104 protein-coding genes, 1 tRNA gene and 2 riboswitches (1 of these 107 only partly in view) are annotated in these 114,090 nt (G+C 61.1%); of the genes, 42 read left to right on the forward strand and 63 right to left on the reverse strand.

Annotated elements, in window-relative coordinates; all coding sequences use genetic code 11:
• Positions 1 to 174 precede the first annotated feature (174 nt).
• Together AC6CHO_RS03265 and AC6CHO_RS03270 are read right to left on the reverse strand one after the other, a co-directional pair.
• A complete protein-coding gene (locus tag AC6CHO_RS03265) occupies positions 175 to 1,722 on the reverse strand; it encodes a DEAD/DEAH box helicase (protein WP_498213675.1) in 1,548 nt (515 codons plus the stop codon).
• 288 nt (positions 1,723 to 2,010) lie between these two features.
• A complete protein-coding gene (locus AC6CHO_RS03270) occupies positions 2,011 to 4,062 on the reverse strand; it encodes an MMPL family transporter (protein WP_498213676.1) in 2,052 nt (683 codons plus the stop codon).
• 217 nt (positions 4,063 to 4,279) lie between these two features.
• Between AC6CHO_RS03270 and AC6CHO_RS03275 the strand changes: the two genes are divergently transcribed.
• The 4 genes from AC6CHO_RS03275 to AC6CHO_RS03290 all read left to right on the forward strand — a co-directional run bounded on the left by AC6CHO_RS03275 (position 4,280) and on the right by AC6CHO_RS03290 (position 8,014).
• Positions 4,280 to 4,792, forward strand: coding sequence for a MarR family winged helix-turn-helix transcriptional regulator (locus tag AC6CHO_RS03275; RefSeq protein WP_498213677.1), 513 nt, complete (start codon positions 4,280 to 4,282; stop codon positions 4,790 to 4,792).
• Positions 4,789 to 5,412 carry a LysE family transporter gene (locus AC6CHO_RS03280; RefSeq protein ID WP_498213678.1) on the forward strand — a complete coding sequence of 208 codons (624 nt, stop codon included), beginning with the start codon at positions 4,789 to 4,791 and terminating at the stop codon, positions 5,410 to 5,412. The genes AC6CHO_RS03275 and AC6CHO_RS03280 overlap by 4 nt, the downstream gene beginning before the upstream one ends.
• A gap of 90 nt (positions 5,413 to 5,502) precedes the next feature.
• The gene (locus tag AC6CHO_RS03285; RefSeq protein WP_498213679.1) at positions 5,503 to 6,012 is read left to right on the forward strand and encodes a low molecular weight protein-tyrosine-phosphatase; all 510 of its coding nucleotides are present in this window, start codon (positions 5,503 to 5,505) and stop codon (positions 6,010 to 6,012) included.
• Positions 5,999 to 8,014: a chorismate-binding protein gene (locus tag AC6CHO_RS03290; RefSeq protein ID WP_498213680.1), complete on the forward strand. Its 2,016-nt coding sequence runs from the start codon at positions 5,999 to 6,001 to the stop codon at positions 8,012 to 8,014. Before AC6CHO_RS03285 ends, AC6CHO_RS03290 begins: the two co-directional genes overlap by 14 nt.
• Here the strand turns inward: AC6CHO_RS03290 and cls are convergent.
• Positions 8,001 to 9,494, reverse strand: coding sequence for a cardiolipin synthase (gene cls / locus AC6CHO_RS03295; RefSeq protein WP_498213792.1), 1,494 nt, complete (start codon positions 9,492 to 9,494; stop codon positions 8,001 to 8,003). The genes AC6CHO_RS03290 and cls overlap by 14 nt on opposite strands.
• 169 nt (positions 9,495 to 9,663) lie before the next feature.
• Between cls and AC6CHO_RS03300 the strand changes: the two genes are divergently transcribed.
• Positions 9,664 to 10,539: an aminodeoxychorismate lyase gene (locus AC6CHO_RS03300; RefSeq protein WP_498213681.1), complete on the forward strand. Its 876-nt coding sequence runs from the start codon at positions 9,664 to 9,666 to the stop codon at positions 10,537 to 10,539.
• Here AC6CHO_RS03300 and AC6CHO_RS03305 read toward each other — a convergent pair.
• Positions 10,536 to 12,863: an ATP-binding cassette domain-containing protein gene (locus AC6CHO_RS03305; protein ID WP_498213682.1), complete on the reverse strand. Its 2,328-nt coding sequence runs from the start codon at positions 12,861 to 12,863 to the stop codon at positions 10,536 to 10,538. The two genes, AC6CHO_RS03300 and AC6CHO_RS03305, sit on opposite strands and share 4 nt — an antisense overlap.
• Positions 12,860 to 13,480: an ECF transporter S component gene (locus AC6CHO_RS03310; protein WP_498213683.1), complete on the reverse strand. Its 621-nt coding sequence runs from the start codon at positions 13,478 to 13,480 to the stop codon at positions 12,860 to 12,862. The genes AC6CHO_RS03305 and AC6CHO_RS03310 overlap by 4 nt, the downstream gene beginning before the upstream one ends.
• 63 nt (positions 13,481 to 13,543) lie before the next feature.
• Positions 13,544 to 13,667: riboswitch (TPP riboswitch) on the reverse strand.
• Between the two features lie 73 nt (positions 13,668 to 13,740).
• Here AC6CHO_RS03310 and AC6CHO_RS03315 point away from each other — a divergent pair.
• On the forward strand, positions 13,741 to 13,992 hold the full coding sequence (locus AC6CHO_RS03315) for a DUF4235 domain-containing protein (protein WP_060702398.1): 252 nt from the start codon (positions 13,741 to 13,743) through the stop codon (positions 13,990 to 13,992).
• Positions 13,993 to 14,044: 52 nt separating this feature from the next.
• Here the strand turns inward: AC6CHO_RS03315 and mnhG are convergent, their stop codons facing one another.
• From mnhG to AC6CHO_RS03345, 6 genes are read right to left on the reverse strand one after another with little or no spacing between them, the layout of a single operon-like run.
• Positions 14,045 to 14,449 (reverse strand): monovalent cation/H(+) antiporter subunit G, encoded by a 405-nt coding sequence (mnhG, locus tag AC6CHO_RS03320; RefSeq protein ID WP_146275944.1) that lies wholly within the window; start codon positions 14,447 to 14,449, stop codon positions 14,045 to 14,047.
• Positions 14,449 to 14,715 (reverse strand): MrpF/PhaF family protein, encoded by a 267-nt coding sequence (locus AC6CHO_RS03325; protein WP_444662425.1) that lies wholly within the window; start codon positions 14,713 to 14,715, stop codon positions 14,449 to 14,451. The genes mnhG and AC6CHO_RS03325 overlap by 1 nt, the downstream gene beginning before the upstream one ends.
• Positions 14,712 to 15,344: a Na+/H+ antiporter subunit E gene (locus tag AC6CHO_RS03330; protein ID WP_498213685.1), complete on the reverse strand. Its 633-nt coding sequence runs from the start codon at positions 15,342 to 15,344 to the stop codon at positions 14,712 to 14,714. Before AC6CHO_RS03330 ends, AC6CHO_RS03325 begins: the two co-directional genes overlap by 4 nt.
• 11 nt (positions 15,345 to 15,355) lie before the next feature.
• Positions 15,356 to 16,957: a Na+/H+ antiporter subunit D gene (locus AC6CHO_RS03335; protein WP_498213686.1), complete on the reverse strand. Its 1,602-nt coding sequence runs from the start codon at positions 16,955 to 16,957 to the stop codon at positions 15,356 to 15,358.
• The gene (locus tag AC6CHO_RS03340; RefSeq protein ID WP_022874324.1) at positions 16,954 to 17,403 is read right to left on the reverse strand and encodes a Na(+)/H(+) antiporter subunit C; all 450 of its coding nucleotides are present in this window, start codon (positions 17,401 to 17,403) and stop codon (positions 16,954 to 16,956) included. The genes AC6CHO_RS03335 and AC6CHO_RS03340 overlap by 4 nt, the downstream gene beginning before the upstream one ends.
• On the reverse strand, positions 17,400 to 20,369 hold the full coding sequence (locus AC6CHO_RS03345) for a Na+/H+ antiporter subunit A (protein WP_498213687.1): 2,970 nt from the start codon (positions 20,367 to 20,369) through the stop codon (positions 17,400 to 17,402). Before AC6CHO_RS03345 ends, AC6CHO_RS03340 begins: the two co-directional genes overlap by 4 nt.
• 225 nt (positions 20,370 to 20,594) lie before the next feature.
• Here AC6CHO_RS03345 and AC6CHO_RS03350 point away from each other — a divergent pair, with 225 nt between their 5' ends.
• Positions 20,595 to 21,917 (forward strand): MFS transporter, encoded by a 1,323-nt coding sequence (locus tag AC6CHO_RS03350; protein WP_498213688.1) that lies wholly within the window; start codon positions 20,595 to 20,597, stop codon positions 21,915 to 21,917.
• A 67-nt stretch (positions 21,918 to 21,984) separates the two neighbouring features.
• Here AC6CHO_RS03350 and dcd read toward each other — a convergent pair whose 3' ends face one another.
• Positions 21,985 to 22,566, reverse strand: coding sequence for a dCTP deaminase (dcd, locus tag AC6CHO_RS03355; protein ID WP_060702404.1), 582 nt, complete (start codon positions 22,564 to 22,566; stop codon positions 21,985 to 21,987).
• A 216-nt stretch (positions 22,567 to 22,782) separates the two neighbouring features.
• Here dcd and AC6CHO_RS03360 point away from each other — a divergent pair, with 216 nt between their 5' ends.
• Positions 22,783 to 23,625, forward strand: a complete 843-nt coding sequence (locus AC6CHO_RS03360) for a M15 family metallopeptidase (RefSeq protein ID WP_498213689.1) — start codon at positions 22,783 to 22,785, stop codon at positions 23,623 to 23,625.
• Positions 23,626 to 23,631: 6 nt separating this feature from the next.
• Here the strand turns inward: AC6CHO_RS03360 and AC6CHO_RS03365 are convergent, their stop codons facing one another.
• On the reverse strand, positions 23,632 to 23,973 hold the full coding sequence (locus AC6CHO_RS03365; protein ID WP_194943669.1) for a hypothetical protein: 342 nt from the start codon (positions 23,971 to 23,973) through the stop codon (positions 23,632 to 23,634).
• 181 nt (positions 23,974 to 24,154) lie between these two features.
• Positions 24,155 to 25,861: a fumarate hydratase gene (locus AC6CHO_RS03370; RefSeq protein WP_498213690.1), complete on the reverse strand. Its 1,707-nt coding sequence runs from the start codon at positions 25,859 to 25,861 to the stop codon at positions 24,155 to 24,157.
• Positions 25,862 to 25,972: 111 nt separating this feature from the next.
• Here AC6CHO_RS03370 and AC6CHO_RS03375 point away from each other — a divergent pair, with 111 nt between their 5' ends.
• The 8 genes from AC6CHO_RS03375 (at position 25,973) to AC6CHO_RS03410 (ending at position 32,682) form a co-directional block, all read left to right on the forward strand.
• Positions 25,973 to 26,464 (forward strand): SseB family protein, encoded by a 492-nt coding sequence (locus AC6CHO_RS03375; RefSeq protein WP_498213691.1) that lies wholly within the window; start codon positions 25,973 to 25,975, stop codon positions 26,462 to 26,464.
• 96 nt (positions 26,465 to 26,560) lie between these two features.
• Positions 26,561 to 26,631 (forward strand) — tRNA-Gly (locus tag AC6CHO_RS03380).
• A gap of 71 nt (positions 26,632 to 26,702) precedes the next feature.
• Positions 26,703 to 27,632: an AEC family transporter gene (locus AC6CHO_RS03385; protein WP_498213793.1), complete on the forward strand. Its 930-nt coding sequence runs from the start codon at positions 26,703 to 26,705 to the stop codon at positions 27,630 to 27,632.
• A gap of 88 nt (positions 27,633 to 27,720) precedes the next feature.
• Positions 27,721 to 28,530, forward strand: a complete 810-nt coding sequence (locus AC6CHO_RS03390) for an amino acid ABC transporter substrate-binding protein (protein WP_498213692.1) — start codon at positions 27,721 to 27,723, stop codon at positions 28,528 to 28,530.
• 83 nt (positions 28,531 to 28,613) lie between these two features.
• On the forward strand, positions 28,614 to 29,279 hold the full coding sequence (locus AC6CHO_RS03395; RefSeq protein WP_146275961.1) for an amino acid ABC transporter permease: 666 nt from the start codon (positions 28,614 to 28,616) through the stop codon (positions 29,277 to 29,279).
• Complete coding sequence (locus AC6CHO_RS03400; protein WP_498213693.1) at positions 29,266 to 30,033, forward strand: amino acid ABC transporter ATP-binding protein; 768 nt, start codon at positions 29,266 to 29,268, stop codon at positions 30,031 to 30,033. Before AC6CHO_RS03395 ends, AC6CHO_RS03400 begins: the two co-directional genes overlap by 14 nt.
• Before the next feature lie 18 nt (positions 30,034 to 30,051).
• A complete protein-coding gene (locus AC6CHO_RS03405; protein ID WP_498213694.1) occupies positions 30,052 to 31,593 on the forward strand; it encodes a helicase HerA-like domain-containing protein in 1,542 nt (513 codons plus the stop codon).
• Positions 31,594 to 31,659: 66 nt separating this feature from the next.
• Positions 31,660 to 32,682 carry a hypothetical protein gene (locus AC6CHO_RS03410; RefSeq protein ID WP_498213695.1) on the forward strand — a complete coding sequence of 341 codons (1,023 nt, stop codon included), beginning with the start codon at positions 31,660 to 31,662 and terminating at the stop codon, positions 32,680 to 32,682.
• A gap of 17 nt (positions 32,683 to 32,699) precedes the next feature.
• On the opposite strand, the gene AC6CHO_RS03415 is transcribed toward AC6CHO_RS03410, so the two are convergent.
• From AC6CHO_RS03415 to AC6CHO_RS03465, 11 genes are all read right to left on the reverse strand, one after another.
• Positions 32,700 to 33,950: an MFS transporter gene (locus AC6CHO_RS03415; protein WP_498213696.1), complete on the reverse strand. Its 1,251-nt coding sequence runs from the start codon at positions 33,948 to 33,950 to the stop codon at positions 32,700 to 32,702.
• Positions 33,951 to 34,070: 120 nt separating this feature from the next.
• Positions 34,071 to 35,975 carry an NHL domain-containing thioredoxin family protein gene (locus AC6CHO_RS03420; protein ID WP_498213697.1) on the reverse strand — a complete coding sequence of 635 codons (1,905 nt, stop codon included), beginning with the start codon at positions 35,973 to 35,975 and terminating at the stop codon, positions 34,071 to 34,073.
• Positions 35,976 to 36,100: 125 nt separating this feature from the next.
• Entirely contained in the window at positions 36,101 to 36,844 is a 744-nt protein-coding gene (locus AC6CHO_RS03425) for a hypothetical protein (protein ID WP_498213698.1), read from the reverse strand.
• The gene (locus tag AC6CHO_RS03430; protein WP_498213699.1) at positions 36,837 to 38,891 is read right to left on the reverse strand and encodes a bifunctional copper resistance protein CopD/cytochrome c oxidase assembly protein; all 2,055 of its coding nucleotides are present in this window, start codon (positions 38,889 to 38,891) and stop codon (positions 36,837 to 36,839) included. Before AC6CHO_RS03430 ends, AC6CHO_RS03425 begins: the two co-directional genes overlap by 8 nt.
• A gap of 102 nt (positions 38,892 to 38,993) precedes the next feature.
• Complete coding sequence (locus AC6CHO_RS03435; RefSeq protein WP_498213700.1) at positions 38,994 to 40,169, reverse strand: Dyp-type peroxidase; 1,176 nt, start codon at positions 40,167 to 40,169, stop codon at positions 38,994 to 38,996.
• Positions 40,150 to 40,665, reverse strand: a complete 516-nt coding sequence (locus tag AC6CHO_RS03440; protein ID WP_498213702.1) for a copper chaperone PCu(A)C — start codon at positions 40,663 to 40,665, stop codon at positions 40,150 to 40,152. The genes AC6CHO_RS03435 and AC6CHO_RS03440 overlap by 20 nt, the downstream gene beginning before the upstream one ends.
• 103 nt (positions 40,666 to 40,768) lie before the next feature.
• Complete coding sequence (locus AC6CHO_RS03445) at positions 40,769 to 41,350, reverse strand: copper resistance CopC family protein (RefSeq protein WP_498213703.1); 582 nt, start codon at positions 41,348 to 41,350, stop codon at positions 40,769 to 40,771.
• 55 nt (positions 41,351 to 41,405) lie between these two features.
• Entirely contained in the window at positions 41,406 to 42,014 is a 609-nt protein-coding gene (locus AC6CHO_RS03450) for a hypothetical protein (RefSeq protein WP_498213704.1), read from the reverse strand.
• 152 nt (positions 42,015 to 42,166) lie between these two features.
• Positions 42,167 to 42,451 (reverse strand): HU family DNA-binding protein, encoded by a 285-nt coding sequence (locus AC6CHO_RS03455; RefSeq protein ID WP_498213705.1) that lies wholly within the window; start codon positions 42,449 to 42,451, stop codon positions 42,167 to 42,169.
• A 272-nt stretch (positions 42,452 to 42,723) separates the two neighbouring features.
• Positions 42,724 to 43,008: an HU family DNA-binding protein gene (locus AC6CHO_RS03460; protein WP_096255551.1), complete on the reverse strand. Its 285-nt coding sequence runs from the start codon at positions 43,006 to 43,008 to the stop codon at positions 42,724 to 42,726.
• 174 nt (positions 43,009 to 43,182) lie between these two features.
• Positions 43,183 to 44,151, reverse strand: coding sequence for an SDR family NAD(P)-dependent oxidoreductase (locus tag AC6CHO_RS03465; protein WP_498213706.1), 969 nt, complete (start codon positions 44,149 to 44,151; stop codon positions 43,183 to 43,185).
• Positions 44,152 to 44,300: 149 nt separating this feature from the next.
• Between AC6CHO_RS03465 and AC6CHO_RS03470 the strand changes: the two genes are divergently transcribed.
• Positions 44,301 to 44,894 carry a DnaJ family domain-containing protein gene (locus AC6CHO_RS03470; RefSeq protein ID WP_498213707.1) on the forward strand — a complete coding sequence of 198 codons (594 nt, stop codon included), beginning with the start codon at positions 44,301 to 44,303 and terminating at the stop codon, positions 44,892 to 44,894.
• 69 nt (positions 44,895 to 44,963) lie between these two features.
• Here AC6CHO_RS03470 and rpsN read toward each other — a convergent pair whose 3' ends face one another.
• The 8 genes from rpsN to AC6CHO_RS03510 all read right to left on the reverse strand — a co-directional run bounded on the left by rpsN (position 44,964) and on the right by AC6CHO_RS03510 (position 50,760).
• A complete protein-coding gene (gene rpsN / locus AC6CHO_RS03475) occupies positions 44,964 to 45,269 on the reverse strand; it encodes a 30S ribosomal protein S14 (RefSeq protein ID WP_060702423.1) in 306 nt (101 codons plus the stop codon).
• 3 nt (positions 45,270 to 45,272) lie between these two features.
• A complete protein-coding gene (gene rpmG / locus AC6CHO_RS03480; RefSeq protein ID WP_022874359.1) occupies positions 45,273 to 45,443 on the reverse strand; it encodes a 50S ribosomal protein L33 in 171 nt (56 codons plus the stop codon).
• A 1-nt stretch (position 45,444) separates the two neighbouring features.
• Positions 45,445 to 45,681 (reverse strand): 50S ribosomal protein L28, encoded by a 237-nt coding sequence (rpmB, locus tag AC6CHO_RS03485; protein ID WP_060702424.1) that lies wholly within the window; start codon positions 45,679 to 45,681, stop codon positions 45,445 to 45,447.
• A 328-nt stretch (positions 45,682 to 46,009) separates the two neighbouring features.
• Complete coding sequence (locus AC6CHO_RS03490) at positions 46,010 to 46,510, reverse strand: MarR family winged helix-turn-helix transcriptional regulator (protein ID WP_498213708.1); 501 nt, start codon at positions 46,508 to 46,510, stop codon at positions 46,010 to 46,012.
• Between the two features lie 148 nt (positions 46,511 to 46,658).
• Positions 46,659 to 47,456: an ABC transporter permease gene (locus tag AC6CHO_RS03495; RefSeq protein WP_498213709.1), complete on the reverse strand. Its 798-nt coding sequence runs from the start codon at positions 47,454 to 47,456 to the stop codon at positions 46,659 to 46,661.
• Position 47,457: 1 nt separating this feature from the next.
• Positions 47,458 to 48,360: an ABC transporter permease gene (locus AC6CHO_RS03500; protein ID WP_498213710.1), complete on the reverse strand. Its 903-nt coding sequence runs from the start codon at positions 48,358 to 48,360 to the stop codon at positions 47,458 to 47,460.
• Positions 48,357 to 49,490, reverse strand: coding sequence for an ABC transporter ATP-binding protein (locus tag AC6CHO_RS03505; RefSeq protein ID WP_498213711.1), 1,134 nt, complete (start codon positions 49,488 to 49,490; stop codon positions 48,357 to 48,359). The genes AC6CHO_RS03500 and AC6CHO_RS03505 overlap by 4 nt, the downstream gene beginning before the upstream one ends.
• Before the next feature lie 43 nt (positions 49,491 to 49,533).
• Positions 49,534 to 50,760 (reverse strand): ABC transporter substrate-binding protein, encoded by a 1,227-nt coding sequence (locus tag AC6CHO_RS03510; protein WP_498213712.1) that lies wholly within the window; start codon positions 50,758 to 50,760, stop codon positions 49,534 to 49,536.
• Between the two features lie 215 nt (positions 50,761 to 50,975).
• On the opposite strand from AC6CHO_RS03510, the gene AC6CHO_RS03515 reads away from it, so the two are divergent.
• The 3 genes from AC6CHO_RS03515 to AC6CHO_RS03525 all read left to right on the forward strand — a co-directional run bounded on the left by AC6CHO_RS03515 (position 50,976) and on the right by AC6CHO_RS03525 (position 54,045).
• Positions 50,976 to 51,443 (forward strand): Lrp/AsnC family transcriptional regulator, encoded by a 468-nt coding sequence (locus AC6CHO_RS03515; protein ID WP_498213713.1) that lies wholly within the window; start codon positions 50,976 to 50,978, stop codon positions 51,441 to 51,443.
• Positions 51,440 to 52,819, forward strand: coding sequence for an aspartate aminotransferase family protein (locus tag AC6CHO_RS03520; RefSeq protein ID WP_498213714.1), 1,380 nt, complete (start codon positions 51,440 to 51,442; stop codon positions 52,817 to 52,819). Before AC6CHO_RS03515 ends, AC6CHO_RS03520 begins: the two co-directional genes overlap by 4 nt.
• 167 nt (positions 52,820 to 52,986) lie before the next feature.
• Complete coding sequence (locus AC6CHO_RS03525) at positions 52,987 to 54,045, forward strand: ImmA/IrrE family metallo-endopeptidase (RefSeq protein WP_498213715.1); 1,059 nt, start codon at positions 52,987 to 52,989, stop codon at positions 54,043 to 54,045.
• A 9-nt stretch (positions 54,046 to 54,054) separates the two neighbouring features.
• Here the strand turns inward: AC6CHO_RS03525 and AC6CHO_RS03530 are convergent, their stop codons facing one another.
• Positions 54,055 to 55,734: an HNH endonuclease signature motif containing protein gene (locus tag AC6CHO_RS03530; RefSeq protein WP_498213717.1), complete on the reverse strand. Its 1,680-nt coding sequence runs from the start codon at positions 55,732 to 55,734 to the stop codon at positions 54,055 to 54,057.
• Between the two features lie 92 nt (positions 55,735 to 55,826).
• Complete coding sequence (locus tag AC6CHO_RS03535) at positions 55,827 to 57,353, reverse strand: PucR family transcriptional regulator (RefSeq protein WP_498213718.1); 1,527 nt, start codon at positions 57,351 to 57,353, stop codon at positions 55,827 to 55,829.
• A gap of 118 nt (positions 57,354 to 57,471) precedes the next feature.
• On the opposite strand from AC6CHO_RS03535, the gene AC6CHO_RS03540 reads away from it, so the two are divergent.
• The 6 genes from AC6CHO_RS03540 to AC6CHO_RS03565 all read left to right on the forward strand — a co-directional run bounded on the left by AC6CHO_RS03540 (position 57,472) and on the right by AC6CHO_RS03565 (position 63,038).
• Positions 57,472 to 58,974 carry a CoA-acylating methylmalonate-semialdehyde dehydrogenase gene (locus AC6CHO_RS03540; protein WP_498213719.1) on the forward strand — a complete coding sequence of 501 codons (1,503 nt, stop codon included), beginning with the start codon at positions 57,472 to 57,474 and terminating at the stop codon, positions 58,972 to 58,974.
• A gap of 7 nt (positions 58,975 to 58,981) precedes the next feature.
• The gene (locus AC6CHO_RS03545; protein WP_498213721.1) at positions 58,982 to 60,355 is read left to right on the forward strand and encodes an aspartate aminotransferase family protein; all 1,374 of its coding nucleotides are present in this window, start codon (positions 58,982 to 58,984) and stop codon (positions 60,353 to 60,355) included.
• Positions 60,356 to 60,417: 62 nt separating this feature from the next.
• On the forward strand, positions 60,418 to 61,773 hold the full coding sequence (locus AC6CHO_RS03550; RefSeq protein WP_498213722.1) for an FAD-binding oxidoreductase: 1,356 nt from the start codon (positions 60,418 to 60,420) through the stop codon (positions 61,771 to 61,773).
• A 38-nt stretch (positions 61,774 to 61,811) separates the two neighbouring features.
• On the forward strand, positions 61,812 to 62,249 hold the full coding sequence (locus AC6CHO_RS03555) for a hypothetical protein (RefSeq protein ID WP_498213723.1): 438 nt from the start codon (positions 61,812 to 61,814) through the stop codon (positions 62,247 to 62,249).
• A gap of 91 nt (positions 62,250 to 62,340) precedes the next feature.
• Positions 62,341 to 62,817, forward strand: coding sequence for an HtaA domain-containing protein (locus AC6CHO_RS03560; protein WP_498213724.1), 477 nt, complete (start codon positions 62,341 to 62,343; stop codon positions 62,815 to 62,817).
• A 56-nt stretch (positions 62,818 to 62,873) separates the two neighbouring features.
• A complete protein-coding gene (locus AC6CHO_RS03565; RefSeq protein WP_498213725.1) occupies positions 62,874 to 63,038 on the forward strand; it encodes a hypothetical protein in 165 nt (54 codons plus the stop codon).
• Positions 63,039 to 63,137: 99 nt separating this feature from the next.
• On the opposite strand, the gene AC6CHO_RS03570 is transcribed toward AC6CHO_RS03565, so the two are convergent.
• Positions 63,138 to 63,950: a shikimate 5-dehydrogenase gene (locus AC6CHO_RS03570; protein WP_498213726.1), complete on the reverse strand. Its 813-nt coding sequence runs from the start codon at positions 63,948 to 63,950 to the stop codon at positions 63,138 to 63,140.
• Between the two features lie 139 nt (positions 63,951 to 64,089).
• Between AC6CHO_RS03570 and arr the strand changes: the two genes are divergently transcribed.
• Positions 64,090 to 64,500 carry an NAD(+)--rifampin ADP-ribosyltransferase gene (gene arr / locus AC6CHO_RS03575; RefSeq protein ID WP_498213727.1) on the forward strand — a complete coding sequence of 137 codons (411 nt, stop codon included), beginning with the start codon at positions 64,090 to 64,092 and terminating at the stop codon, positions 64,498 to 64,500.
• 82 nt (positions 64,501 to 64,582) lie between these two features.
• Here arr and AC6CHO_RS03580 read toward each other — a convergent pair whose 3' ends face one another.
• The 4 genes from AC6CHO_RS03580 to AC6CHO_RS03595 form a co-directional block, all read right to left on the reverse strand.
• A complete protein-coding gene (locus AC6CHO_RS03580) occupies positions 64,583 to 65,995 on the reverse strand; it encodes an aldehyde dehydrogenase family protein (protein ID WP_498213729.1) in 1,413 nt (470 codons plus the stop codon).
• Positions 65,996 to 66,018: 23 nt separating this feature from the next.
• Positions 66,019 to 67,449 carry an APC family permease gene (locus AC6CHO_RS03585; RefSeq protein WP_498213730.1) on the reverse strand — a complete coding sequence of 477 codons (1,431 nt, stop codon included), beginning with the start codon at positions 67,447 to 67,449 and terminating at the stop codon, positions 66,019 to 66,021.
• Between the two features lie 114 nt (positions 67,450 to 67,563).
• Positions 67,564 to 68,487, reverse strand: coding sequence for an AraC-like ligand-binding domain-containing protein (locus AC6CHO_RS03590; protein WP_498213731.1), 924 nt, complete (start codon positions 68,485 to 68,487; stop codon positions 67,564 to 67,566).
• A 112-nt stretch (positions 68,488 to 68,599) separates the two neighbouring features.
• Entirely contained in the window at positions 68,600 to 69,187 is a 588-nt protein-coding gene (locus tag AC6CHO_RS03595; RefSeq protein ID WP_498213733.1) for a TetR/AcrR family transcriptional regulator, read from the reverse strand.
• A gap of 124 nt (positions 69,188 to 69,311) precedes the next feature.
• Here AC6CHO_RS03595 and AC6CHO_RS03600 point away from each other — a divergent pair, with 124 nt between their 5' ends.
• From AC6CHO_RS03600 to AC6CHO_RS03620, 5 genes are all read left to right on the forward strand, one after another.
• Complete coding sequence (locus AC6CHO_RS03600; RefSeq protein WP_498213734.1) at positions 69,312 to 71,234, forward strand: primary-amine oxidase; 1,923 nt, start codon at positions 69,312 to 69,314, stop codon at positions 71,232 to 71,234.
• 109 nt (positions 71,235 to 71,343) lie between these two features.
• Entirely contained in the window at positions 71,344 to 71,661 is a 318-nt protein-coding gene (locus AC6CHO_RS03605; protein ID WP_498213735.1) for a hypothetical protein, read from the forward strand.
• A gap of 184 nt (positions 71,662 to 71,845) precedes the next feature.
• A complete protein-coding gene (locus tag AC6CHO_RS03610) occupies positions 71,846 to 73,291 on the forward strand; it encodes an NAD(P)/FAD-dependent oxidoreductase (RefSeq protein ID WP_498213736.1) in 1,446 nt (481 codons plus the stop codon).
• A gap of 85 nt (positions 73,292 to 73,376) precedes the next feature.
• A complete protein-coding gene (locus AC6CHO_RS03615) occupies positions 73,377 to 73,661 on the forward strand; it encodes a cupin domain-containing protein (protein ID WP_498213794.1) in 285 nt (94 codons plus the stop codon).
• Between the two features lie 20 nt (positions 73,662 to 73,681).
• Positions 73,682 to 75,172 (forward strand): gamma-aminobutyraldehyde dehydrogenase, encoded by a 1,491-nt coding sequence (locus AC6CHO_RS03620; protein WP_498213737.1) that lies wholly within the window; start codon positions 73,682 to 73,684, stop codon positions 75,170 to 75,172.
• Between the two features lie 8 nt (positions 75,173 to 75,180).
• Here AC6CHO_RS03620 and AC6CHO_RS03625 read toward each other — a convergent pair whose 3' ends face one another.
• The 3 genes from AC6CHO_RS03625 to AC6CHO_RS03635 form a co-directional block, all read right to left on the reverse strand.
• The gene (locus AC6CHO_RS03625) at positions 75,181 to 76,299 is read right to left on the reverse strand and encodes a CDP-glycerol glycerophosphotransferase family protein (protein WP_498213738.1); all 1,119 of its coding nucleotides are present in this window, start codon (positions 76,297 to 76,299) and stop codon (positions 75,181 to 75,183) included.
• A 20-nt stretch (positions 76,300 to 76,319) separates the two neighbouring features.
• Positions 76,320 to 77,333: a metal ABC transporter solute-binding protein, Zn/Mn family gene (locus AC6CHO_RS03630; protein WP_498213739.1), complete on the reverse strand. Its 1,014-nt coding sequence runs from the start codon at positions 77,331 to 77,333 to the stop codon at positions 76,320 to 76,322.
• A 69-nt stretch (positions 77,334 to 77,402) separates the two neighbouring features.
• Complete coding sequence (locus tag AC6CHO_RS03635) at positions 77,403 to 78,656, reverse strand: YibE/F family protein (protein WP_498213740.1); 1,254 nt, start codon at positions 78,654 to 78,656, stop codon at positions 77,403 to 77,405.
• A 135-nt stretch (positions 78,657 to 78,791) separates the two neighbouring features.
• On the opposite strand from AC6CHO_RS03635, the gene AC6CHO_RS03640 reads away from it, so the two are divergent.
• Entirely contained in the window at positions 78,792 to 79,964 is a 1,173-nt protein-coding gene (locus AC6CHO_RS03640; protein ID WP_498213741.1) for a CPBP family intramembrane glutamic endopeptidase, read from the forward strand.
• A 104-nt stretch (positions 79,965 to 80,068) separates the two neighbouring features.
• Here the strand turns inward: AC6CHO_RS03640 and AC6CHO_RS03645 are convergent, their stop codons facing one another.
• The 10 genes from AC6CHO_RS03645 to AC6CHO_RS03690 all read right to left on the reverse strand — a co-directional run bounded on the left by AC6CHO_RS03645 (position 80,069) and on the right by AC6CHO_RS03690 (position 93,985).
• On the reverse strand, positions 80,069 to 81,124 hold the full coding sequence (locus tag AC6CHO_RS03645; RefSeq protein ID WP_498213742.1) for a baeRF2 domain-containing protein: 1,056 nt from the start codon (positions 81,122 to 81,124) through the stop codon (positions 80,069 to 80,071).
• 215 nt (positions 81,125 to 81,339) lie between these two features.
• Complete coding sequence (locus tag AC6CHO_RS03650; RefSeq protein ID WP_498213743.1) at positions 81,340 to 82,449, reverse strand: NADH:flavin oxidoreductase/NADH oxidase; 1,110 nt, start codon at positions 82,447 to 82,449, stop codon at positions 81,340 to 81,342.
• Positions 82,450 to 82,508: 59 nt separating this feature from the next.
• Positions 82,509 to 83,867 (reverse strand): magnesium transporter, encoded by a 1,359-nt coding sequence (gene mgtE, locus AC6CHO_RS03655; RefSeq protein ID WP_498213744.1) that lies wholly within the window; start codon positions 83,865 to 83,867, stop codon positions 82,509 to 82,511.
• Positions 83,868 to 84,278: 411 nt separating this feature from the next.
• On the reverse strand, positions 84,279 to 85,688 hold the full coding sequence (locus AC6CHO_RS03660) for an L-serine ammonia-lyase (RefSeq protein ID WP_146276049.1): 1,410 nt from the start codon (positions 85,686 to 85,688) through the stop codon (positions 84,279 to 84,281).
• 186 nt (positions 85,689 to 85,874) lie between these two features.
• Positions 85,875 to 87,197, reverse strand: a complete 1,323-nt coding sequence (gene glyA / locus AC6CHO_RS03665; RefSeq protein WP_498213745.1) for a serine hydroxymethyltransferase — start codon at positions 87,195 to 87,197, stop codon at positions 85,875 to 85,877.
• Positions 87,197 to 87,577: a glycine cleavage system protein GcvH gene (gene gcvH, locus AC6CHO_RS03670; protein WP_060702456.1), complete on the reverse strand. Its 381-nt coding sequence runs from the start codon at positions 87,575 to 87,577 to the stop codon at positions 87,197 to 87,199. Before gcvH ends, glyA begins: the two co-directional genes overlap by 1 nt.
• A gap of 60 nt (positions 87,578 to 87,637) precedes the next feature.
• On the reverse strand, positions 87,638 to 88,765 hold the full coding sequence (gene gcvT, locus AC6CHO_RS03675; RefSeq protein WP_444662316.1) for a glycine cleavage system aminomethyltransferase GcvT: 1,128 nt from the start codon (positions 88,763 to 88,765) through the stop codon (positions 87,638 to 87,640).
• Between the two features lie 12 nt (positions 88,766 to 88,777).
• The gene (gcvP, locus tag AC6CHO_RS03680; protein ID WP_498213746.1) at positions 88,778 to 91,624 is read right to left on the reverse strand and encodes an aminomethyl-transferring glycine dehydrogenase; all 2,847 of its coding nucleotides are present in this window, start codon (positions 91,622 to 91,624) and stop codon (positions 88,778 to 88,780) included.
• A gap of 165 nt (positions 91,625 to 91,789) precedes the next feature.
• Positions 91,790 to 91,887: riboswitch (glycine riboswitch) on the reverse strand.
• Positions 91,888 to 91,988: 101 nt separating this feature from the next.
• Complete coding sequence (locus AC6CHO_RS03685; protein WP_498213747.1) at positions 91,989 to 92,777, reverse strand: SGNH/GDSL hydrolase family protein; 789 nt, start codon at positions 92,775 to 92,777, stop codon at positions 91,989 to 91,991.
• A 56-nt stretch (positions 92,778 to 92,833) separates the two neighbouring features.
• On the reverse strand, positions 92,834 to 93,985 hold the full coding sequence (locus AC6CHO_RS03690; protein WP_498213748.1) for a serine hydrolase domain-containing protein: 1,152 nt from the start codon (positions 93,983 to 93,985) through the stop codon (positions 92,834 to 92,836).
• Positions 93,986 to 94,247: 262 nt separating this feature from the next.
• On the opposite strand from AC6CHO_RS03690, the gene AC6CHO_RS03695 reads away from it, so the two are divergent.
• The gene (locus AC6CHO_RS03695; protein WP_498213749.1) at positions 94,248 to 95,699 is read left to right on the forward strand and encodes an APC family permease; all 1,452 of its coding nucleotides are present in this window, start codon (positions 94,248 to 94,250) and stop codon (positions 95,697 to 95,699) included.
• 77 nt (positions 95,700 to 95,776) lie between these two features.
• On the opposite strand, the gene AC6CHO_RS03700 is transcribed toward AC6CHO_RS03695, so the two are convergent.
• A complete protein-coding gene (locus tag AC6CHO_RS03700; RefSeq protein WP_498213750.1) occupies positions 95,777 to 96,700 on the reverse strand; it encodes an RNase H family protein in 924 nt (307 codons plus the stop codon).
• A 117-nt stretch (positions 96,701 to 96,817) separates the two neighbouring features.
• Between AC6CHO_RS03700 and AC6CHO_RS03705 the strand changes: the two genes are divergently transcribed.
• Positions 96,818 to 97,123 (forward strand): hypothetical protein, encoded by a 306-nt coding sequence (locus AC6CHO_RS03705; RefSeq protein WP_498213751.1) that lies wholly within the window; start codon positions 96,818 to 96,820, stop codon positions 97,121 to 97,123.
• On the opposite strand, the gene AC6CHO_RS03710 is transcribed toward AC6CHO_RS03705, so the two are convergent.
• Positions 97,120 to 98,241, reverse strand: a complete 1,122-nt coding sequence (locus AC6CHO_RS03710) for a glutathione S-transferase C-terminal domain-containing protein (RefSeq protein WP_498213752.1) — start codon at positions 98,239 to 98,241, stop codon at positions 97,120 to 97,122. The two genes, AC6CHO_RS03705 and AC6CHO_RS03710, sit on opposite strands and share 4 nt — an antisense overlap.
• Positions 98,242 to 98,445: 204 nt before the next feature.
• Between AC6CHO_RS03710 and AC6CHO_RS03715 the strand changes: the two genes are divergently transcribed.
• Entirely contained in the window at positions 98,446 to 98,931 is a 486-nt protein-coding gene (locus AC6CHO_RS03715; RefSeq protein WP_498213754.1) for a MarR family winged helix-turn-helix transcriptional regulator, read from the forward strand.
• On the opposite strand, the gene AC6CHO_RS03720 is transcribed toward AC6CHO_RS03715, so the two are convergent.
• Positions 98,928 to 100,772: an ABC transporter ATP-binding protein gene (locus tag AC6CHO_RS03720; protein WP_498213755.1), complete on the reverse strand. Its 1,845-nt coding sequence runs from the start codon at positions 100,770 to 100,772 to the stop codon at positions 98,928 to 98,930. The two genes, AC6CHO_RS03715 and AC6CHO_RS03720, sit on opposite strands and share 4 nt — an antisense overlap.
• 102 nt (positions 100,773 to 100,874) lie before the next feature.
• Between AC6CHO_RS03720 and AC6CHO_RS03725 the strand changes: the two genes are divergently transcribed.
• Positions 100,875 to 101,351, forward strand: a complete 477-nt coding sequence (locus AC6CHO_RS03725; protein ID WP_498213757.1) for a MarR family winged helix-turn-helix transcriptional regulator — start codon at positions 100,875 to 100,877, stop codon at positions 101,349 to 101,351.
• A gap of 88 nt (positions 101,352 to 101,439) precedes the next feature.
• Here AC6CHO_RS03725 and AC6CHO_RS03730 read toward each other — a convergent pair whose 3' ends face one another.
• The 3 genes from AC6CHO_RS03730 to AC6CHO_RS03740 are packed head-to-tail and all read right to left on the reverse strand — an operon-like array spanning position 101,440 to position 105,473.
• On the reverse strand, positions 101,440 to 103,335 hold the full coding sequence (locus AC6CHO_RS03730; RefSeq protein WP_498213758.1) for an SIP domain-containing protein: 1,896 nt from the start codon (positions 103,333 to 103,335) through the stop codon (positions 101,440 to 101,442).
• A gap of 3 nt (positions 103,336 to 103,338) precedes the next feature.
• Positions 103,339 to 104,397, reverse strand: a complete 1,059-nt coding sequence (locus tag AC6CHO_RS03735; RefSeq protein WP_498213759.1) for a FecCD family ABC transporter permease — start codon at positions 104,395 to 104,397, stop codon at positions 103,339 to 103,341.
• Positions 104,398 to 104,423: 26 nt separating this feature from the next.
• The gene (locus AC6CHO_RS03740) at positions 104,424 to 105,473 is read right to left on the reverse strand and encodes a FecCD family ABC transporter permease (protein WP_498213760.1); all 1,050 of its coding nucleotides are present in this window, start codon (positions 105,471 to 105,473) and stop codon (positions 104,424 to 104,426) included.
• 20 nt (positions 105,474 to 105,493) lie between these two features.
• On the opposite strand from AC6CHO_RS03740, the gene AC6CHO_RS03745 reads away from it, so the two are divergent.
• Positions 105,494 to 106,288 carry an MBL fold metallo-hydrolase gene (locus AC6CHO_RS03745; RefSeq protein WP_498213761.1) on the forward strand — a complete coding sequence of 265 codons (795 nt, stop codon included), beginning with the start codon at positions 105,494 to 105,496 and terminating at the stop codon, positions 106,286 to 106,288.
• A gap of 3 nt (positions 106,289 to 106,291) precedes the next feature.
• Here AC6CHO_RS03745 and AC6CHO_RS03750 read toward each other — a convergent pair whose 3' ends face one another.
• The 3 genes from AC6CHO_RS03750 to AC6CHO_RS03760 form a co-directional block, all read right to left on the reverse strand.
• Positions 106,292 to 107,350, reverse strand: a complete 1,059-nt coding sequence (locus AC6CHO_RS03750) for an ABC transporter substrate-binding protein (protein ID WP_498213762.1) — start codon at positions 107,348 to 107,350, stop codon at positions 106,292 to 106,294.
• Between the two features lie 192 nt (positions 107,351 to 107,542).
• Entirely contained in the window at positions 107,543 to 108,868 is a 1,326-nt protein-coding gene (locus tag AC6CHO_RS03755) for an FtsX-like permease family protein (RefSeq protein WP_498213764.1), read from the reverse strand.
• Positions 108,865 to 109,605, reverse strand: a complete 741-nt coding sequence (locus tag AC6CHO_RS03760) for an ABC transporter ATP-binding protein (protein WP_498213765.1) — start codon at positions 109,603 to 109,605, stop codon at positions 108,865 to 108,867. The genes AC6CHO_RS03755 and AC6CHO_RS03760 overlap by 4 nt, the downstream gene beginning before the upstream one ends.
• Before the next feature lie 129 nt (positions 109,606 to 109,734).
• Between AC6CHO_RS03760 and AC6CHO_RS03765 the strand changes: the two genes are divergently transcribed.
• The gene (locus tag AC6CHO_RS03765) at positions 109,735 to 109,995 is read left to right on the forward strand and encodes a thioredoxin family protein (RefSeq protein WP_498213766.1); all 261 of its coding nucleotides are present in this window, start codon (positions 109,735 to 109,737) and stop codon (positions 109,993 to 109,995) included.
• A 64-nt stretch (positions 109,996 to 110,059) separates the two neighbouring features.
• The gene (locus AC6CHO_RS03770; protein WP_236995193.1) at positions 110,060 to 110,704 is read left to right on the forward strand and encodes a YqaJ viral recombinase family protein; all 645 of its coding nucleotides are present in this window, start codon (positions 110,060 to 110,062) and stop codon (positions 110,702 to 110,704) included.
• An 85-nt stretch (positions 110,705 to 110,789) separates the two neighbouring features.
• Here AC6CHO_RS03770 and AC6CHO_RS03775 read toward each other — a convergent pair whose 3' ends face one another.
• Entirely contained in the window at positions 110,790 to 111,884 is a 1,095-nt protein-coding gene (locus AC6CHO_RS03775) for a mechanosensitive ion channel domain-containing protein (RefSeq protein WP_498213767.1), read from the reverse strand.
• A 228-nt stretch (positions 111,885 to 112,112) separates the two neighbouring features.
• Between AC6CHO_RS03775 and AC6CHO_RS03780 the strand changes: the two genes are divergently transcribed.
• On the forward strand, positions 112,113 to 113,111 hold the full coding sequence (locus tag AC6CHO_RS03780) for a PhzF family phenazine biosynthesis protein (protein WP_498213768.1): 999 nt from the start codon (positions 112,113 to 112,115) through the stop codon (positions 113,109 to 113,111).
• A 61-nt stretch (positions 113,112 to 113,172) separates the two neighbouring features.
• Positions 113,173 to 114,090 carry the 5' portion of a DHA2 family efflux MFS transporter permease subunit gene (locus AC6CHO_RS03785; RefSeq protein WP_498213769.1) on the forward strand. It continues 528 nt past the right edge of the window, so the window shows 918 of its 1,446 coding nt (coding positions 1-918); its start codon is at positions 113,173 to 113,175; its stop codon lies beyond the right edge, outside the window.

Below are 114,090 nucleotides of genomic sequence, written 5' to 3' on the forward strand. Positions count from 1 at the left end.
CGTGAGCTGTTCCCCCACAAGTAAATGCCCATGCCGGGCATACCGCAAAACGCTCGGCTGGAAGGCTCCAGCCGAGCGTTTGCATGTTTCATTATCGGTAGTCTTGGCAGTCGATGTTGCAACGACAACTCGAACCCGCCCAGGCTATCCGGGGCTACTGATCAATATTTGGTTTTAGCGACCGCTAGTGGCTGGGCTTGATGCACGACGTGGTCCCCGTGAGCGACCGCCTGCAGCAGATCGCGCGTTACGTCCACCGGAGCGTGCAGGACGCGAGGAATTCGATGGGCGCTCGGTATTCGCTCCACGAGTTGAGCGGTTTGGACGCTCCGCGTTTGAATTGCGTGATTCGCGGGCTGGACGCTCGCCCTGGCCCATGACGCCGTCGCGCTCCGGACGGCGGCGCTCGCCACCGCGGCCCTGGCTTTCACCAGCAGGCTTGCCACCGCGTGCGTTGCGTCCGCCACCACGGCCACCACGAGCGTTGGAAGATTCGCCAGCAGGCTTGCTCTTCGCCGGGTTGCGCTTCTGCTGCACTGGAGCAACGTAAGGAACGTGCTCGGCAACTTCGCCAACAACCTTGGCCACTACTGGCGATTCCAGATTGACCTTTTCGAAAGGCACCTTCAGTCCAGCCTGCCTCAGCAAGGAAGAAACGTCACCCTGCTGATCAGGGGTGCAAATGGTGACCACGGTTCCATCCGAACCTGCACGCGCGGTACGGCCCGAGCGGTGGGTGTATGCCTTGTGCTCTGCTGGTGGATCGATGTGAACGACCAGCTCCACGCCATCAACGTGCACGCCACGGGCGGCAACGTCGGTGGCGACAAGAACCTTTGCTTCGCCGGATGCAAAAGCAGCCAGGTTGCGGTCACGGGCATTCTGCGAGAGATTGCCGTGCAGGTCTACTGCTGGAACGCCAGCCTTGGACAGGGTGACGGCCATCTTCTTGGCGTGGTGCTTGGTGCGCATGAACATGATGCGGCGGGCCGTGCCCTGGGCCAGAATCCGAATGAGTTCCTTCTTGTCATCGCTGGGAACCACGAATACGTGGTGCTCCATGGTGTTCACAGCGGCTTCCGGCGCATCCACCGAGTGAATGGTCGGGTTGCTCAGGTAGCGCTTGACCACCTTGTCCACTCCGTTATCCAAAGTGGCGGAGAACAGCATGTGCTGGATGCCGGTTGGCATGCGGTCCATGATGCGGCGAACTACAGGCAGGAAGCCCATATCAGCCATGTGGTCTGCCTCGTCCAGCACCGAGATCTCCAGCTGGGACAGGTCAACGATCTTCTGCTTGATCAGATCATCAAGTCGGCCAGGGCAGGCAATGACAATGTCAACACCGTCATTCATGGCCTTTTCCTGGCGGCTCTGGGCCACGCCGCCGTAGATGACGGTGGTGCGCAGGCCGCTTGCCTTCGCCAGTGGATCGACAGTCTTGGCGATCTGGGTTGCCAATTCACGGGTTGGCGCCATGATCAATGCGCGGGGGAAGCGGGCCTTGCGGCGCTGGGGACGCTGTGCCAAGCGAGCGACCAGTGGCAATGAGAAAGCCAAGGTCTTGCCGGAACCGGTCTGTCCGCGGCCAAGAACATCTCCGCCAGCCAAAGTGGATGGCAAAGTGGCTTCCTGAATCGGGAAGGGGGTTTCGATTCCGCTCTCGGAAAGGACTTTGGCAAGGTTTCCAGGCACGCCCAGGGCGCTAAAAGTTACGGACATATTCAAGCTTTCTCTCTGATTCGCACGCCACGAGCCGTGGCGCTGGGTCTCGCCGAGCCAGGAGGAAGTCCGCACCGCGCAGGGCCATCGTTCTGGCCTGCAACCACCGGTGAATCCGCACGGAATCATTCCGGGGAATCAACTGGAGGGGAAATCTAAACTGTCGACGCATGCATCCGGTCAAATCCGGAGGTGCACAAGTACCCACTCTACAGTGCTTGAACCCGATTGGCCTGTGACCATCCCCGCTTTGCCCTTGATATGCCGGAGACTTTCACCACGTTCCCGCTACTTGCTGGCGCCAATTTTGCGTGCCAATTTGGAGGGCCACCAGACCTTTGGCCCTATCTCCTCCACCAGTGCTGGCACGAGCAGGCTGCGGACAATAAAAGTGTCCAGAAGCACGCCGAAGGCAACAATGAACCCCAGCTGTCCCAGGAACATGATGGGTACAACCCCTAGTGCGGCGAAGGTTACTGCAAGGACAACACCTGCAGAAGTGATCACGCCGCCGGTGACCTGCAGCCCGCGGCGCATGCCTTCATAGGTGCCAATCTTCAAGGACTCCTCGCGCACTCTTGTCATGAGGAAAATGTTGTAATCCACGCCCAGAGCTACCAGGAATACAAAGCCGAACAACGGCACCGAAGGATCCGCGCCAACAAAGTTGAAGACATTATTGAAGACCAATGCGCTAACGCCCATGGCCGTTCCATAGGAGAGCACCGTGGTGATCATCAAGAGCAATGGAGCCAGCACCGAGCGCAAGAGCAGCATCAGAATCACAAAGATCGCGCCCAGAGTTGTGGGGATGATCTTGTAGAGGTCCGCCTGCGCCGTTGCATTGGTATCGAGCTGCGTAGCGGTGGTGCCGCCAACCAGCGCTTGCGAATTGACCTGGTGCGCAGCATCGCGCAGCGCAACGATGGTTTGCTTGGCCTCATCGGAGTCGGCGGCATCGGCCAGGGTCACAGAAATGAGGTTCCGCCCCTGGACCTCGTACGGCTCAATTCTGCGCTCGGCAACTGCAGGCCCGCCATTTTCGGCCTGCAGGTACGCTGAATCAACGCCCGTCACATCGAGAACTGCGTCCAGGGTTGCCCGGGCATCTGCTTGGTCAACAATCACCGTTGCCGGGGAGCCGGTTCCTCCCGGGAAATGCTCGCCCAGAGCTACCTGGCCATCCCGGGCTTCAGAACCGCCAACCACCAGTTCGCTTTGAGGCACTCCATGGGCCTTGAGCCCGGTGACACCCAGAACTCCCGCGGCCAGGACGACAACTGTGATCATCCAGATCGGCCGTGGATGCCGGGCGACAAATCCAGCTATCCTGCCCCACAGGCCCGCCGGGATCCCCTGGTCTTGGGGAGCGCTTTGAGGCTTGGGAGCAAATGGCCAGTAGGCGGCCCTGCCCAAGAGCCCCAGTACTGCTGGCAAGAAGCTCAGCGCAGCAATAATCGAGAAGATGATGCCCGAAGCGCCGATGGGCCCCAGAGCCTTGTTGGAGTTCAAATCCGAGAAGAGCAGGCAAAGCAGGCCCACGGTAACGGTGCCACCCGAAGCGATAATCGGCTCCAGCGAGCTCTTGAACGCCGTGGATACTGCTTGCCACTTATCAGCGCCGGCGACCAATGCTTCCTTGTGCCGTGCGACAAAGAGCAACGAGTAATCCGTGGCCGCGCCAATCACCAAAATGGAAAGGATGCCTTGGGCCTGTCCATCCAACCGGATCCAGCCTTCCGAGGCCATGAAATAGACGCTCAGAATCGCGGCGCAGAGGGCTACCATCGAGGTCATCAGCACCGTGATGGGCAGCAGCAGCGAGCGATAGACCAGCAGCAGGATGACCAGCACCGCTGCCAGTGCCACGCCCAGCAGCACCCCGTCGATGCCGCCGAAGGCTTCAGCCAAGTCCGCGCTGAACCCTGCCGGTCCCGTCACGTAGGCGGTGGTGCCTTCGGGCTTTTCCGCGGCGATCAGGGAACGCAGTTCCTCCACGCCTTCTTTGGCTTCGGTCTCGCCGGAGATTGGTACGAGCAGTTCAGCGGCTTGCCCGTCCTTAGAAATAAATGGGCCCGCCACGTCCCCATCGAGGTACCTGAAGCCGGCAAGTTTTTCGGCGAGCGCATCGGTGGCAGAAGCCTCCAGTTGCCCCGCGCCGGTTAGGACCACGACGGCGGGGATTGCTTCAGAGGTTTGGAATTTGTTCTGCCACTCAAGGGCTCGGGTGGCTTCTGCGCTGGTGGGAAGGAAGGAAGTCTGGTCATTGGTCTGGACTTCGGAAAGTTTCCCGAAAGTGGGTCCGCCTAGTCCAGCGACACCTAGCCACAGCAGAATCAAGACAGCGTAGATTCCAACTCTTATGCCTATGCTTTTTCTTTTTCTGGTAGTGGCCGAGCCGTTTGCTAGATGGGTTTGTTGTGGCACTTTCGCGTTTCCTCATTCATTGTGGGGCTCTGCGCATCGATCTTCGATGTGCACCCAACGTTACCTTAGATAGTTCCATCATCGAACTACTTTTGCTGGGAGCCAACCAAAACGGTTTAGGATTGCGGCTATGACTGCAAGCGACTACCAGCAGCTGGTGGTGCTCCTACAGGATTTCAGCCAGGCAACCGACCGCTATGTTGAATCCACGGGAGCGCAATTCGGCACCCACCGAACGGACATGAACGCCCTGTCCATCATCATGAAGTACCAGCAACGCGGAGCACTGCCGTCCCCCAAGGACCTGAGCCATGAACTGCAGTTGAGTTCCCCCGCCACCACTGCGATGCTGGACCGGCTCGCACGCCTGGGCATGATTGAACGACTTCGCTCCGACCAGGATCGCCGAGTCATTCGGATCTCACCGACCGACAAGGCGCGGCTCAAGGGACGCCAAATGTTCATGCCGCTTGGCGTGAAAATGATGGAAGTCATCGGCACCTACAACGACCAGGAACTCCAGATCATTACCCGCTTCATGAACGATGCCGTCGCCGGGGTCGACGCTGCCCGTCAAGAAGCCGTAACGCAAAGTCCCCCGAGTCTCTCGAACCCGCCAGCAGGCACTAGCATTAACCGGTGACTCTTTCACTGTGGTTCTCCTTGCTCAGCGCCTGCATCATCATCAGCTTCACTCCCGGTGCTGGCGCCATCAACACCATGAACAATTCGATGCGCCAAGGCTGGCGTGCATCTATCTGGGGCATTCTCGGACAGCAAATCGCCTTGCTCATCCATGTAGTGATTGTCGCCGCCGGCGTTGGAATCCTGGTAGCCAATAGCCCAGCGCTCTTTGCCATCATCCGATATGCCGGAGCGGCCTACCTGGTGTATTTGGGAATTCGCATGCTGCTGTCCAAACCGGAAGTGGCTTCCGATGGAACCACTTCGGGCCGGCATCTGACCCGACGAGCCATGCTCAACCGAGGGATCCTGGTCAACTTGCTCAATCCCAAAGCCATCGTATTCTTCTTGGCTTTCACCCCGCAGTTCATCAACGCGGACCAGCCGCTGCTGGGTCAATACGCGTTGTATATCGGAACGGTCATCGCCGTGGACATTCTGGTGATGTACTTCTTCTTTGCCGGCACCGCACGCACCTTCCAGCGCTTCACCGCCACCTACCGCGGCGCAAAGATGCTGAACATCCTCTTCGGGGTTCTGTTCATCCTTGTTGCTCTTCTGCTCTTACTCCTTCACTAGCGGCATCAACCCAGAAACGTTACCGATTTATGCCCTACTTTCGGGCGCGTAGCTATCGCACCAGAGGGCTTGTGCCCATAGACTGATGCCATGTTCCGGATAATGATCGTGTGCACGGGGAATATCTGCCGTTCGCCTATGGCCGAGTACATGCTCAAAGACGCCTTGGTTAATGCCGACGTCAACGAAGTGCAAGTACTCTCGCGCGCCATCACCGATGGCGAAGTTGGCAACCCCATCGACGAGCGCGCCGCCAGCATCCTGCACAGCCATGGACTGGACGCCTCAGAACATGTTGCTGCCCAAATCGACGCCGATGAATTGGCCGATATGGACCTCGTCCTGGCCATGGACACAGACCATTTCGAAGAACTGGTACCCGAGTTGGCGGAGCTCGACCCATCGCAACGGCCTCAGCTGCGTATGTTCCGCTCCTTTGATCCGCAGGCTGCCAGCTCGCCACATGACCACCAAGGCGTTTACGACCCCTGGTATGGCGATGCCGGCGACTTCCGTGAAACCTGGAAACTTATTTCTGCTTCCCTGCCAGCCCTTGTAGATTACGTGCGGAGTAATATCGCTTCTCGTGGAAACCGCTAGACCAACTTTTATTGCCATTGATGGACGCTCCGGTTCAGGCAAAAGCACCTTCGCATCAGACCTAGCGCAACGCCTCTCAGCCACTTCGCCAGTGGCTGTGCTGCGCCTGGAAGATCTCTATCACGGCTGGCACGGACTGGGTCATGCCTGCGAGCTGTACAACCAATTGCTCCCTGCACTGGCCCGCGGGGAACAAGTCGCCTACCCCACCTGGGATTGGGACGCCGACTGCCTGGGCGAACAGCAAATCTTCGCCCCGGGCAGGATCGTGATCATCGAAGGTGTCGGCGCGCTCAATGACCAGGCGGCAGGCTTCATCGATGTGGGCATCTGGCTTGATGCGCCAGAGGACTTTCGGCGCGAGCGCGCCTTGGCCCGCGATGGCCAGACCTACACGCCATTCTGGAGAACCTGGGCTGATCAGGAAAACGGCTATCTGGCCGCAAATTCCCCTGAGCACCATGCTGACCTGGTCATCAATACGGCAACGCTCGCCGATCCACTCCCTGCCCTGCTCCAAGCCTCGCGGTTTTTGCCGGCAGGGATCAAGCCACTAGGCCTGATGGGGTCGGAAATCAACAGCATGCCCACGCTGCGCCAAAGCTATCAAGCACCAGCCGACGCGGCCGCGCTCTTCGAAGCGCTCACCGAGCGGCTGCCGCATGCAGCCCTGCTGGAATCCACCAGCCAGCATCTGGAAGATCCGCTGGGACGCAACCGGTATTCCCTGCTCGCTTTCTCCACCGCCCAGCAGCCACCGCTGCTCACCGCCGATGCCAGCGGAGCCACGGTCCGCCTTCCCGGTGCACGCGTGCAAATGGGCCACGGCTTTTTTGATTCGCTCTCGGGGCTGTGGCCGCCAACCGCTCCGCTGGACACCGAGTACCCCTTGCCGTTGTGGGTCGGCTATCTGGGCTATGAGCTCAAGCGCGAAGTGGGCGCCGCAAATCTCCACGCGCACATCGCTGAGGGATCCTGCCGTTCCGACGCGCAATTCTTCGCCCCCGATACCATCGTGGTCATCGACCACCAGCTTTCGCGGATGCACCTGCACAGCACCGGCAAACCGGATGCAGCCATCACCATGCTGCTGGGCAATCCGCCATCGCATCGCGCCAGTGCTACTCTGCCTGTTCCGCAATTCAGCTGCGCCGACACAGCTTCCGGATACCAGGACAAGATACGCCGCGCCCAGCATGAAATTTATGAGGGCAACACCTACGAGGTTTGCCTGACCACCGAGCTGACAGCCCACGCAGAGGACTTCGACCCTTTCGAAGCCTACTGCCGGATGCGCCAGTCCAGCCCGGCGCCGTTTGCGCACTATCTTCGGCTCCCCGATCTTGAAGTCGCCAGCATCTCCCCCGAGCGCTTCCTTGCGCTGTCCAAGAACGGCCGGCTGCGCGCCGAGCCGATCAAGGGCACCCGGCCACGAGGCATCGACGAGGAAACCGATCTGGCGCTCAAGCATGATTTGGCCACGCATCCCAAGGATCGTGCCGAGAACATCATGATCGTTGACCTTTTGCGCAACGATCTCTCCCACCATGCGGTACCGGGGTCGGTGCGCGTGACCCGGCTGTGCTCGGTGGAAAGCTATGCCACGGTGCACCAAATGGTGTCCACCATCGATGCGGCCTTGCAGTCCCCGGAACTTGCAGCCGATGCTTTGCGCGAAGCTTTCCCGCCCGGATCGATGACCGGCGCCCCCAAGCTATCGACCATGAACATTTTGGACGAACTCGAAGAGCATCGGGCACGCGGCTTGTATTCCGGCGCCGTGGGCTACCTCGGCGCCGATGGAGCCGCGGATTTCTCGGTAGTCATCCGCACCCTGGTCTGCGACAGGCTCCCCGATCAGTCGTGGCGCCTGTCGCTGGGACTGGGCGGTGCCATTACTGCGGATTCGGTGCCAGAGGATGAATGGGACGAGGTCATCACCAAGTCCCGTGGTGTGCTCCAGGCGCTGGGAGCCAGCTTCCCGGACGCTACTGCAAGGTAGCGGTCAAGCGGGCCACATTGTCGATCCAGCGCTGCATGCGCGGGCGGCGGCGCCACTGCGACAGGGTGATTTCTGAAGAAATCTCCCGGTAGTGGTTCTGCACCGCATTCACGGCATCGACCATGTCCTTGCCCAGGAGCATGACCGAAATTTCCATGTTCAAACTGAATGAGCGCATGTCCATATTCGAGGACCCCACCACGGCGACGTCATCGTCCACGGTGAAGCACTTGGTATGCAAGACCATCGGAGCGGGATAGCAGTGAATGCGCACGCCTGCTTCCAGCAGTTGCTGGTAGTAGGACTGCTGCGCATGGTGGACCAGGAACTGGTCTCCTTCTTCACAGACGAACAGTTCCACTTCCACCCCGCGCTGCGCGGCCGTGGTGATCGCATAAAGCAGCGAATCGTCAGGGACAAAGTAGGGGCTGGTAATTTCCAAGCGTTCCGAGGCCGAGTAGATCAGCGTATTAAACAGGCGCAGGTTATTTTCCGTGCCAAAGCCCGGACCGCTGGGAAGCAGCTGGGCCAGCGTTGAGCCCGGGCGCTCTTCATAAGCCAGCGGATGCCGTGCCTCGTTCATGTCCATCAGCACTTCTTGGTCATCATCCTCTTGCCACCAGTCGATAGCAAAGGTCACGTCCAAGCTGCGCACCAATGGGCCTTCTACGCGAAGCATCATTTCAACCCATTCACGCCCGACCTTGTGCGAGGACTTGCGCTTGTATCCGGGTTCAATCAGGTTCTGGCTTCCGGTGAAGCCGACTTCCCCGTCGATCACCAGAATCTTGCGGTGGTTGCGCAAGTCCGGTCGGCGCCAGCGCCGGCCAATCAAGTCTATGGGCAGCATCGGACGCCAATTGATGCCCGACTTCTTGAGCCGTTTTTTCAACTCGCCATACCCCTTGACCCGCAAGGTGCCCAGGTGGTCGAACAGCAGGCGCACGTGCACCCCGCGCTGGACTGCCCGCTCCAACGCGTCGAGCACAGGTCCAACATATTCTTCGTCATCACCCATGATGTAGAACTGGATGTGGACGTAACGCGTGGCCTTGTCGATTTCTTCGCGCATCGACTCCATGGAGGAACGATAATCGGAAATCACCTCGACACTGTTGCCGCCTTCCAGCGGCATCGCACCGAGGTTGCGGTTGAGCATTACCGCGGATTCAACCCACTCCTCTTGTGAATGGAATTCTTCCGGCATCTGCATGTGCCTAGTGGCATCCATGATCTGCGCATGGGCACGTTGCTGCTTTTCCAATCGGCGGCGAGAAAGGCGCGGATTGGCAAACATCCAGTAGGCCAGCAGCCCGACCACGGGGAGGAAGAAGATCGCCAGCAACCAGGCCATGGCCGTCGTTGGGCGTCGATTGCCGGGGACAATGCCGATCATGAAGTAGCGAACAGCGAGTTCGATTGCGACCAGTATGCTCCACAGCACGCCACCGATTTGCACCAGCACTTCATTGCTTGGCAACACTAAGGCACCCCCTTGGCAATGCACGATGATCGACGCTATTTTCGGCTCTGATCTGCGTCAGGCAGCTCAAATGCCTCCGCCCAGCTTATCTAAGATTCTGTTCCTTGTCTGAACACTATTCAGAAGAAAGGCCACGGAAGTGGCAAGGGTTCGATAATCTGTAGGTATGAGCTCACTAGTATTCTTGGATCCGGCCTATCCGGCAGGCTACTTGGCCAATATTTCAGCACCCCAGCTTCTGGTCACCGCGCAGGGAGTCACCCGCGGTGACGGTGTCTTCGAATCGATGCTCTACACCAACCAGGCTGTCCGAAAAATCGAGGCCCACTTGGCCCGCCTGGCCACCTCGGCCGAGGTGGCCGATCTGGTCATCCCCGATGCGCGCAGCTGGTACGCGGCGGTGGATACCGCAGTCGCCGACTTTGATGCCACCGGCGGGGCCGAGGAAGCAGTGGTCAAGCTCGTTGCGGCACGCGGCGAGCACGATGAGGATCCGGCCATCTGCTGGGTCACCGTCACCCCGGCCCCGGCACTGGGCAAGGAACAGCGCTCGACCGGTGTCGACGTGTTGCTGCTGGACCGCGGCTACGACTCGAAACTCTCCGAACGCGCGCCGTGGCTGATGATGGGTGCCAAAACCCTGTCCTACTCCGTGAACATGGCGGCCCTGCGCTACGCCCGCAAGCACGGGGCCCACGACGTCATTTTCACCTCGGCCGACGGCATCGTGCTCGAAGCGCCAACCTCTACCGTGTTGGTGGCCCAGCGCGATGGCGAGACTAAGCGCCTGCTGACCCCGATGCTGGAAACAGGCATCCTGCCGGGAACCACGCAGAGCGCCATTTTTGATGCGGCAGCCCAGGATGGCTGGGAACTGGGCTACGGCCCATTGCGTCCCGAGGACCTCTACCAGGCAGACGGCGTCTGGCTGGTTTCTTCCATCCGCCTGCTCACCCCGGTGCGCACCATCGACGCCAAGCCATTGCGCTTGGACGCCGAGCTCCATGAAGAGCTCAGCGCCCTCAGCGAGGCGATCCGCTAGCCCCAGACCAAGTTGTAGGTGCCGGCCAGCACGGCCGCACCTACAGCCACTGTGCCCAGCACGATGCCCGCCAACAGCACCGCGGCATCCTTGCTGGTGAAGGTGGCTGTGCGAATCCAGGTGCGCTGCCCGATGCCGAAGCCCTTGGCTTCCATGGTGACCGCCAGCCGTCCGGCCCGGCGAAGGGCCTGGACCAGCAGGGCCAGGCACTGGCCCAGCTTCGCGCCGATGCGCTGGGCAACGGTGCCGAAGTTGCCCACGCCGCGCGCCCGGCGAGCCAGCCCGAGAGTGGCGAATTCTTCGACCATCAGCCCCAGCAGGCGCATGCCAGCAAGCGCTCCGAGCACAAAACGGTGCGGAACTCGCAACTGCTGCGACAGCGCCCCGCCCAAGTCGCTGGGATTAGTGGTTGCCAGCAGCAAAATGCATGGAAGCGCCAAGGCGAAGGCCCTCAAGCCGGTGGCGATACCGCCATGGACCGAGCCCCCGGTAATGCTGAAGATCCCCAGCTGCGCATACACGGCCCCGCTGTCCTGCCCCACCAAGGCAATGCCCCAAGCGGCCACCGCCCCGGCGATCAGCAGGGGCCAGGCCCGCTTGAAGAATCTTGCCGGGCTCAAGCCCGCCAAGGGGAAGGCCAGGATGGTCGCAGTTACGACCACCAGCGCCGAAACCCAATCCAAGGTGGTAATCAGGGGCAAGGTGGCTGCTGCCACCGCACCCAGCTTGGCCAAGGGATTAATCTTCGCCAGCCAGCTATGGCCCACCGGAGCGTCGAGGACCGGGCCCCTGGCTACCACGGGTTCCTGCTTCGCGACTGCGGTCAGGTGAATCTCCTGGGCCCCTAGAACGCGGGCCAAATGCTCATCGTGAGTCACTGCGATAATCGCGGTGTCCTGCTCCAGTTGCTCCACGAGCAACCCGGCAAGCTCCCGCCACGTCCTGGCATCCTGCCCGAAAGTTGGTTCGTCCAGAATCAACACATCCGGGGCCGCGGCCAAAACCGTGCCCACCGACAGACGGCGCTTCTCCCCTCCCGAAAGAGTAAAGGGATTAGCTTCAGCAAGATGCTGCAAGCCCAAACGCTGCAACAGCGACTCGACCAGGGCATCAACCTGCTGCGGTTCGTACTTCAACTCGTGGCCGCTGCTTGCCTTGGCCCGCAGTGGCGCAAAAGCCAATTCTTCGCGCACGCTCTGGGTGACAAATTGATGTTCGGGTTCCTGGAACACCGAGCCTATCCGGCCGATCAGGGTTCCTGCCCGCCAGCTGAACGGTGATTTCCCCAAGCCATTGGCCAGCGCGTCGGATGCCTGCAGGTCTCCTTGTGCCGGTTCCAGCAAACCGCCCAAGGTCAGCGCCAAGGTGGATTTCCCAGCGCCATTCTCGCCGCGGATAACCGTCGCCGTTCCAGCGCTCACGGCCAGATTCACCGCTTGGGTCCGGGGCGCTTGCCCGCTGCGGGCGCTGACCAGTTCGGCGGCTTCCAGAAGCAGCGCCCCGGGCCGGGGGCTCGCCGGTTGGACCTGTGGCGAATAACCTGGCACCCACACTCCGGCTTCCGAAAGCTCTGCACGCAGGTCTTCATCGTCAATGAGCCGTTGCGGGTCCAAGTCGTGGGCGATGCCGCCGCCTGGTTCAAGGACGATGACGCGATCCATATGTTCTGCCCACGCATCCAGCCGATGTTCTACCACGATCAGCGTGGCGCCACTGAGCTGGGCGGCGTTGAGCGCCGCATCGCGCAATGGCCCGATGCCTTCCGGGTCGACGTTGGCTGTGGGTTCATCGAGCAGCATCAGCCCAGGCTGCATGGCCAGGATTCCGGCCAAGGCCAAGCGCTGCTTTTGTCCGCCGGACAGGTCCTGGGTGCGGTGGTCCATGGGCAGCATGCCCAGCCCCACCGCGTCCAGGGCCTCGGGAATTCTCTGGCGGATGATGGCCGGATCCACTGCCAGGTTTTCGGCGCCAAAGGCCACATCGTCGGCGACCCGGCTTTGCACCACCTGGGTCTCCGGGTCCTGCTGCATCAGCCCCACCGGGTGTTCCCGGGCGAATGCGTCTGACCCGTCGATGAGCAATTGACCGGCGATCTGCTCGGCCCCATCGGCTTCCAGCAGTCCGGCCAGGGCATGGAGCAAGGTTGACTTGCCTGCCCCGGACGGGCCTATCAGCAGCACCTTTTCGCCGGAGTTGATCTGCACGTCAAATGCCGAGATGGCAGGTTGTGAGCGTTCCGGGTGCTGCCAGCAAAAACCCCGGGCAATGATCTCGATGCCTCGCCGAGTTTGTGCCGTGGCACCGGTGTTAGCCACCGAACTCATTTTGCGGCCAGTTTTCCGGATTCAAGGTGGGCGCGGCGGCTGGCCAAAGCGCTCAACGCGCCGGTCTTGGCCAGGCCGCGGGTTGCCAGCCAAGACAGCAGCCCTGCAACAATCAGCCCGGAGACACCGGTAGCGATCACGTGGAACAACTTCAGCGCCGGGGTGTATTCAACGTAGTAGGCCATGATGTAGGCCTCGGAAATACCTGCGAAAAGTCCAGAGAAGAGCCCGGCAAGCAATGCCACGCCCAAATTCCACTTGCGGTAGCGGAACGCGGCAAAGACCAGTTCAGCACCCAGACCCTGGACAAGGCCAGACAGCAGCACGGTCAGGCCATAATGCGAACCGAGCAGCGCTTCGACCACCGCTGCCAGCAGCTCGCAATACAGGGCCGCGCCGGGCTTGCGGATAATCAGCGCGCCAAGCACTGCTGGGAAGAGCCAAACGCCGGTGAGCAGTGCTGCCGCCGGCGGGAAAGCCGCAAAGGCCAGCGAGAACAGCCCATAGCCTGCGCCCCAGGCCCAGAAGATGACGCCCGAGGCGACGGCGATGACCGATGCGGTGACGATGTCTACGACGCGCCATCCAGAACGCTGATTTGCTGCTGATTGATTCATTGGTGGTCCTCCTATATCAAGGAGGGGAGATGTACGGATTCAGGGCACAATGGGCCCGATCCGCATCCGAGATGCTCGACTTCCTTCGCCGGTACTAGCCGGAGCAGGTTCGAGGGTCTGCGATCTATCGCACTCTCAGCGTCTTGCGACTCCAGTTTCGAAGTCTGACGCTCCCCTGTCGGAAAATTACTGCCCACTTACCATACCGCAGGTATGCTGGGCAGAGGAACGATAAGTCACGACGTTGAAGCGAGGGCAAAATGAATACAGTGCAGAAACTTGCCACCACGGGTATTTCCATTGGCGCCGGTTTTGTCGGCAGCAAGCTGGTTGACCAGCTGTGGAAGGGTTTCACCGGAAACAAGGCACCCCGCAAGGGCAGTGAAGAAGCCGCCGAGGCTTCGCTGCGCCAGGCTCTCGGATTTGCGATCTTCTCGGCCATCGTGGCAGCCACCATTCAGGTGCTGGCAGACCGCGGTAGCAACAAGGTAGTCGCACGCTTTAGCAAGTAGCGCACACAGCACGGGCATCCCGCCGTCGGCGGGATGCCCGTGCTGTGTTGTCCTAGTCTTCAGATTTTCCGGTTGCACCCGAGGTTGCATCGAAGGTTCCGGTGGGCGGGGCGCTGCTGGTCTTGTCCACAATCTGCTTGAGCTCATCGGCATAGAGCGAGTCCTTGGCAGCGTGCTTGGTCCGGTAGCCGGAGCGCCCGATCATATGAGCCGAGACCGGTGCGGTCAACAACTGCATCCCCCATGCCAAGAAGAGCACGGGAACCACAGCCCAGCTGCGCAGATGAATCGCCAGCCCGGTAAAGATCAGCAAGAACCCGAGGACCTGGGGCTTGGTTGCCGCGTGCATGCGGGTGAGCATGTCGGGAAAGGTCAGCAGGCCGATACCGGCAATCAGTGACATGAGGCAACCGGCAATCAGCAGTACCGCCACAAGAATATCCACGAACATCTCCATCAGGCATTCCTCTGGTCAGAAACGTAGCGCGAGACGGTGACCGAGCCGATGAAGCCCAACGTGCAAGCGGCAATGACGAAGAGCAGGTAGTCGGTGTGCCGGTTGTAGACCATCTCCAGGCACAGCGCCACAGAGATGATCAGCAGCATCACGTCCAATGCGAGAACGCGGTCGAGAATCGATGGGCCCTTGGCTACGCGGATAACACAGGCAACCGTGGCCAGGCCCAGCATGATGCCGCAAATCCACATCACGATTTCCATCATTTTTTGCCCTTCATTCGCATCAGGTTCGGTCCGCATTCGTGCTTGATCGCATCGAACTCATCCCGGCTGCCGATGGCCATGATCATCCGGCGTTCAATGTCGCGCACGGCTTCACGGGCACGGTCCATATCCTGCCTTGATTCGATATTGATGTAGTGCAAGTACAGCGTTGACGAACTGCGGTCCACGTCAATGACGAAAGATCCCGGGATCAGGGTCAGCACATGGCCAACCGTTGTCACGATCAGATCCGAGTCGGTGCGCAAGGGAACCGCGATGACGCCGCTGCTGGTTTTCTTTCCCCGGAAGATGGCCAGGCGGGCCACTTCGAAGCTGGCCACAAACACCTGGCCGACAAACCAGATGAATAGCTGCAGGCAGTACCAAACGTTCATTCGTCCCGAAAGCACCACCGGAGGCAACGGGAAGAGCGTGACGATGACCAGCGCGATAATCACACCGAAAATCAGGTTCGCTGGCGAGAAATCCTGCCATAGTGCGCACCACACAAAAATCAGCAGGGCCAGCAGCGGCCATTCCTGCTTGAGTGTCGCCCGGTGGCGCACGCCTGAGGTATCCAGCGCATCATCAATACGCTGGTCACGGGGTTTCAAGTTTTTAGTCGGCATCATCCCTCCAATCAGAATGGCAAGATCGCGTTGATGTATGCGTCGCGGGCAATGAGCTCCGCGGCGACCCGTTCACAGAATTCAAAAATCGGCCCGGCAAAAATAGTCAGGGCAATACCAGCTACCACCAGCGACCCGGTGGCATAGCGCATGCCCCAGGGCAGGGACGCAGCTTCCAATTCCCGGGCCAGCTTCAGGCCCAGGCCGGGGTTCTGCGCGCCACCAGCGGCGGTTTCGGCCGCCACCTGGGCTGCTTCATCCACCAGTTCCTGGTTCGGCACCTCGGCATCGGCGGCGCGACGCCAGAAGATGCGGGCCCAGACACGAATGATCGCCAGCAACGTCAACAGGCTGGTCAGCAGGCCGGCGCCCACCACCACCCAGGTCAACGGGTCAGCATCCTGCACGGCTGCATGGAGCAGCCCGAACTTGCCCAGGAAACCGGAGAATGGAGGAATGCCGCCGAGATTGATCGCCGGAATGAAGAAGAGCAGGGACAGGGCCGGGGAAAGCTTGGCCAACGAGCCCAGCTTGGTGACATTCGAGCTTCCTGCACGGCGTTCTATCAGGCCAGCGACCATGAACAGCGAGGTCTGGACGATGATGTGGTGGCCCACGTAGTAGATGGTCGCCGCAATGGCCAGCGGTCCCCCGACAGCCACACCGAAAATCAGGTATCCGATGTGGCTAGTGAGGGTGAAGGAGAGCATGCGCTTGAAGTCCGTCTGCGCCAGCGCGCCAAGAATACCGATCACCATGGTCAGCGCCGCCACCACCAGCAGCCCGGCGTTCACAGCGCCACCCGGGAAAATCAGTGTTTCGGTACGCACGATTGCGTAGACGCCCACCTTGGTCAGCAAACCGGCGAACACCGCGGTCACCGGTGCCGGTGCCGTCGGGTAGGAGTCCGGAAGCCACAGGGACAGCGGGAACACTGCCGCTTTAATGCCGAAGGCAATCAGCAGCAGCACATGCAAGATCAATTGCGGGCCCTGATCCAGTTCGGGCAGCTTCACGGCCAGGTCGGCCATATTCACCGTGCCGGTCGCAGCATAGGTCATGGCGATGGCCATCAGGAAGATCACCGAGGACACCACCGAAACCACCACGTAGGTGGTACCGGCGCGGATGCGTTCGGCAGTTCCGCCCAGGGTCAGCAGCACGTAGCTGGCGGTCAGCAGGATTTCGAACCCGACGTACAGGTTGAACAGGTCGGCGGCCAGGAAGGCGTTGGACACTCCGGCGAGCAGGATCAGGTAGGCCGGATGGAAAACCGACACCGGGCCGGGCTCGTCGCCGTCGGCCAGGCCCTGGCTGGTGGCGAAGAAGAGCACGGCCAGCGAGACCAGGGTGGAAATCAGCAGCATGAAGGAGCTGAAGCCATCGACCATCAGCGCGATGCCAAAGGGCGACTCCCAGCCGCCGATATGGATGGCGTAGCTTTCGCCTCCCCATACCGCGGCCAGCATGCCCGCTTCCAGCACGAGGGTCAAGCAGAGGATGCCGATGGTGATCAGGCGCTGGGCGCGGACCTGCCGCCGGGCCAAGAACGCCGCCCCGGCACCGATAATCGGGAAGACCACGGCCAGGGGTGCTAGATCCAGAAAATTCACTCTTCCCCCTCGCGCACTGGACGGCCCTCTTCATCAACGAACTCGGTCGTATCCTCTGCCACCGGCGAGTCTTCCTCTTCGTCGTATGCGGTCTTCTGCGAGACCTTGATATCTTCGGTGTCATCGGCCAGCTCATCGGCGCTGGTCAACGTCCAGGAGCGGTAGATCATGGCCAGCAGGAAGGCGGTGACCGCGAAGGTGATCACGATGGCCGTGAGGATCAGGGCTTGCGGCAACGGGTCTGAATACTCCTCGGCAGCCAATCCGGATTGGAACAGCGGAGCCACTCCGCGCCGGCCGCCGCTGGTGAGGATCAGCAAGTTGATGCCGTTGCCCAGCAGCATGATGCCCAGCAGCACGCGGGTCAGCGTGCGTTCAAGGACCAGATAGAATCCGGCCGCCAGCAGCACTCCGGTAATCACGAGGAAGGTGATGTTCACACTCATCGTCCAACTCCTGTCCGTGATGCTTCAACAAAATCGTGGCGATCCACCGGGCTGCGTCCTTCGGAGAGCGAATCGATCTCGCTGCCCAGCGAACGCAAGACATCCTGCACCAGGCCCAGCACCACCAGATAGACGCCGATATCGAAGATGGTTGAGGTGACAAACTTGTGGTCGCCGAAGAACCAGAATTCCATGGCATAGGTGGTGAAAATTTCATCGCCCATCAGCAGCGGCACAATCCCGGACAGCCCGGCCAGCGCAATACCGCCGCCGATCAGCATGCCCGGTGCGATCCGCATGGACTCGGAGAGCTCGATACGTCCTCCGGCCAGGTAGCGGATGGTTAATGCCAGCCCTGCGATCAGCCCTCCGGCAAAACCGCCTCCTGGCGTATTGTGCCCGGTGAGCAACGTGTAGACCGAGAGGATCAGCACCGAGTGGAACATCAGGCGGGTGACCACTTCAAAAATGATGGAGCGCCGTTCGGCGACCAGGGTGCTTCCTGCCATCAGCCAGTCCTGGTTGCCGCTGGAGGCGAAACGCCTGGCAATGCGCAGTTCCACCTCCTTGGAGTCCTTGCCGCCCATGGCTTCGGAGCCCGAATCGATACTTCCCGGGGCCACCTCGTGGGCACGCACCCGGCTGCCGAAGCTGCGTCCGGCGAAGATCAGCGACGCCACGCCGGTGGCAGCTGCCGCCAGCACGGTGATTTCCCCGAAGGTGTCCCACACGCGCATATCCACCAGCGCCACATTCACAATGTTCTTGCCGTAGCCCTGGTTGTAGGCCAATTCCGGCCAGGCCAGCGAGATGCTGGCTTCTTGGCGGGCGCCCATCATGGCGATGGCAATGTAAATGACCATCACCGCCAGGGCAATCGCCATCAGGGCGCGGCCCCACTTGATCCGGACCACCCCGCCCCACAAGCGCTTTGGCAGGGCACGCAGGGCGAGCACGAAGGAAACCAGCACGATGGTTTCCACCAGCAGCTGGGTCAGCGCCAGGTCCGGCGCCCCCTGCAGCGCAAAAATTGCCACCATGCCATAGCCGGTAACCGAGACCATCAGCACCGCCATGAAGCGCTTCGGGGCGATGATTGCCACCACGGCGCCGGCGATAATAATCGCGCCGATCAGCAGCTGGGCAGGATGATCGGCAACAATCCAGTTCTCCGGCCATGGCGTGGACACGGTCAGGGCGATGCCCAGCGGAAGCACCAGCACCACGCCCAGGATCACTCCCAGGTAGAAGGACAGCGAACCACGCTGGGTGCGACCGGTAATCCAAATCGCCGCCATGTCCAAGGCGTTCACCGACATGCGGTAGATTTCTTCGGCCGAGACCGTCATCCGGCGCAGTGGTGCCCCGGTATCGGTCCGCCGGCGGATCCAGTAGAAGGCCAGGCCCAAGCTCGCCGACAGCGCGCTCAGCCCGAGGGCCGTGTTAAAACCGGCAAACGGCAGCAGGTGCATCTTGCCTGGTCCGCCCTGGGCCTGAGACCACTGCAGCATCAGCGGTTCCACCAGCTGCGGGTAGACGCCAAGGACGAGTGTCAGCGCCGAAAGCACCAGCAGCGGTGCCAGGAAAATGAGCGTGGGCGCCTTGCAGATCAGCGCAGGAACCGAATGTTTTTTCACCCCGAAAGCCCCAAAGAAGAAACGCAACGAATAGCCCATGGTCAATCCGGCGCCCAGCACCAGACCGATCAGCGCGATCATGCCCCACGGGGTATCAAGGTGCAACGCTGACTCGTAGACTGCTTCCTTGGCGACGAACCCGAAGAGCAGCGGGATTCCGGCCATCGAAGCCGCCGCGATCCCGGCGGTGGCTGTGAGGATTGGCATGGCACGGCGCAGCCCGCTGAGCTTTCGAATATCACGGGTACCGGTGTTGTGGTCGATGATGCCCACGCTGAGGAACAGCGTCGCCTTGAACAGCCCGTGTGCCAAGGTCATGGCCAGCGCGGCGAAGGCGGCTTCCGGGGTGCCGAAGCCGAATATCGCGATGATGAATCCGAGCTGCGAGACGGTGCCGAAGGCCAGAATCAGTTTGAGGTCGTACTGCTTAAGCGCACGGAAGCCGCCGATCAGCATGGTCGCAATGCCGATGCCCACCGTCATCGGCGCCCACAGGTTAGTGTCGGCGAAGCCCGGTGCCAGCCGGGCGATGAGGTAGACGCCGGCCTTCACCATCGCGGCAGCGTGCAGATAGGCGGAGACCGGGGTTGGCGCGGCCATGGCGCCGGGCAGCCAGAAGTGGAAGGGCACCAGCGCCGACTTGGAAATGGCACCCACAATGATCAGGGCCACTGCCACGTCGGTGTAGCCGCCCAAGGCGACCAGTTGGCCTGAAGAAGCGATGATCTCGGAAAGTTGGTAGCTTCCGGCCTTGGCACCGATCATCAAGATGCCGGCGAGCATCACCAGCCCGCCCAGGGTCGTGACAATCAGCGCGTTCATCGCCGAACGGCGGGCCGTGATCAGGACCTGGTTAAAACCAATCAGCAGGTACGACAGGACACTGGTGATTTCCCAGAAGATGAACATGATGATCACGTCGTCCGCGGTGACCAGGCCGGTCATTGCTCCGGCGAAGGCAACCATCTTGGCGGCGAATCCACCGATTTGCGGGTCATCGTTCTTGAAATAGCGGGCGCAGTAGAACAGCACCAGCGCGCCGACGCCGAGAATCAGCAGCAGGATCGTGGCCGCTAGCGAATCCAGCCGGAAGTTCAATCCGATATTCAGTCCGGGAATCCACTGAATGCCAATGGACGGTGGTGCGTTCGGTGCACCGCTGGCCAATGATTCATCGGCGGCGAGCACCCCCGGAAGCTGAGTCAAGAGCCAGGCGAAACCCGCTGCCGGGACGACCGCCACCACATAAAAGGCGTTTCGTTTCAGCACCCGGAATAGCATCGGGCACAAAAAAGCGGTCACAAACAACGCAGCGAGAATTACTAGCACGTGTCTCCTCTGTCGTCTGGCGGATGGGCAGAGTGCGATGACCACGAAAAATAGTCTGCATCTGCAATTTTATCAGCCGGGCGCTGCCCGATTCGGTGGGATGTGCCGCTGGCGGCATATTTTCTGCTGTTTCCGCGATCGGCTGATTTCGGGCTTTTACACAGGAACGCCTAATTTCTGTGCCGGGTTCACCAATGGTTCTCATGCAGCGGGTACGATTCGACCATGTCAATCAATCAGCCGATGTCGAGGCCACTGAGCGAAAAATGGCTCAGCAAGTACACCTTGGCATGGGCAAGCTGGGACTGGGGCCAGGCCGCCATCAACGCGGTCATGATCACCTTCGTATTCACGGTGTACCTGACCAGCGATCTTTTTGGCGACAAGGACCATACCTCCCTGGTGCTCTCCCAGGCACTGACCGTCGGCGGCCTGGCCATCGCCTTTTTGGTGCCCGTCACCGGGTTGCGCGCTGATGCCGCCGGCCGGCGCAAACTATGGATTGTGGTCAATACGCTGATCCTCGTTGCAATTTGCGCCGCCTGTTTCTTCGTCTACCCGAATCCGGCGTTCTTGTGGTTCGGGGCCATCCTTATCGCGTTGATGTCGGTGGTCAGCGAGTTTGCCGGGGTGAACTACAACGCCGTGCTCAACCAGATCTCCACCAAGGCCACCGTCGGCAAAGTGTCAGGATTCGGCTGGGGCATGGGCTATGTTGGCGGAATTCTCGCCTTGGCGCTCGTGCTCTTCGGTTTTGTTGAACCGATCGTCCAGTGGCCCGGGGCTTCCAGCGAGAACTCGCTGAATCTGCGATTGATCGCTCTCTTCTCAGCGGGCTGGTGCCTGGTCTTTGCCCTGCCGCTGTTTTTCATCATCCCCGAATCCCCACCAGCCAGTGCGGTCAAGATCCCGCTCAAGGATTCCTACAAGGTGCTATTTGCGACCATCAGGAATTTGTGGAGCAGCGACCGCAACCTGCTCTTCTTCCTCTGCTCATCCGCAGTCTTCCGCGATGGCCTCGCCGCGATCTTCACCTTTGGAGGCGTCATCGCTGCCGGAACGTTCGGCTTCGCCCCCTCGGAAGTCATCATCTTCGCCATTGCCGGCAATCTTGTCGCGGCCCTCGGGGCAGTATTAGGCGGCCGGTTCGACGACACGCTGGGACCGAAAAAGGTCATCTGTGGTTCGCTGGCGGGACTGCTGGTTGCCGGAGCCGGGGTCTTCCTCTCTCCCGGGGCCAGCGGCTTCTGGATCTTCGGATTGCTGTTGTGCCTGTTCGTCGGTCCCGCCCAGTCCGCTTCACGGTCCTACCTTTCCCGGCTGGTCCCCGCCGGGCGCGAAGGTGAGCTCTTCGGCCTCTACGCTACGACCGGGCGAGCGGTGTCGTTCTTGGCACCCGGGCTTTTCGGGTTGTCCATTGCCTTGGCCACCCCGTTTGTCGCTTCGGGCAGCGCCCAGCGTTTTGGCATCCTGGGCATCCTCGTGGTGCTGGCTCTCGGCTTGCTTCTGTTGTTGCCGATTCGATCGCCGCGGAATCCAGATGCCTAGGCAAGTGCTGCCTTGAGGCAGATAGCACAATGGATCGGCTCCCGCGGGGGCCGATCCATTATTGTGTTCAGCTTTCGATGTTCGTGCGATGGAAGTTCAGGTGGCTGCGCGAGGCCGTGGGGCCACGCTGGCCCTGGTACCGGTTTCCATAGGGGCCAGAACCATAGGGGTGCTCGGTGGCTGAGGTCAGCTTGAAGAAGCACAGCTGGCCGATCTTCGATCCGGGCCAGAGCTTGATTGGCAAGGTGGCCATGTTAGACAGTTCCAAGGTCACGTGGCCCGAGAAGCCAGGATCGATGAAGCCTGCTGTGGAGTGGGTCAGCAATCCGAGACGGCCGAGCGAGCTCTTGCCTTCCAATCGCGCTGCGATGGAGTGCCCGAGGGTCACTACTTCGTAGGTCGAGCCGAGCACAAATTCGCCGGGGTGCAGAATGAAAGGCTCGTCCGGGTCAACCTCGACCAATCGGGTGAGCTCATCTTGTTCCACCGATGGATCGATGTGCGCATATTTGTGGTTGTCGAAGAGCCGGAAGAACCGGTCAATACGAACGTCCACTGATGCGGGCTGGACCATATTCGGTTCAAAGGGCTCAAGCCCAATCTCCCCGGACGCTATTTCTCGACGAATGTCACCATCTGAATACAACACGCCTTCAAATTTATCGTGAGAATGCCCAATCGTTGAACTCTTCGAAGAAATATGTAGGTTTTCTTGTTTGGAATGGACCGCCAATCCACGAAAAGTCATCATTTGTTCACCGCGGCCGTGACGCAATTCCCATTACTTCCCCAGCAAATCCAGCTATCGTGGGATTGGGGTTTGCCCCCTTCATCATCACTTCGCAACACAAGGGTTCATCACATCATGCGTCTAGCCTCCGCGCTGACCAGCTCCGTTCTTTCCGCGGCGCTGCTGCTCTGTGCAGTTCCGGCTGCGCTGGCCGCGCCAGCCGAAGACCTGCCTGCCGTTGAAAGCTCCCAGCTTTCAGATGCGTCGAGCATGCTGGCCCTTATCAATCCAACCACCAAGCTGTCGCCTGAGGATTACACTCCGGCCAACCTGGTGAGTGTTGGGGGAACCGGGCTGACCTTGCGCCCCGAAGCCGCAGAAGCCGTCGAGGAACTCATCGCTGATGCCCGCGCTGCCGGGCACTCCATCAAGCTGCTCAGTGCCTACCGCTCATATCAACGCCAAGCGGCCCTGTTCAGCCAATATCAAGCGAAGTACGGGACGGCTTATGCTGAACGCATTTCGGCACGCCCCGGAACCAGCGAGCACCAGCTCGGGTTGGCAGCAGACCTGGGATACACCAACAGCCGGGCTGAGCTGAAGGAAGAATTCGGCCAAACTCCCGCAGGCATCTGGATTGCAGAGCATGCCGAGGATTACGGCCTGATCATCCGCTACCCTCAGGGCAAAGAAGAGATCACCGGCTACAAATATGAGCCATGGCATGTGCGCTACATCGGCAAGGATCATGCCAAGGCCTTGGCTGAATCTGGCGCACAGACCTATGAAGACTACTTCCAGATGCTCAGAAAGTCGCTGGAAGCACCGAAGGAAGAAGCCGGCTCGAAAAAAGCCGACAAGGAATCCGATAAGGACGCCAAGAAGGCTGGCCACGGCGTGATGAAGGAAGACGACCTTCTGGTCCTGCGCTTCTTGCCGCCCTACCGTGACTGGGGCTTCGGCTTCACGGAAAAATAAGATTGCCTAGAAGAACGCTGCAATACCCAGAAACACTGCGGTCGGAATCAACGAGGCCGCCAGCGCAATGCCCCAGTGCAAGTACTTGCCGCTGGTTTTCTGGCAGGCGCCTGCGCGCTTCCTGCGGTAGATCAAGTTCACGTTGGACAGCACCCAGATCATGGTTCCGATGGCCAGCGGCGGGCCGAGCACTACCTGGACAGGCAAGAACGAGTGGGCCTCATAGAGGTCCCGGGCTGCCCTCCCCCACGTGGTCAGCGGGTCGGCAAGCACCATGAGGCTCAGCATCCAATAGTAGATAATTCCGGGGATGCCCAGCAGCACATTCACGACCAGTAGCCGTCTCACAGTCCTGCCCTTCATCCCGGTAATGCATCCAGCGCATGCGAAGCACCATGAATTCTACCGAAGCAGCCCCCGGTATTCAGGCTTTTATCCCCCGCCGCCGCCTGTGCATCGGCTAGGAATTGCACAGGGACTGCCAGCGGTTGCGATAACCGCTGGCAGTCCCCGTCCAGAACGCCGAAATCTACTTTGCGCGTACCGGGATGCCGGTGAAAGTCGGCTTCAAGGTCTCGGCAAAGAAGTCCTCGCCCTTGTCGTCAACGACGATGAAGGCCGGGAAGTCCTCGACTTCGATCTTCCAAATGGCTTCCATGCCCAATTCCTCGTATTCGAGGATTTCGACCTTCTTGATGCAATCCTGGGCCAGGCGTGCGGCTGGGCCGCCAATGGAACCAAGGTAGAAGCCGCCGTGGGTGTTGCATGCATCGGTGACCTGCTTGGAACGGTTGCCCTTGGCCAGCATGACCATCGAGCCGCCGGCTGCCTGGAACTGGTCGACATAGGAATCCATGCGCCCTGCCGTGGTCGGGCCAAAGGAGCCCGAAGGCATGCCTTCGGGGGTCTTCGCCGGACCTGCGTAGTAGACCGGGTGGTCCTTGAGGTACTGCGGCATCTCTTCGCCGGCGTCCAGGCGTTCCTTGATCTTGGCGTGCGCGATATCGCGGGCCACCACCAATGGGCCGGTCAGCGACAGGCGGGTCTTGACCGGGAACTTGGTCAGTTCGGCCAGGATCTCATTCATTGGCTTGTTCAGGTCGATCTTCACCACGGAGCTGCCACCGGTGCCGGTGACGCCGTCGGTTTCTTCGTCGTGGGCTGCCAGGGCCGGGTGGTTTTCTTCTGGCATGAAGCGGGCTGGATCGGTTTCCAGCTGCTCCACGAACAGGCCCTCTTCGGTGATTTTCGCCAGCATCTGGCGGTCAGCCGAGCAGGATACTGCGATGGCCACTGGCATCGATGCACCGTGGCGAGGCAGGCGCACCACGCGCACGTCGTGGCAGAAGTACTTGCCGCCGAACTGCGCGCCGATGCCGAAGTGGCGGGTCAATTCGAGGACCTTTTCTTCCAGCTCGGTGTCGCGGAAACCGCGGCCGGTCATCGCGCCTTCGGTAGGCAGCGAGTCCAGGTACTTGGCCGAACCGTACTTTGCGGTCTTCAGCGCCATTTCGGCACTGGTGCCGCCGATGACGATGGACAGGTGGTACGGAGGGCAGGCAGCGGTGCCCAGCGAACGCAGCTTCTCGTCGAGGAACTTCAGCATCGAGTTCTCGTTGAGGATGGCTTTGGTCTCCTGGTACAGGAAGGACTTGTTGGCCGATCCGCCGCCCTTGGCCATGAACAGGAACTTGTAGCTGGTGTCAGCGCCGTCCTTGGTGTTCGCGTACAGGTCGATCTGCGCCGGGAGGTTGTTGCCGGTGGCCTTCTCTTCCCAGGTGGTGATCGGGGCCAGCTGCGAGTAGCGCAGGTTCAGCTTGGTGTAGGCGTTGTAGATGCCGCGCGAGAGCGAGATCTCGTCCTGCTCTTCGGACAGGACGCGCTGGCCGCGCTTGCCCATCACGATCGCGGTGCCGGTGTCCTGGCACATCGGCAGGATGCCGCCGGCTGCGATGTTCGCGTTCTTCAGCAGATCCAGTGCAACGAACTTGTCATTCGGGCTGGCTTCCTCATCGTCGAGGATGTTGCGCAGCTGCTGCAGGTGGGCTGGGCGCAGGTAGTGCGAGATGTCGTGCAGTGCGGTTTCGGCCAGCTGCTCCAAGGCATCTGGTGCGACCTTCAGGAAGTTCTTCCCATCCGGGCCGGCGACAACCTCGACGCCTTCGGAGGAAATCTTGCGGTATGGGGTTGTATCTTCGCCAATCGGCAGAAGATCCTCATAACGGAATTCAGGCATGCTCTGTCCTTGATTCAATCGTGGATGCTCATCTGCCATTTTAGGCCTTTACCCCGATTTTCCCGCATTCGCCGTTTGCACCTGAGGCTTTATCGCGACATGCTGGAGTACATGAGCACCGAGAACACCCCAGCTGCGAACGATGGCCAGAATCCGACACAAATCCCGGATGCGATCATCGAGACGCCTATGGACCAGCACCGTGCCAAGCCTAAAACGCACTTCGAAATGATGCTGCAGGCCGGTCTTAACAAACCTGAGTTGTCCGGTTCCGTCATTGGCGCCTTCATGAGCGCCGAGGTGTACTTCCTCTCCCGCGAAGAGGTCACCGAAGAGAACAAGAACGCCCAGCCGATGCTGCTGACCAACCCGACCGGCGAGGCCGTGGTGGCGCTGTTCACCACCCTGGAACGCATTCCGTCCAGCTACATCGACCAGGCGCCATTTGGCGTTAAGGTCCAAGGCGCCACCGTGGTGCGCGCACTGGAGAACACCGGATTCGTGGTGAACCCGGGCGATGAGCTGAGCTTCGAGGTACCCGCAGATGGCGTGGCCATTTTGCAGCAGCAGCTGCTGAAGCAGAAATCCGAAGACCAGGCGTAACTTTCCGCACGATTATTCGCGCCGTTTACCGGCCGATCGAATTCGTGGGATATGCTGATTGTTGCCCGAGCCGTCATTAGGCCGCTCGGTGCACTTGCGGGCGTAGCTCAATGGTAGAGCGCTAGCTTCCCAAGCTCGATACGCGGGTTCGATTCCCGTCGCCCGCTCGCACTGACGTCGGGGTACCACCAGGTGCCCCGACGTTTTCGTTTTACCAGGCCAACGCCCAAGGAGCATGATGACCGGAGTCCTCGAAGGCTTCTCCATCATCTGGGTGGTGATCGCCGTGGGATATCTGGTTGGGCGCACCGGGGTGCTGGGCGAACAGGGGCGCAATGTCCTGAGCCGGGTCACCTTCTTCATTGCCAGCCCGGCCCTGTTGTTCACCACCTTGGCCGAGTCCGATCCCGTCGCCGTGCTGGGCCCGCTGTTGTGGGTGGCCGCCATCTCCGCTGCGCTTACTGCCGTGGTGTACTACCTGGCGACAGCGCGCTGGCTGAAGCGCTCGGCTTCGGAGCGGATCATTGCCGCAATGTCCGCGTCCACGGTGAACTCGGCCAACCTCGGGCTGCCGATCGCCCTCTATGTCCTTGGCGATGCGTCTTTTGCCGCACCCATCATCTTGTTCCAACTGGCGCTGTACCAGCCGATCAATTTAGCGATGCTGGATGCCACCACCTCGCGCCACCGCACCACGCCGCTGGCACTGCTGGTTGCCACGGCGAAAAACCCGATGATCATCGGCTCCATGCTTGGCCTCGTCGTCGCGCTGACCGGCTTCAGCCTGCCCTCGATCGTGCTTGAACCGATCGATCTGATTGCCGGCGCCTCGATTCCTTGCATGCTGATGGCCTTCGGCATCTCGCTGGTGGGGTCCAGACCGCTGGAGAAGAAGTCCGGCCGCCGCGCCGATGTGCTCATCGCCACGGCAGCAAAACTGCTCATCCACCCGGTGCTGGCCTGGGTGCTGGCCTATCTGGCCTTCGGGCTGCGCGGAGAAATGCTGGTCGCTTCGGTGATCATGGCCGGCCTGCCTACCGCGCAAAATATCTTCGTGACCGCCTCGCGCTACAACCACGGGGTGACCGTAGCCAAGGATACGGTGCTCATCACAACCATCTGCGCGATACCGCTGATGATGCTGCTGGCCGTCATGCTGGGAATTTAGTGTAACTTTTGAGCTTCGGAATAAGAGGATGTCTCTAGACTGTTGTTAGGACTAGAGCATAATCACCCCTTTTCTGAATGAGGTCACCATGAAGCGCACCGTTCCACTGCTGGCTACCGCCGCAATTCTTGCCCTATCTTTGAGCGCCTGCGGTTCATCTGGCGACACCGCTGGCTCCTCCTCGTCCGAGCAGAGCGATTCAGCCCTGCAAAAGGTCAAGGACGCCGGCGTGCTGACCGTCGGCACCGAGGGAACCTACCGCCCCTTTTCCTTCCATGAAGGCAGCGATCTGACCGGCTACGATGTTGAGGTCATCAAGGCCGTCGGCGAAAAGATGGGTGTTGAAGTCAAGTTCCAGGAAACCCAGTGGGACGCGATTTTTGCCGGCCTGGATGCCGGCCGCTTTGACGTGATCGCCAACCAGGTGGCCATTACCCCGGAACGCGAAGAGAAGTACCTCTTTTCCAAGCCGTACACCGTTTCCGAGGGCGTAGTTGTCACCAAGAGCGACAACACCGACATCACCTCCTTCGACTCGCTCAAGGGCAAGAAGACCGCGCAGTCGCTGACCAGCAGCTTCTACGAGGCAGCCAAGGCCGCTGGTGCCACCATCGAGCCGGTGGAGGGGTGGGCCCAGTCGGTCACCCTGCTCAAGCAGGGTCGAGTGGATGCCACTGTCAATGACAAGCTGACCTTCCTGGATGCACAGATGACCAATCCGGATGACAGCATCAAGATCGCCGCTGAATCCGAGGACAAGAGCGAATCGGCAGTCACCCTGCGCAAGGGCTCGGAGGATCTGCAAGAAGCCATCGATGGCGCCCTGGACGAGCTGCGCGCCGATGGCGAACTGGCATCGATCTCTGAAAAGTACTTCGGCGAGGACATCAGCAAATAACCGGTACCATCCCTAGTGAAACAGTAGACTGGCTCCACACGTCTCCAGCGTGGGGCCAGTCTCGTTTGTCTCAAAGGTAGCTTATGGATTCGAATTGGCAGTTATTCATCGATTCGCTCTGGCCACTGGCCCAGGGCGCAATCACGGCAACCATTCCGCTCGCGCTGATCAGCTTTGCCCTCGGACTGGCGATCGCCTTGCTGATGGCGCTGATGCGCATCAGCAAAAACCCGGCGCTCTCAGGTATCGCCCGGGTCTACATTTCGATTGTTCGCGGCACACCCCTGCTGGTGCAGTTGTTTGTCATTTTCTACGGCATGCCCAGCCTGGGGATCACCATTGATCCCTGGCCCAGTGCAATCATTGCCTTCAGCCTGAACATCGGCGGCTATGCCGCCGAAATTATCCGCGCCGCGATCCTTTCGGTCCCGGCCGGACAGTGGGAAGCCGGATATACCCTGGGCATGTCGCGCACGCGCAGCCTGTACCGGTTGATCCTTCCGCAGGCCACCCGCGTGGCGATTCCTCCCCTGTCCAATTCCTTCATCTCATTGGTGAAGGACACCTCGTTGGCCTCGACCATTCTGGTCACCGAAATGTTCCGCAAGGCCCAGGAGATCACGGCCTCGACCTACGAGTTCATGCTCCTGTACTGCGAAGCGGCCGCGATCTACTGGATCATTTGCCTGTTGCTCTCTGCGCTGCAGAACTCTGTTGAAGGAAAGCTGGAAAAGTATGTCGCCAAGTAGCACAACCTTGCTCAGCGTCACCGGCCTGCACAAGGCTTTCGGCGAGAACCAGGTGCTGAAGGGCATCGATTTTTCCGTGCACTCCGGCGAAGTCGTGGCCTTGATCGGCCCCTCTGGTTCCGGAAAGACCACCGCCCTGCGCTGCCTGAATGGGCTGGAGATCGCGGATGCGGGAACCGTCGGCTTTGAAGGCGGCCCGGCAGTGAGCTTCGATGCCAAAACCAAGCCAAAATCAGCGCAGGTGCTGCGCGATCGTTCGGCCATGGTTTTCCAAGGGCACCATCTCTTCCCGCACCTGACGGTGTTGCAAAATGTCAGCATTGGGCCGATCGAAGTCCAAAAGCGCCCGCGCGACCCGGTGCTGCTAGAAGCGCGCAAGCTACTGGATCGGGTGGGGCTGGGCTCCAAGGCCGAGGCCTACCCGAATTCGCTTTCCGGCGGACAGCAGCAGCGAGTGGGCATTGTCCGCGCGCTGATGCAGCAACCCGACCTGCTGCTCTTCGACGAGCCGACCAGTGCGCTGGATCCAGAACTTGTTGGAGAAGTGCTCAGCGTCATCAAGGAACTGGCCCAGGAGGGCTGGTCCATGGTGCTGGTGACCCACGAGCTGGCCTTCGCCCGGGATGTGGCCGATACCGTCGTCTTCATGGATGGCGGAGTGGTCGTGGAGACCGGAAACGCTGCCCGAGTTCTGTCCACGCCGGCAAATCCCCGCACACAAGCCTTCGTCCAACGTCTTTTGCACCCGTTCTAGAAAGCATAGAGTAGCGCTATGACCCAGGACACAAATGCATTGCGGGCAGGCCTCATCGAAGGCTACAACTTCCAAGGCGAGAGCCTCGATCTGGGCGCAGCCCTGATTGACGGCAAGCCAGAGCCCACGGCGCCGATCCGCTTGCCGCTGAAAATGCTCAACCGCCACGGTTTGGTCGCCGGTGCTACCGGTACCGGCAAGACGGTCACTTTGCAGCTGATGGCAGAGCAGCTGAGCAAGGCCGGTGTTCCGGTATTCCTCGCCGACATCAAGGGTGATCTCTCCGGATTGGCCCAAAGCGCCGAAGGCTCGGAAAAGCTCACCGCCCGTTTGGCCGAACTCGGCAAGGAATTTTCTCCCCGCGCCAACCCGGTGGAGTTCCTTTCGCTGGGCGAAGGGACCCACGGCACCCCGGTTCGCGCCAGTGTCGATGCATTTGGCCCGATCCTGCTGGCCCGCGTCCTGGAGCTGAACGAAACCCAGGAAGAATGCCTGCAGCTGATCTTCCACTATGCCGACTCCAACAAGCTTCCGCTTGATGACCTCAACGACGTCAAGTCGGTCATCAGCTTCCTGGTCAGCGAACAGGGTGCCGAAGCTCTGAAGGGCCTGGGCGGGGTGAGCGCGGCGACCGCATCGGTCATCCTGCGTGGCATCACGATCATGCAATCCCAGGGACTGGACCAGTTCTTCGGGCAGCCGGAATTCGACACCGCCGATTTCTTGCAGGTGCGCGAAACCGGCGGCGTGATCAACGTGCTGGAACTGCCTTCGGTGAACCAGCAGCCGATGCTGTTCTCCACCTTCCTGATGTGGCTGCTCGCGGACCTGTTCGAGGACTTGCCCGAAGCCGGCGATCTGGACAAGCCGAAGCTGGTGTTCTTCCTTGACGAGGCGCACCTCTTGTTCAAGGACGCCACCAAGGCGTTCACCGACGCGATCATCAACACCGTGCGCCTGATCCGTTCAAAGGGCGTGGGCCTGTTCTTCATCACCCAGTCCCCCACCGATCTGCCCGATGAGGTCCTGGGCCAGCTCGGCAACCGCATCCAGCATGCGGTTCGCGTTTTCACCGCCAAGGACCAGAGCGCGCTCAAGGAGATCATCAAGACATTCCCGGTCAACGGCGTGGACCTGCAAGTTGCGCTGACCCAGGCTGGCGTGGGCGAAGCGGTGATTACCGTGCTCGGCGAAAAGGGCGCACCCACCCCAGTGGCATGGACCAGGATGTCCTCGCCAGGATCCACCATCGGCCCTGCTTCGCCGCAGGTGCTTGAAGAGAATCTGTCGGCCTCCCCGCTGGCTTCACGGTACACCACCGCGGTAGACCGCGAATCGGCCCGGGAATTGCTGGAAGCCAAGGCCGCCTCCGCTGTTACGGCAACGCCGCAGCAACCGGCTGAGGTACCGGCTGACGCGCAGCAAGCCGAAGCGCCTCGCGAGCGGCAGGCCCCGGCACAGCCGAACCCGATGATGGACATGGCCTTGGATGCCGCATCGATGATTGGGCGCGAGTTGCTGCGCGGAATGTTCGGCAACCGAAAGCGCCGCCGCCGTTGAGAAGACCCGCCGTTTTTGACCCGCCAGTTACAGTCTGGAGCCCGAAACCAGATAGCCTAGCTACTGATGAAGACTCCTAACTCCACGCCGATCGCCGCCACCCGCCTGGCCCTTCGCTGGGCCCTTGCCGCGGTGGCAGTGCTCGTTCTGGCTGTTGCCGGCGTGATAATCGCTAATCGCACCCTGTTCTCCCCTGCGCACGAGGTCAAAGTCTTGCAGAGCTACCTCGCCGACGGCCAGGGCGCCAAGGCCCTGGGGCTGATGCAGGCCCGGGTGCCGCAGGGCGATGCGGTTGCGCTGGACGGCGAGGTGCTCAAGCGCACCCAGGCCGGCATCACGGACTTCAGCACCGATAAGCCGCAGCCGGTGGACGGCGACAGCGAGCTGCGCACTGTGACCGCGCATTACAAGGCCACGGGCGTGGACCAGCAGTCCACCTACACGCTGCGCCATGCCGGCAAGACCTGGTTCTTCTTCGACAAGTGGGAGTTCGAACCCTCTACCTTGCCCAGCGTGAAGATCAAGGCCAACACGGTGAATGAGGTGGCCGTCAACGAGCAGAAGATCCCGCTGGAGGCTGGTGTCAGTTCCCTGCCGGTCTTCTATCCTTCGGTGCTGGATGCAAGCTTCAGCACCAAGAATTTTGCCGCTGACACCCGCGGTGTCGTGGTCACCCAGCCTGCCAAGGAGCCGGTGGAGATCGCGCTGAAGACCGAGCCGACCAAGGCCTTTGTCTCCGCGATCAACTCCAAGGTGAAGAAATACCTGGACGGCTGCGCCAGCCAGCAGGTCTTGATGCCTTCGGGCTGCCCCTTCGCCTACAACACCTCGGCGCGCGTTGATTCCTCCACCATCAAGTGGGACATCGCCAAATACCCGAAGATCGAAGTCAGCTACTACAACGGCGCGTGGGTGCTCTCCCCGCTGACAACCACCGCCAATCTGACGCTGACCGAGCAGGATCTGCGCACCGGCGCGAAGGAAAAGAAGACCATCAAGGACACCTATTCCTTCACCGCGGAGCTGACCACCAGCACCACCGAAGTCTCCGTGGTTCCGGTGGCCGGTGTCGAGCAGGCTGCTCAGTAGTTCTCGCGGCCGCAGTCTTATCGGCCGAGCAGTTCGCGGAATTGGCTGCGCAGCGGCACCGCATTGGTCTTGAACCTCTGCCACAAGAACAGCGCCAGCAAGCTCGCCGCCAGGGACAGCACCGCGCCGATGGACACGGCGATCTGCGTGCCGAAGAGCTCGGCGAACCAGCCCACCAGGGGCGAGCCGATCGGCGTCCCGCCCTGCACCACCATCAGGTACAACGCCAGCACTCGGGCCCGGTACTGCCCCGGCACCGACATCTGCACCATCGTGTTGCAGCTGTTCAAGAAGGTCAGCGCTCCCAGTCCCACCGGGATGAGCATGATGGCGAAGAGCAGGTAGTTCGGCATCCAGGCGCTGGCCAGGGCCGCGCAGCCGAAGAACACCCCGCCGCCGATCAGGAAACGCCAGCGCGGGGACGAACGCCGCGCCGCCAGCAGCGCCCCGGCAAAGGTTCCCACCGCCATGATGCTGCCCAGGATGCCGTACTCCCCTGCGCCCACCCCATAGACCTCGGTGGCCATCAGCGCATTGGTCAGCTGGAAATTCAGCCCGAAGGTGCCGATGATGAAGGCCAGGAAGAAGATCAGCACCAGGTCCTTGCGGCTTCTGACATAGCTGAACCCCTCACGCACCTGCCCCTTGGCCCGGGCCACCGGAGTGGTGGGATGCAGGGCGTCCTTGCGCATGAATACCAGCGAGCTGATCACCGCCAGGAAGGAAGCGCCGTTGAGCAAAAATGCCGGGCCGGTGCCCACCAGGGCGATCACCACGCCAGCAATGCCGGGGCCAGCCAGGCGGGCGAGGTTGAAGTTGGCGCTGTTCAGCGCCACCGCGTTGGCCAGGTGGCTTCCGGGAACCACCTCGGAGACGAAGGCCTGGCGGGCCGGGGCGTCAAAGGAAGCGCCGATGCCCAGCAGCCCCGCCAGCACGTAGACGTGCCAGAGTTCAGCCGAATCCGTAACGACCAGCAGCCCCAGGACCAGTGCGCACAGCCCCATGAAGCTTTGGGTCACCACCAGCAGCTGGCGCTTATTGAACCTGTCGGCGATCAGCCCGGCATAGGGTGCCAGGAGCAGGACCGGCAGGAATTGCAGGCCCGTGGTGATTCCAGTGGCTACCGCGTCATGGTTGGTCAGTTCGGTCAGCACCAGCCAATCCTGGGCTACGCGCTGCATCCAGGTGCCGATATTCGAGACCAGGGCGCCGATGATCCACAACCGGTAGTTGGGTATTTCCAATGCCCGGAACATTTTCACTGCCATAAGCTCTCGCCGGATCCCTCCGGTGCCTCCCGCGCTACAGTCTAATGCGGCACAGCGGGAAATGCTGAGGTTTCCTCTGCATTCCCCGCTGCGGGTTTCGCGCTAGCCTGGCCTCGGCGGCTAGTTCACGCCGCGAAGGTCGAGCAACAGCTCGTTCTCGCCCAGCGCATCCAGCAACACCGGAATGCCCCAGTCCTGCTGGTACAGGTGGCAGGCTGCGTGATCCGGGATCTCGCCGCCCGGCTCGCCATCGCAGGCCGCAGCACGAGCGGTAATGTGCAGCACGCCCTCGGAAACCTCGGGGTTGAGCACCAGAGTGCGGGTCAGGCCCACCGAGGTGCCGCCGCCCTCCAGAATCAGCTCTTCGGGGCTGGCCGAGATCTTCAACTGCGTCGGGTCGCCCCAGCGGTCATCGAGCTTCTGCCCCTTCGGAGCAGCAAAGCGCACCAGGATCTCGTGGTTGCCGGACTGCACGCGGGTCTTCGGGCGCTGGGTCTGGCTGGCGCCCTCATCAACGACCAATGCCTCGGCAGGGATCGGGATGCGCACCAGCTGATGGATGTTGGTCTCCACGACCAGCAGCACCGGGTCCCCGTCCACGGAGGTGTCAACCAGCACATCGGCCGGCTCCTTCAGTCCCTTGGCCAGGGTGGACACCGTCTTGGTGGCCGGGTCGAAGCGGCGCACCGCCCCGTTGTAGGAGTCCGCGATCGCGATCGAGCCATCAGGCAACACCGCCACGCCCAGCGGGTGCTGCAGGCGGGCCTGCTCGGCGGCTCCATCGCGGAAGCCGAAGTCGAACAGCCCGGTGCCGATCGCGGTGTTCACGCTCTTCGCCTCGCCGTCCTGGACCTCGATCCAGCGCAGCGCGCTGGTTTCCGAGTCGGCGATCCACACGTTCTCGCCGGAGAGCGCCAGGCCCGAGGACTGCGCGAACCAGGCCTCATCCGGCGTGCCGTCGTTCAGGCCCTCCAGCCCGGTGCCGGCGAAGACCGACACGGCACAGGTGCGCGGGTCGAAGGCGAAGATCTGATGGGTTCCGGCCATCGCGATGATGACCTTGCCCGAAGGGTGGTAAAGCACATCCCATGGGGAGGACAGCGAAATGTTCAGCGCATCGGTGCCCAGATCGGTGGGCTGGGTTTCCTGGCGCGCGTTTTCCGAATCCAGCAGGCGCTGCACGCCGTTGCCGGCCACGGTGCCTACCTCGCCGGTGGCCAGGTTGACCGAGCGCAACCGGTGGTTGACGGTGTCGGCGACGATCACGTCGTAGCCCACCTCCGCGGCCAGTTCCGCAGGCAGCGCGGCCAGGCCCTGCAGCTCGTTGAACTGGGCGGTGCTGGCGTCGCCGTCGGCGTAGCCCTTGGCGCCCGAGCCGATGGTGCGCACCACCGAGAAGTCCGCGTCCAGCTCCACCAGGCGGTGGTGGCCAGAGTCGCCGACCAGGAAGTTGCCGTTCTGAAGGGCGATGGCCTTGCCCGGGAAGCGCAGGTCGCCCTCGCGGGCCTCCGGGGCGACGTACGGTCCGTTGCCGCGGTGCAAGGTGCCCTTGGCCTCATGCTCGGCGATCAGTTCATCGACCAGCGAGCCCAGGCCCTGGGCGTGGCCCTCGCCGGAAAGGTGCGCGACGATGTAGCCCTCGGGATCCAAAACCACCAGGGTCGGCCAGGCGCGGGCGCCGTAGGCCTGCCAAGTGACCAGCTCCGGGTCATCGAGCACCGGGTGATGGATTTCATAGCGTTCCACGGCCGCGGCCAGCGCATCCGGGTCCGCTTCGTGCTCGAATTTTGGCGAGTGCACGCCCACGGTGACCAGCACATCCGAGTACTGCTCCTCGAGCGGGCGCAGCTCGTCCAGCACGTGCAGGCAGTTGATGCAGCAGAAGGTCCAGAAGTCCAGGAGCACGATCTTGCCGCGCAGGGCTTCAAGGTCCAGCTGCTTGCCGCCGGTATTCAGCCAGTTGCGGCCCAGCAGTTCGCTGGCGCGCACCTTGTAGTTGGCGCGGACCGATTCTGTTGCGCTCATGGTCATCCTTTCGCAATTGCCGTGGCTCGGCAGTTAGAACTTCATTATCGGCCACGGCCCGGGGCAGTACTAAACGGTGTTAAGGAACATTGAGGTGCAACAGGTGCCACCCGGCTTCTATTCCGCTAGGGCAGCTGGGCGATGGCCGCATCCATCACGCTGGTGGCCACCTTGTTGAACTTTTCGTCGGCCAGCGAGCTGCCGGCCACAAAGGAGACCATCACCGCGTACTGCTTGGTCCTCTTGATCAGCACCAGCGAATTCTGTGCGTACTGCCCGTCGCGGCTGTAGTACAGGGCCGAATCCACCGAGTCCACCTGCGGATCGGAGAACTTCAGGGTTTCGGTGTAGTCCACGCCGTTGAGCTTCGCGGACTTGCACTGCTCCACGATGGTGAGCACATTCTTGTTGTGCGAGTCGACCGCGGCTGCGCCATTTGCACCCAGCTTCGCCACTTCCACCGAACCGGTGATGGACTGGTTCGCATTGGTGAAATCGGTGCGCGCCGCTTCGGTGCCCAGTTGCACCGGCGACCAGTTCAGGTCGTTGATCGGGGCCGAGCACTGCGCCGGCAGCACCACAATGTCCTTGAGCGTATCGGTGGGCGGCGTGGCCAGCGCTTCAAGGTCCTTGCCCTGGATCTTGGCGCTGTTCGGGAAGCCCAGCTCGGTGGCGAGCACCGCGCCGGCTGTGGTGGCCACCTCGGCGGTGGTCAACTGGCGTGCGGATTCGCTGGGGCTCGGGCTGGCGGTGGCCTCGGCGGCCTTCTTATGGGTCTGGTCCTGGGGCATCTGCGCCTGGGTGGACGAGCAGGCGCCCAGGGCCAGCACGGCGCACAGGGCCAGGGCCACGGTCAATTTCCTAGGCATTCGGGTTCCTCTTATCGGCCTGCTGGTAACGGGCGAACATCGCGTTGTAGGCTTCCAGCTCGGCGTCGTTGTCGCGATCTGCCTTCCGGTCATAGCGCTTGGTGTCTTTTTTGTCCTGCTTCAGCCAGGAGAGGACCACAAAAATGGCCAGCACCAAGGTGGGCACCTCGCCGATGGCCCACATCGCCCCGGCCCCCACCACCTGGTCCTCCAGCGCGCTGCCGCCCCAGGTGCGGCCCATATTGCCGAAGTAGTCCGGGGCCAGCAGGGTTTCGGTGCTCATCAGCGCCACCCCGAAGAAGGCGTGGAAGGCGACGGTGGCCAGCAAGACCACCAGGCGCATCGGGTAGGGGTAGCGCTTGGGCACCGGATCGGCGTCCACCAGCGAGAGCGCAAAGAGGTAGCCGGTGAGCAGGAAGTGCAGGTTCATCAGCTCGTGGCCCGCGTGGTAGAGCATGGCCGGTTCCAGGATCGGGGTGAAGTAGAAGACCACGATCGACCCGGCAAAGTTCACGGCCGCGAAAATCGGGTGCGTGATGACCCTGGAGTAGCGCGAATGCACCAGGAAGAGGATCCATTCGCGCGGGCCGCGGGTGCCGTCGGTGCGCGCCGGCAGCACCTGCAGCAACAGGGTGATCGGGGTGCCGAGCACCAGGAAGATCGGCACGATCATGGTCAGCGACATGTGGTCGACCATGTGGGTGGAGAACTGGATCTTCCCGTACACCGCCACGCCCCCGCTGGTCACGTAGAACAGCGCGATCAGGCCGACAAGCCAGCTGGCCAGGCGCAACACGCTGGGCTTGTCCCCGCGGCGGGCCAGGGTGATGAACGCCCAGAGGTAGGCGGCCAGCCCGAACAGGCACACCGCCACCCAGACCCAGTCCATCCGCCAGGTGGTGAACCAGCTGGCGGTATCCGGGGCTGGCGGCAGGTCGTAGCCGGTCAGCAGGCGCGCCGGGGTGGTCTGCGCCGGGGCTTCATCGGAGGTCGGCGGCGCCGTGCGGGCCAGCACGGTGGCCAGCGACATGACCGACCCCATCAAGATGACCTCGCCGAGCACGATCTGCCAGGCCGCGCGCAGCGCCCCGTACTGTCCTGCCAGGAGCTTGGGGATCACAAAGCGCCGGTGGCACAGGCCCAGCGCGCCCAGGGCCAGGGTGATCAGCAGCTTGGCGATCACCAGGGTTCCATAGGCGGTCAGCCACTGTTCCCAGCTGGTGATGCGGATAACCGCCGAGGCCAGCCCGGAGCCGATCATCAAGAACACCACGAAGGCGGCCAGCGCCGAATAGCGCTGCAGCACCACTCCGGCAAGCACCTGGCCGCGCTTGCGTCCGGGGGCTTCGCCGGCCAGCGTCGGAGCCAGCAGCGCCAGCACGATAATGCCGCCAAACCACAGGACCACGGCCAGCAGATGCAGGCCGATGGAGTTCACCGCGGCAAAGTGGTCATCTCCCCCGGCGGCGTGGCCGATGAAGGCCAGCGGCAGGATGCCGAACAGCGAGAAGAAGGCGGTGGCTCCCACCCCGGTCTTGGACCGCACCGCCAAGGCCAGCGAGCTGACCACCGCGGCGATCACCACCATCCAGGCCCAGGCCCGGCCGGTGGTGATCGACAGGATGTAGTCGAGGATCGCCGCTGAATACTGCGCGTCCAAGTTGATCGGCAGGCCAGCCAGGTCCCAGAAGGTCAGCACCATCACACTGGCCGCCGACAGCGTCCACAGCACCGCCGCTCCCGCGGCAATGTTCATCGCGCGGCTGAAGGCCGGATGATCGGCGCCCTGCACATCGCGGGTGACTTTTTTGCTGCGCGGGAGGATCGCGGCGGCAAAGATCAGCGCCGCAATGGCCACTGACATGGAAGAATGGTGGATCGCGCGGGCGATCGGCAGGCTCCAGCGGATAAATGCTCCCGGGTCGGCCAATTCGGCCGGGCGGGCAATGCCGGTGAACATCACCGCGGCCAGGAAAACTGCCGCCGAAGCGAGCAGTCCGGGCAGGATGAAGCGGGTGGCTGAAACCGTGCGCTGTGCTGTATCCATATCCTTCTTATCATCTCATTTTTGCCCGGCCCCGTCAGGCCGGAAGTGCCAGCGCTGCCCCGCTACGGCGCATCTCACACCATGGCGGGGCAGCGGCCAGGGCTAGCTGAAGAGCTGCTCGCCCAAATACCCGCCCTCGCTGATCCCGGGAAGGATCGCATAGAGAGCCGAACCCACCGGCCTCAGCCAGGTGTTCAGCGCATCCGCGGCGGCCAGCCGTTGCTGCACCGGAATGAAACTGGTCGCCGGGTCGCGCTGGTAGCTGGCAAACAGCAAGCCGGCGTGCTGCCCGTCATCGAAGTTGTAGCCCCGGCGATGGATGCTCTCGGCTGCGTGGCTCGGCTTGGCCAGGGCCACGTGCGCGTTGGCGGCGATGCTCGGCAGGCCCAAGTCATTTACTGCCGCCAGATCTACCGGATCATCCACGCTAGTACCCGAGAGCGGCGAGCCATCGGCCTGCCTGCGGCCCAGGGCGAAGTCCCGGCCCGTGGCATCCACTTCGTCCCAGCGGTCCAGGTCCATTTCGAAACGGCGCAGCGCCAGCGTGGTGCCGTTGGCGATCCAGCTGTCCTGCCCATCGCCGAATACCGCCTGCTCGCGCAACTGGTCTTTCGGATTATTGACCCCGTCCACTTGCCCGAACAGATTCCTGAAGGTTTCCCGTCCGGGCATCGGGCGCATGAAGCCAGCCTGCGCAAAGCGCTGCCTGGCCAGCCCGCGGAGGTTCTTGGCCACCGCTCGCACCGCATGATGCAGCACCGTGGGGTCCTGCGAACAGAACTGAATCAGCAGGTCGCTTTGCTGATACTGCTCTTCGAGCTCGTCGCCGGCAAAGGCCGGCAGCTGCGCGATGCTCCCGCGCCCGGCCACATCGAGCAGGCTTTGGCCCAGCCCCACAGTCAGCGTCAGTTCGCTGGGAGGCTGCGCCATTTCCGGTTCGGTATCGGCCAGCACTCCCCTGCCGCCCATCAGCCGGGCCGCATCATCGGTGAGCATCTGCAGCAGTGCCTGCAGCTGCTGCTTGCGCGGGCCATCGCGCCAGAGCACATCCCATCCGGCAAACACCGCATGTTCCTGCTGCGCATCGATAATCCCGGACTGGTACTGGCCATAGAACGACCTGAACCGCGGACCGCTAGGAGCCTCTTGCGCTGGAGCTGCCGCCTCGGCGGAGCGCAGGCCGCCAGCGCCAAAGCCGGTGAGCAGCCCGCCGGCCGCGGCAGCAGCGGTGCTGCCCAGCAGCAGGCGGCGTGGAACATTAATGTCCGGCATGCTCATCGTAATTTTCCTTGGCGCCTTCAAAGTTGCGGATCGCGAAATCAACGTCGGCACTCGAGCCGTCGGAGAACTCCAGGGTCAGCGTCGTGGTTTGGGCGGCGACCAGCGGCTTTTTCAGATCCATGAACATCAGGTGATTTCCGCCGGGAGCCAGCACCGCGTCGGCTCCGGGAGCGATCACCAGGTCGCCCTCAAGCTGTTTCATGCTCATGTTCTGCCCGCTGCCGGTCATTTCGTGCAGCTGGATCTCATCGCCTTGCGCGTTGCTCACCTTGCGCAGTTCCAGCGGGAAGTCCGCGGAATTGTGCAGGGTTCCGAACGCCGCGCTCATCCCTGATTCGGCTGCCTTGGCCCAGGTGTCGCTGGCCACAAGCCCCTGTGCTTGCGTGCTGTTTTGCTCAGCGGACTGCGGTGCCTTGGAGCTTTGGCTGGCCGTTGGTGCGTTTTGCGCGCAACCGGTGAGCAGCAGTCCGAAGCTCAGCAGCAGTGCGGTCATTGTTCTAGTCTTCATCGTCTCAAGCTTTCGTGGTGTGGGCACAGAATGTGCAGGCACGCCAAAGGCCGCGGTGGCCTTGGGCGCACCGGAATAAAGTGGCTGCTTACTTGGTGTTGCGCATGAACTTGGCCAGAACGCCAATGACGCCGCCAAGGATCACGACGCCGATAATGACCCAGATGACCGGGCTCATCGAGCTGCCCGCATCCTGCAGCGGGTTCTCGCTAGGCTGTGCCGACTCGCTTGGTGCGGCCGATTCGCTTGGTGCGCTGATCATCGATGGGGTTGGCTTTGCCGAGGCATTCACGGTGAACTCCAGCTTGTTCTCCACCGGGTGCCCGTCCTCGGAGACCACGCGGAAGGCCAGCTCGTACTGGCCGCCTTCCAAGGGCTTCGCCGGGGTCACGGTCACGGTCTTGCCCTTGGTTTCGGCTGACGCGTCGACGGCCTCGCCGTTCTGCTTCAGCACCACCTTCGTGGAATCCACTCCGGACATGGTTTGCAGCTCGCCGGAGAATTCGAGGGTCAGCTCTTTTGGCGCTTGTTCCAGGCTCGCACCGGCTTTGGGAGTGGAGCCGACCAGCTCGTCATGGGCCGAGGCGGCGGTCATCGAGCTGAACAGGGCCAAGACCGATAGCGCGATCACAGCGGCCAGACGGGTCAGGGTCATTTTAGGCAGCGTCATGTTCTTCATTGTTTTCCTTCCAATCCCCCCTCTCAGGGGGCACTTCGTTATTGTCTTAGGCGGCAAGAACGAAGGAAGGAGGGCCCCGGCGCCCGGGCAGCCGTCCCAATTGCGCAAGCTTGAGTTGAAAACGCAGCGGGAAGTAGGCCGGAAGCACCGGTGTTTCGGGAACCTGCCCACGGATGAGCGAAAAAATTCGCCGTGCCGAAGACAGAGTGAGGTATGAGCCCAAGAGGGCCAACAGGCGCTCGCCACGGTTGAGCACGAGAATGCTGGCCACTGCAGCCAGCACGTGCGCGTAGAACATCGATTCGGTGTGCACCTCGGCGTAGTGGGCGCTGATGTTGTGCGCCAGTTCGAGGCTGCGCCCAGTATGCTGCACGTGCTCCATGCCGGAGACCCCGGAGCCACCGTGGCTCATCACCGACAGGCTCAAGTGGAATAGGCCCTGGCTGGCGATCACCACCAGGCTGGTCGCCCACAAGCTGTATTTCTTCCCTACCAGCAGCAGCGCGATCACCGCTGAAATGCAGGTGATCAGGCCCATTGCAACCAGCGACATTCTTGTCGGCGCGCTATGGGCGTGAGCCGCAAAAGCCGTCCAGGTGCACACGCTCGCCGCCAACCAGCCGCGCAGTACGCGGGTTGCGGGATTCTGTGGCACCGGGTTCAGCCTATTCTTCTGGTGGATCTTCAAGCACGCCTGATTCTACGCGAAGTAGAAGATCGGCTCAAACGTGTAGAAAAGCAAAAGGCCCGATCCGTCCGCCGGAAAGTTCCAGCGGAGAATCGGGCCTTGCTCAAGACTGAAGAAGCTTACTTCTTGGCAACAGCAGCCTTCAGCTTCGAACCAGCGGTCAGCTTGACCGAGTGGCCAGCAGCAATCTGGATTGCTTCACCGGTCTGTGGGTTGCGGCCGGTGCGAGCTGCACGATCGGTGCGCTCTACAGCCAACCAACCTGGGATCGACACCTTCTCACCCTGGGAAATCTGGTCGACGAAAACCTCGAACACAGCATCCAGAACACCGTTGACGGCAACCTGGGAGTTTTCGGTCTTCGCTGCAACGGCTGCAACAAGTTCGCTACGGTTCATAGCCAATGTATGGTCCTCCTGGACTAGTGATCCAAAACCCGGTTCCGGGCCTCGTACGCCGCACGGTCGCACGGACTTATCAGTGAGAACATATCAAACCTTGGGCCGCGAAATGCCCGAAAACAGGCGAAATACCGGGATTTTTTCATCTTCTTACAGATTTCTGGGCCTAACGGCATCATTTTTGGGCTCAACGACCAGTTCTGATACGCCCATTAATGCAGCAAGGCCCAACTGCCCGTCGAGGGAAGATGGGCCTTGCTCAAGACTGAAGAAGCTTACTTCTTGGCAACAGCAGCCTTCAGCTTCGAACCAGCGGTCAGCTTGACCGAGTGGCCAGCAGGAATCTGGATTGCTTCACCGGTCTGTGGGTTGCGGCCGGTGCGAGCTGCACGATCGGTGCGCTCTACAGCCAACCAACCTGGGATCGACACCTTCTCACCCTGGGAAATCTGGTCGACGAAAACCTCGAACACAGCATCCAGAACACCGTTGACGGCAACCTGGGAGTTTTCGGTCTTCGCTGCAACGGCTGCAACAAGTTCGCTACGGTTCATAGCCAATGTATGGTCCTCCTGGACTAGTGATCCAAAACCCGGTTCCGGGCCTCGTACGCCGCACGGTCGCACGGACTTATCAGTGATGAACTTACCAGTTGTGGGCGACAAAAAGAGCATCGTCCCGCGGATTTTGCCGAATTCCTCTAGAGATTGGAGGTGTGAAAGCTCACCCGGGAGCTACAGCGCAAACGGATCAAGTCCCCCATTGGCTTGCACAAATAACTCCCAAACTTTGCTTTGCAGGGCTTTGCCCCGAGTCGATTTCACCGGTCTGGCCAGTGATATTGGGCCTTTGGAGAGGTAGCGCGGGCCAAGGTAGGTGCCGCGTGGCGCCGACTCAAGCCCCGGGGCCAGCGCGGCTTCCACCAGGGCCACCGCACCTTCGTGTTTGCCCTGCGCGAAACTGGCCTGCAATTGACCGGCAAGCCGCTTGCTATAGCCAGGTTCGTTGACCTGCGGCACCTGCGGCGTCAATCCGGATATCGAGTAGCCGGGGTGAATCGCCAAGGAACGAGCGGGTAATTCCAGCTGCCGCAACCGGTGATCCAAGGCCAGGGTGAAAGCCTGGACCGCGGCCTTGGACTGCGCATAGGCCCGGTAGGGGTGGTAGTCCCTGTGCAGGTCGAGGTTCTCATGGTCCGTGGCCAGCAGCCTGGTGGAAAGGGAGCCCAGACCGATAAAGCGCAGCGGGCTGCCGAAGTGCTCGGCCAGCTCCCCGACCAGCCGAGCGTGGCCGATGAAATTAGTGCTCATGGCCTGCTCGTAGCCAAGAAGTCCCGGCTGGCGGTCCTTGGGGGTGCGAATGATCCCAGCGTTGGCGATCAGTGCGTGCAGCGGCCGGGTTCGCAGTTCTGCGGCCAGGCTTATAGCTGAGTCGATGCTGGAAGAGTCGAATTGCATGAAGGCCAGATCAGCGTGGGGCACGCGAGCAGAAATCTGTTCCATGGCGTGCGCAGCCCGCGCTTGGTTGCGGCAGGCGAGGATAACCCTTGCCCCGGCATTGGCCAATGCCAGGCTGGCGAAGAATCCGAGCCCCGCGTTGGCGCCGGTCACCACCACGGTCTTTCCCTCCCCCTGGCCAGCCCAGCGCCCACGGTTTGCATAGATGTCCGTTGCAGGCGGCTGGTAGGTGGGTGCTGGAGTCATGGCCTCCACGCTACTACAGCGTCCGGTGCGCCCCGGCGCAGTGACAGGCCCTCCCATGCATACTCCCAGCCGGGGATTTGCCGAGGCCAAGGCGCGCTGCGAGCCGGAGATCATTGTCCGGGCCGCGTGCCAAGTGGGATCATGGGAGCATGAAGGGCCCGAAGAAGAACGACGCCGCGCTGAACGCCGCGCGCTACCAGATGGAGCAGGCCAGCGACGAGCCGTTGCCGGTGGACGAGTATGCGCAGGCCACAGGCATGGCTCCGGTGGCCAAGCAGAAGACTCCGCTGCAGCTGCATGCCGAGGACGAGGCGTGGGAGGTGACCAATTCGGTGCTCGATGAGGCCTTTGCGCGCGGCGACTTCGAGGATTTGGCCTTGGCCGGGCAGAAGATCGACCACATCACCAGCAATGACGATCCCGACTGGTGGCTGAAATCGATGATGCGCCGCGAGCAGATCACCGGACTGGGTCCCCCTGCGCTGACCTTGCGGGTGGAAGACGAGCAGATGGAGCAGACCCTGGATCGCCTTCCTACCGAGAAGTCAGTGCGCGAGCATATCGAGGATTTCAATCAGCGGATTATCGAGGCACGGCGCCAGCTGCTGGGCGGACCTCCAGTGATCACGGCCCTGCGTGATGCCACCGCCGAGGTTCTGGCCTGGCAGCAGCGCCGTGCCAGCGTTGCCGAGGCCGTTCCTGCCCAGCCGGCAAAGCGCCGCTGGTGGCAGCGCAAAATCTAGTGCTTAACGGCAAAAGCCGCCTTCCCAAAAAGGAAGGCGGCTTTTGCTAAGCCAAATGACTTGCAGGTCTTACCAGGAAGACTTGGTGATGCCCGGAAGCTCACCACGGTGTGCCATGTCGCGGAAGCGAACACGGGAGATACCGAACTTCTGGAAGGTACCGCGTGGGCGGCCGTCGATCGAGTCGCGGTTGCGAACGCGGATCGGGGAAGCGTCGCGTGGCAGCTTCTGCAGGCCTACGCGGGCTGCTTCACGAGCCTCGTCAGTTGCGTTTGGATCTACAAGGGTCTTCTTCAGCTCGAGGCGCTTCTCAGCGTAACGCTCGACAATGACCTTGCGCTGTTCGTTCTTTGCGATCTTGGACTTCTTGGCCATGTCTTAGCGCTCCTCTCGGAATTCGACGTGCTTGCGGACTACTGGATCGTACTTCTTCAGAACCATGCGGTCTGGGTCGTTACGACGGTTCTTACGGGTTACGTAAGTGAAACCGGTACCAGCGGTGGACTTCAGCTTGATGATCGGACGTACGTCCTTATCCTTCTTTGCCATCTTAGAGCTTCACACCCTTCGCAATCAGGTCGCCAACAACAGCGTCGATTCCACGAGCATCGATGAGCTTGATGCCCTTGACCGAGAGGGTCAGGGTCACCTTGCGGCGCAACGAAGGCACGTAGTAGGTCTTCTTCTGGATATTCGGATCGAAACGACGCTTGTTGCGACGGTGCGAGTGGGAGATGCTATGTCCGAAGGCCGGAGTAGTACCGGTTACCTGGCAAACAGCTGCCATGATCACTCCTCAGTTAGTTAGTAGTAAAATTCGGCGGTACTCGCGCACAGTGCCCATAAGCAAATATCGGCACCGCTTAGTGCGTTATGAGTCCCGCCAACCAGTGAAACACCGTTAATACTGCACACTAGGAAGGTAACCAGGCTGGGTGAGAACCAACCGAAGAGCCTTAAAGTATGTATGTCGGTGAACTTCGCAACCGGTCGAGCAATGTCCCCGTACTCAGGTGGTCACGATATTCGGTATTACGGGCAACGCGTCGTTGTTCCACCGTTAGACGGCATAACAACACACGCGATTAACGCCTGATTAGCTTATCGAGAAATCTTCAGTGTTCCAAATCGGTGGCGCCCGGCTTCAGGATCCAATGATCCTGGTCCAGCGAGGCAGTCACCTTGCGCATAATCGCGTTCAGGTTCTTAACGTCCTTGTCATCAAGGGGATCGAACAGGAGAGCCCGAACCGAACCCACATGATGAGGCGCCATATTCACCACTGCGTCCCAACCGGCATCCGTTAATGAGGCGATTTTCACACGGGCATCTTCCTCGGATTGCTCGCGAACCACCCATCCCCGGCTTTCCAGCTTCTTCACCACATGCGACAGGCGCGAGAGCGACGCGCTGGTATGCGATGCCAAGGCGGTCATCGACAATTTCCGGTCCTCGGCCTCGGAGAGCATTGCCAGCATGTGGTAGTCGAAGAGCGTGATGCCTTCCAGGCCTTGCAGATCGGAATCCAAGGTGGCCGGGAGCAGGGTCATGACGGTTTGCAATCCCAGCCAGGCGTCGCGTTCGGACTGCGTGAGCCACACAGGCTTATCGCTCATGAAGTTTCCAATCGTTCAAGGCCTGCCGGAACAGGGCGTCGAGGTACCAATCTCGTAGAGACTACATTCTAAAGCTAGGTATCCGCCGAAAGCCTGAAATAGCGCACGCAAAAACAGGGCCCGCACTCGCGTGCAGGCCCTGTCCAGCTCAGGAATTTTCCAGTTGCTTCTTCTTCCGGTAGCTGATCACCTGTCCGATGACCACTACCAGCAAGGCAACTATGAACATCGCCGAACCAATCACGTTGGCCTGCGGCGGGATGCCGCGGGTGGCCGAAACGTAGATGAACTTCGGGAACGTCTGGAAAGAACCGGAGTTGAAGTTGGTGATGATGAAGTCGTCGAAACTCATCGCGAAGGACAAGAGCGCGGCCGCCACGATCCCGGGAAGCAGCAGCGGGAAGGTGACCTTCCAGAACGCCGCCCGCGGGGAGGCATAAAGATCGGCCGCCGCCTCTTCCAGCCGCGAATCCAGCGAGGAAACCCTGGCCCGCACGGTCACAATCACGAAGGACAGGCAGAAGACCACGTGGGAAATCACGATGGTGGTGAAGCCCAATTCCCATCCCAGATTCAGGAACTGCGCAAGCAGCGAAGCGCCGAGTACCACCTCGGGGGTGGCCAGCGGCAAAATGATCAGCACATCGGTGAGCTTGCGGAAGCGGAACTTGTAGCGCACCAAGCCGATGGCGATCCCCGTGCCCAAGGCGGTGGCAATCACCGTGGCAACGCTGCCGATCTGCAGCGAATGCACCAGCGACTCGCAGACGGCAGGCGCCCCGCAGGGGTTGAGCCAGTTATCGAAGGTGAACCCCTGCCATTGCAGGTTGGCCCGGCCGCCATCATTAAAGGAGAAGACAAATATGTAGGCGATCGGCACCAGCAGGTAGACGAATGCCGCACCGCCGATCACGGGGATCAGCCAGCGTCCAATTTTCTGCTTCACGCTACATCAACTCCTCGGTGCCAAAGCGGCGGATATAGATCGTGACCAGGATCAGGATCGAAATCATCAAGACGAAGCTCAGCGCCGAGGCGCCGGGGTAATCGATGACCCTGAAGAATCGCGAATCGATCACCTGTCCGATCATCGTCGTATCGCGGTTGTTACCCAGCAGCGCCGAGTTCACGTAGTCGCCGGCCGCCGGGATGAAGGTCAGCAGCGTGCCGGCAAAAATGCCGGGAGCGCTCATCGGGAGCGTGACCTTGGCGAAGGAGCTGATCGGGCTGGCGTACAGGTCCCCGGACGCTTCGAGCAGGCGGGTATCAAGCCGACCGAGGTTCGCGTAGATCGGCAGCACCATGAAGGGCAGGAAGTTATAGGTCAGGCCGGCCACCACCGCAATGGGCGTGGCAGTCAGGTGCCCATCGGCCGGCAGGATCGCGATGAACTTCAGCGACTGGGCGATAAATCCTTCATCGGCCAGGATCTGCTTCCAGGCCTGGGTGCGCAGGATGAAGCTGGAGAAGAACGGCGCGATCAGCAGCACCAGCAGGATGCCTTGCAATAGCGTGCGCTCACGCAGCCGCACAGCCACCAGGTACGCCATCGGGAAGCCGATCAGCAGCGCCAGCACCGTGGCGATCAGCGCAAACCAGAAGGAGCGCAGCAGTTCTGGCCAATAGGCCGAGAGCACCGTGGCGTAATTGCCCAGCTCGAAGCCGGGAACAAATTCGCCGATCTCCGCTCCCGGCGGCTTCACGTACAAGCTCATGGCCAGCAGGATGACCACGGGCAGGGCGAAGAACAGCGCCAGCACCAGCAGTCCGGGGGAAACCAGGTAGATTCCGGTGCGGTTCTTGCGCTTTTCCGCGCGCACCTCGTCCTTGCTGCGCAGATCGACGCTCATGATTCGACTCCGGCATTCACGCTTTCGTCCCCGGCCAGCCCGAAGGAGTGCCCGGCGTCCCAGGCCAGGAACACGGTATCCCCTTCCTGGGCCGGCTGCTGTCCGCGGTTCTGCGAGAAGGTGCCGATCAGGCCGATCTGCTCCACCTCAACCAGATACTCGGTGGTGGTCCCGGTGAAGGACACGTCGATCACGGTGCCAGAAAGCTGGTTGTCCCCGGCCACCGCCACCCGGTCGATGGTGATCTTCTCAGGGCGGACCCCGATCACCACCTCGCCAGCAGCTTGCACCGCCCGGTCCGCCGGAAGCAGGATCGTGCGCCCGGAAACATCGACACTGAGCATGCCGTTCTCCTGGCCGGTGACCACGCCCCTCATCAGGTTCGACTTGCCCAGAAAGTTGGCCACAAAGGCGGTGCGCGGCAGTTCATAGAGGTCGCGCGGGGCGCCCATCTGCTCGATCCGCCCGCCATTCATCACCGCGACCACGTCGGCCATGGTCATGGCCTCCTCCTGGTCGTGGGTGACGTGGATGAAGGTCAGCCCCACCTCGGTCTGGATCTTCTTCAGCTCCAGCTGCATTTGCCGGCGCAGCTTCATATCCAGCGCGCCCAGCGGCTCGTCCAGCAACAGTACCTGCGGGCGGTTGACCAGCGCGCGGGCCAGGGCCACACGCTGCTGCTGGCCGCCGGAGAGCTGGGCCGGCTTGCGGTTGGCCAGGTGCGAGAGCTCCACCAGCTCCAGCCCCGCCTTGGCCTTCTGCATCGCCTGCGGGTCCTTTTTGCGCTTCAGGCCAAAGGCCACATTTTCCAGCACCGACATGTGCGGGAAGAGCGCGTAGGACTGGAAGACAGTATTTACCGGGCGCCGGTGGCTGGGCAACGCGGTCACATCCTGCCCGCCGATCGAAATGCTGCCTTCGCTGGGCGCTTCGAGCCCGGCGATCATGCGCAGGGTGGTGGATTTGCCGCAGCCCGAGGGGCCGAGCAGCGCAAAGAATGTTCCGGAGGGAACCAGCAGATCCAATTCCTCGACGGCGGTGAAGCTGGCGAAGCGCTTCGAAATGCCCGACAGGTTAAGATCGGCCCCCGAGGTCACGGTGCTTTCGGTTCGTTCTGCCAATGTAGTCATACCCCTATCACTTCCTGGTCAATTGCTCTGGGCCAAGCCTGGATCAGGCGCCGATGGCTTCTTGGAATTGCGAGCCCAGAGTGGACTCTTCCTCGCCATCCAGCGAGCGGAAGACGTGGGCCTTGGCCAGATCCTCGTCGGTCGGGAAGATCAGCGGGTTCCCCACCAGTTCCGGATCGATTTTTTCCATCTCTTCCTTGGCGCCGAGCACCGGGCAGATGTAGTTCACGTAGGCGGCGACTTCGGCGGCCACCGCAGGATCGTAGTAGAAGTCCATGAGCTTTTCGGCGTTGGCCTTGCGCGGCGACGCGACCGGAACCATGAGGTTGTCGCTCCAAAGGGTGCCGCCGGCCTCGGGAATCACGAACTCCCATTGGTCATCGTTCTCGAAGTTCATCTGGACCAGGTCCCCGGACCAGACGATGCCGGCGATCGCGTCCCCGGAGATGAAGTCCTGCTTATAGGAGTTGCCCTTGACCTGGCGGATCTGGCCGTTGTCGATGTTCTGGCGCAGCACGTCGGCGGCAGCGCCAAACTCGGTTTCGCCCCACTGCCCCGCAACGTCCACGCCGTTTTGCAGCATCAGCAGGCCCATGGTGTCGCGCATCTCGTCGAGCACCGTCACGCGGCCTTTCAGCGCTGGATCCCAGAGGTCTTCCACGCTCTTCAGTCCCTTGGGGAAGGCTTTCTTGTTCCATGCGATGCCCGCATAGCCGGTTTGCCAGGTCAGCGAGTGCTTGCGGCCTGGATCGAAGTCGACATTCTGCAAGGTTGGCAGCAGATTCGCCGAGTTCGGGATGTTGTCGAGGTTCAATTCCTGGGTGTAGCCCTGGCGGATCAGGCGCCCGGCCATCCAGTCGGTGAGCGTGATAATGTCCTGGCCGATGTCCTGGCCGGACTTCAGCTGGCCCTGCACCTTGCCGTAGTAGGAGTCGTTGCCGTCGATATCTTCGGCGTAGTTGACCTTGATGCCGGTCTTCTTGGTGAAGGCGTCGAGGGTCGGGTAGGTCTTCTTCTTGTCGTCATAATCCAGATACAAAGTCCAGTTGGCCCAGTTCACGGAGGGATCGGACTCGGAAATATCAGTCACCGACACCTCGGATTTCGTTCCGCTGGAGCCGCCGGTGCCGCAGGCTGCCAGCAATCCGGTCAAGCCCAGCGCCCCGGCGGTGGACAGCACAGACCGGCGGGAGAAGCTTCGCTGGCCCATGGCTTGGACCAGTGCGCGAATTTGTGGATCTTGCGGTAGTCGTCGTTGCGAGTGCGACATGGCATCCGTCCTAACATTTGCGAAATGTGATCTGGCACATACTGAATGTGATGACGTTCATCCTGTCAGCTATGCAAAAGCCAAACAAGACCTAAACAAGAGATTCCTCAGATATTTAACGAATCTGAAACGAGAAACTTACAAAAATACCTCTTTCGCAACTGAATCAGTGGATGTAGGGTCGGTTCAAAGCCCTATGACCCAAGGAGGTCGATATGACGTTACTCTCGCACTCAGCACAGGCCATCGACGAAATTTCCAAGGAAATCATCGAGCAGCTGCAGGAAGACGGGCGCCGTTCCTATGCCGCCATCGGCAAAGCAGTCGGCTTGAGCGAAGCCGCAGTGCGCCAACGCGTGCAGAAGCTGGTCGAGAGTCGCGTTATGCAAATCGTCGCAGTCACCAACCCATTGGAGCTGGGATTCACCCGCCAGGCGATGATCGGCGTTGTTGCCAACGATGACATCAGCGGCACCGCCGACCGCATTGCCGAGTTGCCCGAGGTGGACTACTGCGTAGTTACCACCGGAAGTTCCGACATCCTTGCCGAGGTCATCTGCTCGAACGACGAGGACCTGCTTCGGGTGATCGGAACCATCCGCGGAATCCAAGGCGTGGTCAGCACCAATACCTTCACCTACCTTTCGCTGAAAAAACAGGAATACAACTGGGGAACACGATGAACACACCACGTGGTACCGATCGCCAGCAGGCCGCTCGCGATCACCTATGGATGCACATGGCCCGGCACTCCGGGATCTCGCAAGGCGCGCAAGTTCCGATCATTGCGCGGGGCGAGGGGCACAAGATCTACGACGATTCCGGACGCGAGTACTTCGACGGACTGGCCGGGCTGTTTGTGGTTAACGCCGGCCACGGACGCGCCGAGCTGGCCGAAACGATGGCGAAGCAGGCAGAGAAGCTGGCCTTCATGCCGCTGTGGTCCTACGCTCACGAACCAGCAATTGACCTGGCGGAGCGCCTAGCCAGCTACGCGCCGGGCGACCTGAACCGCGTCTTCTTCACGACCGGTGGAGGCGAAGCGGTGGAATCGGCCTTCAAGCTGGCCAAGCAGCACTTCAAGATGAAGGGCAAGCCCGGCAAGACCAAGGTCATCTCCCGGGCGCTGGCTTACCACGGCACCCCGCAGGGCGCCTTGGCCATCACCTCGCTGCCCGATATGAAGACCCCCTTCGAGCCGCTGGTGCCTGGCACCTTCCGCGTACCAAACACCAACTTTTACCGCGCACCGGAAATGTATGCGGAGAACGAGAAGGACTTCGGGCTGTGGGCCGCCGAGCGCATCCGCGAGGCCATCGAATTCGAGGGCCCGGACACCGTGGCCGCCGTCTTCCTGGAGCCGGTGCAGAACTCCGGCGGCTGCTTCCCGCCGCCGCCGGGCTACTTCGACCGGGTCCGCGAAATCTGCGACGAATACGACGTGCTGCTGGTTTCCGACGAAACCATCTGCGCCTTCGGGCGCATCGGCTCGATGTTCGCCTGCAACGACTTCGGCTACGTGCCCGACATCATCACCTCGGCCAAGGCCCTGACCAGCGGCTACGTCCCGCTGGGCGTGATGGTCGTTTCCGACAAGCTCTTCGAGCCCTTCACCAAAGGCGACACCACGTTCTACCACGGCTATACCTTTGGCGGGCACCCGGTGGCGGCCGCAGTGGCGATGGCGAACCTGGATATCTTCGAGCGCGAAGGGCTCAACGAGAACGTCAAGAACAACGCCGACGCGTTCAAGTCCACGCTGTCCAAGCTCAAGGATCTGGACATTGTAGGCGACGTGCGCGGGGCCGGCTACTTCTACGGGATCGAGCTGGTCAAGGACAAAGCCACCAAGGAAACCTTCAGCGACGAAGAGTCCGAGCGGTTGCTGCGCCAATATCTCTCCCCCGCCCTGTGGGAGGCCGGACTGTATTGCCGAGCCGACGATCGCGGGGACCCGGTCATCCAGCTGGCTCCGCCGATCACCATCGGGCAACCGGAATTCGACCAGATCGAATCCATCCTTCGCACGGTGCTGAAGGAAGCCGCCAACAAGATCTAGTGCTTTGTGGCCCGCAGGTGCAACCTGTGGGCCATAAATCTGCATGTCAGCGTCATATGAAGCACCAAGTCTTCACGCATTGCCGCTCAATTGGTGCTTTGTGTCATAGGCCACTAGTCTGTGGTCTAGGACGATGAAGATCGCCTTTGGAAGATGGCAGGAAGCTCATGACTTTGGAACCGACCAGAATCAGGCTCGCACGCGAACGTGCAGCTTTGAGCCGGTCTGCCCTGGCCGCGTCACTGGGCATCTGCGAGCAGGAGCTGGCCCAGGCATCGGAGCGGCTGGGCGATGAATTGGCCGCCGCGCTCGGATGCACCCCGCGCTTCTTCCATCTGCCTGCCGCCAGCGGCATCGATACCGAACGCATCTTCTTCCGCAGCCCACGGAGAACCAGCACGGCGCAGAAGCGGGCCGCTGCCGCCGCCGGCCGGACCGGCGTGGAGCTCTATCGCCTGATCACCGAGAATTTCGCCCTGCCAGCCACCGAAGTCCCGGACCTGACCGGATATTCGCCGGCCGATGCGGCCGTGCAACTGCGCCTGGACTGGCAGCTTGGCTGCGGCGCGCTGCCCGATGTGCTGCACCTGCTCGAATCCCACGGGGTCAGGGTGCTGAGCCTGCCCCCGGAACTCGAAGCGGTGAAGACCTTCAGCTTCTGGGAGGACTCCCAGGCCTACATCTTCCTGGCCTCCGGGTCCGCGAAGGCTCGGCGTTTTGCCCTCGCCCACGAGCTGGGGCACCTGCTGCTGCATTCGTCCTTGGGCGCAGGCAGCGAACAGGTAGCGGCTGCGGAACTGGAAGCCGATCAGTTCGCCGCTCAGCTCTTGCTGCCGGCCTTGTCCTTGCAGATGCGGATTTCCGATTCCCTGCAGATTCCGCAGCTGCTGACCCTCGAAGAGCATTTCGGCGTGCCAGCTACGGTGATCCTGGCCCATAGCCGAGCCAGCGGGTTGCTCGGCGAAAAGGCCTACTGCTGGCTATCCCAGGAGATCGCGCTCGAAGCGCCGGCACCGGTGCAGCCGGTGACCTCCCGCGTCTTCTCGATCGTCTTCCCTTCGCTGCAGCTGGAGCATCGAGCCAGCACCTCGGTGATCGCCCGCGAGCTGGGACTGCGCGAACAGCACATCCACGAACTGACGTTCGGGCAAGCCTTTGTCGTGCTGGCTGGCCAGAACGAGCAAGAGCCCGGCGAGATCCATCGTGGGCACCTGCGCGCACTCTAGCCCGTGTCCTCAGGGGTCGACGATTTCCATTTCGAGCTGGCCTGCACGCCATTGCGCGGTCATGCGCTGCGCCAATTCCTCGGCGGCCAAGGCCTCATCGGGCGTCATGAAGTAGGTGTTGATCCGCAATTGCTGCTCCGGGTCCAGATCCGGCGATAGCAAGATCATGGGGCGGCAGCCGGGGATCTTCACCGCGTGGAACAGCCCGCAGTGCCGTTCCACGTGATGGACCGGGCAGCACAGGGACGCCAAATGGATGTCGGTGCATCCGCCGTTCTCCCAGGCGTCCAGATGGTCCAGTTCGCAGCGTTCGACGGGCATCGCGCAGCCCGGGTAGGCGCACCCCCGGTAGGCGGCGCGGATCGCCCTGCCCTGCGCCTTGGTGAACAGGCGCTGGGTTCGGCCCAGGTCAAGAGGCAGGGATCGGCCATTGAGGATGACCGGATATATTCCGGCGTTGCACATGGCGGTGCGCAGTTCACCGGGCGAAAACGCCAGTCCCGAGGAGCTCACGGCATAGCGCGGCGCACCGCTGAGCATTTTCTCGTAGTCCAAAATAATGCTGACTTGCGCGGTGGCCAGGCCGGCACGGCTGGCGCTTGTCCCGTCGTTGGCTTGATGGTCTTTGAGCAATAGTGCCATGAGGCCGATCAGCCGGCGCCGTTCGGGCCTCAGATCTTCCCACGCGGGTGCCCGGTCTCCGGGACTGCCTGCGGCTTCTGGTGCGGTGTCGGAATCCGGGCCGGCGCCGGGATCCGGGTCGGGCGGGCCGGTGTTGCCCTCGCGAGCCCAGTCGGGCTTGGTGGCTTCATCGTCCCAGCCCTCGCCCGGATCGCCGGTGAATTCTGCTTCGGCTTCCTGCAATCCCTGGCGGTCCCCGGCCTGCGTGGCCCGGTTGCCGGTGCGGGCGAAGTGCGCTTCGATCACCGCGGCCTGGGAGGGCAGAACGCGCAGAATGTATTCGATCAAGCCGCGGCGGGTGCCCCGGCGGAAGAGGCCGACCTCGTCCAGCAGCGCTTTGAGCGGGCGCTTGCCGGATTTGACCTGGGCGACCATGTCGGCGATGTGCTTGCGCGCGGATTTGGGTTCGCTATGGATCAGCTGCCGGGCGTCGGACTGCAGGCGCTGTTTTTGTTCGGCCCCGTCCGCGCCATCGAGCAGGTCCTTGCGGGTGGAGTGCAGCTTCAGCGCGGTGGCGGCCACCAGGCGCGGATCGATGGCGGGTTCGGCGAAGTCCGCGGCCAGCTCTTCGAGCCACGGTGCGAGGGGCTGCCCGGCCCCATCCACGCCGCCGATCAGGCAGTCGGCCTGGATGAGCCGGTCGTGGGCGGCACTGCGCGGAATATCCAACCAGTCCTGCAGGAAGGAGCGGGCCGAGCGGAAGGCGGTGCGCCCGGCGGTGGTTTGGCCTTCGGCGGCGGCGAGGTTGGGCAGGCTGGGATCAGCGCCGGCCTGGGCAACGGCTTGCAGGGAGGGCTGGTCGAGCTTGTGGGCGCCGTTGCGCCGCACGGCGTGGGCGACGTGGATCTGCGCGCGGGTTTGGGCTGCGCCCAGCTGTTCGGCCAGGATCCCGAAACAAGCGGCGTGGCCGGCAGCGATCCCGGGATCGCTGAGCGCAGCGGTGGCCGAAGTGATCAGCCGGGCCGCGGTGGCCAGATCGGCCAGTGCCTGAGTCGTTGCTGTGCTCATGTCCCCCAGCGTGCACGGTTGCGCGGGCGGCGGACCGGCGCGGGGATCGACCTGTGGAGAACTTCGGCGGGGACAGCCAGGAACGGCGGGGCTCAGCCGTGCATGCGGTACCAGAGCAGGGCAACCTGCAGGCTGGCGCGGGATTCGGCGGAGTCCAGCACCACGCCGAGCTTGGCTTCGAGCTTGGCCAGCCGGGAGTAGAGCGTGGGGCGCGAGAGGTAGCCTGCCTTGGCCAGGGCGGACTTGTTGCCGCTGTGCGCGAGGTAGAGCTCGAGCAGGTCCAGGGCAGGTTCGTCGACGGGGTTGAGCAAGGAGGCCAGCTCGGCGTGGGCGAAGGTGCGCATCCGGGGGTCGCTGCCCATGGCCGAGAGCACCCCACGCAGGCGCAGGTCGGCAAAGCGGTAGTAGGGCTGGGCGCGGGTGGGCAGGTTCGGAACGATTTCCGCTACCTGCGCGGCTTGTTCCAGCCCGGTGATCGCCGCTCCCAGGGTGCCTTCGGGCCCGACCCCGATGGCCACCGGCTCGGCCCGCTGCTCGGCCAGACGGCGGGTGAAGCCCTGCAGAGTGGAGTCGATCAGTTCGCGGGCGCGCACCGGCAGCAGGATCGAGAGGTAGCCGGGCTTGCGCAGGCCGGCGAGGATGCCCAGGTGCATGGAATCGGCGAGCTGGTCGAGCTCCTCCAGCAAGGCGCGGTCGGCCAGCTGGGTTTCGGTGGCGCTGGCCGCGGCGGAGGTGGAAATGACCACCGGGACATAGTAGGCGGCCGGGGCCAGGCCCAGGGCCTGGGTGCGGATGGACAGCTCCTTTTCGCTGTAGCTGTGCCCGGCAGCCAGTTCATGCAAGGTGGCGGTGCGGGTCTGGTAGAGCAGTTCGCGTTCGTCGCGTCCGGAAAGCCGGGCGATGGTCAGGGCCTGGCCGGCGCGTTCCAGGACCAGGGCGGCCCGGTCGTCGTCCTGCAATTGGGCCGGGACAATCAGCCGTCCCCAGCGCCGGCGGGCCGCGCCCACCGGGGTTTGCAGCCAGTTCTCCGCTCCGGTGGCCCGTCCGGTGTGCTGAAGGTAGCCGACGAACTTGGAGCGGTTGATCCAGTCCTCCAGGTGGGCGTCGGCGTGGGCGAGCACCCGGTGGCGGACATCTTCGAGCACCACCGGGGCGCGCAGCAGCCCGGCGGTGCGCGCGACGATGTCGGCCTCGTTGGCCTCGGACAACGAGAGCCCGGTGTAGATTTCGTGCACGGTGCGGGAGAATTGCACGGCTTCGAGCTGCTGGGCCACGAGCAGCTGGTGGATGACTTCGGTGATCGCCACGAAGCGGGTGCGGCGGCGCAGCACGATGACCGGCAGCCCCAGGTCCTCGGCGGAAATCGCGCTGCCGGTGGTGTCCTCGATGATGACCGCGGCCGCGCCGGCGGCGCGCAGGGCGGTGATGAAGCCCCGGACGTCGCTGACGTTGCGCAGGGTGGTGAGCACCAGTTCGCGCCCCAGGAGCAGCTCGGTGTTCTCGCTGGATTCTGTCACGTGCACCCAGCGCAGTTCGGAGTCCAGCCCGTCGGCGCAGAGGATCCGGGGGTCGGCGGCTTGGACCACCGGCAGTTGCAGGACCTCATTGACCGTCAGCATTTTTTACACTCCGTAATCGTTCTTGCATAAATCATGACACAGTAACGGTGTTCCCGGTCACCGCAATGACCCATGATGAAGGAAAGCCCGATGAAGGACCCTGAAAGGAACACCCGCGATGAGCACTACGCTGACCGACACCCTGCAGCACTGGATCAACAACGCCGCCTATTCCGCCAACGAGCGCACCGGCAACATCTACAACCCGGCCACCGGCGAGATCACCCGCACCGTGCAGCTGGCTTCCAAGGCCACCACCGAGGTGGCCATTGCCGCTGCCGCAGAGGCCTTCCCGAAGTGGCGCGACACCTCGCTGGCCCGCCGCACCGCGATCATGTTCAACTTCCGCCAGCTGCTGGCCGAGCGCAAGGGCGAGCTGGCCGCCATCATCACCGCGGAGCACGGCAAGGTGCTCGACGACGCGCTGGGCGAAGTAGCCCGCGGCCTGGAAGTCGTGGAGCTGGCCTGCAACGCCCCGTACCTGCTCAAGGGCGAATACTCGCAGAACGCCTCGACCGGTGTTGACGTGCAGTCGCTGCGCCAGCCGGTCGGCGTCTCGGCCATCATCTCCCCCTTCAACTTCCCGGCCATGGTCCCGCTGTGGTTCTTCCCGGTGGCCATCGCCGCCGGCAACGCCGTGGTGCTCAAGCCATCGGAGAAGGACCCGACCGCTTCGATCTGGCTGGCGCAGCTCTTCGCCGAGGCCGGCCTGCCCGAAGGCGTGCTGAATGTGGTGCACGGCGACAAGGAATCGGTGGACACCCTGCTGACCGACCCGCGGGTCAACTCGGTATCCTTCGTCGGATCCACCCCGATCGCCCAGTATGTCTACTCTACCGGCACCGCCCACGGCAAACGCGTCCAGGCCTTCGGCGGAGCGAAGAACCACATGCTGGTGCTGCCCGACGCCGACCTGGACCTGGCCGCCGACATGGCCGTGAACGCGGGCTTCGGGGCGGCCGGCGAGCGCTGCATGGCCATCTCCGTGGTGGTGGCGCTGGAATCCATCGCCGATGAGCTGGTGGCCAAGATCGCCCAGCGCGCCAAGACGCTGCGCGTGGGAGAGGGAACCCGTGGCTGCGATATGGGCCCGCTGATCACCGGCGAGCACAAGGCCAAGGTGGCCGGCTACATCGACGCCGGAATCGAGGCCGGAGCAGAGCTGGTGATCGATGGCCGCACCGGCACCGTGGATGCCGACGGCGAGGGCTTCTTCCTGCACCCGACCCTCTTCGACAAGGTCGGCACCGGCATGTCCATCTACACCGATGAGATCTTCGGCCCGGTGCTCTCGGTGGTCCGCGTTGAGTCCTTCAACGACGGCATCGAGCTGATCAACTCCTCGCCCTATGGCAATGGCACCGCGATCTTCACCAACGACGGTGGAGCGGCCCGCCGCTTCGAGGACGAGATCCAGGTGGGCATGGTCGGGGTGAACGTGCCGATCCCCGTCCCGGTGGGCTACCACTCCTTTGGCGGCTGGAAGGCCTCGCTGTTCGGCGACCAGCACGCCTACGGCCCGGAGGGCTTCAAATTCTTCACCCGCAACAAGGTGGTCACCAAGCGCTGGCTGGATCCCAGCCACGGTGGCATCAACCTCGGCTTCCCGCAGAACGACTAGGAGCATCATGAGCGAGCAAGCAATCGCACAGGTCCAGATCACCGAGGAGCAGATCGCCGCCGGGCGCCGTGCCTACGAGCTGGATCGCGAGCATGTGTTCCACTCCTGGCAGGCGCAGGGCCTCTTCGACCCGATGACCATCTTGAAGACCGAGGGGTCCTATGTGTGGGATGGCGAGGGCAACAAGCTGATCGACCTGTCCAGCCAGCTGGTGAATACCAATATCGGCCACCAGCATCCCAAGGTCATCGCTGCCATCGTCGAGCAGGCAGGCAAGCTGGCGACCATCGCGCCGCAGCATGTGAACGACGCGCGTTCCGAGGCGGCCCGGCTGATCGCCAAGCACACTCCGGGCGAGCTGGACAAGATCTTCTTCACCAATGGCGGAGCGGACGCGGTGGAGCATGCGGTGCGCATGGCCCGGCTGCATACCGGCAAGCACAAGGTGCTTTCGGCCTACCGCTCCTATCATGGCGGCACCCATCTGGCGGTGAATATCACCGGGGATCCGCGCCGCTTTGCCTCGGATCATGCCAGCGACGGGGTGGTGCGCTTCTTCCCGGCCTACCCCTACCGCTCCTACTTCAACTCGAGAACCTTGGAAGAGGAAACGCAGCGGGCGCTCAAGCACCTGGAGGACACGATTCTCCTGGAGGGCCCGGGCACCATTGCCGCGATCATCCTTGAGTCGATTCCGGGTACCGCCGGCATCTACCTGCCGCCTCCCGGATACCTCCAGGGCGTGCGCGAGCTGACCAAGAAGCACGGCATCGTATATATCGCCGACGAGGTCATGGCAGGCTTCGGCCGCAGCGGCGAATGGTTCGCGGTGAACCACTTCGGCGTGGTGCCGGACCTGCTGACCTTCGCCAAGGGCGTGAACTCCGGCTACGTGCCGCTGGGCGGGGTGGCCATCAGCCCGCAGATCTTCGAGACCTTCCGGGAGAAGGCCTACCCTGGCGGGCTGACCTATTCGGGCCACCCGCTGGCGTGCGCCGCGGCCGCAGCCACCATCACCGCGATGGAGGACGAGGGCATGGTGGAGAACGCCAAGCGCTTGGGCGAGGAAATCATCGGACCCCGCCTGGCACAGTTCGCCGCCGATCACCCGTCGGTGGGCGAGGTGCGCGGCACCGGGGTGTTCTGGGCCATCGAGCTGGTGAAGAACCGCGAGACCCGTGAGCCGCTGGCGGCCTATGGCGGCAGCAGCCAGGAGATGAACCAGGTGATTGGCGCCGCGAAGCAGGCCGGCTTGCTGCCGTTTGCCAACTTCAACCGGCTGCACGTGGTTCCGGCGATGAACATTCAGGACGAGGTGCTCGTCGAAGCGCTGGATCGCCTGGAGCAGGCATTGGTCGTTGCCGACACGTTCGTCGAATAATCCCTGGCTGGCAGGACAGCGCCGCTGTCCTGCCAGTTCTGCATTAAAGGTAGGAGCCAGCCATGGAATCATCCAGCCACTTAGTACTTTCCGCCCATCCACGCGCCTCGATCGATGAGCAGGACCGCAGGCAGGCCAGCGTGGATCGCTCCGGCTACGTGCCCGAATCCTTCGCGGACGGGGTGATCTTTGCCCAGGACATCGAGGATGTGGTGCTGGCGATGAAGCTGGCCCATGAGCATCGGGCGGTGATCGTGCCGCGCGGGGCCGGTACCGGGTTGGCGGCCGGATCCAGCGCGCAGGCCGGGCAGATCGTGCTGGATCTGTCCCGAATGGACCAGATCCTGGAGATTGATCCGGTGGAAGCTACCGCGCTGGTGCAGCCCGGAGTGATCAACGCTGCGGTGAACCAGGCCGCCGGCGAGCACGGTCTGTTTTATGCCCCGGATCCAGCTAGTACCGCGATCTGTTCGATCGGCGGCAATATAGCGACGAATGCCGGCGGCATGTGGTGCGCCAAATACGGGGTAACCCGCGAGTCGGTGCTCAGCTTGCTGGTGGTGCTTCCGGGCGGGCAGCTTCTGCGCACCGGGCGGCGAACCATCAAGGGTGTGGCCGGCTACGACATGAACGCGCTGATGATCGGCTCCGAAGGCACCCTGGGCATCGTGGTGGAAGCGCTACTGCGGCTGCGCCCCAAGCCCAATCACACCTCCACCCTGGTCGCCTATTTCCCCGATGAGGGTACCGCGGCACAGGCCGCTTCGGCGGTGATCGCGCAGCGGTTGACCCCATCTGTGTTGGAATTGATGTGCGGTAAAACCTTGAAGGCAGTTGATGCGGCGCTCGGAACCGAGCATGAATCATGCGGCGGTGCCTTGCTGCTGGCACAGACCGATGGTTATGGTGCACAGCTGGAAATGCAGGCGTTGCAAGATGCGATCGCCCCGCTGGCCGGGCTCATTGAGATCGCCAAGGACCAGGAACAGGCCGAGGCGCTCATCGAAGCCCGACGCCAGGCCATCCCGAGCATGGAATTGCTCGGGACCGCCTCCATCTGCGATATTGGCGTACCGCGCAACCGGCTAGCCGAAGCCTTTGCCGGGTTGCAGCGGATTGAAGAGGAGCGTGGCGTATCGATCTTCACCATTGCTCATGCCGCCGACGGCAACCTGCATCCGATCATCGTGGTGCCCGAAGGTCATTCCATCACCAGCGGTGCACCGAAGGCCGCGTTGGGAGACATGTTCTACCTGGCTAAATCCTTGGGTGGCACGCTCACCGGCGAGCATGGCATCGGTTTGCTCAAGCAGGATTGGTTGCCCGAAGAATTGGGCGAGACCTCACTTGAACTGCAACGGCGGGTCCGCGCGGTGTTCGATCCGCTCGGCACACTAAATCCGGGGAAAGCGATTTAACCCTAGAAATACCATGTTGATTTGCATAGGGTAAATACATGGATGAGTTTCTTCCAGTAGTCTTCAGTCGACCGCTCATAGCGTTGGCAACTTCCGTGATTTTTTTGATGATCGGATTGGCTCTGTTGCCTCACGCGTTGATGCGCCGCCGGCACTTCTCGCGGTTGCGTGACGGCGAGCAGACCTACTCTCGACGCGCATCCATTCGCACCGAGTTCATTTGCGCTGGAATTGCCGGGGCAATGACCGTGGCTTTGGTTGCCTTCGGCTTAGCCGGCTATCGCACCGCGATGAGTAACCTAGAGGCGAACGTCCACAAGGAATACTCCCCGACCAAGCTGGATATCAAGTACTGGAACGGGTCCTGGGCTACCGCTGATGTCACCTTTGCCGATGGTACAAGCATTGACGGCGCCCAGATTTCGGTACAGGATGCCTACCGTCCATTCATTGCGGAAAATACGACAACTGATTAGCTGGCAGAGAACTGTCGCCATTACCTGACTTCAGTGTGAAATACTGACCACAGATTATTTTTGCGCCGAAACCCTGTGGAGGGAAAAGACAATGACCGGAAGTGGTGCGCCAGCAGGCGATCCGTTCCAGCCGCATCTGGAATGGGGCTTGAAAGCCTCGTTCGTGGGTTATATTTCTTCCCTTGCTGACGGACGCATCGAAGCAAGCAATGGTGTCTGGCAAGCCGGCAACTCCTTGGTCTTCCCCGCATCCCCTGCAACTGATGTTCCGGATAATGAGGTGTGGTTCAACGGCCGCGTGTCCTTCTCCGGACACGGCGGCATGATGAAGCTGGACCTGATTGAGCCTCACGTGGAAAACCAGGGTGAAGCCATCACGCTCACCATTGGTACGGCTAGTGGTCGCGTTGCGATTGCTGAACTCACTGAAACCGCCGTCTCGCGCGCTTTCGGCTTGGTCAAGACCCGTTTCTCTGCTGTTCTCACCGAGGATGGCTCGAAGCTTTTCAACGGGCAGTATCCTGCTGGCCAGCAGCTCGAAGATCTGGAGATAGTGCTCCGCGGCTGATTCGCTCAAGCCAAGTGCCAAAAACCATGAATCAACTAGATAATGGTGACTCAAGCGTGAACCCGTTAGTGCCTAATGCCTACGAGCTCATCGTGGTCTATATCGTTCCGGTGCTCTTTGTCATCGCACTGGTCATTGTCATCGTCCTCGTGGCCCGGGGCCGCAAGTCGACAACCGTGGAATTCGTTGCTGAAGACGAAACGGACTCAAGAGGCGAATAGCCGCAACACCTGACATGGCTGATGCCAGCACCAAGAACTTGGTGCTGGCATCAGCTACTTGGTATTGCAGTACATTGCCCCGCCAGGATCAGCAAGCGGCTACTGGCGCGAGAACTCCGAGGCCCGCGCAATCTGCTCATCGCTCAGGCAGTGCCCGGTGTACTTCTCGAACTGGGCGGCGGCCTGCAGTGCGATAACTTCCGCGCCGGTGATCACCGGCTTTCCTGCCTTCTGGGCGGCAAGGATCAGCGGAGTCTGGCTTGGGAATGCGACAACATCAAAGACGGCTTCAGCAGCGGCAATGTGCTCATCGGAGAATGACTGGACGTCAGCTTGCGCCCCATCCATGCCTAGCGGCGTCACGTTGACCAAGATCTGGTTTCCAGGTGCTGGATCGGCAGCAGCAAACTTGTAGTTGTACTTCTGAGCCAGCTCTTGGCCGGCTTTTTCGTTCCGGGCCAGCACGGTGAGATTTTCGAAGCCAGCATCGCGGAACGCTGCGACAACTGCCTTGGCCATTCCTCCGGATCCGCGGACCAAGACGCTGTGGCTAGCATCCAGCTCGTGGCGCTTGATCAGCGTCGCAATTGCTTCAAAATCAGTATTCGAGGCCACCAGCCGGCCTTCGGTGTTCACAATGGTGTTGACTGAATCAATAGCCGCGGCAGAAGTCTCGATCTCATCGACCAGCTTCATCACGTCTTCCTTAAAAGGCATGGAGACGGAGCATCCACGAATTCCCAAAGCACGGACGCCAGCAATGGCGCCTGCCAAATCATCGGTGGAGAAAGCCTTGTATATGAAGTTCAGCCCCAATTCTTCGTAAAGGTAGTTGTGGAATCGGGTCCCGAGATTTGATGGTCGTCCCGACAGCGAGATGCACAGGGACATGTCTTTATTCAAAATGGGCACGAGTAATTCTCCAAAGCTTGTTCGCGGTTCACCACCCAATATACGTGTCCGGGTACTTGAAGCCGTTCAGATGCTCGCCCGATGGCTGCTCGGCCAGTGCCCCTTTTACCGCCGCGGCCAATTCGCTAAGCTCAGGTCCATGGGCAAGGATTCAGAAGCAGGACCGTTTTATCACGGCACCAAGGCGGCATTGGGCCCCGGCGATTTACTGTCCGCTGGCTTTCCCTCTAACTATCGACCCGAGATCCTCATGAATCACATCTATTTCACGGCGTTGCCCGACGGGGCGGGCTTAGCTGCGCAGATTGCGGCACTTGACGGCACTCCTCATGTGTATGAGGTGGAGCCAACCGGAGAATTCGAAGATGATCCTAATGTCACCGACAAGAAGTTTCCGGGAAACCCGACCCGTTCCTACCGCAGCGCCAGTCCGTTGAAGGTTGTCCGCGAAATCCATGATTGGACGCGGCTGCCTCCTGAACAGCTGCAGGCCTGGCGAGAACGCATCGCAGCGATTGCAGAAAGCCCCAAAGACGACATCATCAACTAGCCCTGCACCGGGAATTGGCGGTGTTCACATATCCCAGCTCGGGCCCGCGAACACCGCCAATTCTCGTATTCTCCTGAGCTTGTCAGCCCTTGATGATCTGCGGCTGCGCCAAGGATTTCAGCCCGTCAAGGCCGAATTCCAGGCCGTAGCCTGATTGCTTGGCACCACCAAATGGAATGCGGGGATCGATGGTGCCGTGGGAATTGATCCACACGGTTCCCGACTCAATCTGGGCTGCAACGTCCAGGGCCTTCTCGCGGTCGCTGCTCCAGACCGAAGCGCCGAGGCCGACTTCCAGGGCGTTGGCGTGGGCAACTGCTTCAGCACTGTTTTTGACCTTGATGATCGGCAGGGCCGGGCCGAATTGTTCTTCGGTCACCAGCCGGTTGTCCGGGTCGATGTCGGCGATGAGCGTTGTGGGATAGAAGTAGCCCTTGGCCTGTTCATCCGGGTTCGCACCGAGCAATACGGTGGCTCCCGAATTCACAGCGTCCGCGACGAGTCCTGCGACGATGTCGTACTGCGCCTTGTTTTGCAGTGGACCCAGGACATTGTTTTCGTCCAAGCCAACGCCCATCGGCATGGCCTTGGCTACCGCGGTGAGCTCGGCGCACACCTCGTCGTAGATGGATTCGGGAACGTAGAGCCGCTTCAAGGCTGCGCAGGTCTGGCCGGTGTTGATGAAGGCACCCCAGAACAGGTCCTGGGCGATGGCTTTTGGATCAGCGTCTTCCAGCACAATGCCGGCATCGTTTCCGCCCAGTTCCATGGTCAGGCGCTTGACCGTGTCTGCCGAAGAACGGATGATCGCTTTTCCGGTGCGGGTGGACCCGGTGAACATGATCTTGGCGATGTCTGGATGGCTGGAGAGCTTTTCTCCTACCTCGCGTCCGCCGGCAACTATTTGCAGGACGTCTACTGGAAGCACTTCGTTCAGGATGTGCACCAGTGCCAGGACCGACAGCGGCGTGTACTCGCTGGGCTTCATCACCACCGCGTTGCCCATGCGCAGTGACGGCGCCAGCTGCCAGATGGAGATCATCACTGGCCAGTTCCACGGTCCGATGGCCCCGACCACACCCAGCGCGCGGTAATGCTTCGCGGCATAGGTTTCGCCGTCATCCACGATCACTTCCGGTTCTACTTCATAGGCGGTCGCTGCTCGCAGCCATGCCGCTGCCCCTCCCACTTCGAATCGGGCATTAGGGCCATTGAGCGGCTTGCCCTGCTCGCGGGAGAGCAACTCGGCCAAGGCTTCAGCGTTAGCCTCGATATTGTCCGCAGCGGCATTCAGCAAGCGCTTGCGTTCAGCGTGTCCGAGCTTGTCCCAGGCAGGCTGTACAGCCTTGGCCGAAGCGACCGCGGCATCCAGGTCTTCAGCGGTCTGCTGCGCAACCCGGCCCACAAGGTCCCCGGTGGCCGGATCGAAAATTTCGGTTCCGCCGGTGGCGGGCTGGATTGCGTCCAATAGTTCTTGGGCGTTGGCGTAGGCCATGGTGCAACTCCTTTGTTGTGCGTTTACAAGACGGATAATTCTGTTGCCGGCTGGGATCCCTTGCCGGTCAGCCGGATGATTGCCGCGGCCAATGAAGCCAGGACCCCGGGGATGATGACGATGCCCTGGAGCACGTATCCCAGAAGGCCCGGGTCTTCAACGCCGAGCAGAATATCGAAGTTAATGATGATCTGGACGAATACGTAGAACAGCGCGATGCCGGAGATCAGGGGCGCGACCACTCGGGTGATCACCGAGTCGTCGGTTTTGCGCCGCCCAAAATATCCGATGACAGCGAAGGACGTCAACGCCATCAACAGCACCAGGCCAAAGGCCGCGGAATTGGTCATCCAGGTGAACATGGTGAACACGATGTACATGGGTTCTTGACCGCTCGATGCTATGGCAAAGGCAATAATCACGATCAGGCCGAGCACGGACTGGGCCATCGATCCGGCGATAGGCGCGTGGGTGGTTCGCGAGGTGACCGCCAAGAACTTGGGCAGGGCGCCACCACGGCCCATGGAGTAGAAGTACCGGGCAATGACATTGTGGAAGGCCAGCAATGCGGCGAACAGGCTCGTGATGAACAGGATGTTCGCAAGATCCACGAACCACGTTGGGGCATGGGCTGCGAAAAAGACGAACAGCAGATCCGGGCCATTCTCGGCTGAGGCGGCGATGACGTTGTCCGCCCCCTCGCCTACCGCTACCGCGAAGGCGGAGAAGGCGTAGAAGCAGGCGATGATGACGATGGCAATCATGGTGGCACGCCGTGCCGTTCGCTGCGGGTCTTTGACCTCTTCGTTGTAGATGGTGCCGGATTCGAAGCCCATGAACGCCGCAATGGTGAACGCCACGACTGCACCCATGCCCGGGGCCAGTGCGTCGGAGAAGTTGAAGGCGGTTTCTGGTTGCGGTGCCTGTGGTGCCAGCGCAAAAGCCATGATGTTGTAAACGACAACGACCAGGAATTCGGCGGCAACGATGATGCCCAGAACCTTCACCGAGAAATCCACGCGGTTCATGCCGAGGAACCCGACGGCGGCCCAGGCCACGAGGGCCATGCCCCACCACGGAATTGCCGTGTTGAAGGTGGCATTGGCGAAGGAAGCCGCCGCGAATCCGAACATTCCATAGATGCCGATTTGCATCAGGTTGTAGCTTACAAGCGCCACCATTGCGGCTCCGACTCCCAGGATCCTGCCCAGGCCTTCGGCCACGTAGGCGTAGAAGGCACCCGCGTTGGGGATGTGCCGGCTCATGGCGGTGTAGCCAACGCTGAAGACCAGGAGCACCGCCCCGATGAGCAGGAAGGACAGCGGTACAGAGCTCATCCCGGTCACCGCGTAATTTGTGGTGACGCCTCCGGCAACTGCCGTCAAGGGCGCGCTGGCCGCAATGATCATGACCACCAGCGCTGGCACCGTAAGAGTGCGTTGTTCCAGTGCCATAAGATCCCCCAAAAGTGTTGATTGTGCTCTCTTCAGGATCTACTGCGCGGGAGGATTCGCATTGTCATTCGGTGCAGCCTCATTGCTTCCCCGCGCATGGCTGTGCGTCACATCTCATTGTCCGGTGCGGTATTTGCCCGGAGTGCAGCCGAATTCCCTGGAAAACATCCGGCTGAATCCAGCCGCGTCGGCGATGCCCACCCGCGTGCCAATCGCCTGGACTGATTGCGTCAATAGCAGCGGGTCGCGCAGCAAACGCGAAGCTTCGGTGAGGCGGCGATGGCGGATGAGCGCAGCGACGCTATGGGATTGATGCTCGAACAAGGCGTGCAAGCTGCGGATCGAGATGAAGTGCGCTGCCGCGATTTGCGCCGGCCCCAAGTCGGTGTCGTTGAGATGCTCGTCGATGTAGCTGGTGATCTTTTCCCGCAACTGGGCTTTGGCGTCCGCAACGGTATCGATTCCCAGCACTCCGCCGAGTGCCGTGGCAAGCAGATCCACGGTATTGCGGGCCAAGGGGTATCCCCCGTATTCGTCCCATTGCGCCAGATTGGCGCCAAGGTGGTTCATGAGCGGGGCGACGGTCCCGGAGAGCGGATGGTTGTTCTTGAGGGCCAGTGCGGTAACCTGCCCGACCTGTTGGGTTGAAAGCTTGAATTGGCCGTGCGGAATCAGTGCGACAACGACGGTTGCAGGCTTTTCGAAGGCCAGCGTATAGGGACGCTGGGTGTCATAGATGGCCAAGTCTCCTGGGGCGAGCACCGTTTCACGCCCGTCTTGAACCAGCAGTCCATAGCCGTCGAGCTGGTAGGAGACTTTGTAGAACTCTCCGTCCCCGCTGTTGGTCAGATCCACGGTGCGTTGCACCGCATGGGGCCTGGCGTGGATGCGCATCAGACCGATGTCGCCGAGCATGTTTACCCCGAGGGAGGCGGTGAAGTGGCCACCGGTCACTTGTTCACTGCGCAATTGCACGAAGGCATCGGAGATGAGCCGCGACCACGCGGTAAATGAGTCGACGTGCTGGATCTGATACATGCGTTCCCTCCCCCCATTGACGCTTCCAAGGTGCGGGGCATCACATTTGAGGGTACGCTCGGCCGCGAAGATTGTCACTATTTTCTTCAACCCGAGAATATCGATGGGAACTCTACCGGGCGAGAGACGCGAGCAGATCCAGCTGGTACTTCAGCTGTTGTTCCAGCAGTTCTGCAGTATTGACGTCTGCGTCCAGCACGCTGCTGGCCTGGGCACCCAAGAGGAAGTTGGTCAGCGAATCGCGTGCCATCAGTGCGCGCGCGTCTCCTGCCGTGAAAATTTGCTCCAGCCAGCCATCGAGCATGGTTCGCCATTGGTCCATCGTCGACGCATTCACGACAGCAAGCTTGGGATCGCCTAGCGCGAGATGCCAGAAGTGCACGGCAATGCGCGCCTCGTTCCGCCGCAACTCATCGAGCGGGAGCACTTCCCGGGCGAACGCTGAAATGGCTTCCAGGCCCTGCAGGCCTGCTGCGTTCTTCTTGATTCGCTGGTTCGTTGCGTCAGCCACGAAGTTGAAGGTCGCCACAAGCAGTGCATCACGCGTTGGGAAGTACGGCTTCAGCGCCCCGTTGGCGTAACCAGCAGCAGCGGCCAAGTCACGCAGGTTCAGTTTCTCGATGCCTTCTCGGGCAATGAACTTCCAGGTGACCTCTACGATCTCTCGACGACGCTGGTCGTGATCAACGATTTTCGGCATGACCCAAGCCTAACCATTTTTATTTTCTTCGCGCCAAAGGGTTGCGCCGCACAGCACCACTCCGTATTCTCTACATTCATAGAATAATAATTGATGTGCATCACACACCCGAAGGAATCCGCGCATGGCACCCACAGCAACGACAGATTTCACCTTGCTCAGCGAAGCAGAAATCGCCAGGGCCAAAGAGGTCCTGATTGAAAACCGGCTGTTCGGCGACAACACCCGCATTGCCTACCTGGGCCTAGAGGACCCGCAGCACTCGCGCCCCGGTCGCTTTGTCCGCATCATGCTCCTGGACAAGATCACCAACTCGCCACAAGACATCGTGCTGGACCTGGGCAACCGCAGCGTGGTGTCGGCTATCGATCTTGATCCGTCCAAGGTGGGCCAGATGCCGGTGCTGCTCGAAGAGTTCGAAATGGTTGAATCCATCCTGGGCTCCGACCCCCAGTGGGCGGCCGCCTTGGACAAACGAGGCCTCACCCCGGCTCAGGTACGCGTCGCTCCGCTCTCCGCCGGTGTTTACGACGACGAATATCCCGACGAATCAGGTCGCCGCATCCTGCGTGGACTCGCCTTCCGCCAGGACTTCGCCGAAGATTCTGCCTGGGCCTACCCAGTGGATGGGCTCGTGGTCTACATTGACACCATTGCCCAAAAAGTTGATCGCCTGCTGGATCTTCAAATTGTCCCGGTGCCCGAGACACACGGCAATTACACCGATCCGGAGCTGAGCGGCCCGACGCGCACCACGCAGAAACCCATTGAAATCACCCAGCCCGAGGGCGCCAGTTTCACCGTCGCCAATGGCAACCACGTGGAATGGGAAAAGTGGTCTGTTGATATCGGCTTCGATATGCGCGAAGGCTTGGTGCTCTACAACATCGGCTTCAACGACAAGGGCGTAGATCGCCGCATCCTGGACCGGGCCTCCATCGCCGAAATGGTGGTCCCCTACGGTGACCCGTCACCGGTGCGCAGCTGGCAGAACTACTTCGATACCGGCGAATACCTGATCGGCCGTCTGGCCAACTCGCTGGAGCTGGGCTGCGATTGCCTGGGCGAAATCCATTACATTTCCCCTGTGGTCACCGACGCAGACGGCAACGCCCAAACGATCACCAACGGCATTTGCATGCACGAGGAAGATGCCTCGATCCTCTCCAAGCACGCGGATGACTGGTCAGGCGTGAAATACACGCGACGCAACCGCCGATTGGTGATCAGCTTCTTCACTACTGTGGGCAACTACGATTACGGCTTCTACTGGTACCTCTACCTGGACGGAACCATCGAATTCGAGGCCAAGGCCACCGGCATTGTCTTCACCTCCGCCATGCTCGACGAACGCTTCGCTTCCGAAATGGCTCCGGGGCTTGGCGCGCCATTTCATCAGCATATTTTTGGAGCCCGCTTGGACTTCTCCCTGGATGGCGGGCCGAGCCGGGTCATCGAAGAAGAGGCAGTACGCCTTCCCATCAGCAAGGAGAATCCTCGCGGCAACGCCTTCACGCGCAGCCACACGGTACTGGGCACCGAGCAGCAAGCGGTGCGCGAGAACAACCCGACCGCCGGCCGCACCTGGGTGGTGACCAACCCCGAATCGAAGAACTACCTGGGCAAGCCGGTAGGCTACAAGCTCATGTCCCAGGGGCTGCCGACCCTGCTGGCCGCCGACGGCTCATCAATTCATCGACGCGCCGAGTTTGCTTCCAAGGCGCTATGGGTGACCAAACGCGATGCTTCGCACCGCTACCCTACCGGTGATTTCGTCAACCAGAATCCTGGTACGGACGGCATCGGCTCATGGATTGAAGACGACAAGAACATCGACGGCGAGCAGATCAGCATGTGGCACACGTTCGCGCTGACCCACTTCCCGCGCACCGAGGACTGGCCAATGATGCCGGTGGACACCGTGGGCTTCACCATCCGCCCCGAGGGTTTCTTCGACCGCTCCCCAGTGCTCGATGTACCAGCCCCCGTCCAGCATGGCTGCTGCTCCACCAAGGCCTCCGATGGTTGCTGCGGCGATAGCGCCTAGCCCTTCCCGGCGGCTGATCCCTGCACATCGCGTGCTCGGGTCAGCCGCCTTGGGGTTGGGCCTCGCGCATCTGGCCAGCATTGCTGTTCTGCCGCATTCACTGTGGTGGGTGTCCGTTCTGCTGGTCATGACCCTCTGGTGCACCAAATGCGCCTGGGGTGTTTGGCGGGGCGCGCCGGCGCAAAAGCTGCTGGTGATGAGCGCGCTGATGGGCATGCTCCATATGGCGATGGCGCTGGGCCTGCCATGGATGGGCGAACACCATCATTCAGCGACGGCGCATTCATCCGCGCACGGAAATCTCATGCTGCTGCTGGCATTGCCAGAATTCGCCGTGATGTTCTGGGCGGCAATTCTGTGTCATATTCAGCGAAGCCGGTTGCCGCTTTCCGGCAATCTATTGACAGGCGGAAAAGCTCAAGTTTAGATAAGTAATGAATCACATTCAATTTGCGGATCTTCTGCCGAGAAGAGGGATAAGCCTTGATCGCCGACTGGCTCTCAACTGGCATCCTGCGTGCCCAGCAAACCGCAAAACCGCAAGGCCCCATGGTTGTTCCCCTGGATCAATAGCATTCTCACAACTCCGCTATTAATCCAGGAAAGAACCCATGAGCACCCAGCATCAAATTACTTTCGACCGGCATGAAGCAGAAGTCCCTTCATACCTCATTGCCGAATCACTGGCATCAGCCAAGCACACCAGTTATTGGCTGGACAATGAACAGCGCCCAGAACCCAGTGCTTCGCTGCACGGTTCAATCACCGCAGAATTACTAATCGTCGGTGGTGGATACACGGGCCTGTGGACCGCGTTGCAGGCTAAGGAGCGGGACCCGCAACGGCATGTGGTCCTCATAGAAGGCCAACGTATCGGCTGGGCCGCGTCCGGACGCAACGGAGGATTCTGCGAAGCGTCGCTCGTGCATGGAGAAGCCAACGGAGCGAATCATCTCCCCAAGGAAAATGCGCTGCTTGCCGAGCTTGGAGCGCAAAACCTTGATGAATTCGAGGCGTCTGTTCAGAAGTACGCCATGGACGTCGACTTTGTCCGCCAGGGTTCCCTGAGCGTGGCTACCGAAGCTCACCAGATTGCCTGGGCCAGCGAAGAAGCTGAATCACCAGGGGTAGATTTCCTCGACGAGCGGCAAGTCAAAACCGTCATCAATTCGCCGGATTTCTTGGCCGGCGCTTTAGACCACCACTCCACGGCACTGGTGCATCCAGCCAAGTTGGCTTGGGAGCTTGCCAGGGTTTGCCGTGAGCTGGGTGTGGAATTCTACGAGCATACTCATGCCCTGGAAATCTCCGATGCCGGCGGCAAAGTCCAGGTCTTGACCGCTGGCGGAAGCATCATGGCAGAGCGAGTCGCCCTGGCAACCAATGTTTTCCCATCCCTGCTGAAACGCCACCGGGCCCGCATCGTCCCGGTGTACGACTACGCCCTGATGACCGAGCCCCTGACAGAAGAGCAGCGCGCGGCCATCGGCTGGGACCAAATGGTTGGATTAGCCGACATGAATAATCGCTTCCACTATTCGCGGCCAACAATCGATGCCCATGGGAACTTCCGGATCCTCTACGGCGGGTACGATGCCGTGTACCATTTCGGCAGAAAAGTGCGTTCAAGCTACGACAGCAATCAAACGACCTTCAACAAGTTGGCGGCGCACTTCTTTGGCAGCTTTCCACAGCTTTCCGGCGTGAAGTTCTCCCACGCCTGGGGCGGGGCCATCGACACCTGCTCCCGTTTCTTCTCCTTCTTCGACCTCACCCATGGCGGCAAAGTCGCCTACTGCGCCGGGTTCACCGGGCTGGGAGTCGGCGCGACCCGGTTCGGCGCCAAGGTCATGCTGGACTTGCTCTCCGGGGAGAAAACCGAACTGACAGAACTGGAATTGGTCCGCACCAAGCCCATTCCTTTCCCGCCAGAACCGGCCGCATGGCTGGGAGTCAAGATCATGACAAATCATCTGGTTAAGGCGGATCACCACGAAGGCAAGCGCTCCGTATTCTTGAAATTCATGGACAAGATCGGGATGGGGTTCGATTCCTGATGACAGATTTCCTGCCGCACCATGAGAGCGAAAACTGCTTGAGCTCCCCATTATTGCCCTCCATCCGATCGAGACAGGGCAGCGCATCGAAGGGCAGGTTCCTGCAACCACAGGATTCCAACAAGTCAGTACCCTTGGCGAAGCTGAAATTGGAGTTTGGGAAATGTCGCCCGGCGCCATGCAAGATATCGAAGCCGACGAGTATTTTATCGTGCTCTCCGGCCGCGGCAGGCTGCAAATTCTTGGCAGCGACGGTTTCAGCGCCCAGGAAATTGAGCTGGCCAACGGCACGGCTGTGCGCCTGAAGGCGGGCATGCATACCCGGTGGGCCGTGACCGAAACACTTCGCAAGATCTACTTCACCCTCTGAGCATCCACAGGAGCATCGCCATGGATTATTACAACCCAACTCTGGGACATCAGTTCATCAACGGAGAGCAGGTACTCGGCCAGGGAGCTGTCCTGCCGCGGGTCTCCCCCGCGACCGGTGATAAATTGCTCGACGTTGATACGGCGAGCACGGATCAGGTGGACCAAGCCGTACAATCCGCGGCACGGGCGTTTAAGACCTGGTCCGCGCTGACACCGGCAGAACGCTCAGATCATCTGCTGGCCTTCGCCCGCGAGCTTCAAGCCCATGCCGACGAGCTGGCCCAGGTGGAAACGGCGCAGACCGGCAAATCCATTCGGATGTCCACGGAGTTTGACGTCCCCGGAACAATCGACAATGTGAACTTCTTTGCCGGCGCCGCCAGAAACCTCCAGGGCTTGGCTGCTGGCGACTATGCAGGCAATACCACCTCGATGATCCGCCGTGAGGCTATTGGCGTCATCGGCTCGATCAGCCCATGGAACTATCCACTGCAAATGGCTGCCTGGAAGGTGCTCCCGGCCATCGCCGCGGGAAATACCATCGTGCTCAAGCCCAGTGAGCTCACTCCCGGCACGTCCATGCTTTTTGCCAAGGCCGCAAGTGATTCGGGCATGCCAGACGGTGTTCTCAATGTGGTGGTCGGCGATGGCCCTTCCGTTGGGGCAACACTGGTGCGCCACCCCCTGGTGAAGATGACCTCGTTCACCGGTTCCACCGCGGTGGGGCTGAAGATCATGTCGATGGCCGCAGAACGCGCAAACCGCGTGCACTTGGAGTTGGGCGGCAAAGCGCCATTTGTCGTCTTTGACGATGCCGATATTGAAGCAGCGGCTCACGGCGCGGTGGCAGGTTCCACGATCAATTCCGGCCAGGATTGCACGGCGGCGACCCGCGCCTATGTGCACTCTTCTGTTTTTGACAAGTTCACCGCGCGGGTGGCGCAGCTGATGGATGCGATGGTGGTTGGCAGTCCCTCAGATCCCGACACCGATATGGGTTCGCTGATCAGCGAAGCGCATCTGGAAAAGGTTTCGGCGATGGTCGATCGCGCAAAGCAGGACGGCGCGCAAATACTGGCCGGTGGCCGGCGCGAGGAACGCCCCGGGTTCTACTATCGCCCAACACTGGTCATCGGTGCCGCCCAGGATTCAGAAATCGTCCAGCACGAAGTTTTCGGGCCGGTCCTGGTGGCCCTGCCGTTCGAGGATGACGAGCAAGCCATGGATCTGGCTAATGACACGCCCTACGGTTTGGCTGCCAGCGCGTGGACGAAGAATGTTGACCGGGCAATGAAAGCCAGTGCGCGGATCCAGGCCGGCTGCGTGTGGATCAATGAGCATATCCTCATCGTTTCGGACATGCCCCATGGCGGATACAAGGCTTCAGGCATGGGCAAGGATATGAGCCAGTACTCCTTTGACGAATACACCAATGTGAAGCACGTGATGCTCTCCCACGATCCGGCGCCTCACCGCCAGTGGCAGGACACCGTTTTCAAACAGCGCTAAAAGGCCGCTTACAGACCGGAGAACAGCTGGTTCAGCTTCTTCGTGGCCATCCCGGGCTCGGTGGTGGCGAAGAAGTACTGGGCCAGTTGTTTTTGCTTGCCGGCCACCCCGCTGGCAGCCAGTTTCGCTACGCGATCCGCCAATCCGTTGGCGTTGCCAAGGTGCTGTTCCATCGGCAGCCCGTCACGCAGCTTGCTCGGGCGTTCAGCAGCCAGCAGCAGCGGAATGTTCAATGCCACGGCATCGTAGGCCATGGCAGAAGTATCGCAAATGGCCACATCGGCCCAGACCAGGGATTGCGAAGCGTCGGGAACGGGATCCATGGTCGACTCGAACCTCGACTGCAAAGCAGCCACGGTCTTCTTGGCTTCGGCCAGGATATCGCCGGTTTTCGGATGGGGGCGGAAACGCACGTCAAACCGGTCATCGTTGACCAGCTGTGCAAGGATCCGTTCACCCAACCTCATTACCGAGGAATAGGCCATCGCCGAAGAGTCGCCTTCCCATGTTGGTGCGTAGAGGACTCGGATCTTCTCTGAGGGCCCTTCCAATTCCAAGGCATCAAGTTGGGGCCGCCCGATCTGCACGAGGTGCGAAGGATCGAATCGAGAGATGTTCTCACAGATGCGATCCACCGCTGCGGGTCCGGCGACACAGGCATAGTCATAGGCCTTGAGCTGGTTAGAAACCATCGAGGCCTTTTCGCTCTCGCCATGGTTCAGATGAATATGCGCTGGCCCGTTAAAGCGCAGCATGGTGAAGTTCCGCTGGGCATTGTTCACGTAGCTGATCGATTTGGTGTTCCACTCGCGCAGTCTGGACTCGATATGTTCCATGGAACGCGTGAACAGCAGGGGCAGTGTGCTGGAGTTCAGTGCCTGCCGCGCGCTGAGTGAATCCATCAATACCAGGCCGATGCTCAGGCCTTGGGCGGCAAGACGCTCAAAGGTCCCCAGCCAGACACCTAGTTGGTAGAACTGGCCGGGGCCTTCAGCAAAGAAGATGACATGGTCGGCTTGTTGTATTTCCCTTTGGCCTTGGGCTATTTCAGCTCGCACCGATCGCTCCGCGATCAAGGCGCGTGCTTTACCTGTCGCCTGAGTAATTTGGGAAGGAATCAATGCCATACATGTAGTCTACGTACCAGCTAGCCGTTGATCGCGGAAGCCAAGTTGGAAATGTTGGATTTCATCCAATCTAAGTAGCTTGAATCATCCTGGATGGTTTCAGCGAAATCGACGACTGGCACCTTGCCGGATTCAGCATCCTTTTTCAGCGCCTTGGTCTCATTGCCCTCGGTCTGCACGTTGTACGCGAGGACGTCGGTATTGCCGCCTTCCAACAGGTTCTGGGCCTTCTTGAGGGTCATCGGCGCAATGCCTTCCCCTTCTTCAATGGCCTCGCTCAGCCCTTCAGGCGTGATATCCTCCATGCCTGCATCATCCAGAAGGTGGTACGGCACTGGTTCAGTCATGATGAACTTCTTGTCCTCGAGCTTGGCCTCGCGCAGCTGAGTCTGCAGCTTCTTGATGCCGGCATTGAACTCTTCGGCGTTTTTCGTGTATTGCTGCGCGTTGGCGGCATCGGTTTTGCCGAAGGTGGTGGCTAGCTCATCGGCCAAGGCCGACATGGAGTCCAGGTCGTACCAGATATGCTCGTTGTAGCCGGCATGATCATGGCCTTCATGCTCCTCATGCGCGTCCCCTTCGGCATGCTCGGCATGCTCCTCGGCGCTTTCGCCTTCATGCGCTTCTTCTTCCTCATGCTCCTTGGCAATAGGCGAAGAGTCCACCGCGTGAATCAGCTGAACGTCCGATGCCTGGTCGCTGGGCAGGGACTGGACCAGTGAATCCATGAACTGGTCGTATCCCCCGCCATTGGCAACAACGATATTCGCTTCAGAAACGGTGAGCTTGTCGCGGGTGGTTGGCTCATAGGAGTGCGGGTCCTGGGCAGCCGAGGTGATAATCTCGCTGACGCTGACGGTGTCGCCTCCCACAGCACGGGCAACCTGGCCATAGACATTGGTCGTTGCCACCACTTTGACCGCAGAGGTATCAGCATCACTGGCTTCGCTGCCAGTCCCGGCGCACCCGACGAGGATGATTCCCGCTGCGGGCACAGCGACTGCGGCTGCAAGCAATGAGCGATACTTCTTCATATGAGTTCTCCATCCAAACACGTTTGCTATTGAGAACAATTCTACATTACTTTTGAGAACCGTTCGCACCTACGCGTCTGCGTTGGCGGCAAACAAGGAACGTTTGCCGTGTGCTCCGCCAGTACCGGTGGCCTTCACCACCATGACTGCTATGGCCGTGGTGACAGGAATAGCCAGTACCAAGCCAATAGAACCAATAAGTATCCGGATAACTTCCTCAGCCATCTCCCCTGAGCCCAGCGTCACACCGAATCCCTGGTTGCTCATCGCCGCAATGGCCAGGATCGGCAGCGCGGCCCCGGCGTATGCGAAGGCAATGGTGTAAACCGTTGAGGCAATGTGGTCCCGGCCAATGCGCATGCCGCGGAAGAACAGTTCCTTGGCCGAAGCCCTGGGCGACGTTTCGGCCAGCTCCCACACCGTGGCGGACTGGGTGATGGTGACATCGTTGAGCACACCCATTCCACCGACCAGCACGCCGCAGATCAGCAGGCCAGGCAAGGAAATTTGCGGCGCCACAGTAGACAAGGTCATCGCCGACTCGTCATTAGCGCCGGTCAGCGCCGCCGCGTCCGTCAGCCACAGCGCCAATGCCGCGGTCACTCCCAAGCCAAAGAGCGTGCCCAGCAGCGCCGTTGATGTCTTGGCATTCAAGCCATGGGCAAAATACAGCGCCACGAACATGATGGCCGTGGCACCGGTCAGGCCGACCACCACGGGATTCCCGCCCTCGATCAGCGCCGGGACCATGAAGAAGATCATGAACGCGATGCCGCCAACCAAGCCGATGACCGCTCGTGCACCACGCCACCCAGCCACCAGCACGACAACTATCCCGTAGGCAATGGCCAACAGGGTCATGGGCAAGGTCCGCACGAAGTCGACAAAGACGTAGGGACTGCCGCTGGTGGTATCTACCTTGGACAGGTCCAAATAGCGCAATGAATCACCGGGTCGGGCATCCCGGGATTGCAGCATTTCAGGCGGAATTTCCATCTGGATTTCCGCCCCGCCTGACGCTGGCATGACATAGGTGACCGTGCATTCCAAGGTCTTGCCGCCCACGTCTTCCAGTCCTTGGGACGAAGGACAGGTCTCAACACCGCTCCGGGTTACGGTGCCGGTGGCCATCGTGGCACCACCAGCGGTATCCATGGAGCCATCGAGGGCAAACTTGTTATACGTTCCTTGGGGCCATAAGACGATGACCATGACCATTGCCAGCACGCCGATAGGCGCGAGCAATGCCCACAGGATGATCGAGGCACGGCGCCGGCGTTTGGGATCTTGCAATATCGGCTCGTCATGGTGATGGTGGCCCACTGGGTCTTTCTCCAAATCAATAAAGGCGAATCGTCTGCAACAAGTCTATGAGCAGCAAGGTGGCTACCTTGGGATGACCGATAAATCCTCCGCAAGGTTCATGTCGCAACGGGTGATCAGCGGGAGAATTAACCTATGAGCTCGCCACACTTTCTGCAGCCCCCTGCGCCCATAGCTGCCGGGGAACAAAGTTTTCCCTTCCACCGGCTAATGCGTCGAAACCATAATTACCGCTGGTGGCGCCCGCTGGCTTTTGCCGGAACCGGGCTGGGTTTTTTTATAGCACTGTTCATCGTCGTCATGCTGATTATCTTCGTAGTGGCCCTAGTGAACCCCGCCAATTGGGCGGCCGATTCAAATGGCGCGCCAGACTCGGTCCTCACCGAGGCAGACCTGGACATGACCTCGCCCATCGATTTCACCATCACGATGGCGTCATTGATCATCATGATCCCCGCGGTATATCTGGCCTATCTATTGCTCGGCTCCAAGCCTGTCGGCCAGTTGATTTCCGTCGCCGGAAGATTGCGCTGGCGCTGGTTCGCAATGGCCCTCGGCACCAGTTCCCTCTTATTTGCTGCATACTTCGCCCTGAGCTTCGGCCTGTCGGCCGCCGGGGTGGGAGGTCAAACGGACATGGCTGCGGCCCAGGTTCCGGCTGATCCAGTCTTTTTCGCCCTCTTGGTCATTTTGCTGACACCATTTCAATGCGCTGCCGAGGAATTGGTGTTCCGTGGAGCATTGATGCAGATCATCGGCAGCTGGTTGAAGCATCCCCTTTTTGCCATTCTCCTGCCGGTGCCCTTGTTCACCTTCGGCCACCTCTACGACGTTTATGGCCTGCTGGATGTGACGGCGTTTGCCATCGCTGCCGGCTACCTCACCTGGCGCACAGGCGGCCTGGAAGCTGCGATGGCCATGCACATTATCAACAACACCTTCTTGTTCTTGCTCGGAGCAATGGGCCAGGTCGATTTGAATGCAACGTCATCCGGTCCGATGTCATTGCTCTTCTCGGTCCTCTTCACGGCGCTGCTGACATTTGCCCTGGTCAAGCTTTCCAGCAAGAACGACGTCGCTCGCACCGCAGGGCCAATCCCGCCCTTGAGTCGGCCTCCGCTGCTGCAGCCTTGGCCGATGGCCCAGCCGGTGCCTCACCCGCGCCAGGCTTATTGGGCGCCACCGATGGATCCATCCGCACCGCAGGCCCAATCACCTTACCCGCAGGACTATCCGCCGTCTCCCGGGTACCCATCGACGCCTCCCGCTGATCCAGCTAATGGCGCTCCCGAGAACCATGATCGCTAAGCCGCTGGTCTCCGGCTGAAAACTGGAGCAGGTTCTGGCATGGCAATGGGCTCTTGACACGATTTTTCCTCGTGGCAAGAGCCCAATTTCATATTATTGAGTGGTCAGGACTTCGCCCAACGCAGCAGTGCAGCAATTCCTGCCCCGTCAGGTATGACCGAATCCGGGACATATCGAATAGTCGCATCCGTCAATGCGGTGGCCCGCAAGAGCACTTCCGGTGCCGGCCACTCACCGGCAACCAATTCTGCGTGGTCATTCCCTTCTTGATGGGCAATCCAGGGCTCGGCACTCAGGGCACGCAAGGTGTGCTCGTCTTGGTATTGCCCGACAAGCACGGTTTCAGCCTGTGCCGACTGCAACGCTGTCACCACTTCGTCCAGGCCCACGGCCAAGAGCGAACGGCCGTTGCCTGACTGCGCCGCGACTTTCGCTTCCAGAACAGCCAGTGACTTGGACTTCACGTCCTCGATAAGCTTGGCTATCCTCGCATCAACCTGTTTTGAATCAGCACCACCAGTTCTCGTGTGCGAATCGATGACTTCCACGTAATCCCGCAGGGCCGCCGGCAATTGGGCAATGACCGCTTCGCGAGCCTTGATATCCCCGGAGATCACGATCAATCGAACGTAATTTTCCGCAGACATCTTCGTAATCAGCTGGGCGACTTCATCTGCGTTCCTGCGCACCATTTCGTCGGCAGCCGCCTGGGCCTTGGGCTGGTCGTATTCACCGGGAACCTTTCGAGCGTGGTGAATCTCCTCGGGCAGTCCAACGATGCCTTGGCTAGCGATGCGCTCTGGTGATGCCGTGTTGTACAGATGCACTTCGCCACCGTCCTTGCCCACTTCGGCAACCAGGTAAGAGAAGGAACCACCGCGAGCACGAGCCAATGCCGTGAAATTCGGGAAAGGCCCGACATCCACCGTTGGAGCCTGGACCTTGAGCCCGGGAATGATTTCATTGAGTACAACTTCGCCGTCATGGACAGCGACAAATCTTGCAACCGGTGCTCGCAGTCCTTCGGCAGGTTCCAACGCACCAATTAATGCTTGGATATCATCAGCTTGGGCTTGCTGGGACTTGAGCAATTTGGCGACATCCCCTGGAAGCCGATCAGCTGCTTCTTGAGCACCCGTCGTACCCAGTGAAGCATCCACGAGAGCCGTGCTCCATGATCCATTCCTTCGATAGAGCGAAGCGTCGATTCCATTAGAATCCGCGCGTAGTGCCATGCTGACTCCCTTCCGCACGCGACCCTTGGCCGCCTTGCGACTAGATCCGTGGGACTAACCTAACATCACTATTCAGTGGCTGGAAGAGGTAACCAGAAACTAACTTGTGATTGGAATGAAATCAGCATGGCGGCAACAATTTACCAGCGTCCACGCCAGTACTGCGGAGGGTGCGATTTCTCGGCGCCAAGCTGCTGGGCAGCATGGTTTGGCCACTGCGGATTGCCCAAAGCAGCCCGTCCAATGCTCACGCCGTCGGCCTGGCCTGAGACCACGATATGCTCAGCCTGAATGGCATCGGTGATAGCGCCTACGGCGGTGACAAATGCGTCGTCCGGCAGCGCCTGCTTGACGGCCTGTGCCAGGGGCACCTGGTACCCCGGCCCCGATGGCCCATGGAAGGGCCCGATGCCCGCGCTTGAGAGGTCAAACGCGCGCACCCCGAGCTCATACAGTTCCTCGGCGAGTTTCACCGTGTCGGCAATGCTCCATCCGTCTTCCACCCAGTCTTCACCTGAAAAACGAATCCCGAGCGGTTTATCTGCCGGCCAGACGGCCGAGATTGCCTGGATGATTTCACGCAAGTATCGGGTGCGATTCTCGTAGCTTCCGCCATATTCATCGGTGCGCTGATTGGTCAGTGGAGACAGGAACTGGTGGATCAGATAACCGTGCGCTGCATGGATCTGGATGAGATCAAATCCGGCGGTATCGGCACGTTGTGCCGCTGCTGCCCAATCCTGGACTGACTCGGCGATCTGCTCGGGGCTCATGGCTGTTGCCGGCTTCAGGTCGAACAGGTCGCTCGGCGCGGACGTGAAGGTTTCCCAACCGCCGTCTTCGACACTGATGCTGCCCGAGAGGCCAGCTTCCTCCAGCTCTTTGAGCCATCCGTAGGTGGAGGCCTTCGCGCCGGCGTGGGCCAGCTGCACCCCGGCGGCAGCGCCATGGGAGCGGATGTATTCGGTGATGGGCTTCCAGGCTTCGACCTGCTCGTCGTTCCATAATCCGGCGTCCCGGTCAGAGATTCGCCCCTCGGCAGCGACTGCCGTTGCCTCGGCGATGACAAGGGAAAAACCGCCGTGGGCCATGGATCCCAGATGCGCGAGGTGCCATGTGGTTGGCACTCCGTTGCGCTCGCTGATGGAATATTGGCACATCGGTGGCAGAACCACGCGATTGCGCAGCTGGAGTCCTGTTCCGTTCTTGGCGGGGATGGTCACTGGGCTGAATAACTTGCTTTGCGGCATACCTAGTGTGACGTTGAGGCCGCCTGATTTATTCCGCCCAGCACCATCGAGCGTCGAGGTCATCGGCCCAGGACGAGTACTGCCATGGTGAGGTACACGATCAGCCCAGCAGCGTCCACAAAGGTGGAGATGAATGGGTTGGAGAAGACCGCCGGGTCGGCTTTGAAGAACTTTCCGATGATCGGCATCGCTCCCCCAACGGCCGCCGCCACACTGCACAGTGCCACGAGCGTTATCCCGATGATCAGGCCGACCTTCAGTTCAAAAACGACGCCGGCAATGAGGAAGGCAATAGCACCCAAGCACAGTCCCAGCATGGCCCCGATGCGCACTTCCCGGAAAATGACGCGGCCCAAGTCGCTCACGCGCACATCTCCCATGGCCAGTGCCCTTGTGACAGTCGTGGCCGCCTGGTTGCCTGTATTTCCGCCAATGCCAACAATCAGCGGGATGAACAAGCTGAGCACGACCATGGACTCCAAGGTCTGTTCGAAAGTGGCGAGCACTTGCACAGTGAGCGTGGCGCCGATCGCCAAGACCAGGAGCCAAACCACACGGGCTCGTACCAGCTTGCGCAGCGGAGTGCCAAGGTACGGACGATACAAAGGCTCGGATCCAGCGCTGCGTGCGGTGCGTGATTCTTCGGCGTCTTCGAGCAGCTCGATGGCCTCCCCCAGTGGAAGCACGCCAATCAATCGTCCATCATTATCAAGCACCGGCATCAAGTCCAGATGGCGTTCGACAGCCCTGCGCGCCGCCTCGATGCCAGGCTCGGAGGCCTGCGCGGCAGGTACTTCCACGCTGATGGCAGAGATGGGCTGCTCCCGAGGCTGTCCGAGCAGATCGCCCAGCCGCACCGCTCCGATGAACCGGCGGGTGCGATCAACCACCATGATGATGTGACAGTGTTCCGTCGTGCCCAGCTGAGGGGTAATGCGATCCAGAGTCTGCCCGACGGTGAGCTCCGGATGCGTGGAGAGGAATTGGGCCGACATGACCCGCCCGGCGCTTGAATCCCGGTAGCCCAGCAGCACCCCGGTCGCTTGGCGCTGCCGGGCGTCCAATCCGGCAAGCAGCTGCGTGGCAACGGTGGCTGGCAGCTCGTCAAGCAGCGCAACCCGGTCTGCAGGTTCCAACGCGGCGAATGCTTCAACGACCGATTCTTGCTGGAGCGTCTCGATGAGTTCAGCCTGTACTGGCGCATCGAGCTCTTGGAAGACTTCCAACGACCGCTCTTTGTCCAGCATGCGGTATAGGATCGCAGCGTCGGTTGCCTTCAAGGCTTCAAATTGTTCGATGAGCTGCCCCAGCTCCAGTTCCCTGAGCAACGCGGCTAGGCGCTGATATGCATCAGCTGCGAGGCAGGTGCGGATTTCCTGGGAAGTAGTTGAAAAGTCTACGTATTCGAAGGTGAACATTATTGTCTTCCAAACGGTTCGTTTGGCGCAATTTCAAGGCTCACAAGCAACTACTCACCGCTCTCCACCCGATAAATCGGGTGATAAATCAGTCAGTATTTGCGTGCGCCAATTTGCGCATGCCAAGGGTGGTTAGGCTGCGAACTCGCCGGACGCAGAGCTGTCCTGGATCAGGAAAATCAGCTGGCGCATGAAGAAAGGAACTGGTGAGCTCGCAGGTATATAGATCGACTAGAACTGCCGTCCATGAAGCTCACCTCCTGAAATTCCGAAGCATGGATTCATGCTGCGTGTATTGCCAGTTCTATCAGAAACCCGAGGCTGATAGCCAACAACAACGATGCATCTCACATTAAATGGCTTCGGGAGGCCGGATCAACCGGCCTCCCGAAAATAAATCTCAGCTAGCGATTAGCATTCGACCACGTTGACGGCGAGGCCGCCCATGGCCGTTTCCTTGTACTTATCGCTCATGTCCTTGCCAGTTTCACGCATTGTGATGATGACTTCATCCAAGGTGACATGGTGCTCGCCGTCGCCCATCAGCGCCATCTTGGCAGCATTCACTGCTTTGGATGCAGCAATCGCATTGCGCTCAATGCATGGAATCTGGACCAGGCCGCCAATGGGGTCACAGGTCAATCCGAGGTTGTGCTCCATGGCGATTTCTGCGGCGTTTTCCACCTGTGCCGGGGTGCCACCGAGAATTTCGGCGAGGCCGCCAGCGGCCATCGACGAGGCCGAGCCGACTTCGCCCTGGCAGCCAACCTCAGCGCCGGAGATCGAGGCCTGCTCCTTGTAGAGCACTCCCACTGCGCCTGCGGTGAGCAGGAAGCGCACTACGGCGTCGTTTCTTTCCTCTTCATTCCAGTACTTGGCACCTGGGGCATAGTGGGTGGCGTAGAACAGGACCGCTGGGATGATGCCGGCCGCACCATTGGTCGGCGCAGTCACCACGCGGCCGCCGGAAGCATTTTCCTCATTCACTGCCAAAGCGACAAGGTTGATCCATTCCTGCCAGTAGACAGGGTCGCGGTCCTTGTCTTCCTTGCGCAGGCGCTCATGCCATTCCGGCGCGCGGCGGCGCACCTTGAGCCCACCGGGCAGCACACCGGTGCGCTCCAAAGCCGAGTCCTTGCAGTCCTCCATCACCTGATAGATGTGGACCAGTCCTGATCGGATTTCGTCCTGGCTGCGGTAGGCCAATTCATTGGACATCATGATGTCGGCAATGGACTTGCCCGTGGCCTTCACATGCTCCAAAAGCTGGGCAGCAGTGGTGAAAGGGTATGGCTGCTGTTGCAGCTTTTCTTCCAGATTCTTCTCAATGCGCTCCTCGGCGCCTTCACGCACGATGAAGCCGCCGCCCACTGAGAAGAACGTTTCATTGGTCAGTTCATTGCCCTGTGAATCGAGAGCCACAAACTTCACTCCGTTGGTGTGGCGCGGCAGTACGGTCAACGGGTGTTGGACCATGTCATTGACGGAGTAGTTCAGGTCTTTGCGCTGACCTAGCTGCGCTCCCAACTGCAAGATTCCAGTGGCATCCATCTGTTCCAGGCGTTCATCAACCTGCGAAGGCAGCACCGTTTCGGGTTCAAATCCTTCAAGCCCCAGCATGATGGCAGTGAAAGTTCCGTGCCCGCGTCCGGTCGCGGCCAGTGAGCCGTAGACATCGACCCGGATATTATCCAGGGCATCCATCTTCTCTTCACGGATTACTTGGGCGATGAATGCGTGCGCCGCACGCATTGGCCCCACGGTGTGGCTGGACGAGGGTCCAATGCCAACCGAGAAAAGATCGAATACGCTTACCGCCATGGCGGGTCACATCCTTAGAACGTCGGCAATCCGGAGTGCTCACTCCGGAAAGATGGTGTGGTGTGCAAGAGGTCATCCTTGCATCGGAACTTCCGCACAGCGTGGGGTGAACTTCTGCGGATGAAAGACTGCGGGCCCGAAAAGCGAATGTTCCGCCTTCCGGGCCCCCATCCTCACAAGATGGTGCTACTCGGAAACCTTGGCCAGATCCGGATACAGCGGATGAGCTTCGGCCAGCTTCAGAACCCGGTCCTTCAGCTCCGGCAACACCGAGGTATTGCCATCAGCACCAGCGATCAACGCCTGGGCAATGATCTCGGCAACCTCGGCAAACGCCGCCTCCGAGAAACCACGCGTTGCCAGCGCCGGAGTACCGATGCGCAACCCCGAAGTCACCATCGGCGGACGAGGATCAAACGGCACCGCATTGCGGTTCACCGTGATCTCCACCTGTGCCAGCAAATCCTCGGCCTGCTGGCCATCCAACTCCGAATTACGCAGATCAACCAAAACCAGGTGCACATCGGTGCCACCAGTCAGCACGCTGATCCCCTTGGCCGCCACATCATCCTGCGTCAGGCGCTCAGCAAGGATCTTGGCACCAGCCAAGGTGCGCTGCTGGCGCTCCTTGAACTCTTCGGACGCAGCGATCTTGAAGGCCACTGCCTTGCCAGCAATCACGTGCTCCAGCGGGCCGCCCTGCTGGCCTGGGAAGACAGCAGAGTTCAGCTTCTTGGCGATCTCGGCATCGTTGGACAAGATGATGCCGCCACGAGGACCGGCAAGGGTCTTGTGGGTGGTCGAGGTAACCACGTGGGCGTAAGGCACAGGAGACGGGTGCAACCCGGCAGCGACCAGGCCCGCGAAGTGAGCCATGTCCACAAACAAGTACGCGCCGACCTTGTCAGCGATTTCGCGGAAGCGCTTGAAGTCCAGCTGGCGCGGGTACGCCGACCAGCCAGCCACGATCATCTTCGGCTGGTGCTCGATGGCAAGGCGCTCCACCTCGTCCATGTCCACCACGTTGGTCTCTTCGTTCACGCCGTAGGGCACGATGTTGAACAAGCGGCCGGAGAAGTTCAGCTTCATGCCATGGGTCAGGTGCCCGCCGTGGGCCAAGTTCAATCCCAGCACGGTGTCGCCCGGGCGGACCAGCGCGTGGTACACCGAAGCGTTGGCCTGGGCACCGGAGTGCGGCTGGACGTTGGCGAAGTTCGCGCCGAACAGTTCCTTGATGCGCTCGATGGCCAGGGTCTCGATGACGTCGACTTCTTCGCAGCCGCCGTAGTAGCGGCGGCCCGGGTAGCCCTCAGCATACTTGTTGGTCAGCACCGAGCCCTGGGCCTGCATGACGGCCTGGGCGGTGTGGTTCTCCGAGGCGATCATTTCCAGGCCGCGCTGCTGGCGGGCCAGTTCAGCGTCGATGCGCTGCGCTACTTCTGGGTCAAGGGCAGCCAGCGACTGGGTCAGCGATGCTGGTGCTAGGGATTCAAAAGTCGGGTTGCTCATTACTGGACGTCTCCACCATTGGTGCTTGCATAGTCTGCTGCCGAAAGCAGCGGACCCTCTTCGGTCACTTCTACGGTGAACAGCCAGCCGGCACCGTAGGGGTCTTCGTTCAGGATGGCTGGGTTATCTACAGCCTCGTCGTTGATGGCAACTACCGTGCCGGTCACTGGCGAGTACAGATCGGATACCGACTTGGTGGATTCCACCTCGCCGCAGGTTTCACCGGCGCTGACGGAATCGCCAACCTCCGGCAGGTCCACGTAGACCACGTCGCCCAGGGCGTCTGCAGCGATCTGGGTGATGCCGACCTTGGCTGGGGACGATGCATCGATCCACTCGTGCTCGGCCGAGTAGCGCAATGACGAAAGAACTTTACTCACGGTATTTCCTCTCCCAAGGGAATAAGCGGGCGTATGGCTTGGCCCTACTGATGTTTAACGTTACTTGGCTCGCGTGTAGAACGGCAGTTCGACGACGACAAATGGCAAAGTCTTACCGCGCAGATCTACTTCCAGCTCGGTGCCGACTTCGCTGAATTCCGCATCCACATACCCCAGGGCCACCGGGTAGCCGAGGGTCGGAGAAGGCTGTCCGGAGGTGATTTCACCAACAGTGGCCCCGTCCTTCACGATGGCGTAGCCGCCGCGTCCCGCGCGCTTTCCCAGGCCCTTCAGGCCAACGAGCTTGCGTGCCGGGGTCTGCTCGCGCAGGGACTCCAGTGCCTTGCGGCCTACGAAGTCTTCTTCCTTCTTGAAGGAGACCACTGGGCCAAATCCCGCATCAAATGGGGTGCGATCCAGGCTCAGCTCGTTGCCGTACAGCGGCATGCCTGCTTCAAGGCGGAGCGAGTCGCGAGCGGCCAGGCCGCACGGAACCAATTCGTGGTCCGCGCCAATGGCGATGATCTTGGCCCACAGTTCGGCGGCTTGTTCATTGTCGATGATTAATTCGAAGCCGTCTTCGCCGGTGTATCCTGTGCGCGCCAGGAGCACGTCGATACCGCCGAGCACCAGCTTGGCCGCTGCGTAATATTTCAGCTCTGTGACGCTCTGGGCGGTTTCGGCATCCGCTGCCAGTTTGGAGACAATCGCCTGCGCGTTGGGTCCCTGGACTGCGATCAGGCTCTGGCGGGCCGAGGCGTTATCCACCTGCACGTCGAATCCTGCAGCGCGCTCTTGAAGGGCCACGGCCACCACGTCGGCGTTGCCGGCATTGGGCACCACGAGGAATTCTTCTTCTGCCAGGCGGTACACGATCAGGTCATCGATGATCTTTCCTTCAGCATCGAGGATCAGCGAGTACTTCGCTTTGCCCACCTTCATGATGGTGAAGTTGCCAGCCAGCGCGGTGTTCAGCGCGGTGCCGGCCTGCGGACCAGAAAGGTATACCTCGCCCATGTGGGACAGGTCGAACAGGCCAGCAGTGGAGCGCACGGCCTTGTGCTCGGCTAGTTCCGAACCGTACTTCAGCGGCATATCCCAGCCGCCGAAGTCGGTGAAGTTGGCGCCGAGTTCTGCGTGCTGGGCATGCAGGGCGGTGTGCTTGAGTTCTTGGGTGGTCTCAGTCATCTCAAAGTCTTCCTAGTCTTCGAAGGCTTCAGGAGCCGGGCAGGAGCAGATCAGGTTTCGGTCGCCACCGGCGCCGTCGATGCGTCCGACGGCCGGGAAGTACTTGTCGGATTTCAAGCTGGCTACCGGGAAGGCGGCCTGCTCTACCGAGTACTTGCGGTCCCAGCCGCTGTTGACCACAGCGGCGACCGTGTGCGGAGCGTTGCGCAGCGGGGACTGCTCGATGGTGTAGACCCCGGAGAGCACCTCTTCCATTTCTTGGCGGATGGTGATCATGGCTTCGATGAAGCGCTCGATCTCGCCCAGGTCCTCGGATTCGGTGGGCTCCACCATCAGGGTGCCGGCGACCGGGAAGGACAGGGTCGGTGCGTGGAAGCCGAAGTCGATCAGGCGCTTGGCCACATCTTCTGCGGTCACACCGGTCTTCGCGGTCAGCTCGCGCAGGTCCAGGATGCACTCGTGGGCAACCAGGCCCTTGTTGCCGGTGAACAGCACGGGGAAGTGCTCGTTCAGGCGCTTGGCAATGTAGTTGGCGTTCAAGATGGCGTGCTTGGTGGCTTCGGTCAAGCCGTCCCCGCCCATCATCGCGATGTAGGCCCAGGAGATCGGCAGGACGCCGGCCGAGCCGAAGGCGGTAGCAACTACCGGCACGCCGTCGCGCTCGGTGTAGGTGCCCGAGGCATCTCCGGGAAGGAATGGCAGCAGGTGCTCGCCCACGCCGATCGGGCCGACGCCCGGGCCGCCGCCGCCGTGCGGGATGCAGAAGGTCTTGTGCAGGTTCAGGTGGCTGACGTCTCCGCCGAACTTGCCCGGCTGGGCCAGGCCCACCATGGCGTTCATGTTGGCGCCGTCGATGTACACCTGTCCGCCAGCAGCGTGGATCTTGTCGCAGACCTCGCGCACGTCGGCGTCGTAGACCCCGTGGGTGGACGGGTAGGTGATCATGATGGCCGAGAGGACGTCCTTGTTGGCCTCGATCTTGGCATCCAGGTCATTGGCGTCGATGGTTCCGTCGGCTGCGGTCTTCACGACCACGACCTTCATGCCGGCCAGCACTGCCGAGGCGGCGTTGGTGCCGTGGGCGGAAGCCGGGATCAGGCAGACATTGCGCTGGCCCTCGCCACGCGATGCGTGGTAATCCGAGATGGCCAGCAGGCCTGCGTATTCGCCCTGCGAGCCGGCGTTTGGTTGGATGGAGACGCCAGCGTAGCCGGTGATCGCGGTCAGGCGGCCTTCCAGGTCGGTGATCAGTTCGCGCCACCCCTCGGTCTGCTCTGCTGGTGCGTAGGGGTGGATGGAAGCGAACTCTGGCCAGGTGATGGATTCCATCTCGGCAGCGGAGTTCAGCTTCATGGTGCATGAGCCCAGCGGGATCATGGTGCGGTCCAGCGCCAGGTCGCGGTCCGAGAGGCGGCGCAGGTAGCGCATCATCTGGGTCTCGGAGGAGATCGTGTTGAAGATCGGGTGGGTCATGAAGTCGCTGGTGCGCACCTGGCTGGCAGGGATCTCGAATCCTTCAGGAGCCGAGAGCTGCACGCCAAAGACCTCCAGCAGGGACTTCACAATGTCCGAGGTGGTGGTCTCGTCGGTGGAGACGCCGACCTGGGTGTCGCTGACCTTGCGCAGGTTGATGCCCGCTTCGATGGCCTTGGCGATGGTTTCCTCGGCGTTCTCGACGTTCACCACGACGGTGTCGAAGAAGGTTTGCGAGGCCAAGGTGAATCCGCCGGCAACCAGCGAGCTGGCGATCACGCGGGCGTGGTTGTTGGCGCGCGATGCAATCTGCTTCAGGCCTGCTGGGCCGTGGTACACCGCGTACATGGAGGCGCAGATGGCCAGCAATGCCTGTGCGGTGCAGATGTTGGAGGTGGCCTTCTCGCGGCGGATGTGCTGCTCGCGGGTCTGCAGCGCCAGGCGGTAGGCAGGAACTCCTGCGTCATCCACCGAAACGCCGACCAGGCGTCCTGGCATGGAACGGGTCAGGCCATCAGCCACTGCCATGTAGGCTGCGTGCGGTCCGCCGAAGAACAGCGGCACGCCAAAGCGCTGGGTGTTGCCCACGGCGATATCGGCGCCCTGCTCGCCCGGAGGGGTGATCATGGTCAGTGCCAGCAGGTCGGCGATCACGGTGACCATGGCGCCGGCTTCCTTGGCGGCGGCGATGATGCCGGCGTGCTCGGAGATCGAGCCGTTGCTGCCTGGCTGCTGCAGCACGATGCCGGAAATGTCGCCTTCTGGCAGGCCTGCGGAGAGGTCAGCGACCTCGACTTCGAAGCCCAGCGCGTCGGCGCGGCCCTGCACGACCTTGATGGTCTGCGGGAAGATGTTGGAGTCCAGGACGGTCTTGCCCTTGGCCTTCTTCTTGTTGGCACGGCGCATCATCAGCACCGCTTCGGCGGCGGCGGAGGATTCGTCCAGCAGCGAAGCATTGGCGATCGGCAGTCCGGTCAGGTCCATGACCATGGTCTGGAAGTTCAGCAGGGCTTCGAGGCGGCCCTGGGAGATTTCTGGCTGGTACGGGGTGTAAGCGGTGTACCAGGCCGGGTTTTCCACGATGTTGCGGCGGATCACCGCGGGGGTGATGGTGTCGTAGAAGCCCTGGCCGATCATCTGGGTCTTCATGACGTTCTTGGAGGCCAGGTCACGCAGGTGGGCCAGTGCTTGGGTTTCGCTCAGGGCGGCTGGGATATCCAGCATGGCGTCTTGGCGGATGTCTGCCGGAACGGCGGTGTCGATCAGGTCTTCGAGGCTGTTGTAGCCCAGAGTCTGAAGCATGGTGTCTACGTCGGAAGGACGCGGGCCGATATGGCGAGCAACGAATTCGCTATTCGTAGAAGCCGAAATCTGCGTGATGGTCATGGTGCTGGAGTCTCCACGGGGATCTGTCTTGGCGCATGCCAAAGGAAGGACGCTTTGCCTCCCCATCCCTGTTGCACTACCTGAGAGTTTTACGCGTCCGGCCAACTAAGCCGGGCGCTTGCACCTTCGGTGAACCGGTACTGGCCGGCTACTTTCCAGAGTTGCCTCGTGATGGCGGTACGGGGGCCTGAGAGTTTCCTGGGGAGGAATTGCTCCTACGGCGCCCGTCCATGGTGTGAACGGGGCTCTCCCGCCATCCGTCTATGGCGCACGCTGCCGGTCGGAGACCCGCAGCACACAACCATGTTACCTGCCTCGCGCGGAACATCAAAGACGCCTCGGCAGAAAAACTGACACAAAACTTCTAGCTCGCCGGGACGGCTAGCCGAACGTACTCGGGATACTTGGCTGACAAGGAGTCTCCAGAGGACGTTCCGGTCAGGCGGCGCTTGAGCCACGGCACCAAATGCTCGGTGGCCCAGCCCAATTCTTCCTTGAGCTTCTCGCCGCGCGAGTTCACGGCCAGCTCGGGCAGCACTGGAGCCTGGATCAGTTCGGCCCAGTTGCCCTCGGCCACCTGCTCTTCGCCCAGGACGTTGAGCACCTTGGAGGCCATCAGCGCATGGCCAAGTTCATTCATATGCAGGCGGTCTGCGGCCCAGTACCGCAGGTCCGAGAATTCCCGCCAGCGCCAGTAGTCGGCGATGATCGCGCCGTGCTTGTCGGCGATCTCGCGGACCTTCTCGTTATAGATGGCCGTGCGCGGGCGAGTCCTGGAAAACAGCGGGGACTCGACGGTATCAAAACCGGTAAAGAGCATCACGGTGCAACCAGCATCGGAAAAGCGGCGGATCATTCCGTCATAGCCGCGCATCAGCGCGTCCAAATCCGCGGTGGGGCGAAGGATATCGTTTCCGCCGGCGTAGATGCTCACCAGGTCCGGAGCCATGGACAGCCCCTGGTCAAGCTGCTGGTTGATCACCTGGCCAATTTTCTTGCCGCGCACCGCAAGATTGGCATATTCCCAATCCCCCTGCGCGCTGAGCACTTCAGCAACCCGGTCGGCCCATCCGCGCACCTGGTTTGGACGTGCTGCGTCGGCATCGCCAACGCCTTCGGTAAATGAATCACCCAATGCCAGAAATTTCTTCACTTCAATCCCACTTCATGTTCCTGATGATCTTGCGTAGTGCCACGAGGCTAGCTGGATTACGCTTTGGCGTTCTTGGCCAAGATGAGCTGACGCGCCAGCTGGCTGAGCTGCACCCCCGTAGAAACATCTCTGGCGCCTTCATTGCGTGACGGGATGAAGCCAAAACCCAACTGATAGGCCGGGTCTGCAAAGGCCAGCGAGGAGTTCGCGCCATCGTGTCCATAGGCAAAAATCGAGCCGTAGTCGATGCGCGAGGTGGCTTTCATGAATCCCAAGGCGAAGGCGTGCAGCAATCCGTTGGTGCGGTCATGGCCGTAGACCAGCTCCGTGGAGACCTTCGACCAAGTCTCCTCGCTGAGGAATCCGCTGGAAGCGCCGAGGGCAGGAACTGCTCCAAAAGACGCGGCATAAATGGCAGCCAAGCCCTGGGCATTGGCTACGCCACCCATGGAAGCTGGGCCAAGCTCGCGAACCTGTGCGGCATTGGCCAGTTCGTGCCAGTTGTAGACTGGGCCGCTTTCCAAGGCGAATCCGGAGGAGGAGTTCACGGCAAGGCCAGCCGGTGAGAAGGGATCGAAAAATTCGGTGGAAGTTTCGGCTGCCGGCAAGACGTCGCGGTAGCGGTATTCCAGCGCGGGGTCCTGCCCGATATAGGCATCCACCCCCAATGGCTTGCGGATTCGCTCTTCAAAGACCTCCTTGAGTTCCTTGCCGGTGACCCTGCGAACCAGTTCTTCCATGAGTATTCCCATGGTGATGGCATGGTAGCCCACGATGTTCTGGCCCAGCGGCCAGATACTTGGCATGGACGCCAGGACCTTGGCGTATTCTGCCGAGTTCAGCAACACCTTGCTGGGCACTCCGCCGGGAACACCAAGGACGCCAGCCTGATGGCTGAGTGCTTCACCGACGCTCAGGGAATTTTTTCCACCATCACCGAATTCCGGCCAGTAGGTGGCCATCGGCACGGTGGGGTCGATCAGGCCATCCTGGACAAGCAGGGCAACGACCAGCGCGCCTAGCCCCTTGGTGCAGGAGAAAACACAAGTCAACGCATCCCCGGAAAGGTGATCACCTACGCTGTGGCTGAGCACCAGCTCGCCTCGGTGATATACGGCCAGCTGCGCCGAGTAGTTTTCTTCTTCGGCAGCTCGTGCTTCGAGAGCCTGAGCCAACGGTGCGAAATCTTCGCTGATCACCAAGTCCATTTACATCCTTAAACTGCTTTTCGCTTTTCAACTAACCCTAGTCGGATTCCGTGCAATTCACGATTGGCGCCCCGAGCACCCCTACCAGCATATCCGTACGTCAAGTCACAAGTTTGCCAGGCTTTGACCGTTTATCCCATGGTTCATACCGCTGGGCTCGGGAAACTGTGAGCCAGCCCGGAAGGCAGGTTGCCCGCTTTGAGGGCAGCCACTAAATTTGTCATGCTTCCCACCAATATTTGAAGGAGATGATCTCGATCGCATGACTGTGGATAGTGACACGCTAATACCCCAGAACCAGGATGCAGAACTCAAGCGGGTGATCGGCCCCAAGCTGCTGCTGTTCCTGATCATGGGCGACATCATCGGCGCAGGAATTTTTGCCATCACCGGCAAGGTTGCGGGACAGGTCGGCGGCGCAGCGTGGCTGCCATTTCTGATCGCTTTCGCCATCGCAACCCTCACCGCGTTCAGCTACCTGGAACTGGTGACCAAATACCCTCAGTCCGCCGGCGCTGCGCTGTATGTACACAAGGCTTTCGGCGTCCATTTTGTCACCTTTATCGTGGCCTTCACCGTGGCTTGCTCTGGCATTACCAGCGCTGCCACGTCGGCAACCCTGGTGGGGCAAAACCTGTTGATCGGCTTTGGCCAATTCATTGACGGTGTGCCTACGACCCCGCAGGCGGGTATGTGGGCGGCCATTGTCATCATCGTTCTCCTTGCACTGATCAACCTGCGCGGTGTGGGCGAGAGCGTACGGTTCAATCTGGTGCTGACCATCGTTTCGCTGGCGATCATGGCGGTGATTATCGGCATTGGCTTCGCAGTTATCGCTTCGGGCCAGGGCGACGTGAGCCGCCTGGTGGTCTTCGAGACCCCTTCGGATCGCAACCTCTTCGCCGCGGTGACCATGGGTACGGCCATCGCGTTCTTCGCCATGGTGGGCTTCGAGGACTCGGTCAACCTGGTGGAAGAGACGAAAAACCCGAACAAGATCTTCCCGAAGATCATGCTAACCAGCTTGGGGTTATGCGCCGCGATCTACATGCTCGTGGCCATCACCATCATCATGGTGATCCCCACCGGCGACCTGCTGAATCCGAAGAATCCGGATGCCGGCATCCTGTTGGACGTGGTGCGCATCGGCGCACCGAACATTCCAATCGATACCATCTTCCCGTTCGTGACTGTCTTTGCGGTGGTAAATACGGCGCTGATGAACATGCTCATGGCAAGCCGTCTGATCTACGGCATGGCGCGCCAGGGCGTGCTGCCGCAGTTCCTGGGAAAGGTGCACTCCACCCGCCGTTCCCCTTGGGTAGCCATCCTGTTCAGCACCGCCCTGGCCATCGCCTTGGTGGCCTATGTAAACCTGGGCAGCGAGAACGGCATTGTCGGTTCCCTGGGCGGCACAACTGCGCTGCTGCTGCTGTGCGTCTTCGCGGTCGTGAACGTTTCGCTGCTGGTGCTGCGCCGCGAGAAGGCACCGGACGATGCGTTCCGCGCACCGACCATCATCCCGATTCTTGGCGTGGCCTTCTGCTTGTTCCTCGCCGGCCCATGGGCGCGTTCGCGCGCCGACTGGGTGCAGTACGAGATCGCGGGCCTGCTATTGGTCATTGGCGTGGCTCTTTGGGCGCTGACCTGGCTGATCAACCGCGTCAATTACAAGAAGGGCATCATCGAGACCCGCCCTGGTAACTACAAATAAGTAGTTTTGGCAAAAACATGGCCCATCGGGAATTTCCCGGTGGACCATGTTTTTTGCTCTATGCCCGGCGGCAGGACCTAGGCTGGCTGCTCGATGGTTTCCTGCCGGAAGCGAAGCTTCCAGCCGCTGGCACCTAGCTGCCACCACGAAGAGACAATGAGCGTCCCGGTGTCGACTGGCTTCATCCGGTAGGCCAACAGCACCATTTCCTCGCTGATCTGGCGGGTGGCCAAGACCTGCATCTGGCCGGTGCCAGGAAGGGAAGATCCAGCGCTCAAGAGCGATCCGATCGTCGCGACATCAAGCAGGCCGCCATGCCGGGTCACTTCCTGGTAGCTCGGGTGCAGGAAATCCTTGAGCTCAGTGAAACTGGACCGGATCTGCGGGTCGAGGAAGCCGAGTTCAAGTTCGTAGACCGTGGCCGCGAAGTCGGCACCCGGCTCCGCGTGCACCTGGGCGGCGGGCGGAACTTCCGATGACGCCGGAATCGGTGGCGCAGTGGCGGTGCCGTCTGCGGCTGCTGCGGAGCGTGCGCCACCGGCGTAGCCGGGTCCAGCATCCACAGCGGTGCCCTGCTGATGCGCCGTCGCTGCCGCCCGCGCGCGGTCATCGGCAGCTTCGTTCAGCTCATGGCCGGCGTGCCCCTTGACCCATTCAAAGGCGTACTTCCGCCCTTGGATCGCGGCATCAAGTTCCTTGAGGATGTCCTGGTTGAGGACTTGTTTGCCATCGGCCTTTTTCCAGCCGCGCTTTTTCCATCCGGGCATCCATTTGCTGATGCAATTGATCGCATATTGCGAATCACAGAGGATCTTCAGCTCTTCATCCGGCAGGTGCGCGGTGGAACGGAAGAGCTCGAGGACAGCTTGGAGCTCGCCCATGTTGTTGGTCCCATGGTCCCAGCCGCCAGCGGCCCAGTTCTCTTCGTCTACGTACCAGGCCCAACCGGCCGGCCCGGGGTTGCCGAGGGCGGATCCATCTGCAGCAGCAATGATCGTCATGGTTTAATCCTGCCACGCTAAGGGCCTGGCTCCGGCTCATGGATTGGGCCATGTCGCCGCCAGATCTATGGCGTTGTTCGCACTTCATCTTGCCGTGCGCTGGCTACTATGGGTGGCGTGAAGAAAATCTTGCCATTCTTGGCGGCCACCAGCCTGCTATTGGCCGCGTGCTCGGCGCCCTCGACCGATCAGTTCAGGGAGCAGGACCCAGAAGGCTATGCGGCCTGCATCCATTTTGGCGGCGGGCTCGACGCGCCCCAGGGGGTTGGAGAAACCAATATGCAAAAGGCCGCAGCCCATGGTGCGCAATCCACTACCGGGCAAGTGCGCGATGCGGTTGATCTCCGAGAGCCGCAAGCCCCTGAGATCACGGATCTTGAAGGATTCAAGAAGGCCTGTGAAGCTCAGGGGTTTGACTACTAGCCTGCCAGTTCAGCGGGGTACAGCGGATTGTGCCCGGACTGCACGCGCTCTTGCGGGCGCACCGGCGCCGGGGCCGTGCCTTCTAGCCACGGGCCCTGGTCGGCCAAGCGCTCGCGTTCTGGTGCTTCCAGCCAGTTCTCCAAGACCGGCCCCTTGGGGATGATCTGGGTGGGGTTGATATCTTCGTGGACCACATAGTAGTGGACCTTGATCTGCTCGAAGTCGATAGTGTCGCCAAAGCCGGGAGTCTGGAACAAATCCCGTGCATAGCCCCAGAGGTTCGGCATTTCGATGAGCTTGTTCCGGTTGGTTTTGAAGTGCCCGTGGTACACCGGATCGAATCGAACCAGGGTGGTGAAGAGCCGGACATCTGCCTCGGTGATGTGGTCGCCCATGAGGAAGCGGCGGGTGGACAGGCGCTCTTCAAGGAAATCCAAGGTGGCAAACAGCCGGTCATAGGCATCGTTGTAGGCGCTTTGGCTGCCCGCGAAGCCGGCGCGGTAGACGCCGTTATTGACTTCGGTGAAGATGCGCTTGATCAGCGGGAGCATCTCCTCCAGCTGGTCTTGCGGTATCAGGTTGGGCGCGCCTTCGCGATGGAATACTTTCCATTGGGTGGACAGGTCCCAGGTGATTTGCGGGTAGTCGTTGGTGACGACCGCCCCGGTGGGAATGTCCACGATGGCCGGTACGGTGATGCCCCGCGGGTAGTCGGCAAAGCGCTTGAAGTAGTTCTCTTGAATGCGCTCGGTGCCAAGGACCGGGTCTTTCCCGCTGAGGTCCAGGTCAAAGGTCCAGCTGCGGGCATCGTGCGTGGGGCCGGGCAGCCCGACAGACAGCGCGTCTTCCAGGCCCAATATTCGGCGAACAATCAGCGTGCGGTTGGCCCATGGGCAGGCGCGAGCCGCGACTAGCCGGTAGCGTCCGGCTTCCACCGGCCAGAGCTGGGCGCCTTCGCCGACGCCGGCGTCCGGGTGGCCGATCTTGCTGTTGTTGTGTTCGCTGCTGTAATTTGCCGGGTTCGCATCAGCCACGATCCGGTCTTGGATGTAATTGGTATCCCGGGTGAATTCCCCGCCGGTGACATAGGCACCCTTGGTTGAATATTCCTCGCTCATCTTTTCCCTCCACAGTCCGTCATGCCAATCAAGATTGCGCGCTCCCCTATCGACACTATGGCAAGCGGCAGCAATTGAACATGGCTGCAAGATCAGATATCTGATTGACGCGTCACCATATATTGCAAAATTAAACTCTACACGAGATGATTGATGCGTCAACAAAATTTGCTGACCTGCAAGATTCTAAAAAGGTGAAGAAAAATGACGAGCGATGAGACCCGCTGGCTATCCGAGAGCGAGCAGGACCTCTGGAGAACCATCCGCGAATTCCTCTGGCTATTCCCCAGCGCCATGGATCGCCAGCTGATGCGCGATTCCCAAATGCAGTCCGGAGAGTACTCGGTCCTGGCCGTGCTTTCTGAAGCAACCGAACCCAGTTTACGTCCCGCGGACGTCGCCGAGGCACTGCGCTGGGATCGTTCGCGCCTCTCCCACCTCTTGCGCCGCATGGAGGCCAAGGGCCTGATCAGCCGCTGCTCCGATGAGACCGACCGCCGCGGCCATCAAATTGCGCTGACCGAGCAAGGCCAGGCAACCATCGAAAACGCGGCACCGAGCCACGTGAGCTTTGTGCGCGAAACCCTCTTTGATTCACTCGACGCGGCCGAACGCCGCGCCCTGGAGACCGCATTGCCCAAGATTCTTGAATCGATCGAGCAGCAGGGGCTCAAGGACTCCAGCTGCTAGCTTGCCCGCGAGGCCAGCTCGCTGTTCTGGACCAAACGGGCGAAACGCCCACCGAGGGACACCAGCTCGCCAAAGGTTCCGGCCTCTGCGATCTTCCCGCCTTCAAGCACCACAATATGATCCGCACGCATTACCGTGCTCAACCGGTGGGCAATCAGCAACGTGGTTCGGCCCGCGGCCAGCTCGTCCAATGCCTGCTGGACCAAGGCCTCGGTGACCGTATCCAACGCGCTGGTGGCTTCATCCAGCACCAGGACCTTGGGTTCGCGCAGCATGGTGCGGGCAATGGCCAGGCGCTGCTGTTCGCCGCCGGAGAACCGGTGTCCCCGCTGCCCCACTTCGGTCTCAATGCCCAGGGGCAAGCTGCGAATCAGCTCGGCAATCTGCGCCGCTTCCAGGGCATGCCACAACTGCTCGTCGGTCGCCCCCGGCGCAGCCCACAACAGGTTGGCCCGGACCGTATCGTGCAACAAGTAGCTTTCCTGGGCAACAACGGAAACTGCATGGGCGATGCCCTGCGGGTCGTATTCCCTCAGGTCCACCCCATCAAGCAACACCTGCCCGGAGGTTGGATCTAGCAGGCGAGGCAATAGGGAGCCGAGCGTCGACTTTCCCGAGCCAGTAGCTCCCACCACTGCCGTCATGGTGCCGGCCTTGAGTGTCAGATTCAGCTGGTCCAGGGTTGGCTTATGCGCCTCCGGATAGCGGAAACACACATCACGCAGCTGAACCTCGCCGCTGATTCGCTCGGGCTCCACCGCCTTTGGCTCATCGGCCACCGGGAGTTCTTGATCCGCATCCAGGTATTCGAAGACGCGGCTGAACAGCGCCATCGCGGATACCCACTGCACCGAGAGCTGCATGAGCCCCATGACCGGTCGGAAGATCCCGGCTTGCAGTCCAGTGAAGGCCACCAGCGTTCCGATGCTCATGCCATCACCGGTCACCGGCAGGCCAGCGGCCAAATAGAGCGCCGCTGGAATGGCTGCGAAGATGATGCTCATGGTAGCCATGCGCCAGCGACCCGCTAGTGCGCTTTTCATTTCAAGATCAATGAGCCTGTGGCTGGAACCTGCGAATGCCTGAGCATCTGCGGGACCGGTGCCCATGATCTTGGAGAGGCGAACGCCGGAAATGCTCAGGCGCTCTTCAATGAGAGATGCCAGGTTCGACATCTCGCGCTGGCGCTTGCCGGTGACCGCTCGACGCAGTTTCGCGGTTTGCTTGGCCAGCAAGATGGCCGGCGGGAAGACAACCAGGGAAATCAGGCTCAGCTTCCAGGAAATTGCCACCATGGCCACGGCCGTAGCCACCACAGTGGTCAAGTTCGAGGCGATGCTCGTTGCCGAGTTGGTGATCACCGACTGCATCTGCCCTACGTCATTGATCAGCCGGGACTGCACATCGCCGGATCGCGAGTTGGTGAAAAATCCCAGTGATTGCTTTTGCAGGTGCGTGAAGAGCCCGGTTCGCAACCGGTGCATCACGCGCTGCCCCATCAGGGTGGCCCGCCAGGTCTGCAAAACCTCCAGCACCGCGGTGGCCAGGGCAATCGCTACCAGTCCCCCGGCACCAAGCACCAAGAAGCGAATATTGGACTGGGGAATCGCGACATCTATCAGCTCTCGAACAATGAAGGGCTGCGCCAGGCCAATGATGGACGAGGCTGCAATCAGCAGCACCACGGCAAGGACAGATCCCAGATGCGGGCGGAACAGTGCTGCTACGCGCTGAAGCGACACCGGATGCTCGGCCAGCCATTGCCTATCCTGGACGGCATTTTTCATTCGCCCTCCGCCGGCCGGCCCACCGGGATGCCCGGGCATTGAATTCACGCTCATAGACCCTCCTTCATCATTCTCTTCCCCAAAGAATAACAGAGGTAACCTCACTATGTGGTTCCATCTTGAAATTGTTCTGAAGAACACACTATTCTTGAAACCATGCAGAACGAAGAGTCCAAGCCTGACTTGGCAGATCTTTTCCTCCGCGCGTCGCGCGTTATTCGAGGCCGCTGGAGGGAAGGATTGATCCCCCTGGGGATCACCCCTCACCAGTCACGGGTGCTGTCCCTGCTGGGGCGTGCCGAGTCCGAGGGCTTGCGCAATTCGCAGCTTGCCGAGCGGCTGCATATCGCAGCGCGCTCCACCACCGAGGTAGTCGACCAGCTGGAGGCCAAGCAGCTGGTGATTCGCACCCCGGATCCTGCAGACCGCCGCGCAACACTGATCGCGTTAAGTCCCAGTGGCCGGGCACAGCTGGGCGAGATGTCCCGGCTTCGCAGGGACAGCATGGAAGGGTACTTCGAAAAACTTTCGCCTCAGGACCGCGAAAAACTCACGAGGCTACTGGAAATCCTCGACCGGGACAATCCGCGGCCGGCACGCTCGGCGTGCAAGGAGCCAGGATCCGCACACTGAATTTCGCATTAAAGGGCCACGGCCCGGATAACCACTGCGTGGTTATCCGGGCCGTGGCCTTCGTTCTGCGCTGACGCGGAATTAGTTCTCAGTTCTCGGTCTTGCCGTGGCGCCAGTAGCCCATGAACGCTACCTGTTTGCGGTCGATGCCAGCTTCGCGGACGAGGTAGCGGCGCATTTCCTTGACCGTTCCCGCTTCCCCGGCGACCCATGCATAGAACGGCGCCTTGTTGGCCTGCCCGGTCTCCCACAAGATCTGCGAGTCCACATCGATGTCCTCCGGCTCGGCGTTGGTATGCACCACTCCTGCTGCAGGAATCGCCACCACCTGGCTCAAGGCATTGCGCAACAGCTCGCCATGGGCGTGGCTGCCGCGAGTCAGCCACTGCACCGAAACACCCGAACGGGTCGAAGCACCCAGGATGTCGGTGGTCTCGGGAACCTCAATGAGCGCATGCCCGGTGACATTCGACGGCAGGGATTCGAGAATGGCGCAGATCGCCGGGGCCGCGGTTTCATCGCCAGCCAGCACGATTCGCCGCGCTTCGCCCGGACGGAATTCGATGCCGCCGTAGCTCGCGTCGTTCAGGAACTTGTTCGGGCCCAGCAACAGCAGCTGATCTCCGACCTGCGCGCGGTCGCCGAATTCGGTGGCCGGCCCGCCTTGCAGCTTTCCATCCACCAGGTGCCCGTGCATCACGAAGTCGATATCCAATTCTGCGGTCAGCCCCTGGTTGTCGCGGTGCCCGGCCTCGCGGAAGGCCCGGACCGTATAGGTTCGCATGTAGCCGCGGGTATCGGGATCAATGGACAGCCAGCGCTTGTACCAGCCTTCTTGTTCCGCTGGGCTGGTCATGGCCTGCGGGCGCATCGAGGCGATTTCATCGGTCAGGGCTGTTCCGCCAGCCGGAGGCAGCAACAGCTTGATGCGCATATCCAATGGGTGGCTGTTGGTCCCGAAATAGTCCAGGTCCTTACCGCTGACGGTCAGCCGGCGGAAGGAAGGCGAGAGTTCCTGCCGGTTGACCACCGTGGTGTCAAAAGCCAGGGTCGGGACATGCTCGTAGGCCGGACGGTAATCCAGCGCCGTGGCCTCGGCGGCATCCTCGTTTCCACCCTGCACCGCGGCTTCGGGCTCCAGCGCCTGTGGCTCGCTGCGGAAAATGCCCTTGGAGGCCAGCACCTGTTCGGTGCGCAGCACCCGGTGCCGTCCAATGGGCAAGACCAGCGGGGTTCCGCCTACCGGGTCCGGGATCACCCTGCTGGGCATGCCAAAAACATCCTTGACGGTCTTTTCGGTGACCACTTCATTGGGGTGGCCGGCAGCGTAGATCTTGCCATGGCGCAGGGCCACCAGGTAGTCGGCGTAGCGGGCTGCCAGGTTCAAATCGTGCAGCACGATGACCACGGTGATGCCGCGGCTGCGGTTCAATTCGCTGACCACGTCCAGCACTTCCAGCTGGTGGGCCACGTCCAGGAAGGTCGTGGGCTCATCGAGCAGCAGCAGGTCGGTTTCCTGGGCCAGGGCCATGGCGATCCAGACGCGCTGGCGCTGTCCGCCGGAGAGCTCATCCACCGCGCGATCGGCCAGCTCGATAGTGCCGGTCAGCTCCATTGCACGATTCACCGCCGCTTCATCCTCGGCGGAGAAGCGCTTGAAAAGCCCCTGGTGCGGGTAGCGTCCACGGCTGATCAGCTCGCGGGCGGTAATCCCATCCGGCGCGGTCGGCGACTGCGGCAGCAGGCCCAGGATCTTGGCGACATCCTTGGCCGGCTTGGAGTGGATATCCGCCCCGTCCAGCAGCACCTGGCCGCCCGATGGCTTGAGCAGCCGGGACAGGGCACGCAGCAACGTGGACTTGCCGCAGCCATTGGCGCCCACCACGATGCTCACCTGCCCGGTGGGAATATCCAAGGACAGCTCGTCGACGATGGTGACCTTGTCATAGGCCAAGGTCAGATCGCTAGCCTGCAAAGTGGCCATGGGTTATGCCCCGCTTCCGGTTGAGTTGGCGCGCACCAGAATCCAAATCAGGAAGGGTGCGCCGAATGCGCCGGTGATGACACCTACCGGCAGTGCAAGATCTGCGAACAAGTTCGCGGCAAAAAAGTTGGCAACGACGACCAGGGCAGCCCCGGTCAATCCCGCCAGGGGGATGTTGATCGGCCCGCGGCTCAGCGCCGCGCTGATCGGCCCGGCCAGGAAGGCCACAAAGGCCAGCGGGCCGGTCATGGCAATGGGCAAGGCGCCCATGGCCACGGCAACAACCACGAGCAGTATCCGGGCCCGGCTCACGTTCACGCCCAAGGCGGCCGCCGAATCTTCGCCCAGCTCCAGCATCTTCAGCTGGCGCACGACGAAGGGCAGCAGGACCACGCCGATCGCCCCAAGGCTGATCAGGAGGACCAGGGCGCTGTGCCAGTTGCTGGAGGAGAGCGATCCGGTCAGCCAGTGCATCACATCGCTGGCGGTATTCACCTGCGCCTGGGTCAGCAGGTACTGGATCAGGGCCTGGAGCATCGCGCCGATGGCCAGACCGGCCAGGATCAGCCGAGGCCCGGTGCGCTTGCCCGAGGCCGAAAGCCAATAGATCAGCGCGGCCACAACCAGGCCGCCGGCCAACGCGAAGGCGTTGAGCTTCCAGTCGTTATAGCCCAGGGTGATCATGGCCAGGACCGCGGCGGCCGATGCGCCATAGCCAACGCCGATGACGTCCGGGCTGGCCAGCGGGTTGCCCAGCCAGCGCTGGAAGAGGGCGCCGGAGATGCCCAGCCCGGCTCCCGCCAAGGCGCCGACCGCAACGCGCGGAAGCCTGTCGGACATGATGATGAAGCTGGTTCCGGGGACTTTCTGCCCGCCCAGCACCTGCAGGACTTCGGCCGCAGGCAATCGATCCCTGCCCCAGAACAGGTAGGCGATGATGGTGAGCACCATGGCCAAGGCCATCCACCCGGCGGTGCGGCGTACCAGGTTCCTTCGCACCGCGGCCTTGGCCGGCACGCCTTGCGGCGCCGGCCCGGATTCTTTTGCGGTTGGCTGGCTCATAGCTGCTCTTGTCATTTCTTTCGTGCTCACAGGCTCACCGACTTCATGCCGCTGCGCATCATCAGGATAAACAGCGGCCCGCCGATCATCGCGCACATCACGCCCACTTGGATCTCGCTCGGCGGCGCGATCACCCGGCCCACGGTATCAGCGGCCAAAAGCAGCACCGGACCGGCCAGCAGGCTGCCGGGCATCAGCCATCGATAATCGGAGCCCACCAGCAGGCGGACCGCATGCGGGATCATCAGCCCGACAAAGGCGATCGGCCCGGCCACCGCGGTAGCAGTGCCGGCCAGGATGACCACGCCGATCGATCCGAGCAGGCGCGCGCGGCCCAGGTTGAAGCCCAGGGCGGTGGCGGTGTCATCCCCCATGGAAACCGCATTGGAAACCCGCGCGGTGGACAGCAGGATCAGCGCGCCGAGGGCCACCATCGGTATCGCCGAGAGGAAGGTGTCGATCGGGGTGCTGGACAATGATCCGATTTGCCATTTGCGGAAGCGGTCCAAGGTGGAATCAGAGACCATCAGGATCGCGTTGGTCATGGCCCCAACGCCCACTGCCAGGGCCGCACCGCCCAAGGCGAGCTTGATCGGAGTGGCTCCCTCGCGGCCCACACTGGCCACCAGGTACACCAGGATCATCACCACGGCCGCGCCAATAAAGGCTGCCAGCATGATGCCGGCCAATGAGCTGACGCCCAAGAATGCGATGGCCACGACCACGCTCATGGAAGAACCCGCGTTCAGCCCGAGGATCCCGGTGTCGGCCAGCGGGTTGCGGGTCAGCCCCTGGAGTCCAGCCCCGGCCAGGCCCAGCGCCGCCCCGACCACAATCGCCCCGACGGTGCGGGCAAAGCGCGAGGCCACCACGCCTTGGTCCCCGTTGTTCGGATCAAAATGCCATAGGGCATCGCTGGCGGTGCCCAGCGACACCGACCGGGCGCCGAAGAGCAGCGAAGCGGCTATGGCCACTGCCAGCAGCGCCCCGAGGATCAGGAAGGCACCGACTTTCCGGGGCAAGCGGGGCCCGGTGCGCTCCTGCGCTTGGCGCGTCGTGCTTTCAGTCGCGGTCATTGGTTCCTACACTCATTGCTATGGCACATCTTTCCTCGCCCACCGTTATTGCTCCCGGCATCGGCTTGCTTACGGCCGATAATCCCTCGGAGATGACGCTGGATGGGACTAATTCCTATTTGCTCTTCGACCCGGCATTCCCGGCCTTGGCGCCGGGCACCCCGGTGGTGCTCATCGACCCGGGGCCCGAGCTTGAAGCGCATTTGCAGGCGCTGGCTCAATTCGATATCCAGCTGGTGCTGGTCACCCATCGCCATGCGGACCATACCGGCGGGATTGATCGCTTGCGCCAGCTGACCGGGGCGCCGGTCCGCGCGAAGCTGGCTGAATTCTGTCGCGACGCCCCCGTACTGGAAGACCATGAGGCAATCAGCTCGGCCGGGGTGGACATCCAGGTGCATTTCACCCCTGGCCACACCTCGGATTCGGTGTGCTTCACGACGCGGGACTCGCACCTGTTCACCGGCGATACAGTTCTGGGCCGGGGCACCACCATCTTGGAACATCCAGATGGAACGCTGGCCGATTATCTCGCTTCGCTGAACAGGCTGCTGGATTTGCCGGACCTGCCCTTGCATCCGGCGCACGGGCAGCAGCATGGAACCTCGCATCAGCTGCTGCGTGCCTACCTTGAGCACCGGGAGTCCCGGCTGAACCAAGTGTGCGCCGCCCTGCAGAAACTCGGCAAGGCCGGGGCGGACGCCACCCCAGCTGACTTGCTGGAGTTCGTCTACCCCGACCTGGATCCGCGCCTGGTGGGCGCGGCTAGCCGATCGTTGGAAGCGCAGTTGCACTATCTAGCGTCGAATCGCTAGCCGCTACTTTGCGGCTGCTGCGTTTTCAGCAGCCTTCACGATTTTTGGAACCACCTTGTCCAAGGACCATTCAAGGGACAGTGGCGAAGCGGCCGAAATGGCCAAAGTTGCTTCATCGGTGCCTGGCAGCGCCAGGGCATCGTTCTTCACGGCCGGAATCTGGCCATACAGCGCCTGGGACTTCACAATGTCCTTGGTGGTGTTTCCGGCTACTGCCGAAGCGAAGACGATATCCGAATCCCACTCGTTGACCTTTTCAGGCGAAACGGTGAAGAAGAAGGTGTCCTTGGCGGCGTTCTTCTGGACATAGTCGGCCTGCTTCATGCCCAGGGCCTCGAGGAAGCGCGGGCGGGTGTCGCCCTGCGAGTAGACATACGCGGTATCCGGAGCAGAGAGGTCCGCTGCGATGAAGGTGCTGTCCTTCAGTACCGGATTCTCTTCGCCGACCTTGGCCAGATCGCCTTCAATCTTCTCGATCAGCGCGTCAGCTTCTTCTTCCTTGCCCAGCATCTGGCCGGCGGCTTCGGTCGCGTCCTGCCAGCTGGTCAGGTAGTTCGGCTCAATCGGGCCAACAACCGGAGCGATTTCCTGCAGCTTTTCGTACTGCTCTTTCTTCAAGCCCGAATACGGGGCGAAGATGACGTCTGGCTTGGTCTTGGCGATAGCCGTGTAGTCCGGATCGTCACCGGTAGCGAACTGCACCGGAGCCTTCTCGGAACCGATGGAAGCGTCCAGCTTTGCGAGCGCCTCGTCCTTCCACTCGGTGGAGTTGTTCTCGTTCTGGCCGTAGGCGTCGGTGTCCATGCCCACTGGAACGGTGTCCAGGGCCAGCAGGGTGTCGGCGTTGACCCATGAGATCGTTGCGACGCGCTGCGGAGCCTTGTCGATTTTGGTCTCACCATAGATGTTCTTGATGGTGACCGGAGTGAAGTCGCCTGCAGAGGTGGCCGAAGCATCCGCCGAGGAATCTGCGGAGTTGCTTGCCGAACCGCAAGCGGTCAGGCTCAGGGCGAGGATTGCGGTGGACGCGGCGAAGATCCCGGCGCGACGTGAAATATTCATGGGTCGGTGATTCCAGACTATGCGAGGTTCTGTAAACATGTTGGCGTAGATAGGTTAGGTTTACCTATCCGATCCGTATGCCACAATACGCGCTAGGCCCATCAATACGCAACACGAAACGTATCTAATCACCGGCCCGAAAGTGAAGCTAGCCACACATGGCGGCCAGCTTGCAGTTGTTGACCACGGAATTTATTCTCTAGTCGCTAGCAATCGTCCCGGATCAGCGACCGAAATCGATCCCCGCACCAGCGCCAATCCAAGTAACACGGCGGCAATGACCGTGACCACCGTCAACGGGCTGAAGATCACTGCCATCCCGGCCAGTGGAAGAACCAACACGGTGGAAGCGATGGCAAAAGCAACGGATGCCGCCAGCGCCGGGATCATCAAGGACTTGGTCCGTGCAGCGTTCATTGTGCTCCATGGCATGCCCAATCGATGCAACCCTGAATAGAGTTCCGCGCGGTCCAAGGTGCCGGCGCTCTGCGTAATGGCCGAGGACGCCGCCACGCAGATGAAGGTAATCGCCAGCGTCAGCAGAACGCCAGTCAAGATGTCCCCTGGCAAATAGTCGTACCAGCTGTTGCTGGCTTGCCCGGCTGGGGAAGCCTGCATCATCGCCGCACCGCTTCCGCCCACCACGGCGACAAATGATGCCATGGCAACGCCGGAAACCTGTCGCCAGGATTCGGCAGGATTTTCCAGGATCATCCGGGCAGCCAACAGCTGTTGCGGGGTATCGGCTTTCTTCAGCTTGCTCTGCCCTACCTTGGACACCAGATAGGGCCCAACGAGATTCAACACCAGCAGGCCAAAGCCAAAGCCTCCAACAATCACCGCCACGAACACTGCGATGCTCTGCGCCACCTGCCCCAGGTTGAAGAAGAGCAAGCACAACAGCAGGATGCCGCCCACGGTGATCAAGGCCCGAATCCAACTGGGGACCGGCACACTGCGACGCGTGGCCACGGCCAAAGGAGTGATCATCAGCTTGCGCAAACCGGCTGCCGCGCTCACCGCCGAGAGCACGACGACTGCGACTACTGCAATCGCCAATACCCACACGGGCAAGTAGATGGCCGTCCCGATGGGTGCTCCCTGGAACGGAATCAACGATGCCACCGGCGCGCAGGCCAGATACAGCACGACACCGGCGAGCGCTCCTACCAGGGCAGTACCGGCGGCCTGCACAATGGCTACCAGGCTGATCTGCGAGCCGGTAGCGCCAAGCAGGCGCAACGAGGACAGCGCCCGGTCATTGGCTCGTGCTGAAAGACGGGCCGCCGCGGAGCCGAGCACCATCAGCGGCACTACCAGCAGCACCACGGCGAGCCCGGCCAACGGCAGGTAGGCACCCTGGGCCTCAAGTTCAAAACTGGTAAAGGAATAGGCGCCGCCCAAGACGATCAGCAAGATCGCGCTGACCAAGGCATAGGCGCTTACGGTTAGGATTTGCGGTGCCAAACGGGTTTTAGCCGGACGCCCGAGCAACCAGGCAAGGTGCAGAATGTTCATCGAACATCCCCGCCTAGTGCGCTGGTGCCGCGTCGGCTGTCGCTGATCAATTGCCCGTCGTGCAGTTTTACGACGCGATCGCACTGCGCGGCAACCGAAGGGTCGTGGGTGACCATAACCAGCGACTTGCCCTGGCCTACGGTGCACTCCAGCAAGGTCTCAAGCACCTCGGTACCCGTTGTGGAATCCAAGGCACCGGTGGGCTCATCGGCGAATACGACCATGGCCCCGGTGACCTGTGCGCGGGCGATAGCTACACGTTGCATCTGTCCGCCAGAGAGCTGCCCAATTCGCCGTTGCTCCATGCCGGCCAGTCCCAGGGCCACGAGCGCCTGGCCTGCCTGGGCGATGGCGGCCGCACGGGGCGTGCCATTGATCATCAGCGCCATGGCCACGTTTTCTTCAGCCGTGAGTTCCGGGATCAGCAGGCCGGATTGGAAAACGAATCCGAAGGACTGCCTGCGCAGCTTGGTTCGCGCCTTATCGGCGAGCTCCTGGATGTCCACTGGCTGTTGCCCGGGCAGGTTGAGCATCAGGCTTCCCGAGTCGGGCAGCTCAATGCCGGCCAAGGCATGCAGCAATGTTGATTTTCCGGATCCGGACGGACCCATGATCGCCAATGATTCTCCGAGGGAGATTTCGAGATTGACGCGGTTCAGTGCGGTGGTTGAGCCGAAGCTCCGGCAAAGGTTCTGGGCAAGGAGTACGGGTGGATGGCCAATGGAATTTTCAAGCATGATTCCATGTTTTCAATATTGAGTTCTGCGCGCATCGGCGCGCAGGGCGAAGTCGCGCCTTGTCAGGCTCATCCTCCGGTAGGAGCGCCGGCGCCATGAACCAGTACCCCAGGAGTTCTTGAACTGCCCATGAAATTGGACCTGTATACGCAGCCGTTCTGCGCACCGTGCATCCGCACGCGGCAAACTGTGGCACGCGCCCAGGCCCTGTTGCCGGATTTGCACGTGGAAGAAATCAATGTTGTGGAGCAGGTCCAGCGCGGCGAGGAATTGGGCATCACCAGCACTCCGGTAATCAGGCTGGTGCAAGGCAGCACGGAAAAATTCAGAGCCAGCGATACACCCACGCTGCCTCAGCTTTTGGCTGCGATTGCGCGCGCCAGCGACTAGTCTCACGTGATTTGAAGCCCCGAGATGCACGGTTCTCCGGCAATGATGGGGAAGAATAGATCAAGTGATAACTGTGCCAGGCGTTGAACATGAGTGTTTCCAGCGTGTCTTAGCTGATTCGGCCAACCGCATTGAATGGCTCAGGGCACGCGCTCAAGGCATCACGGCAACCGACGTCGCAAAGCTATCCACCGAGAAGTCCATCAAGAACGCGGCCTGGGACAAGCTCTACGGCAATGGATTCTCCGGCAACACCTACACCGATCACGGGCGCAAACGCGAACCAGTCATCGCGGCCTGGGTGCAGGAGAATTTTAATATCTTCCCTTCATCCCAGTTGTTTCACGCGCAAAACTCCAAGCTTCATTTAGCTACCCCGGACGGCCTGGGCTTCGATGCGTCAGGCGCTCCGGTCTTAGCGGAAATCAAGACCACGAACAAGCCGTTCAAGAAGATCCCCAAGAACTACTTGCGCCAAATCCTCTGGCAACAGCACGTCATCGGTGCCGAGCGAACCCTATTCGTCTGGGAAGAGCACCAGGACTTCGTACCGGTGCGCGCGGTACCCGAGTACCTGTGGGTCGAACGGGATGATGACCTGATTCAAGACCTGATCGATAAGGCTGAAGCCTTGATTTCAGCATTGCGCGAGGCGACAGCCCGGCAGGAACGCTACAACGATTACGGTCCAGCGGCCCTGCGCCTGTAATTACTGCACTACGCAATAGATCCTTGGGAGCCAGTTCATTGGCGGCTTCCAAGGATCTATTGGTTTCTTGGCCATTAATCGAGGCTTAGGCCGGGGTCGTTGGAACAATTCGCGGATCAGGCAAGCATTCGGGATAGCTATCGAGCAGCTCCGCCAATAGTTTTTCGCGAATCATATTGCGCAGGCCCCACAGGTCTCCAGCATTGCGCGCTGAGAGGTAGACGGTCACGGTTTGCAGACCGTTTTGCGCGTCGGTCACCAGCAGCTCATTGTCGCGCCCGTCCCACAAGTCCGAGGACTCAAGCAGTTCCGTGGCGCGCTGGCGCAGGTATTCGATTGGCGCGTTGAGCTTCAGCTGCAGTGCCACATTGCCCGAAATCTCGGTGCTGCGCCGTGACCAGTTCTCAAACGGCGTCGTGGTGAAGTACGTGGAAGGCAAGATCATTCGGCGGCCATCGAGCAGCAGGACCACCACATAGGACAGGGTGATCTCTTCGACAGTTCCGCGCTCGCCTTCAACCACAACGGTGTCATCCACCCGGATGGAATCGGTGAAGGCAACCTGCAAACCTGCGAAGACGTTCGCGAGGGTGGATTGAACGGCCAAGCCAACAACTACCGATGCCAGTCCTGCCGAGGCCAGCAGTCCGGCGCCTAGTGCTCGCACTTGTTCAATAGTCAGCAAGACGGCGGCTACGGCCAAGATGCAGAGCACCGCAATGAGCACACGGCGCATCAAGCCCACCTGGGTTTGCACCTTGGCTAGTCGGCGCCCGGGTCCGAATTTCGATTCGAAGCGGGACATCATGCCTGCCTCGATGACGAGAACCAGCTTGATGATGAACCAGGTCAGGAACGTCACCAGGATGATCAGAATGACGAATTGCCACGGGTTGTACCAGTCACGATCTCGATAGAAGAGCGCAAAGGCGGACTTGGCAACGATAGAAGTAATCAGGCCGAAAAATGGAAGGCGGGTGGCCTTCACATCAGCTTCATCCACGCCAATGCGCTTGAGCATGCGGCGGGCAATAGCGCTGAAAACAAATGCCAAGATAGCGGCAACCACTGCGCCGGCCAGGAGAACAGCCCAGAATTGCAACGATGCGGGGAGGACGCTTGAAACGCTGATGACTTCCTCGACGGTCTCGTCCAGAGGTTCAACGGGGGTAGGTGACATGTTTAAAGGATGTCATATGGCACTAAATAAATGCTGTGCAAGCCCTTGCCACAGCCTACGGAACCCAGCGAATCCGAGCGGTCTTGATCACAGTCGAATAGCTACGATGATTGCAAAAAGGATGGCACTCGCGCTGGCCAGCAAGCGCGGGAGAGGTTAATGACGTTTTATGCGTACCTTCACGTAACACCCGATCAACCTGATGGTTAATGTGCCACCATGCTAAGTATGAGCCGAACATTTGCTTATCAGCAGGTTGATGTTTTTGCGCCCACTGCGTTCAACGGCAATGGGCTCGGAGTCGTATTCAACGCTGACAGCCTGACTGATGATCAGATGCAGCACTTCGCCCAGTGGATGAATTTGTCCGAGACCGTATTCTTCGTCGAGCCATCCCATGAAGAGGCCGACTATGCCATCCGCATTTTCACGCCGAGCACGGAGCTGTCCTTTGCCGGCCACCCGACACTTGGTGCCGCCCATGCATGGCTGGAATCCGGTGGGGCGCCGGGACCTGCCGGACATTTGATCCAGGAATGCGGGGCAGGGCTCATTCCGGTTCGGGTCGAACGCGAATGCACCGACAGTCATTCACGCCGGCTGGCGTTCCTCGCTCCCCCGCTGACGCGCACCGGTCCGCTGGAGCCAGATGTCCTCCAGTGGGCTATCAGCGGACTAGGCATCCACGAGGATGACGTGGTTGACCACCAATGGCTGGTCAACGGCCCTCATCCTGCTGGCTTGGTCCTGCGTGACGCAGACGTTGTTCTGGGCATCGAACCAGACTACGAGGCACTTCAGGGATTGGAGGTTGGAGTCATCGGGCCCTATACGGCTTCCAGCGTGGCCCATGGTGTGTGGCAGCCGCGAGGTTCGGTTTTGCCCCGTGTCTCGGGAACGCGGGAAGAATTGCGCCCCTTGGATTCCTCGGACCTGGAGCGTTCCGAAGAGCGCTTCGGTTCCGTGGTGATGCAACCGCCGGCCGACTTCGAGGTGCGATCCTTCGTCGCTGGCGAGGCGGTGTCAGAGGACCCTGCTACCGGCTCGCTCAATGCGGCTTTTGGAATCTGGCTGACCCAATCCGGGTACGCCCCGCAACGCTATACCGTGCGCCAGGGAACCCGTGTTGGCCGCAGCGCCATCTTGCATATCGAAGCCACGGAAAAAGGTGTCTGGGTCAGTGGTGATGTTGAAACCCGCATTTCCGGCAATGTGAGTTTCGACTGATTACCCGTTCATAGGCTCACTATCCATTCCACTTCTGCCAATCAGGTACTAGCCTTGTCCAGTGCCTGAAACTGCGAATCCCACCATTGACTTTGATAAGAAAGCCGCTTGGCGTGCCCTCTGGGCACTAGTCATCGGGTTCTTCATGATCCTCCTGGACACCACCATTGTGTCCACGGCCATGCCATCCATCATGGCCTCGCTGGATGCAGATATCTCTGGCATCCTCTGGGTCAATAGCGCCTATCTGCTCACCTTCGCCGTACCGCTGCTGGTCACCGGCCGCTTGGGCGACCGGTTTGGCCCGCGCAACATCTACCTCATCGGCATGGCCATCTTCTCTCTCGCCTCGCTCTGGTGCGGCCTCTCGGATTCCCTTGGATCGCTGATTGCCGCCCGCGCAGTCCAGGGACTGGGCGCCTCGATGATCTCGCCCCAGGCGATGACCATGATTACCCGCCTGTTCCCGTACCAGCACCGAGGCGCAGCCATGGGGTTGTGGGGTGCGGTAGCCGGTATCGCTTCACTGATTGGCCCGATTGCCGGCGGCTTGCTGGTGGACTCGGTGGGCTGGGAATGGATCTTCTTCATCAATCTGCCCATCGCCGTTCTCAGCTTGGTGATGGTCTTCAAATTTGTTCCGCGCTTGGAATCCCAGGCGCACTCCTTTGACTGGATCGGAGTGGCCCTGTCAGCAGTGGCGATGTTCTGCCTGGTCTTTGGCATCCAGGAAGGCGACTCGACCGATTGGGAACCCTTCATTGGCCCGATTTCTTCGTGGCACTTGATCATCGCCGGCGTACTGCTGCTGGCCGTGTTCGTTTGGTGGCAGGGCAAGACGAAGTCTGAACCGCTGGTTCCATTGCGCTTGTTCTTGGTACGCAATTTTTCGCTCTCCAATGTGGCCATCGCATTCATGGGCCTGACCATCGCAACCATCAGCCTGCCAATGGTGTTCTTCTTGCAGAACGTCCGCGGA

The organism is Glutamicibacter sp. GQ173, from assembly GCF_059759215.1.

Coding starts and splice junctions, on each gene's coding strand:
- AC6CHO_RS03265 (WP_498213675.1), bottom strand. CDS start 1,722: ATGTCCGTAACTTTTAGCGCCCTGGGCGTGCCTGGAAACCTTGCCAAA.
- AC6CHO_RS03275 (WP_498213677.1), top strand. CDS start 4,280: ATGACTGCAAGCGACTACCAGCAGCTGGTGGTGCTCCTACAGGATTTC.
- AC6CHO_RS03285 (WP_498213679.1), top strand. CDS start 5,503: ATGTTCCGGATAATGATCGTGTGCACGGGGAATATCTGCCGTTCGCCT.
- AC6CHO_RS03300 (WP_498213681.1), top strand. CDS start 9,664: ATGAGCTCACTAGTATTCTTGGATCCGGCCTATCCGGCAGGCTACTTG.
- AC6CHO_RS03305 (WP_498213682.1), bottom strand. CDS start 12,863: ATGAGTTCGGTGGCTAACACCGGTGCCACGGCACAAACTCGGCGAGGC.
- AC6CHO_RS03310 (WP_498213683.1), bottom strand. CDS start 13,480: ATGAATCAATCAGCAGCAAATCAGCGTTCTGGATGGCGCGTCGTAGAC.
- AC6CHO_RS03315 (WP_060702398.1), top strand. CDS start 13,741: ATGAATACAGTGCAGAAACTTGCCACCACGGGTATTTCCATTGGCGCC.
- mnhG (WP_146275944.1), bottom strand. CDS start 14,449: ATGGAGATGTTCGTGGATATTCTTGTGGCGGTACTGCTGATTGCCGGT.
- AC6CHO_RS03325 (WP_444662425.1), bottom strand. CDS start 14,715: ATGATGGAAATCGTGATGTGGATTTGCGGCATCATGCTGGGCCTGGCC.
- AC6CHO_RS03330 (WP_498213685.1), bottom strand. CDS start 15,344: ATGCCGACTAAAAACTTGAAACCCCGTGACCAGCGTATTGATGATGCG.
- AC6CHO_RS03340 (WP_022874324.1), bottom strand. CDS start 17,403: ATGAGTGTGAACATCACCTTCCTCGTGATTACCGGAGTGCTGCTGGCG.
- AC6CHO_RS03350 (WP_498213688.1), top strand. CDS start 20,595: ATGTCAATCAATCAGCCGATGTCGAGGCCACTGAGCGAAAAATGGCTC.
- AC6CHO_RS03360 (WP_498213689.1), top strand. CDS start 22,783: ATGCGTCTAGCCTCCGCGCTGACCAGCTCCGTTCTTTCCGCGGCGCTG.
- AC6CHO_RS03370 (WP_498213690.1), bottom strand. CDS start 25,861: ATGCCTGAATTCCGTTATGAGGATCTTCTGCCGATTGGCGAAGATACA.
- AC6CHO_RS03375 (WP_498213691.1), top strand. CDS start 25,973: ATGAGCACCGAGAACACCCCAGCTGCGAACGATGGCCAGAATCCGACA.
- AC6CHO_RS03385 (WP_498213793.1), top strand. CDS start 26,703: ATGACCGGAGTCCTCGAAGGCTTCTCCATCATCTGGGTGGTGATCGCC.
- AC6CHO_RS03390 (WP_498213692.1), top strand. CDS start 27,721: ATGAAGCGCACCGTTCCACTGCTGGCTACCGCCGCAATTCTTGCCCTA.
- AC6CHO_RS03395 (WP_146275961.1), top strand. CDS start 28,614: ATGGATTCGAATTGGCAGTTATTCATCGATTCGCTCTGGCCACTGGCC.
- AC6CHO_RS03400 (WP_498213693.1), top strand. CDS start 29,266: ATGTCGCCAAGTAGCACAACCTTGCTCAGCGTCACCGGCCTGCACAAG.
- AC6CHO_RS03405 (WP_498213694.1), top strand. CDS start 30,052: ATGACCCAGGACACAAATGCATTGCGGGCAGGCCTCATCGAAGGCTAC.
- AC6CHO_RS03410 (WP_498213695.1), top strand. CDS start 31,660: ATGAAGACTCCTAACTCCACGCCGATCGCCGCCACCCGCCTGGCCCTT.
- AC6CHO_RS03415 (WP_498213696.1), bottom strand. CDS start 33,950: ATGGCAGTGAAAATGTTCCGGGCATTGGAAATACCCAACTACCGGTTG.
- AC6CHO_RS03420 (WP_498213697.1), bottom strand. CDS start 35,975: ATGAGCGCAACAGAATCGGTCCGCGCCAACTACAAGGTGCGCGCCAGC.
- AC6CHO_RS03425 (WP_498213698.1), bottom strand. CDS start 36,844: ATGCCTAGGAAATTGACCGTGGCCCTGGCCCTGTGCGCCGTGCTGGCC.
- AC6CHO_RS03430 (WP_498213699.1), bottom strand. CDS start 38,891: ATGGATACAGCACAGCGCACGGTTTCAGCCACCCGCTTCATCCTGCCC.
- AC6CHO_RS03435 (WP_498213700.1), bottom strand. CDS start 40,169: ATGAGCATGCCGGACATTAATGTTCCACGCCGCCTGCTGCTGGGCAGC.
- AC6CHO_RS03440 (WP_498213702.1), bottom strand. CDS start 40,665: ATGACCGCACTGCTGCTGAGCTTCGGACTGCTGCTCACCGGTTGCGCG.
- AC6CHO_RS03445 (WP_498213703.1), bottom strand. CDS start 41,350: ATGACGCTGCCTAAAATGACCCTGACCCGTCTGGCCGCTGTGATCGCG.
- AC6CHO_RS03465 (WP_498213706.1), bottom strand. CDS start 44,151: ATGACTCCAGCACCCACCTACCAGCCGCCTGCAACGGACATCTATGCA.
- AC6CHO_RS03470 (WP_498213707.1), top strand. CDS start 44,301: ATGAAGGGCCCGAAGAAGAACGACGCCGCGCTGAACGCCGCGCGCTAC.
- rpsN (WP_060702423.1), bottom strand. CDS start 45,269: ATGGCCAAGAAGTCCAAGATCGCAAAGAACGAACAGCGCAAGGTCATT.
- rpmG (WP_022874359.1), bottom strand. CDS start 45,443: ATGGCAAAGAAGGATAAGGACGTACGTCCGATCATCAAGCTGAAGTCC.
- rpmB (WP_060702424.1), bottom strand. CDS start 45,681: ATGGCAGCTGTTTGCCAGGTAACCGGTACTACTCCGGCCTTCGGACAT.
- AC6CHO_RS03490 (WP_498213708.1), bottom strand. CDS start 46,510: ATGAGCGATAAGCCTGTGTGGCTCACGCAGTCCGAACGCGACGCCTGG.
- AC6CHO_RS03500 (WP_498213710.1), bottom strand. CDS start 48,360: ATGAGCGTCGATCTGCGCAGCAAGGACGAGGTGCGCGCGGAAAAGCGC.
- AC6CHO_RS03505 (WP_498213711.1), bottom strand. CDS start 49,490: ATGACTACATTGGCAGAACGAACCGAAAGCACCGTGACCTCGGGGGCC.
- AC6CHO_RS03510 (WP_498213712.1), bottom strand. CDS start 50,760: ATGTCGCACTCGCAACGACGACTACCGCAAGATCCACAAATTCGCGCA.
- AC6CHO_RS03515 (WP_498213713.1), top strand. CDS start 50,976: ATGACGTTACTCTCGCACTCAGCACAGGCCATCGACGAAATTTCCAAG.
- AC6CHO_RS03520 (WP_498213714.1), top strand. CDS start 51,440: ATGAACACACCACGTGGTACCGATCGCCAGCAGGCCGCTCGCGATCAC.
- AC6CHO_RS03525 (WP_498213715.1), top strand. CDS start 52,987: ATGACTTTGGAACCGACCAGAATCAGGCTCGCACGCGAACGTGCAGCT.
- AC6CHO_RS03530 (WP_498213717.1), bottom strand. CDS start 55,734: ATGAGCACAGCAACGACTCAGGCACTGGCCGATCTGGCCACCGCGGCC.
- AC6CHO_RS03535 (WP_498213718.1), bottom strand. CDS start 57,353: ATGCTGACGGTCAATGAGGTCCTGCAACTGCCGGTGGTCCAAGCCGCC.
- AC6CHO_RS03540 (WP_498213719.1), top strand. CDS start 57,472: ATGAGCACTACGCTGACCGACACCCTGCAGCACTGGATCAACAACGCC.
- AC6CHO_RS03545 (WP_498213721.1), top strand. CDS start 58,982: ATGAGCGAGCAAGCAATCGCACAGGTCCAGATCACCGAGGAGCAGATC.
- AC6CHO_RS03550 (WP_498213722.1), top strand. CDS start 60,418: ATGGAATCATCCAGCCACTTAGTACTTTCCGCCCATCCACGCGCCTCG.
- AC6CHO_RS03555 (WP_498213723.1), top strand. CDS start 61,812: ATGGATGAGTTTCTTCCAGTAGTCTTCAGTCGACCGCTCATAGCGTTG.
- AC6CHO_RS03560 (WP_498213724.1), top strand. CDS start 62,341: ATGACCGGAAGTGGTGCGCCAGCAGGCGATCCGTTCCAGCCGCATCTG.
- arr (WP_498213727.1), top strand. CDS start 64,090: ATGGGCAAGGATTCAGAAGCAGGACCGTTTTATCACGGCACCAAGGCG.
- AC6CHO_RS03580 (WP_498213729.1), bottom strand. CDS start 65,995: ATGGCCTACGCCAACGCCCAAGAACTATTGGACGCAATCCAGCCCGCC.
- AC6CHO_RS03585 (WP_498213730.1), bottom strand. CDS start 67,449: ATGGCACTGGAACAACGCACTCTTACGGTGCCAGCGCTGGTGGTCATG.
- AC6CHO_RS03590 (WP_498213731.1), bottom strand. CDS start 68,487: ATGTATCAGATCCAGCACGTCGACTCATTTACCGCGTGGTCGCGGCTC.
- AC6CHO_RS03595 (WP_498213733.1), bottom strand. CDS start 69,187: ATGCCGAAAATCGTTGATCACGACCAGCGTCGTCGAGAGATCGTAGAG.
- AC6CHO_RS03600 (WP_498213734.1), top strand. CDS start 69,312: ATGGCACCCACAGCAACGACAGATTTCACCTTGCTCAGCGAAGCAGAA.
- AC6CHO_RS03610 (WP_498213736.1), top strand. CDS start 71,846: ATGAGCACCCAGCATCAAATTACTTTCGACCGGCATGAAGCAGAAGTC.
- AC6CHO_RS03620 (WP_498213737.1), top strand. CDS start 73,682: ATGGATTATTACAACCCAACTCTGGGACATCAGTTCATCAACGGAGAG.
- AC6CHO_RS03625 (WP_498213738.1), bottom strand. CDS start 76,299: ATGGCATTGATTCCTTCCCAAATTACTCAGGCGACAGGTAAAGCACGC.
- AC6CHO_RS03630 (WP_498213739.1), bottom strand. CDS start 77,333: ATGAAGAAGTATCGCTCATTGCTTGCAGCCGCAGTCGCTGTGCCCGCA.
- AC6CHO_RS03640 (WP_498213741.1), top strand. CDS start 78,792: ATGAGCTCGCCACACTTTCTGCAGCCCCCTGCGCCCATAGCTGCCGGG.
- AC6CHO_RS03650 (WP_498213743.1), bottom strand. CDS start 82,449: ATGCCGCAAAGCAAGTTATTCAGCCCAGTGACCATCCCCGCCAAGAAC.
- mgtE (WP_498213744.1), bottom strand. CDS start 83,867: ATGTTCACCTTCGAATACGTAGACTTTTCAACTACTTCCCAGGAAATC.
- AC6CHO_RS03660 (WP_146276049.1), bottom strand. CDS start 85,688: ATGGCGGTAAGCGTATTCGATCTTTTCTCGGTTGGCATTGGACCCTCG.
- glyA (WP_498213745.1), bottom strand. CDS start 87,197: ATGAGCAACCCGACTTTTGAATCCCTAGCACCAGCATCGCTGACCCAG.
- gcvT (WP_444662316.1), bottom strand. CDS start 88,765: ATGACTGAGACCACCCAAGAACTCAAGCACACCGCCCTGCATGCCCAG.
- gcvP (WP_498213746.1), bottom strand. CDS start 91,624: ATGACCATCACGCAGATTTCGGCTTCTACGAATAGCGAATTCGTTGCT.
- AC6CHO_RS03690 (WP_498213748.1), bottom strand. CDS start 93,985: ATGGACTTGGTGATCAGCGAAGATTTCGCACCGTTGGCTCAGGCTCTC.
- AC6CHO_RS03695 (WP_498213749.1), top strand. CDS start 94,248: ATGACTGTGGATAGTGACACGCTAATACCCCAGAACCAGGATGCAGAA.
- AC6CHO_RS03700 (WP_498213750.1), bottom strand. CDS start 96,700: ATGACGATCATTGCTGCTGCAGATGGATCCGCCCTCGGCAACCCCGGG.
- AC6CHO_RS03710 (WP_498213752.1), bottom strand. CDS start 98,241: ATGAGCGAGGAATATTCAACCAAGGGTGCCTATGTCACCGGCGGGGAA.
- AC6CHO_RS03715 (WP_498213754.1), top strand. CDS start 98,446: ATGACGAGCGATGAGACCCGCTGGCTATCCGAGAGCGAGCAGGACCTC.
- AC6CHO_RS03720 (WP_498213755.1), bottom strand. CDS start 100,772: ATGAGCGTGAATTCAATGCCCGGGCATCCCGGTGGGCCGGCCGGCGGA.
- AC6CHO_RS03725 (WP_498213757.1), top strand. CDS start 100,875: ATGCAGAACGAAGAGTCCAAGCCTGACTTGGCAGATCTTTTCCTCCGC.
- AC6CHO_RS03730 (WP_498213758.1), bottom strand. CDS start 103,335: ATGGCCACTTTGCAGGCTAGCGATCTGACCTTGGCCTATGACAAGGTC.
- AC6CHO_RS03735 (WP_498213759.1), bottom strand. CDS start 104,397: ATGAGCCAGCCAACCGCAAAAGAATCCGGGCCGGCGCCGCAAGGCGTG.
- AC6CHO_RS03740 (WP_498213760.1), bottom strand. CDS start 105,473: ATGACCGCGACTGAAAGCACGACGCGCCAAGCGCAGGAGCGCACCGGG.
- AC6CHO_RS03745 (WP_498213761.1), top strand. CDS start 105,494: ATGGCACATCTTTCCTCGCCCACCGTTATTGCTCCCGGCATCGGCTTG.
- AC6CHO_RS03750 (WP_498213762.1), bottom strand. CDS start 107,350: ATGAATATTTCACGTCGCGCCGGGATCTTCGCCGCGTCCACCGCAATC.
- AC6CHO_RS03755 (WP_498213764.1), bottom strand. CDS start 108,868: ATGAACATTCTGCACCTTGCCTGGTTGCTCGGGCGTCCGGCTAAAACC.
- AC6CHO_RS03760 (WP_498213765.1), bottom strand. CDS start 109,605: ATGCTTGAAAATTCCATTGGCCATCCACCCGTACTCCTTGCCCAGAAC.
- AC6CHO_RS03765 (WP_498213766.1), top strand. CDS start 109,735: ATGAAATTGGACCTGTATACGCAGCCGTTCTGCGCACCGTGCATCCGC.
- AC6CHO_RS03775 (WP_498213767.1), bottom strand. CDS start 111,884: ATGTCACCTACCCCCGTTGAACCTCTGGACGAGACCGTCGAGGAAGTC.
- AC6CHO_RS03780 (WP_498213768.1), top strand. CDS start 112,113: ATGAGCCGAACATTTGCTTATCAGCAGGTTGATGTTTTTGCGCCCACT.